The sequence below is a fragment of the Pseudomonas sp. IPO3774 genome, from assembly GCF_013386835.1.
GTDB lineage: Bacteria > Pseudomonadota > Gammaproteobacteria > Pseudomonadales > Pseudomonadaceae > Aquipseudomonas.
The window spans coordinates 125,796-216,583 of the sequence record NZ_JACAQY010000018.1; the positions used below are offsets into that span (position 1 = coordinate 125,796).

Here is a 90,788-nt window from a genome sequence, read left to right on the forward strand (position 1 = left end):
CCGCTCCCACATTTGGATCTTCACCAGCTTTAGAGATTTGTGTTGGTTTACCGGCTAGCATTGGCCTTTGTCTTCATTACTGTTACTCGCTTCGGATAGCACTCCATGACTGCCCATCGAATTGGTTTCCTGATTTGGCCCAGCACTAAAGCACTGACGCTTGCGCTGGCTGAGGAGGCCTTGCGCGTTGCTCAGCGGGTGCATCCGGACGTGGTGTACGAACTCTCGTTTTTGCAGGCCGAACCGCCAATCGACGGCGCCTGGCAACTGCCGGGTGAGCCCTGGGCTGGCAAGCTGGAAGGTTTCCAAAAGCTGTTCCTGCTGGCCGATGAGCCACCGACCGTCATCGCCTCCCAGCTCAGCACCGCCCTCAAGCAACTGGTGCGTGCCGGGTGTGTGATCGGCGGCCTGTCGGCCGGTGTGTATCCGTTGGCCCAGCTCGGTCTGCTCGACGGTTACCGCGCCGCTGTGCACTGGCGCTGGCAGGACGATTTCGCCGAGCGTTTCCCCAAGGTCATCGCCACCAGCCATCTGTTCGACTGGGACCGTGACCGCCTGACCGCCTGCGGTGGCATGTCGGTACTCGACCTGCTGCTGGCAGTGCTGGCCCGTGACCACGGCGCCGAACTGGCCGGGGCAGTCTCGGAAGAACTGGTGGTGGAGCGCATCCGCGAAGGCGGCGAGCGCCAGCGCATTCCGCTGCAAAACCGCCTGGGTTCCAGCCATCCAAAACTGACCCAAGCCGTGTTGCTGATGGAAGCCAACATTGAAGAGCCGCTGACCACCGACGAAATCGCCCAGCATGTGTGCGTGTCCCGACGACAGCTCGAGCGGATCTTCAAGCAATACCTCAATCGCGTCCCCAGCCAGTACTACCTGGAACTGCGCCTGAACAAGGCCCGCCAGATGCTCATGCAAACCAGCAAGTCGATCATCCAGATCGGCCTGTCCTGCGGCTTCTCCTCGGGGCCGCACTTCTCCAGCGCCTACCGCAACTTCTTCGGCGCCACCCCTCGTGAAGACCGCAACCAGCGCCGCAGCAGCAGCCCGTTCGAATTGTCGTCGGTGCCGTCCGAGCGCGGCTAGGCATCAATGCTCGGCCGGCATCTCCAGGCGATGGCGCTGTTCCTGTGCGCGGATGAGATCAACAGCAGACCAAAACGGCCATCGGCGACGGCATTAGATAGTTGTGCCTCGCCGACCGCCCAAAACCGGCTCGGGCGGTTTAAACTGCGCCATTGCGATGCTATTTGTCGCATTGGCGTAAACCCGCGAAAATCGCGGGTTGGCGCTATAAGAAGTTGTCGCTTGGCGGCAAGGCCGCGCTGAAAACTGTCCTTACAATCCCTGCATCGCCCGCCAGTTTCAGGCAGGCGTTCCTCTTCAGGAGACTCCGATGTCCGTTGAGCAAGCCCCGGTGCAACGTGCCGATTTCGACCAGGTCATGGTTCCCAACTACGCACCTGCCGCTTTCATCCCCGTGCGTGGCGCAGGTTCGCGCGTATGGGACCAGGCGGGCCGAGAGCTGATCGACTTTGCCGGCGGCATCGCGGTCAACGTATTGGGCCACGCCCACCCGGCGCTGGTCGGTGCACTGACCGAACAGGCCAACAAGCTGTGGCACGTGTCCAACGTCTTCACCAATGAGCCGGCCCTGCGCCTGGCCCATAAGCTGATCGACGCCACGTTTGCCGAGCGTGTGTTCTTCTGCAACTCCGGCGCCGAAGCCAACGAGGCCGCCTTCAAGTTGGCCCGTCGTGTCGCGTTCGACCGCTTCGGCACCGAGAAATACGAAATCATCGCCGCGCTGAACAGCTTCCACGGCCGTACCCTGTTCACCGTGAACGTGGGTGGCCAGTCGAAGTACTCCGACGGCTTCGGTCCGAAGATTGTCGGCATCACCCACGTGCCTTACAACGATCTGGAGGCGTTGAAAGCCGCCGTCTCGGACAAGACCTGCGCCGTGGTGCTGGAGCCGATCCAGGGCGAAGGCGGCGTGCTGCCGGCAGAACTGTCGTACCTGCAAGGTGCCCGCGACCTGTGCGACGCGAACAACGCGCTGCTGGTGTTCGACGAAGTGCAAACCGGCATGGGCCGCAGCGGCGAGTTGTTCGCCTATCAGCATTACGGCGTCGTGCCGGACATCCTCACCAGCGCCAAGAGCCTGGGCGGCGGTTTCCCGATCGCGGCCATGCTGACTCGCGAAGACCTGGCCAAGCACCTGGTGGTCGGCACCCACGGCACCACCTACGGCGGCAACCCGCTGGCGTGCGCGGTGGCGGAAGCGGTGATCGACGTGATCAACACGCCAGAAGTGCTGGCCGGCGTTAACGCCAAGCACGACTTGTTCGTTTCCCGTCTGGAGAAGATTGGCCAGCAATACGGCATCTTCACCGAAGTGCGTGGCCTGGGCCTGCTGCTCGGTTGCGTGCTGAGCGATGCCTGGAGAGGCAAGGCCAAGGACATCTTCAACGCCGCCGAGCGCGAAGGCTTGATGATCCTGCAAGCCGGCCCGGATGTGGTGCGTTTCGCCCCGAGCCTGGTGGTGGAAGATGCTGATATCCAGGAAGGTCTGGACCGCTTCGAACGTGCGGTGAAAAAGCTGACGCAAGCCTGATAGACCGTTGGGTGCCCGGCGAGTCGGGCGCCCAACACAAATTTTGTATGCCGGACTCTTTAGTTGAAGCTGTGAAGATCAAATGTGGGAGCGGGCTTGCTCGCGAATGCAGTGGCTCAGTCACCTGAAATGTTGAATGACACACCGCTTTCGCGAGCAAGCCCGCTCCCACACTTGACCTCACTGATTTCAAGATCGTGTCCGGCATTTTTTCCTGTGAGTTTTTCGAGTTAAGGAGTGACACCATGCTGGTGATGCGCCCCGCGCAAATGGCTGATCTGGGCGAGGTACAGCGTCTGGCTGCGGACAGCCCGATTGGTGTCACCTCCTTGCCGGATGATGTCGAACGCCTGAGCGACAAGATCGCTGCGAGCGAAGCGTCCTTCGCCGCCGAGGTCAGCTTCAACGGTGAAGAGAGCTATTTCTTCGTCCTGGAAGACACCGACGCCGGCAAGCTGGTGGGCTGTTCGGCCATCGTTGCCTCGGCCGGCTACTCGGAACCGTTCTACAGCTTCCGTAACGAGACCTTCGTGCACGCTTCCCGCGAGCTGAAGATTCACAACAAGATCCACGTGCTCTCGCAGTGCCATGACCTCACCGGCAACAGCCTGCTGACCAGCTTCTACGTGGTGCCGGAACTGGTGGGTTCGCCGTGGTCGGAGCTCAACTCCCGTGGCCGCCTGCTGTTCGTGGCCGGCCACCCGGAGCGCTTCGCCGATTCGGTGGTCACCGAGATTGTGGGCTACAGCGACGAGAACGGTGATTCGCCGTTCTGGGACGCCATCGGCCGCAATTTCTTCGACCTCAACTACGCCGCTGCCGAGCGCCTGTGCGGGTTGAAGAGCCGGACCTTTCTCGCCGAACTGATGCCGCACTATCCGATCTACGTGCCGCTGTTGCCCGACGAAGCCCAGGAAGCCATGGGCCAGGTGCACCCGCGGGCGCAGATCACCTTCGACATCCTGATGCGCGAAGGCTTCGAGACCGACCATTACATCGACATCTTCGACGGCGGCCCAACCCTGCATGCGCGCGTCTCGGGCATTCGCTCGATCGCCCAGAGCCGTGTGGTGCCGGTGAAGATCGGTGAGATGGTCAAGGGTGTCGGCCGCCAGTACCTGGTGAGCAACGGCCAGTTGCAGGATTACCGCGCGGTGATGCTGGAGCTGGACTACGCGCCGGGCAAGCCAGTGACCCTGGACCTGGAAACCGCCGAAGCCCTGGGCGTCGGCGAAGGTGCCAGCGTTCGACTGGTAGCGGTTTAAGAATGAGTTTCGCGGGTGGCTTGCAAGGCGGCCCGTTTGAGGAGATAGCATGATCGTTCGTCCCGTACGCAGCAGCGATTTACCGGCCCTGATTGATCTGGCGCGCAGCACCGGCACCGGCCTCACCACCTTGCCGGCCAACGAAGAGCGCCTGACCCATCGGGTCGGCTGGGCTGAAAAGACCTTTCGCGGCGAAGCCGGGCGCGGTGATGCGGACTACCTGTTTGTGCTGGAAAACGACGAAGGCCGCGTGGTGGGGATTTCCGCCATCGCCGGTGCTGTCGGCCTGCGTGAGCCTTGGTACAACTTCCGGGTCGGCCTGACGGTCAGCGCCTCCCAGGAGCTGAACATCTACCGTGAAATCCCGACGCTGTTTCTGGCCAACGACCTGACCGGCAACTCCGAGCTGTGCTCGTTGTTCCTGCACGCCGATTACCGCAACGGCCTTAACGGCCGCATGCTGGCCAAGGCGCGCATGCTGTTTATCGCGGAATTCCCGCAGCTGTTTGGCAACAAGATCATCGCCGAGATGCGCGGCATGTCCGACGAAGCCGGGCGCTCGCCGTTCTGGGAAAGCCTGGGCCGGCACTTCTTCAAGATGGAATTCAGCCAGGCCGACTACCTCACCGGCGTGGGCAACAAGGCGTTTATCGCCGAGCTGATGCCGAAGTTTCCGCTGTACACCTGCTTCCTGTCTGAGGACGCGCGCAACGTGATCGGCAAGGTCCACACCGACACCGAGCCGGCCCTGAGCATGCTCAAGAGCGAAGGTTTCAGCTACCAGGGCTACGTCGACATCTTCGACGCGGGCCCGGCGGTGGAGTGTGAAACCACCAAGATCCGCGCCGTGCGCGACAGCGAGGCGCTGGTGCTGGCGATTGGTACGCCGGGCGACGACGCCACGCCGTTCCTGATCCATAACCGCAAACGTGAAGATTGCCGCATCACCGCCGCGCCGGCGCGGTTGGCTGCGGGCACCCTGGTGGTCGATCAACAGACCGCCAAGCGCCTGCAACTGATCGCCGGTGATCAAGTGCGTGCCGTACCGTTGTCCGCTGCCCGGGAGTCGAAATAATGAATTCGCTATACATCGCAGGTGAATGGCTGGCTGGCCAGGGTGAAGTGTTTGAGTCGCTGAGCCCGGTGACCCAGCAGGTGGTGTGGTCGGGTAATGGCGCCACCGCCGAGCAGGTCGAGTCCGCCGTCCAGGCTGCCCGCCAGGCGTTTCCGGCCTGGGCCAAGCGTTCGTTGGAAGAGCGCCTGAGCGTGCTGGAAGCCTTCGCCGCCAACCTGAAAAGCCGTGCCGACGAACTCGCCCGCTGCATCGGTGAGGAAACCGGCAAGCCTTTGTGGGAATCGGCGACTGAAGTCACCAGCATGGTCAACAAGGTCGCGATCTCGGTGCAAAGCTACCGCGAGCGTACCGGCGAGAAGAGCGGCCCATTGGGCGACGCCACTGCCGTGTTGCGCCACAAGCCCCACGGTGTGGTGGCGGTGTTTGGCCCCTACAACTTCCCGGGTCACTTGCCTAACGGGCATATCGTGCCGGCCTTGCTGGCGGGTAACACCGTGCTGTTCAAACCGAGTGAGCTGACCCCGAAAGTCGCCGAGCTGACCGTGCAATGCTGGATCGACGCCGGCCTGCCGGCGGGCGTGTTGAACCTGCTGCAAGGCGCGCGGGAAACCGGGATCGCCCTGGCGGCGAATCCGGGCATCGACGGTCTGTTCTTCACCGGCTCCAGCCGCACCGGCAACCATCTGCACCAGCAATTCGCCGGGCGCCCGGACAAGATCCTCGCGCTGGAAATGGGCGGCAACAACCCGCTGGTGGTGGACGAAGTGGCCGATGTGGATGCGGCCGTGTACACCATTATCCAGTCGGCGTTTATCTCCGCTGGCCAGCGTTGCACCTGTGCCCGTCGCCTGCTGGTGCCGGAAGGCGCCTGGGGCGATGCGTTGCTCGCACGCCTGGTGGCGGTGAGCTCGACCATCGAAGTCGGCGCATTTGACCAAACGCCGGCGCCGTTCATGGGCTCGGTGATTTCCCTCGGTGCTGCCAAGGCGTTGATGGATGCCCAGGAATTGCTGTTGGCCAATGGCGCCGTGGCGCTGTTGGAAATGACTCAACCCCAGGCCCAGGCTGCGTTGCTGACGCCGGGGATTATCGATGTGACCGAGGTTACGGAACGCGCTGACGAAGAGCTGTTCGGCCCACTGCTGCAAGTGATCCGCTACGCTGATTTCGAGGCGGCGATTGCCGAGGCCAACAACACTCAATACGGCTTGGCGGCCGGGTTGCTGTCGGATTCCGAGGCGCGTTACCAGCAGTTCTGGCTGGAAAGCCGCGCCGGGATCGTCAACTGGAACAAACAGCTGACGGGTGCTGCGAGCAGCGCGCCATTTGGCGGGGTAGGGGCTTCGGGCAATCATCGCGCCAGCGCCTATTACGCGGCGGACTATTGCGCGTACCCGGTGGCCTCCCTTGAGACCCCGAGCCTGGTGCTACCGGCGACGTTAACCCCGGGTGTGACGCTGATCTAAATGTGGGAGCGGGCTTGCTCGCGAAGGCGGTGTGTCATTCAACATTTCAGGCGACTGAACCACCGCTTTCGCGAGCAAGCCCGCTCCCACACTTGATTTGTGGTGTGTTCAAGTAATTTGATGCCTATAAAAATACAGATGTTCGTGGAGCCTCGCCGATGAAATCCTGTGAAGTCAATTTTGACGGTCTAGTGGGGCCGACCCATAACTACGGCGGCTTGTCCTACGGCAACGTCGCGTCCCAAAGCAACAGCCAGCAGTCCTCCAACCCGAAGGAAGCTGCGCTGCAAGGCTTGGCGAAGATGAAGGCCCTGATGGAAATGGGCTTTGTGCAAGGTGTGCTGGCGCCCCAGGAACGTCCGGATGTGGCCGCCTTGCGCAACCTCGGTTTTGCCGGCACCGACGCACAAGTCATCCAGCAGGCCGCCAAGCAAGCCATGCCGCTGCTGGTTGCCAGTTGCTCGGCGTCGAGCATGTGGGTGGCCAATGCCGCGACCGTCAGCCCGAGCGCCGACACCTTTGACGGCCGCGTGCATTTCACCGCCGCCAACCTCAACTGCAAATACCACCGCAGCATCGAACACCCGACCACCAGCCGCGTGCTGGGGGCGATGTTTGCCGATAGCAAACACTTCGCCCACCACGCCGCGCTGCCGGCCGTGGCGCAGTTCGGTGACGAAGGCGCGGCCAACCACACGCGTTTCTGCCGGGACTATGGCGAGGCGGGCGTAGAGTTTTTCGTGTTCGGCCGCAGCGCGTTCGACACCCGCTACCCGGCGCCGCAAAAGTACCCGGCACGCCAGACCCTTGAAGCTTCCCAGGCGGTCGCGCGCCTGCACGGCCTGCGGGATGACGGCGTGGTCTACGCGCAGCAGAACCCGGCGGTGATCGATGCCGGTGTGTTCCACAACGATGTGATCGCGGTAGGCAATGGCGAGGTGCTGTTCTATCACGAGGACGCGTTCCTCAATACCGATCAGATGCTCGGTGAATTGCAGGGCAAGCTCGGCAAGCTCGGCGGCAATTTCCAGTCGATCTGCGTGCCACGGGCCCAGGTGGGTGTTGAAGACGCGGTGCGTTCCTACCTGTTCAACAGCCAGCTGCTGACCCGCGCCGACGGTTCGATGCTGCTGATCGTGCCGGAAGAATGCCGCGCCAACGAGCGTGTCTGGCAGTACCTGCAAGGCCTGACGTCCTCCGGCGGGCTGATCCACGAAGTCAAAGTCTTCGACCTCAAGCAAAGCATGCAGAACGGCGGTGGCCCGGCGTGCCTACGCTTGCGTGTAGCCTTGAATGAAACCGAACTGGCGGCGGTCAACCCAGGGGTTATCATGACGGCGCCGTTGTACGACACGCTGACCCAATGGGTCGACAAGCACTACCGCGACAGCCTGCGGGAAACCGACCTGGCTGACCCGCAATTGCTGCTTGAGTGCCGGACGGCACTGGATGAACTGACGCAAATCCTTAAACTGGGCTCGGTTTATCCTTTCCAGATCAATTAACGCCGCACGGCTGAGAACTATTTATGACCACCGACACCCTGAAACTGATCCTTGAAGACACCGACGGCACCCAGCTGGAAACCTCCTGCACCCGCGTCGCCGTGGTGTGGCAGGGCAAGGAGATCTGGATCCAGCACGACGGCCGTGGCCAACTGCTGATCGGCGTGGACGTGGAAGAAGGCGACGCGGAATACGCCAACCTGCTGATGCGCCCATTGGCCACCAACCTGATGAGCCTGCAACTGGAAATGGAACCGGCCGACGTTGAAGGTGATGACGACGATCACGTCCACGGTCCTGGCTGCAACCACTAAGGAAGCTGCGTATGCTCGCCCTCGGCAAACTGCTTGAACTGACCCTCGCCGGTCGCGAACCGGCGCAAAAAATTCAACTGACTGTCGACGGCGTGCAACTGCGCTGGCTCAGTGAGGGCGCGCTGGAAGTGCGGCCTCCTGAGGCGCGGGACAACGGCAGCGACGTGCTGCTGTCGTCCGGCATCCATGGCAACGAAACCGCGCCAATCGAATTGGCCGACCGCTTGCTGCAGGGCATCGCCCGTGGGGAGATCAAGCCCCGTACCCGTATCCTGTTCCTGTTCGGCAACCCCGAGGCCATGCGCCGTGGCGAGCGTTACCTCGAACTGGACGTCAACCGGCTGTTCAATGGCCGTCATGAACAAAACATCGGCCCTGAAGCCATGCGCGCCGCCGAGCTTGAGCAGTTGGCCCGCACCTTCTTCAGCGTGCCTGGGCGTAGCCGTTTGCACTACGACCTGCACACCGCCATCCGTGGCTCGAAGATCGAGCAGTTCGCACTGTACCCGTGGAAGGACGGTCGCCAGCATTCACGTCGTGAACTGGCGCGCCTGCGAGCCGCCGGCCTGGAGGCGGTGCTGTTGCAGAACAAGACGTCGATCACCTTCACGGCGTTTACCTATGAGCAGCTGGAGGCCGAGTCCTTCACCCTGGAGTTGGGCAAGGCCCGGCCGTTCGGGCAGAACCAGGGCGTGGACGTATCGCGCCTGGAAACCCGCCTCACGCAGATCATCGAGGGCAACGAGCCGGCCACCGAGAGCCTGGATGGCCTGCAGCTGTTCAGCGTCTCCCGGGAAGTGATCAAGCACAGCGATACCTTCGTCCTGCATTTGCCGGCGGACGTGGAAAACTTTTCGGAGTTGGAGAAGGGTTATCTGCTGGCCGAGGACATTGCCAAGACCCGCTGGGTAATTGAGGAGGAGGGCGCGCGCATCATCTTCCCGAACCCGAAGGTCAAGAATGGCTTGCGAGCAGGGATATTGATTGTGCCGACCACGGATGCCGGCCTGGCCTGAACCCCGAGACCGACTCGGTCAAATGTGGGAGCGGGCTTGCTCGCGAAGGCGGTGTATCAGTCAGACATGTATTGACTGACACTCCGCTTTCGCGAGCAAGCCCGCTCCCACATTTGCTTTGCAGTGTTGCTTAAACCGCGAGAGCCCGTGGCTCATTGCGACGCAGTGCGCGAACCTTGTGCAGGGTGTCGGCGCAGGTGCGTGCCGCTTCCTGGCCCTTGTGCACGAAGTGCTCATAGAAGAACGTATGGTGCTCGCTGCCCGCGTGGAAGTGGTGCGGGGTCAGGGATACCGAGAACACCGGCACTTCGGTTTCCAGCTGGACCTGCATCAGGCCGCTGACCACGGACTGGGCCACGAACTCGTGACGGTAGATCCCGCCGTCCACCACCAGGGCGGCCGCGACGATACCGGCATAACGGCCGGACTTGGCCAGCAGCTTGGCGTGCAGGGGCATTTCAAAGGCGCCGCCGACTTCGAAGAAATCGATGTCCGATTCCTGGTAGCCCTGGGCGATCATTTCGGCGAGGAAACCTTTACGGGATTGGTCGACAATATCCTTGTGCCAGCAGGCCTGGATAAACGCGACGCGCTCGCCGTGATGGTTTTTGCTTTTGCTGTCGATTGCGGTGGGTTGCATGTTCTGACTCCTGTTTAAGAAAAAAACAGGGCGTTATGAATCGAATGGGATTTAAGGGTACGCACAGCGGGCTCATGTGAACATGACGTCAGCGCGGCCCTTAGGTGCCAATCCCGTTCTCTCTTCATCCGGACTATGACCGTCGGCCCCGGGATCACACCGGGTCTGCTGACCTTGTCGCCGTCCTGCCGAGGCAGTTCGAGGCGCCAAGCGCTCGCGGGCTATGCACATTGCGTGCAATTACCGCCGGTGGGGAATTACACCCCGCCCTGAGAACGTTGCCGCCAGAACCCTGGCGGCGGAGAGTTTTTATCATGGTTTTTCAGAAACTGCACGGTTGGTTTATCGATAACCTATATCGGTTTGTTTGGTTGGTATTCGATTGTGCAAGCACGGGGCTTGATATTCCGCGGGTTTGCCCGCAGTAATCGTTAACACAAGAAACGCTCCAATCCGCTAGAGGCTAGTTTGATGAACGTGATTGACCTGCGCAGCGACACAGTGACCCAACCGACCCCTGGCATGCTCGAGGCGATGGCCACGGCCGCCAGCGGCGACGACGTCTACGGCGAGGACCCGAGCGTCAATCGCCTGGAAGCCGAACTGGCCAGGCGCCTGGGTTTTGCCGCCGCGTTGTTCGTGCCCACCGGCACCATGAGCAACCTGCTGGCATTGATGGCGCACTGTGAGCGTGGCGAGGAATACATCGTCGGTCAGCAGGCCCACACCTACAAATACGAAGGCGGCGGCGCGGCGGTTCTCGGCTCGATCCAGCCACAACCCCTGGAAGTGCAGGCCGACGGTTCCCTGAACCTGGAGCACGTGCTGGCGGCGATCAAGCCGGACGACTTCCACTTCGCCCGCACCCGCTTGCTGGCGCTGGAAAACACCATGCAGGGCAAGGTCCTGCCGCTGCAATACCTGGCGGCGGCGCGAGCCTTTACCCGGGAACACGGACTGGCCTTGCACCTGGACGGCGCGCGGCTCTACAACGCGGCGGTCAAGCTGGGTGTGGATGCACGGGAGATCGCCCAGCACTTCGATTCGGTGTCGGTGTGCCTGTCCAAGGGCCTGGGCGCGCCGATCGGCTCGGTGCTGTGCGGCTCCACCGCGTTGATCGCCAAGGCCCGTCGTTTGCGCAAGATGGTCGGTGGCGGCATGCGCCAGGCCGGTTCGCTGGCGGCGGCGGGGCTGTACGCCCTGGATCACCAGGTGCAGCGCCTGGCCGACGACCACGCCAACGCCCAATGGCTAGGGGATGAACTGCGCAAGGCGGGTTATACGGTGGAGCCGGTGCAGACCAACATGGTCTACGTCGACATCGGTGATCGAGCCCAGGCCTTGAAGGTGTTTGCCGCCGAGCGCGGGATCAAGTTGAGCGCGGCGCCGCGCCTGCGCATGGTCACGCACCTGGACGTCAGCCGGGCGCAGATCGAGCAAGTGCTCGCGACATTTGTCGAGTTTTCCCGGAAATGACAGTGCAGACCGTCTAATTGACTGTTTCTATCACATAAACACGCTGTACCACGGGCAAAGGGCCGATATAATGCGGCCCTTTGCCGTCGCTCCGTCTGATGACGTTTAGCACTGGCCTTTGGCCGCAGCCTCCGTGGAAGAACCTAATGAAAAGCGCAGAAATCCGTGAAGCCTTCCTTCGCTTCTTCGAAGAGCAAGGTCACACCCGTGTCGCCTCCAGCTCCTTGATCCCAGGCAATGACCCAACCCTGCTGTTCACCAACGCGGGGATGAACCAGTTCAAGGACTGCTTCCTGGGCCAGGAAAAGCGCGCCTACACCCGCGCCACCAGCAGCCAGAAGTGCGTACGCGCCGGCGGCAAGAACAGCGACCTGGAAAACGTGGGCTACACCGCCCGCCACCACACATTCTTCGAGATGCTGGGTAACTTCAGCTTCGGCGACTATTTCAAGAAAGACGCGATCACCTTTGCCTGGACCTTTCTGACCGGCGTGCTGAAGCTGCCGAAGGAAAAACTCTGGGTGACCGTCTACGCCACCGATGACGAAGCCTACGACATCTGGACCCAGCAAATCGGGGTGCCGGTCGAGCGCATGATTCGCATCGGCGACAACAAGGGCGCGCCTTACGCGTCCGACAACTTCTGGACCATGGGCGATACCGGCCCGTGCGGCCCGTGCACCGAGATTTTCTACGATCACGGCGCCGACATCTGGGGTGGCCCACCGGGCTCGCCGGAAGAAGACGGCGACCGCTACATCGAAATCTGGAACAACGTGTTCATGCAGTTCAACCGCACCGCCGATGGCGTGTTGCATCCGTTGCCAGCGCCGTCGGTGGACACCGGCATGGGCCTGGAGCGGATCAGTGCGGTGATGCAGCACGTTCACTCCAACTACGAGATCGACCTGTTCACCAACCTGCTGAGCGCTTCGGCCGCGGCCATTGGCTGTGCCAACGACAACCAGTCGTCGCTCAAGGTGGTGTCGGATCACATCCGTTCCTGCGGCTTCCTGATCGCCGATGGCGTGCTGCCGTCGAACGAAGGCCGTGGCTATGTGCTGCGCCGCATCATCCGTCGCGCCTGCCGTCACGGTAACAAGCTAGGCGCCACCGGCAGCTTCTTCTACAAGATCGTTGCCGCGCTGGTGGCCGAGATGGGCGATGCCTTCCCGGAACTCAAGCAGCAGCAAGCCAACATCGAGCGCGTGCTCAAGGCTGAAGAAGAGCAGTTCTCCAAGACCCTGGAGCACGGCCTGAAGATCCTCGAGCAGGACCTGGCGGAGCTCAAGGGCACCGTGGTGCCGGGCGACGTCGTGTTCAAGCTGTACGACACCTACGGTTTCCCGATGGACCTGACCGCCGACATCGCCCGCGAACGCGAGCTGACCATCGACGAGGCCGGGTTTGAGCGTGAGATGGAAGCCCAGCGCGTCCGTGCCCGTTCCGCCAGCTCCTTTGGCCTGGACTACAACACCCTGGTAAAGGTTGATGTGGCGACTTCGTTCATTGGTTACGAAGCCACCGTTGGCTCGGCCAAGATCGTGGCTATCTATAAGGATGGCAAGTCGGTCGACGTGCTGAACGAAGGTGACGAGGGCGTTGTGGTCCTCGACCAGACCCCGTTCTACGCTGAATCCGGTGGCCAGGTTGGCGACTGTGGTTTCCTGAGCTCCACCTCCGGTCGTTTTGAAGTGCGCGACACCACCAAGACCGGCGGTGCGTTTCTGCATCACGGCGTGCTGGTGCTGGGCAACCTGACCGTCGGCGCCCCGGTGGACACTCAGGTAGATGCCGACGTACGGCATGCAACTGCCTTGAACCATTCTGCCACTCACTTGCTGCACGCTGCGTTGCGTCAGGTGCTGGGTGAGCATGTGCAACAGAAGGGTTCGTTGGTCGATAGCCAGCGCCTGCGTTTTGACTTCAGTCATTTCGAGGCGATCAAGCCTGAGCAGTTGAAGGCCCTGGAAGACATCGTCAACGCCGAGATTCGCAAGAACACCCCGGTGGAAACCGAAGAAACCGATATCGAGAGCGCCAGGAAGAAAGGCGCCATGGCGCTGTTTGGCGAGAAGTACGGCGACGAAGTGCGCGTATTGAGCATGGGCGGCAGCTTCTCGGTGGAGCTGTGTGGTGGTATTCACGCCAGCCGTACCGGCGACATCGGCCTGCTGAAAATCATCAGCGAAGGCGGCGTGGCTTCCGGCGTACGTCGTATTGAAGCGATCACCGGTGCTGCGGCCCTGGCCTACCTCAATGCGGCAGAAGAACAACTCAAGGAAGCGGCCGGCCTGGTCAAGGGCAGCCGCGACAACCTGATCGACAAGCTCTCCGGCGTACTGGAGCGCAACCGTCAGCTGGAGAAACAGCTGGAGCAGTTGCAGGCCAAGGCGGCCAGCGCGGCGGGCGACGATCTGTCGGCTTCCGCCCTGGACGTCAAGGGTGTGAAAGTGCTGGCCGTACGCCTGGACGGTCAGGACGGCAAGGCGCTGTTGGCCTTGGTCGATCAGTTGAAGAACAAGCTCGGCCGCGCAGTGATCCTGCTCGGCAGTGTCCATGAGGAAAAGGTCGTTCTGGTTGCCGGTGTAACCAAAGACCTGACTGGCCAACTCAAGGCCGGTGATTTGATGAAGCAAGCCGCCGCGGCAGTGGGCGGGAAGGGCGGTGGTCGTCCGGACATGGCGCAAGGCGGTGGTGTTGACGCCGGCGCCCTGGACGCGGCCCTGGCCCTGACCGTGCCGTTTGTCGAGGCAGGTATTTAAGACGCTGTTAATGAGCTCGTGGTCTAGTCGCGGGCTCAGTCAGTGCTGGTTGATTGAATAACAGGCGCCCCTTTACGGGCTGAGGCGGCTTAGAAATGGCTTTGATCGTACAGAAATTTGGAGGCACCTCGGTCGGCTCTGTCGAAAGAATCGAGCAGGTCGCCGACAAGGTTAAGAAATTCCGCGATGCCGGCGATGACCTGGTGGTGGTGCTGTCGGCCATGAGCGGCGAGACCAATCGCCTGATCGATCTGGCCAAGCAAATCAGTGGCGATCAGCAACCGGTTCCCCGTGAACTGGACGTGATCATTTCCACCGGTGAGCAGGTGACCATCGCATTGCTGGCCATGGCGCTGAACAAGCGTGGTGTGCCGGCGGTGTCCTACACTGGCAACCAGGTCCGCATTCTTACGGATAGCGCGCACACTAAAGCCCGCATCCTGCAGATTGATGACCAGAAGATTCGCGCTGACCTGAAAGCCGGTCGTGTGGTAGTTGTCGCCGGTTTCCAGGGCGTCGACGAGCACGGCAACATCACCACCCTCGGTCGTGGCGGTTCCGACACCACTGGCGTGGCCCTGGCGGCAGCCCTGAAGGCTGACGAATGCCAGATCTACACCGATGTGGATGGCGTCTACACCACTGACCCCCGGGTCGTGTCCGTGGCTCAGCGCCTGGACAAGATCACCTTCGAAGAGATGCTGGAAATGGCCAGCCTCGGTTCCAAGGTGTTGCAGATCCGTGCCGTTGAGTTCGCCGGCAAATACAACGTTCCGCTGCGCGTACTGCACAGCTTCAAGGAGGGTCCGGGCACCCTCATTACTATTGATGAAGAGGAATCCATGGAACAGCCGATCATTTCCGGTATCGCTTTCAACCGTGATGAAGCCAAGCTGACTATCCGTGGCGTGCCAGACACCCCGGGCGTGGCTTTCAAGATCCTGGGCCCGATCAGTGGCGCGAACATCGAAGTCGACATGATCGTGCAGAACGTCTCGCACGATAACACCACCGATTTCACCTTCACCGTGCACCGCAACGAGTACGATGCGGCGGAGCGGATCCTGCAGAACACTGCGAAGGAAATCGGCGCCCGTGAAGTGGTCGGCGATACGAAGATTGCCAAGGTGTCGATCGTGGGCGTGGGCATGCGTTCCCATGCGGGCGTTGCCAGCCGCATGTTCGAAGCCCTGGCCAAGGAAAGCATCAACATCCAGATGATCTCCACATCGGAAATCAAGGTGTCGGTGGTGATCGAAGAGAAGTACCTGGAACTGGCTGTACGCGCACTGCATACCGCTTTTGAGCTGGACGCTCCGGCCCGACAGGGCGAGTGATGCGTTGCCAGGAAGGCGCGGTTATCCGCGCCTTTCATTTTTTTGCCGGACGCGTGATGAAGACCTGTTCTTTTACCTGCGCTCGACAATACTTAGGCGTGTAGGGCTATGGCCATTTGGTTGTAGGTCGAATGCCTTTTTTTTGCAGACTGTTGTTCCCGAAATGAAATGCGTGAGGAGAAAGGTATGCTGATTCTGACTCGTCGATGCGCAGAAAGCCTGATTATTGGTGATGGCGAAATCACCGTGACCGTGCTCGGCGTCAAAGGCAATCAAGTGCGTATCGGGGTTAACGCTCCGAAAGAGGTGGCTGTCCACCGCGAGGAAATCTACCTGCGGATCAAGAAAGAGAAGGACGAAGAACCAAGCCATTAATTTTTATCGTTTTTTATGTTTGCAAACGGGGATGAAGCTGGTTAATATACGCCCCGTGTTGCGGAGAGCTGGCCGAGTGGCCGAAGGCGCTCCCCTGCTAAGGGAGTACACCTCAAAAGGGTGTCGGGGGTTCGAATCCCCCGTTCTCCGCCATTATTTGCTTAGTACGTTGCAATCTGGTTTTTTCGCTAAGTTGTTGAAGCTAAACGAAAAAATAGCTTTACATAGAGATTGAACGGCCTATAATGCGCGGCAACAAATGCACTCGTAGCTCAGCTGGATAGAGTACTCGGCTACGAACCGAGCGGTCACAGGTTCGAATCCTGTCGAGTGCACCATTTAAGAGTTAGTTGCAGCAATGCAGGTAGCTTGGCTTCAACCAGTTGTGATCTGGTCTAAAAACACAATCTGCACTCGTAGCTCAGCTGGATAGAGTACTCGGCTACGAACCGAGCGGTCACAGGTTCGAATCCTGTCGAGTGCACCAAACAACAAAAAGCCCGCCTAGTGCGGGCTTTTTGCCGTCTGGGGTTTTTATTTCCCGGGGCGCCTTTTTCTCCCGCCCATGTGTTTTCCTTTCAAGCTGCGTCGTCGCAGTTCATATGTGTGGCCAATGCTCAGCTTTGTGTCGCAAGCGCTTGTTCTTTCCAGTTTTTTGACGTTAAACGCGGCCGCCCGGTGTATCATTGCGCCCGTCAGCCCCGCCGGGGCTTGTGGAACACCTCCATGGACTTACCCAGTAGTTACTCAGTACCCCGTTTTACCAATCATGAATTGACTGATTGATCCTTCCGGCGTGCCCCGCTGCTGGGAGTGGAGTTCGCCTATGACCGAAGTTGAAGTAAAGAAAACACAAGAAAGCCTGCAGGATCGCCTGGCTCAAGTCGTCGAGCTGCTGCAGCGCCAGCGCGTGGTCGAAGACCTGACGCATCGCCAGGAAGGCGCGAACAACGACCGGGTCGAGAACCTGGTCCACCGGCAAAACCTTGTCGAGTTGCAACGCAAGCTCGATGACCTGCACTCCGCCGACGTTGCCTACATCCTCGAAGCCTTGCCGCTGAATGACCGCCTGACCCTTTGGCAGTTGGTCAAGGCTGACCGCGACGGCGACATCCTCCTCGAAGTATCCGACTCGGTCCGTGAAACCCTGATCGCCGACATGGACGATCACGAGCTCCTGGCGGCCGCCAAGGACATGGATGCCGACGAACTCGCTGACCTGGCTTCCGAGCTGCCGCGTGACGTCGTCCATGAGCTGATGGAAACCCTCGATGGCCAGCAGCGCGAGCGTGTGCGCTCGGCGTTGTCCTACGACGAGGAGCAGGTCGGTGCGTTGATGGACTTCGAGATGGTCACCATCCGCGAAGACGTCAGCCTGGAAGTGGTTCTGCGCTACCTGCGCCGGTTGAAAGAGCTGCCAGGCCACACCGACAAGCTGTTCGTGGTCGACTACGAAGGGATCCTCAAGGGCGTACTGCCGATCAAGCGCCTGCTGGTCAATGATCCGGACAAGAAAGTCGCGGACGTCATGGCCAGTGACCCGGTGAGTTTCCATCCTGACGAAGACGCTTACGACGCGGCCCAGGCGTTTGAGCGTTATGACTTGATCTCGGCCCCGGTGGTCGACAAGAACGGCAAGCTGATCGGCCGTCTGACCATCGATGAAATGGTCGACCTGATTCGTGAGGAGAGCGAAAGCGAAGTCCTCAACATGGCCGGTCTGCGGGAAGAAGAGGATATTTTTGCGTCGGTCTGGAAGTCCCTGCGTAACCGCTGGGCCTGGCTGGCGGTGAATTTGATTACCGCGTTTATTGCTTCACGGGTGATCGGCCTGTTTGAAGGCTCCATCGAGAAGCTCGTGGCCCTGGCTGCGCTGATGCCGATTGTGGCGGGTATTGGCGGTAACTCGGGTAACCAGACCATCACCATGATCGTCCGCGCCATGGCGCTGGATCAGGTGGGGACCGGGCATGGCAAGCGTTTGATGCGCAAGGAGCTTGCGGTCGCGCTGATCAACGGCCTGGTGTGGGGCGGTGTCATCGGTATCGTGGCGTACCTGCTGTATGGCAGCTGGTCGCTCGGCGTGGTCATGACGGCGGCCATGACGCTTAACCTGCTGCTGGCAGCGTTGATGGGGGTTCTGATTCCAATGACCCTGGTGCGCCTTGGACGAGACCCGGCGATGGGCGCCAGTGTGATGATCACGGCCATGACCGACAGTGGCGGCTTCTTCATCTTCCTGGGCCTGGCAACCATCTTCCTGCTTTGATCCCTTCCATGGATCGGGGGCATTTGCCCCTTGATCCTTTCCTGACCAAATCCCGGGCAAAAAAAAAGCCAGCGCATGGCTGGCTTTCAGCTTTCAGTTGCCAATCAGTTGGCTTCTGCAGCTGCCTCAACGTCGTGGGCGATCAGCGAGACGAGAGCATTTTGCTGGCGGTGGGAGAGCTGACGAAAACGCTGCAGCAGTTCGCGTTCGTGCAGTGACAGCTCGGGGCTGTCCAGGCGCATGCTCAGCTCGTCGCCCAGCGCACCTTCCTGAATCAGGCTTTGTTCCAGGCGTGCGATGATTTCAGAGTTCATGCTGCGGTGATGATTGCGAGCCACCTCGGCAATGCGTTCCCGCATTCCGTCTGGCAGACGTACGACGAACTTGTCAGCCGTACGGCTGGAATAAATTGCCTGTTTCAATGGGCGCATATATTTAACCGGTTAGTTCAGGGGAGCGGTTTTTGGAATTGGCCGCAAGATGCATGTTAGGACAAGGTTTGCTGCCAAATGTTCAACCTGAATTGCAAAGAGGCCGCATCATGCCTCAGATTTGCCAGTTCCTTGGCGTCAATTCTGTGACAAATATTGAACCGGCTACCGGCTTTATGCCAGTACTCATTTCAAAATTTGCGGACTGGTTGGAAAACTTTCCGCGGACGCACCCAAATGAGTGTTGAGCCCGCAGACCCTGGGCGCAAAAGGCTTTTCGGGCGCACATCCTATAGCAATATGGCCTTTTGCCCTTAACTTTAAGATTAGTGGCAAATTGCCAATTTACGAATGCGGAGCGACATATGGTCGGCTGTCCGGACGGACGAGCCGAGGCGTGGCAGCGATTTTAGCGAGGGCGACGAGCGGGGGGATTCAGCGCAGTACGGGATCGAATTTGATGCGGCGACCAATGAAGACTGCCAAGACCCACAGGCTGCCAAACACGCCGGCGGCGACGAAGGAGACTGTCTGTACGTCTTGCGACAATACGTTCAGGCCGAGGCCGGCGGCGGCCAGTGCCAGGGTCAGAAACAGCCAGGCGGACTTGTTCATGGAATGCTCCGGTAAGCGGTTCAGAAAACCCAGTGTTCAGTGGCAGGAGCAGCTTGAGTGCCCTGGGTCAGTTGCAGTGGGGATTGCATGTTCGGCTTCATGACAGCCAGTTGCGGACGCTGCTGCAGGTGGTGGGGAATCGCCTGGCTGACCTGCGCGGCGTCGTCGGAAGTGGTGGACTGAAAATGGAACATCACCAGCGCAGCCAGTGCAACGGTATTGAGGGCTAGTAGAAGTGCGCTGTTCATGTGCATGTTCTCCGCAGATGGCTGGGCCGGACTGTATTTGTAGGATAAAGGATTGCAGGTGTCGTGCCAGTCTTTAATTGACAATAAATCCTTTAAAATCAAACATTTATATAGTGTTCAGATTGTCATGCTGTTGCAATTTGCAATGATGGCATTTTGGGGGAGTGCATTTTGCACGATGGTCCGAACCGTCCGTAATCGTTGAGCGGAATACCACCGGCTGTCACTGGCATGGGCCTACACTCAAAAAGCCAACGGACGACATGACAAAATTCACCTGCGCCGTTAACATGCACGCCGTCCGTCGCCGTGCCCATCGCCGGTTGGCTGTCATTAGTCCCAGTAGCTCAATTGGATAGAGCATCCCCCTCCTAAGGGGAAGGTTGGCCGTTCGAACCGGCCCTGGGACACCACTTCACCGTTGCTGCCCATGCGGCCTCGACGTCCGCAAGCCCCGATCAGATTTATCTGGCGGGGCTTTTTTGTGGCCGGGCGTTTGAGTGCGGCAGTCTTTTCAAACACCAACCGAACCTTGCCCGCGTTTGAGGTTCACACGGGAGGCAAGAGCGGGGCGGCGCAAGTATTCGTCTGCATCCTGTACCTCGCGGGTGACTGGCGAGCGTCTGACACGTAGCCAATTGGCATGAGCAAAATATTCCCCGGCAACCGCATGTTTTGGCTGTCCGGACCCGACGACGCGGGACTATCATTCCGGTAGTCCTGACACCCACAGCAAGGAGCCGCTCGGAACGCCGATGCGCCAGATCTGGAAACCTTTTCGAGCCCTTTATTTTGCTTCCCTGATGATGCTGATCGGCTCTGGCCTGCTCAGTACTTACCTGGCCTTGCGCCTGGCGGCAGATCACGTCGACAGCCTGTGGGTCGGTGCGTTGATGGCCGCCAACTATTTTGGCCTGGTGTTGGGGGGCAAGATAGGTCACCGCCTGATTGGCCGCGTCGGGCATATCCGGGCCTACGCCACCTGTGCCGGGATCGTCGGCGCGGCGGTGTTGGGCCACGGGCTGATCAACTGGCTGCCAGCCTGGATTGTGCTGCGGATGATTGTCGGCCTGGGCATGATGTGCCAGTACATGGTCATCGAGAGCTGGCTTAACGAACAAGCTGAAGCCAAGCAACGCGGTGCGGTGTTCAGCGGCTATATGATCGCCTCGTACCTGGGCCTGGTGCTGGGCCAGTTGATCCTTGTGATGCACCCGCAGTTGGGGCTTGAGTTGCTGATGCTGGTCGCGCTGTGTTTTGCGCTGTGCCTGGTGCCGGTGGCCATGACTCGCCGCATTCACCCGGCGCCGCTGCATCCGGCGCCGATGGAGCCGCGCTTCTTTATCAAGCGGGTGCCGCAGTCCCTCAGTACGGTGTTGGGGGCCGGGCTGATCGTCGGCTCGTTCTACGGTTTGGCGCCGCTGTACGCGTCTCAGCAAGGGCTGACCACCGAGCAGGTCGGCCTGTTCATGGGTAGCTGCATTTTCGCCGGGCTGCTGGTGCAGTGGCCGTTGGGCTGGCTTTCCGATCGATATGACCGCGCGCTGTTGATTCGCTGTTTCGCCTTGTGCCTGGCGGTGGCCGCGTTGCCGTTGGCGATCATGACCCAGGTACCACTGGAAGTGCTGTTCGTCGCGGGCTTTCTCTGTTCCCTGGTGCAGTTCTGCCTGTACCCGCTGGCTGTGGCGTTTTCCAACGACCACGTCGAGGGTGATCGCCGGGTGTCGCTCACTGCGATGTTGCTGGTGACCTACGGCATCGGCGCCAGTGTCGGCCCGCTGTTGGCCGGTGTGGTGATGAAGCTGTTCGGCAGCCATATGCTGTATGCGTTTTTCAGCGTGTGCGCATTGATCCTGGTGTGGCGCATCCGGCCCAAGGCGGTCACCAACCTGCATCAGGTGGACGACGCACCGCTGCATCACGTGGCGATGCCCGACAGCATGTCCAGCTCGCCCCTGGTAGCGTGCCTCGATCCGCGAGTGGACGAACAGGTGGTGCAGGACCAGATGCAGACCGCCGTTGTGGATCCCGAGCCAGTAGTCGATCCCGAGCTGGATCAGCCGGAGCCTGTCACCGAGCCACCAGAGCATCCGGACCCGGATGATCACCCCCACGACTTGAGCAGGGCGCGCCCCTGAAAGCAAAAACGGGCAGCCCCCTTGAGGGACTGCCCGTTTTTTTGTCGCGACCTTTATTGTTTAAAGGTCGTCGTCCTTGTCAAACCGGCGCGCTTCACGCTGCAGTTGATACACAAACCGCTCGACCTGGCGCTGCACCAGCCCGCTCATGTTATGAAAACGTAGGCCGGCGAAGGTGGTGTTGATCCTTTCTTCGAAGTGCAGGTAACGCAGTTCTACCGAGGTGGTCATGCTGCCAAAGGGTAGCGCGGCGATAAATCGGTCGTAGACCTGGCCCAGTTGCAGGCGCTCGGAAATATCCCCTTCGAAGCGCAATTTGCAGCCGGTGGCGGAAATATCCAGCAACTTGCCGCTGATGGGGGCCTTGAGTTTGTCGCCGCCCAGTTCGACGCTCACCAGTTGCGCCAGCTTCAGCGCCGCGCGGAAGGCGTTGCGACGCTGATGGTAAATCACCTCGCCAGGCATGCTGCCGCGGTAAATACGGTGGCCGCCGGCTTCATCGAGGGTCAGGGTGCCGTTGCTTTCCCAGGCTACCCGCACCCCCTCGTGAAAACCTTCGATCCGGAAAGCTTCGCCATTCTCGAGGTAGCGTTCGCCGTCGCGCGGGACCATTTCGTCCAGGGCCAGTGTCTTGCTGTCCCGGTCGATTTCCACCAGGTAGCTTTGAAACCGCTGGTTGCGTTCATGGAAGGTGATGATCAGCGGATCATGGCTTTCTTGCAGCATCCGCAAGGTGCCAGCGATTTCCAGCGGCGTGGTGAGTACCTTGGGTGGCTGCGGAGCATCTTCCGCGTTAAGGGCGTTGAACACGGTTCTTCCATCTCCAGACAAAATACGACTACACGCAAGTGCTGTCATTTTGCCAGTATGTGGCGCGACTTGGATAGGGCGCGCTCAAACTGGTTTCAGGCTTGGCTGCGGGTGCTTGGCTTGGCCAGGCGTGAGGTGGAGCCTTGAGCGTTGTAGAGAGCCGGAGGCTCGCCGCCGTGGAGGATACGCAACTGATTGGCGGTCGTGGCTTGCTGAAGCTGGATGGCCTGGCCGTTGAGGAGGTTGGTTTCCTGGCACAGGGTCAGCAACTGGTTGAGTTCTTTGCTCTGGGCCAGCAACTGGTCGCCCACCGTGGAGTGGCTGGCGAGTTGTTCCAGGCCCTTGTGGTCGGCCGTGAGGCCCAGGCTGATCAGAATCTGGCTGCGCTTCTTGCCGTGCTGTTCCAGCAGGACGATCAGCGATTGCTTGCGCGCCAGGATTTCTTCCAGCATGCGCATGTCCCGGCCGTACAGGGCCAGTGATTCTTCTCGAAGGAGCTCCAGCAGCTGCTGTGCGGGAGGCAGGTCTTCAATGATCAGTTGTAGCAAGTTTTCGTCGTGCATGGCTGGCCTTGGGGTTTAAGCGTCCAAAAGCCTGGCGCAGGCCTTTGCCTAGCGCTCGGCTTCGAAGTTAAGCAGTTTGCTGGCTACACGGTTGCTGTCGACCTTATAGCTGCCATCGGCAATCGCCTGTTTCAATTCGGCCACACGGGCTTTATTGACAACTGGCTGATCGCTCAGCGAGTCAGTGACCTTCTGCAACTGTTGAGCCTCATTGCTCAGGTGTACCGATTCCCCGCTTTGGCTCGCACCGGCCTGTTCTGTCTTGGCAGGCAGAGGCTGGGACTTGGCTTCAACGCTGTCTTTGGCACCGTTGGTGCGCGAAGAACCGGGCGTTGGCAGGGCGTTATTCAAACGACTGAAATCGATGACCATGTTAAAAAAACCTCTGGGTATTTGGACGCTTGCCATGTTTTCGGCCATACCCGGACAAACTTTAGGCTCGATTGACAATAAACCTATGCGCGATGCCGCTTTGCGCACAGTGTAGGAAAAGCTGGCGTCCGATGCCAGTGATCTATAAAGCCACCTCAACCTGCCCCGGCGCAGTCACCCGGGCCTTGATCACGCGGTTGGAATTCAGGTTCTTGACGCGAATCTGTTCACTCATGCCGCCGTTGGACAGGGCTTCCCCCGGCATTTTTACATTCAGGCCACCGCTGCTGGCGGAAATCACCACCTGGTCACCTTTGCGCACGACTTCGGCCTGCTCGAGATGGACCAGGGTAATCACCTGGTCGGCGACCATTGGTCGGGTAAGTTTCTGCCCGAGTGCCTGGTCAAGGGACGTGAGGTAGCTCTGGGTGATCATGCTGATGTCGCGCTCGCGCATCGCGACGTCATCATAACCAATGATTCCGGTACGTTTCAGCGGGCGCGTCACCACCACCACTTCGCGAAACAGTTTGACCTGGGCGGGCACGAACACCGTCCAGGGCGAGGCGCCTTCGCAGCGCACTTTCACGGTCACGCGCCCGATGGGCTGGGCGGGGCTTTCCAGGGAGGCTGTCAATTCTCTGTCGCACATGGGCATGCGCAGGCGCGGATCGAGCTGGTTGACCTGGATTTCGTAGCGGCCCGGTGTCTGCGTCGTGGCCAGATAATCTTCTACAGTGAACTCAAGAAAGCCTTGAGTGACGCCGATAAGCAGATCAGGCAAGGTGACGTTATCGGCGCGGGCCGGCTGGCCCGTAGCCAAGGCAAGCAACGCCATCGAGACGCAGAGCAATCTGCGGTACTGTGGGGATCGGAGGCGTCGGGAAACTGTCGTTTTGATGTCCATGGCCAATAAAAAAGCAAAGCTCGTGCCGTTTAGTGTTGGGTACGCGTCGTACCCCTAAGTTTTAGCGTAGGAGTCTGGGCATGGCCGGTGTAATGGATTCAGTGAACCAGCGCACACAGCTGGTGGGGCAGAATCGCCTGGAGTTGCTGTTGTTCCGTCTGGACGGCAAGCAGCTGTACGGGATTAATGTCTTCAAGGTTCGCGAAGTGCTGCAGTGTCCCAAGCTGACAATAATGCCCAAGTCCAGCCCGGTGGTTTGCGGTGTGGCCAACATTCGTGGCGCGACCATCCCGATTCTTGACCTGGCAATGGCCACCGGTTCGGCGGGGTTGCAGGACCGCGAGAGCCCATTCGTGATCATTACCGAGTACAACACCAAGACCCAGGGTTTCCTGGTGCGCTCGGTGGAGCGCATCGTCAACATGAACTGGGAAGAGATCCATCCGCCGCCCAAGGGCACCGGTCGCGATCACTACCTCACGGCGGTGACGCGGGTCGACAACCAGTTGGTGGAAATCATCGACGTGGAGAAAATCCTCGCCGAAGTGGCCCCGACCTCCGAGGCGATATCGGTGGGCGTGGTAGACGCCGAAACCGCGCACAAGGCGATCTCGCTGCGGGTGCTGACGGTGGACGACTCTTCGGTCGCGCGCAAGCAGGTGTCCCGTTGCCTGCAGACCGTTGGGGTCGAAGTGGTCGCGCTCAATGACGGTCGCCAGGCCCTGGATTACCTGCGCAAGCTGGTGGATGAGGGCAAGAAGCCGGAAGAAGAATTCCTGATGATGATCTCCGACATCGAGATGCCGGAAATGGACGGCTACACCCTCACGGCCGAGATACGCAACGACCCACGCATGCAAAAACTACATATCATCCTGCATACTTCGTTGTCGGGTGTATTCAATCAGGCGATGGTCAAGAAGGTCGGTGCCGATGACTTCCTGGCCAAATTCCGCCCTGATGACCTGGCATCCCGGGTAGTCGACCGGATCAAGGCAGCAGATCACGGCTAGGGGCCTTTTCCCTGGCGGTCACACGATTTAAGAGGCGGTATCATTGTCTACGGGTAATTTGGATTTCGAACAGTTCCGGGTCTTCCTGGAAAAGGCCTGTGGCATATTGCTCGGTGAAAACAAGCAGTACCTGGTATCCAGCCGTCTCAACAAACTGATGGAGCAGCAAGGCATCAAGTCCCTCGGGGAGTTGGTGCAACGGATCCAGGGCCAGCCACGCAGCGGGCTCAAGGAGATGGTGGTCGACGCCATGACCACCAACGAAACCTTGTGGTTTCGCGATACCTATCCGTTTGAAGTGCTCAAGAACAAGGTGCTGCCCGAGGCGATCAAGGCCGCTCCCGGCCAGCGCCTGCGCATCTGGTCGGCCGCCTGTTCGTCGGGACAGGAACCGTATTCGATTTCGATGGCCATCGATGAGTTCGAGCGGACCAACATGGGCCAGTTGAAGGCCGGGGCGCAAATCGTGGCCACGGATTTGTCCGGCACCATGCTCACCAACTGCAAGACCGGCGAGTACGACAGCCTGGCGCTGGGGCGCGGGTTGTCCCAGGAGCGCTTGCAGCGTTTCTTCGATCCCAAGGGAGCAGGGCGTTGGGCGGTCAAGGCGCCGATCAAGAGCCGGGTGGAGTTTCGTTCGTTCAACCTGCTGGACAGTTATGCCAGCCTGGGCAAGTTCGACATGGTGTTTTGCCGCAACGTGCTGATCTACTTCTCGGCCGAGGTGAAGAAAGACATTCTGTTGCGCATCCACGGCACCCTCAAGCGTGGCGGTTATCTGTTCCTGGGGGCTTCCGAGGCGCTGAACGGTTTGCCGGATCATTACCAGATGGTGCAGTGCAGTCCTGGAATCATTTACCAGGCCAAGTGATGAGTGCTTGGACAAAAAGGGAGGCCTGCACAGGCCTCCCTTTTTTTATGGCCGCAAAGCGGCAAGCCCTCATTGCCGCTTTACTGGCGTTTCGCGGAAACCCTTTGCCGCTTTTCTGGCATTGCCGCCGGCAATTCCCTCGAAAACCCTTGATTTACGGGGCTCAAGCAACTTGGCATGGCCCTTGCTAAATCCTTGTTACGAAAAGCAGGTCAGCCCCTAAAGGTTTCCGCCATGAGCATCAGCTTCGATAAAGCGCTCGGTATCCACGAACAAGCACTGGGCTTTCGCGCCCAGCGTGCCGAAGTCCTGGCCAACAACATCGCCAACGCCGACACCCCGAACTACAAGGCTCGGGACCTGGACTTCTCTGCCGTGCTCGCCGCCCAGCAAGACAAGACCAAGAACGGCACCTTCGCCCTGAACATGACCAACAGCCGTCATATCGAGGCGCAAGGCCTGGGCAATGGTGACGAGTCGCTGCTGTATCGCACGCCGATGCAACCGTCGATCGACCAGAACACCGTGGACGCCCAGTTGGAGCAATCGGCCTACGCCGAGAACTCAGTGAACTTCCAGGCCAGCTTCACCCTGCTCAACAGCAAATTCAAAGGGCTGATGTCAGCCCTGCGTGGAGAATAAGCCATGTCCCTCGCCAGTGTTTTCAATATTGCCGGTAGTGGCATGAGTGCGCAGACCACGCGCCTCAACACCGTCGCCAGTAACATCGCCAACGCCGAGACCGTGTCTTCGAGCATCGACCAGACCTACCGCGCCCGGCACCCGGTGTTCGCCACCATGTTCCAGGGCGGCCAGGGCGGCCAGAGTGGCAGCGGCGATTCGCTGTTCCAGAACCAGGATGCCGCAGGCCAGGGCGTGCAGGTGCTCGGTGTGGTCGAAGACCAGAGCAACCTCGAAGCCCGCTACGAGCCGAACCACCCTGCCGCGAACGAAAAAGGGTACGTGTACTACCCCAACGTCAACGTGGTCGAGGAAATGGCCGACATGATTTCCGCCAGCCGCTCGTTCCAGACCAACGCGGAAATGATGAATACCGCCAAAACCATGATGCAGAAGGTCCTGACCCTGGGTCAGTGATAAGGGGCGCCAAATAATGGCCATTGTTGATAACAGTTCGACGAACACGGCAGTCCAGGACCTTTTTAACTCCAAGGTCAAGACGGCGACAGATAACACCAGCGTCGGTGACGCCGCCAAGTCGGCGACGGGCAACCAGGCGATGGGCAAGGACGCGTTCCTGCAATTGCTGGTGACCCAGCTGAAAAACCAGGACCCGCTGTCGCCCCAGGACAATGGCGCGTTCGTCGCACAGTTGGCGCAGTTCAGCAGTCTGGAAGGCATCAATAACCTGAATGACTCGGTGAATGCGATTTCCAGCAACTTCAGCTCCTCCCAGGCGCTGCAGGCTTCGTCGCTGGTGGGGCGTTCGGTCATCACCCAGACCGACAAGGCGATGGTGGATACCAGCAAGAGCATGACCGGTTCCGTGGCGGTGACGGCGGCGACGGGCAACGTCTCCGTCAAGATCACCGACAAGGATGGCAACGTCGTTCGCACCATCGACATGGGCGCCCAGAGCGCCGGCAACTCCAGCTTCGTCTGGGACGGCAAGACCGATGCGGGTGAGACGGCGCCACCCGGCACCTACACCTTCAATGCCACCACCAAGAATGACAAGGGTGACTCGGTGGCCCTCGCCACCTCGCTGCCGGCAACGGTGACCAGCGTAACCCTGGGCACGAACGGCGCTGAAATGGTGCTGAACCTGGCGGGCGGCCTGGGCAGTATCAAGCTGTCGCAAATTCAGACTATCGGTACATAGAGCCGGCTAAATACGGCAAAAGGAGAGAACAATGTCTTTTAACATCGGCCTTAGCGGCCTCTATGCGGCCAACAAACAACTGGACGTGACGGGTAACAACATCGCCAACGTCGCGACCACCGGCTTCAAGTCGTCCCGTGCGGAATTCGCGGATATCTACGCGGCTTCCAAGCTGGGTACCGGCCAGAACAGCATCGGCAATGGCGTGAACCTGGCGGCCGTGTCCCAGCAGTTCACCCAGGGTGACGTCAACAACAGCGGCGGCACGCTCGACATGGCGATCCAGGGCGGCGGCTTCTTCGTGCAGAAGGGCAGCGACGGTTCGCTGGAATACACCCGCAACGGTGCGTTCCGGGCCGACAAGGACGGCTACATCACCAACAACACCGGCACCTCGCGGCTGCAAGGCTACGCAGCGGATGCAGATGGCAACATCCAGAAGGGCGGCTTGACCGACCTGCAGCTCAACCTGTCGTACCTGCCGCCGAAGGCTTCGAGCAAGGTGGATTCCACCAGTAACCTGAACTCCTCCGAGACGGCGATCGACCAGACGGCGCACCCGTTTGATCCGACCAAATCGGACAGCTTCACCACTCAATATTCCACCACGCTCTACGATACGCAGGGCAACGCGCATCCGATGGTGCAGTACTTGGTGAAGACCGACTCCAACACCTGGAAGTCCTACACCCTGATCGATGGGCGCAACCCTGACGGCTCGCCGATCAGCGGCACCGGTACTGACGTGAAGGCGCCAGTCGCCTCGACGCTGTCGTTTGACACCTCCGGCAAGCTGACCGGGATCGTTACCCCGCCAGCCACCGCTTCCAATACCACCCTGACCATTTCCGACTGGAAGCCGGGCGGCCTGGTCAATGGTGTCTGGACGCCTAACGGTGCGGCCGCCAACGCAGACGGCGTGGCCGTCAACATGGGGAACATCACCCAGTACAACTCCGCCACCTACCGCAACCCGCCGACCACCGATGGCTACGCCACCGGGCAAATCACCGGGCTGAAAATCGACGGCAGCGGCGTACTGTTCGCCACGTTCAGCAACCAGCAGAGCAAGGCCATCGGCCAGATCTCCCTGGCCAGCTTCAACAACGAGCAGGGCCTGCAGCCAGCCGGCGGCACCACCTGGAAAGAAACCTTCGCGTCGGGCCAGCCGGGTTTTGATACCCCGCAAGTCGGTACCCTGGGTTCGATCGTGGCCAACTCCCTGGAGAACTCCAACGTCAACCTGACCAACGAGCTGGTGGACCTGATCAAGGCCCAGAGCAACTATCAGGCGAACGCCAAGACCATCTCCACCCAAAGCACCATCATGCAGACCATCATTCAGATGACCTGATGTTGTCGCTTTAACTCGCTTTACCGAAAAGCCCCTCGCGTGAGGGGCTTTTTTTTGGACGTTCAGATAACGCCTATAGGTGGGGGCGTCACAGGCGGATACACGACTGTCGGAACGGTACAAGGCCAGCCGGGCGATATCTGGAGCGGATTCAGTCAGGGCCCTGGCGGCAACTGCATCACTGTTTCAGCGATAAAAATCGCCATGATGCACGTCGGCCAGAAGCCCACCGATGTTTTCAAGGAGGTGAAATACCTGCGCGAATCGCGACGGTGTTGTTCCAGGCAAAAGAAACCCCCGATACGCCGTAGGCCTATCGGGGGTTTTTCAACCTTGGGTGGTTAGACCCAGGGTGTGCTCAGCTTATTGGCAAGCTTCGCAATCCGGCTCGTCGATCGCGCAGGCTTTAGGCACTGGCGCCGGGCCGGCAGGTGCGGCGAGAACCGAATCATCACCGTGGTTGCCGCCGCTGGAAACAGCGTTCAGCTTGCCGGTGTTGATGGTCGACTTCTCGGTGCTGGTGGCAGCCAGGGCACGGAGGTAGTAAGTGGTTTTCAGGCCACGGTACCAGGCCATGCGGTAGGTCACGTCGAGCTTCTTGCCCGATGCGCCGGCGATGTACAGGTTCAGCGACTGAGCCTGGTCGATCCACTTCTGGCGACGGCTGGCGGCGTCGACGATCCACTTGGTGTCCACTTCGAAGGCAGTCGCGTAGAGCTCTTTGAGTTCTTGCGGGATGCGCTCGATCTGCTGCACCGAACCGTCGTAGTACTTCAGGTCGTTGATCATGACCGAGTCCCACAGGCCGCGGGCTTTCAGGTCGCGAACCAGGTACGGGTTGATCACGGTGAATTCGCCCGACAGGTTCGATTTCACATACAGGTTCTGGTAGGTCGGTTCGATCGACTGCGATACGCCAGTGATGTTGGCGATGGTGGCGGTCGGTGCGATGGCCATGATGTTGGAGTTACGAATGCCTTTCTGCACACGGGCACGTACCGGCGCCCAGTCCAGGGATTCGTTCAGGTCAACGTCGATGTACTTCTGGCCACGTTGCTCGATCAGGATCTGTTGCGAATCCAGCGGCAGGATGCCTTTGGACCACAGCGAACCCTGGAACGTCTCGTAGGCGCCACGCTCGTCGGCCAGGTCGCAGGAAGCCTGGATCGCGTAGTAGCTGACCGCTTCCATGGACTTGTCGGCGAACTCGACTGCAGCGTCCGAACCGTAAGGAATGTGCTGCAGGTACAGCGCGTCCTGGAAGCCCATGATGCCCAGGCCGACCGGACGGTGCTTGAAGTTGGAGTTCTGCGCCTGGGGTACCGAGTAATAGTTGATGTCGATAACGTTATCGAGCATGCGAACGGCGGTGTTCACGGTGCGTTCCAGCTTGGCGGTGTCCAGCTTGCCGTTGACGATGTGGTTCGGCAGGTTGATCGAGCCCAGGTTGCAAACGGCGATCTCGTCCTTGTTGGTGTTCAAGGTGATCTCGGTGCACAGGTTCGAGCTGTGGACCACGCCCACGTGCTGCTGCGGGCTGCGCAGGTTGCACGGGTCTTTGAAGGTCAGCCATGGGTGGCCGGTTTCAAACAGCATGGAGAGCATTTTGCGCCACAGGTCTTTGGCCTGGATGGTCTTGAACAGCTTGACCTTGCCCGGGTATTCGGTGAGGGCTTCGTAGTACTCGTAGCGCTCTTCGAAAGCCTTGCCGGTCAGGTCGTGCAGGTCCGGTACTTCGGATGGCGAGAACAGGGTCCACTTGCCGTCATCGAAGACGCGCTTCATGAACAGGTCAGGGATCCAGTTGGCGGTGTTCATGTCGTGGGTACGACGACGGTCATCACCGGTGTTCTTGCGCAGCTCGATGAACTCTTCGATGTCCATGTGCCAGGTTTCCAGGTAGGCACATACAGCGCCCTTGCGCTTGCCACCCTGGTTCACGGCTACGGCGGTGTCGTTCACTACTTTGAGGAACGGTACAACGCCCTGGGACTTGCCGTTGGTGCCCTTGATGTACGAACCCAGCGCACGCACCGGGGTCCAGTCGTTACCCAGGCCGCCAGCGAATTTGGACAGCATGGCGTTGTCGTGGATCGCGTGGTAGATGCCCGACAGGTCATCCGGCACGGTGGTCAGGTAGCAGCTGGACAGCTGTGGACGCAGGGTACCGGCGTTGAACAGGGTCGGGGTCGACGACATGTAGTCGAAGGACGACAACAGGTTGTAGAACTCGATGGCACGGTCTTCTTTCTGCTTCTCTTCGATCGCCAGGCCCATGGCCACGCGCATGAAGAACACTTGCGGCAGTTCGAAGCGGATCCCGTCCTTGTGGATGAAGTAACGGTCGTACAGGGTTTGCAGGCCCAGGTAAGTGAACTGCTGGTCGCGCTCGTGGTTGATCGCCTTGCCGAGTTTTTCCAGGTCGAAGGTGGCCAGGATCGGGTTCAGCAATTCGAATTCGATACCCTTGGCGATGTAGGCCGGCAGGGCCTTGGCGTACAGGTCGGCCATCTCGTGGTGGGTGGCGCTGTCGGCGACTTTCAGGAAGCCCAGGCCTTCGGCACGCAGGGTGTCCATCAGCAGGCGCGCGGTGACGAACGAGTAGTTCGGCTCACGCTCGACCAGGGTACGGGCGGTCATCACCAGTGCGGTGTTGACGTCGGTCAGGGCCACGCCGTCGTACAGGTTCTTCAGGGTTTCGCGCTGGATCAGGTCGCCATCGACTTCTTCCAGGCCTTCGCAGGCCTCGGTGATGATGGTGTTCAGGCGGCCCAGGTCCAGCGGTGCAAACGTACCGTCGGCCAGGGTGATGCGGATCGACGGGTGAGCTTGTACGGCAGCTTCTTCGGCCGGGGAACGTACGGCACGTTCCTTGGCGCGCGAGTCACGGTAGATCACGTAGTCGCGGGCGACTTTCTGCTCGCCGGCACGCATCAGGGCCAGTTCGACCTGGTCCTGGATTTCTTCGATGTGAATGGTGCCGCCCGATGGCATGCGACGCTTGAAGGTTGCGGTGACCTGTTCGGTCAGGCGGGCAACGGTGTCGTGGATGCGCGACGAGGCAGCAGCGGTGCCGCCTTCAACTGCAAGAAACGCTTTGGTGATCGCGACGGTGATTTTGTCATCGGTGTAAGGAACGACAGTGCCGTTACGCTTGATCACACGCAATTGGCCGGGCGCGGTGGCGGACAGATCCAGGTTCGAATCAGCGGCCTGCGGCACGGAGCCCTGCGGGTTCTCGCGAGTTGTGTCGGTTTGCATGGGGGGTTGTCTCCACATTCTATATTTATTTGGGCACCATCACGGTGCCCACCGTTCCGTCCTGAAGCACTTACAACAGGCCAGGGGCCTGGCATAACAACTTCGGGACAGGAGGAAGGGAGCTGTTCGCGCCGCTTCCATGCCGAAGTCTTCGGTTACAAGCCTTGGGGCTCTTTACCGTATTCCTGGTGGGTGACAGTTTCGTACTGCAACACCCGTACCGTTTTCGCCTGATCGGGGCAGAAAGCGGCTGCCATCCGCGTGCGCGGTTTGGTCTTCTGAAAAAGGCTTAAGTTCACCAAACAGGAGCAAGAAAGAGCTTGAGTTTCTTGTCTGATTTGTGTTTGGTCTTTTCGCTGAAAACCCTACATGTAGGGTTTTTTTGGCGACGACCTACAAGATAATGCGTTTTGGGGGGCTTAGCAACGGACTACCTGTGGATAACGCTGTGGGTAAAATGTGTATGAAACGTGGAATGGCCGTGTAGGCCGCAGTACTGCTGCATTGCGCCGTTTGTCACCGAATATTCCGAGGTAAAAACAACCGGTTGGATTTTTGCGGGCGCGAACCCTATCACAAAAAAACACGATGTCCGAACGCATTTGCGCGCTTGTGGCAGAGGGCCGGCCCGTTGCTACAATCGGCGGTTATCCATACAGTTTATGCCTCGCCTACATGACAACTGTAGGAGCGGGCTTGCCCGCGAAGGACGTCAACGATGACGCTGGAAACCTGAATAAACGCGGCGCCCTCGAGTTTTCTCGGGCAAACCCGCCCCTACAATAATTAGAACCGAGGTAACGCATGGAGCAAGAAGCCTGGCAGGTATTGATTGTCGAGGACGACGAGCGACTGGCCGAGTTGACCCGTGACTACCTGGAGAGCAACGGCTTGCGGGTGTCGGTGGAAGGCAATGGCGCCCTCGCGGCGGCGCGGATCATCGCCGAGCAGCCGGACCTGGTGATCCTCGACCTGATGTTGCCCGGTGAAGACGGCCTGAGCATTTGCCGCAAGGTGCGCGAGCGCTACGACGGGGTGATCCTGATGCTGACCGCGCGCACCGACGACATGGACCAGGTGCTGGGCCTGGACATGGGTGCCGACGATTACGTGTGCAAACCCGTGCGTCCACGCCTGTTGCTGGCACGCATCCAGGCCCTGCTGCGGCGCAGCGAAAGCGTCGAGCCGGCACTCCCCGAAAAACAGCGGCGCCTGCAATTCGGCCCGCTGGTGGTGGACAACGCCCTGCGTGAAGCCTGGCTGCATGAGGGCGGCATCGAACTGACCAGCGCCGAATTCGACCTGCTGTGGTTGCTGGTGGCGAATGCCGGGCGGATCCTGTCCCGGGAAGAAATCTTCACCGCCTTGCGCGGCATTGGCTATGACGGCCAGGACCGCTCCATCGACGTGCGCATCTCGCGCATCCGCCCGAAAATCGGCGACGATCCGATCCACCCACGCCTGATCAAGACCATTCGCAGCAAAGGCTATCTGTTCGTCCCCGAAGCCGCGGCTGACCTGACGCCGTGAACTCAATCTTCCTGCGCATCTACGGCGGCATGTGCGCGGCGCTGATTCTGGTGGCGTTGCTCGGCGTACTGGCCTTGCACCTGCTCAATGAAGTGCGCAGCGGCCAGTACCGCGAGCGCCTGGCCCACGGCACCTTCGCGCTGATGGGCGACAACCTGCAACCCATGAGTGCCATCGAGCGCCGCCGCGCCCTGGCAGTGTGGGAGCGCTTGCTGGGTATCCCGCTGCAATTGCAGACCGTGGCCGAGGCGCACCTGGACCTGACCCAGCGTAGCCGTCTGCAACGCGGCCAGGTGTTGGTGGAGCAAACCGGGCCTCACGCGGCCAGGGTGCTGCGCTTGGTCAGTGACCAGGAGCAACTGTTGCTGACCGGTGAAGTGCAGCAAATCAGCGAACAACTGGCCCGCGCGACGATTTACCTGCTGGCCGATGAGCTGGTGCGTTTCCCGGTGGCGGAGCAACCGCAGAAACTCGCAGACCTGAAGGAAGCCAAGGGCTTTGGTTTCGAGATGCACCTGGTGATGCTCAATCAGGCCGATATGGACGAAGACCAGCGCCGCCGCGTGTCCGAAGGCGATACCGTGATGGCCCTGGGCAAGGGTGGGGATTCGATCCGGGTATTTGCCGGCATGGTCGGCACGCCGTGGGTCCTGGAAATCGGCCCGCTGTATCAGATGAATCCGTACCCGGCGCAATGGCTGATCCTGATTGCGCTGATCAGCCTGACCTTGATCGGCTTGATCGTCTATTTATTGGTGCGCCAGCTGGAGCGGCGCTTGAGTGGCCTGGAAGCCGCCGCCACGCGCATCGCCAAAGGCAGCCTGGAAGTGCGGGTGCCGGCCCGCGGCGCCGATTCGGTGGGGCGCCTGGCGGCAGCGTTCAATGGCATGGCCGAGCACCTGCAACGCCTGTTGGCAATTCAGCGCGAACTGGTGCGGGCGGTGTCCCACGAACTGCGCACCCCGGTGGCGCGCCTGCGGTTCGGCCTGGAGATGATCGGCGACGCGGCCACGCCTGAAGCGCGGCGCAAATATATGGAGGGCATGGACAGCGACATCCAGGACCTCGATGGCCTGGTGGACGAAATGCTCACCTACGCGCGGCTGGAACAGGGGGCGCCGGCACTGAATTTCCAGCGGGTCGACCTCAATGCGTTGCTGGATCAGGTAATTGATGAACTGTCACCGCTGCGCCCGGAAATCAACGTGGCGCGGGGCATCTGCCTGTCCTCGGCGCATTGGGATGATGCATGGGTGGAGGCCGAGCCGCGTTACCTGCACCGTGCCCTGCAAAACCTGGTGAGCAACGCCATGCGCCACGCCCAGGGGCAGGTGCTGATCAGTTACCAGGTGGGCCAGGTGCGTTGCCGCATCGACGTGGAAGACGACGGGCCGGGCGTACCGGAAAGTGCCTGGGAGCGGATTTTCACGCCGTTCCTTCGCCTGGATGACAGCCGGACCCGCGCGTCGGGTGGGCACGGCCTGGGGTTATCCATTGTGCGGCGGATCATCTATTGGCACGGCGGCCGGGCGTTGATCAGCAAGAGCAACAATCTGGGTGGCGCATGTTTCAGCCTGAGTTGGCCACGGGATCAGGAGAAGGTCTAGGCTTGGACGGCCACCAGGCTCAACAACTGCCCGCCATCCACCGCAAACTGCGCCTCCAGTTCCTTGCCATGGCACCACTCTGCGGACAGGTCCGTCAGCAACCGCAGCCGCGCATGGCCGGTATCCGACCACTCCAGCAACTCGGCATGCTCAAAATAAAAGCGCTTCTGCACGATCGGGTAGAGCGCCTTGAACAGGCTCTCTTTCGCCGAAAACGTCAGCGTCACCAGTTGCGCAACTTGTTCCCGCGGCCCGGCGGCCATGCGCAGCATTTCATCCGGAGTGAGAATTTCCCCGGCCAGGCGTTCCGCCCGCTCCAGGGGCAGCAGGTTCTCCAGGTCCATCCCCAGCCCGCGCCACTGTGACTTGTGGGCGACGATGGCCGCTGCATGGCCGGTGCTGTGGGTGATCGAACCGCTGATGTGCGCGGGCCAGACCGGCGCGCGGTCCTCGCCGATCGCCGGTACGCAATCCAGCCCGTCCAGCTGTTGCAGGGCCGCGCGGGCGCACAGGCGACCGGCCAGGAACTCCGCCTGCCGCTTGGCCACCGAACGCTGGATGCTCGCGGGTGGCGGCACGGCGCTGCGCTGGAAATCGCCGATGGCCAGCAGGGCCGGGTCAAAACGGGTGCTCAGCAAGACCGTGCCGGGCAAGGCATCGGGCAACGGCCAATGGGCGTCAAGTGGGGTGCAGCAGGCGGGTAGGGAATTCATGCCGGGTATTTTGCCGAGTTGCAGGGCCGCTGGATAGCCTGCGGCCGGGGATACGTAAATAACTCTTTACACAGTAGCCGGCCTCGGTTCAGCCCAGGTTCAGAGAGTGTTCAGGGGGAGTTCAGGGGCGTCTGCGTAGTCTGGCCCCGTACCCAAAGCCCAAGCGTATGAGGTAGCACCATGACTGCGATCAAGAAGCTGATGTTGGCCTTAACCATGCTCAGCGCCACCGCTGGCGTCCAGGCCTCTGATTCGAGTTTCGCGGGTTTCTCCAAGGAGAAGAGCAAAAAGCCCTACAGCCTTCTCCAGCGGGTGAGCTTCGAGGATGCCGGAGAACAGGCGGCTCCATGGGGCCAGTCCCTGGGCCAGCACACCCCGCAGTCAGACTACCGCGTGGGCAATGAAAACCTGTCAGGTCACTTCAACGGCAGTAAATTGCGCCAGCAAGACCTGCAGGGCCGCTATGATATACCCCAGTTGGAAAGTTGATTTGCCTTGGAGAGCTTTATGAAATTGCTGGTTGTCGAAGATGAGGCGTTGCTGCGCCATCACCTGTTGACCCGCCTTACCGACAGCGGTCACGTGGTCGAGGCCGTCGCCAACGCCGAAGAGGCGCTGTACCAGACCGGGCAATTCAACCACGACCTGGCGATCATCGATTTGGGCCTGCCCGGCATGGGCGGCCTGGACCTGATCCGCCAATTGCGCGCCCAGGCCAAGACCTTCCCGATCCTGATCCTGACCGCCCGTGGCAACTGGCAGGACAAGGTTGAAGGCCTGGCAGCAGGTGCCGACGACTACGTGGTCAAGCCGTTCCAGTTCGAAGAGCTGGAAGCGCGGATGAACGCACTGTTGCGCCGCTCCAGCGGATTCACCCAATCCACCATCGTCGCCGGGCCGTTGCTGCTGGACCTCAATCGCAAGCAGGCGTCCCTCGACGAACAGCCACTGGCGCTGACCGCCTACGAATACCGCATCCTCGAATACCTGATGCGGCATCACCAGCAAGTGGTCGCCAAGGACCGCCTGATGGAACAGCTCTACCCCGATGACGACGAGCGTGATCCGAACGTGATCGAAGTGCTGGTGGGCCGCCTGCGCCGCAAGCTGGAAGGCCCGGCGGGTTTCAAACCGATCGACACCGTGCGTGGCCTGGGCTACCTGTTCAATGAGCGCTGCCGTTGATTCGCTCGCTACGTGTACGTTTGATGCTCGCGGCCACCATCCTGGCCGTGCTGTTTATGCTGGCCTTGTTGCCGGCCATGCAGGGCGCCTTCAGCCTGGCCCTGCAGGACTCCATCGAGCAGCGCCTGGCGTCGGATGTCACGACGCTGATTTCGGCTGCCCGGGTTGAAAACAATCGCCTGCTGATGCCCGCGCAGTTGCCGGACGAGCGTTTCAACCTCACCGACAGCCGCCTGCTGGGCTACATCTATGACCGCGAAGGCCATCTGGTCTGGCGGTCGCGCGCCACACAGGAAGAGAACATCAACTACAAGCCGCGCTATGACGGGCGCGGCAACGAATTTGCGCGGATACGCGAGGCCAACGGCCAGGAATTTTTTGTCTATGACGTCGAGGTCAAGCTGCTGGGCGGCAAGAGCGCGGCGTTCAGTATCGTCGCCCTGCAACCGGTGCGTGAATACCAACTGACCCTCGAAGGCCTGCGGGAAAACCTCTACCTGGGCTTCGGCGCCGCCTTGCTGGTGCTGCTGACCCTGTTGTGGCTGGGCCTGACCTGGGGCCTGCAGGCGCTGCGCCGGCTGAGCCAGGAACTGGATGAAATCGAAGGCGGTACCCGGGAAAGCCTCAGCGAGCAACACCCGCGCGAGCTGCTGCGCCTGACCGGCTCCCTGAACCGGTTGCTCCACAGCGAGCGGGAGCAACGCACCCGTTACCGCGATTCCCTGGATGACCTGGCCCACAGCCTGAAAACCCCGTTGGCGGTGTTGCAAGGCGTGAGTGAAGACATGGCCCAGCGCCCCGAAGATCGGGACCAGGCCTGGGTACTGCAATCGCAGATCGAACGCATGAGCCAGCAGATCAGCTACCAATTGCAGCGCGCCAGCCTGCGTAAAAGCGGCCTGGTGCGCCACCAGGTGCGGCTGGAGCCGGTGCTGCAAAGCCTGTGCGACACGCTGGACAAGGTTTATCGCGATAAGGGCGTGAAGGTCGCCTTTGAACTGCCGGACGAATGCGACGTGCCGATCGAGAAGGGCGCCTTGCTGGAACTGCTCGGCAACCTGCTGGAGAACGCCTATCGCCTGTGCCTGAGCGAAGTGCGCATCACCTTGCAGGAAAGCCTGGAGGGCACCGAGTTGTGCATCGAAGACGATGGCCCCGGCGTGCCGCCGGACCAGCGTGCGCGCATCCTGCAGCGGGGCGAGCGGCTCGACCGCCAGCATCCGGGGCAGGGGATTGGCCTGGCGGTGGTCAAGGACATCATTGAAAGCTATGGCGCCCGGCTGACCCTTGGGGATTCACCGCTGGGTGGGGCTGCGTTCAAGATCCACTTCCCGGCTGTTTGATCTTTATTGGCTGTGCCGGCCTCTTCGCGAGCAAGCCCGCTCCCACATTCGATGGCATTCCCAAGGTGGAACTCGGTCAAATGTGGGAGCGGACTTGCTCGCGAAGAGGCCAGTCGCATCAATACACACCTAGGTTTCTTGTGCTCTATAGGCCCCCGGCGTCAGCCCGGTCCACTTCTTGAACGCCCGATGAAACGCCGACGGTTCGGAAAACCCCAGCTGCTCGGCGATCTCCTGCAGCGATAAATCCGCCCGCCCCAAATGATAGATCGCAATGTCCCGGCGCAACTCATCCTTGAGCGCCTGAAAGCTGGTGCCTTCCTCCCGCAAATGCCGACGCAGGGTCTGCGGGCTGATATGCAGGTGCTGGGCGACGGCTTCGAGGTCGGGCCAGGGCGTGCGGTCGCGGCTCAATAAGCGGCGCAACTGGCTGCTCAGGCTGTCGCCTTCATCCGGCCGCGACAGCAGGTCGGCCGGGGAGCGTTCGAGGAAATGCTTGAGGGTGCGCTCGTCCTGCAACAACGGCAGGCTCAGGTAGCGGCTGGGGAACACCAGGCTGCTGGTGGGCGCTGCGAATACCTGCGGGCAGGGGAACAGCAAGTCGTACTCACCGGCGTGGGGCGGCGTCGGGTAGCTGAAGGTGGCCTGGTGCAGGCGGATGCGCTGGCCAATCAGCCAACTGCCGAGGCGGTGCCAGATCACCAGCAGGCATTCGCTGAGGAAGTGATCCGGGTCCCAGAGTTGCGAATCGTCCAGGCTCAGGCGGGCCATTTCCCCTTCACGTGTCAGACGCCAGCGCGGACCCTGCGGGAATAGGCTATAAAATAATAAGCCGCGTTCCAGAGCCTTCTCCAGGGTGCGGCAGTGAATCAGCGCGTGGCACATCATGGCGAAGGTGCCGCGCTTGCTCGGGCCTTCGGCGAAGCCCAGGTATTCGTCATCCAGCGCCAGCCACAGCATTTGCAACAACTGGGTGAATTGCTCGGGGGCGATGCGGGCGCGGGGCTCGCTCAGCAGTTCCGCAGTGATGCCGACCTGCTGCAGCAGGCCCGAATAATCGTAGCCGGCCCGGCGAGCACCGCCGAGAGCGGCTCGGGCGTAGTGACTGGCGATGGTTCGTTCACGCATGAGGGGCCTCGTCCATTGAGTGGCGGATGTTAGCCACCCCGGGCGGGTGCAACAAGGCGGATATCCGCCAAATTGTAGGACGAGATCAGGCGAGCGGGCGGAAATCCGCCACTGTCTGTAGGCATAACCTTAAGCTGGAAATCGCCCGAGCGCTGATGTCTAAAGGCCTTCAGGGAGTTTCAGCAGAAGTGGCACGACGCTTGCGATACAGAGCGCAGGGAGACCGCCTCGAGCAGGCTCTCAAACAACAAATCCCTCCAGTGCAGGAGGGTTCGCAATTCAAGTGTCGTGGGCAATGGCGGATATTTGCCACACGGGACGATTGAGGAACTTTGCAATGACGACTCGTCAGCCACTGTACAAATCCCTGTATTTCCAGGTGATCGTTGCAATCGTTATCGGTATTTTGCTCGGTCACTTCTACCCGCAGACCGGCGTGGCCCTCAAGCCACTGGGTGACGGCTTTATCAAGCTGATCAAAATGGTCATCGCCCCGATCATCTTCTGCACCGTTGTCAGCGGCATCGCTGGCATGCAAAGCATGAAATCGGTCGGCAAGACCGGCGGCTACGCGCTGCTGTACTTCGAAATTGTCTCCACCATCGCCCTGCTGATCGGCCTGGTCGTGGTCAACGTCGTGCAACCGGGCGCCGGCATGCATATCGACGTGGCTACCCTGGACGCCTCCAAAGTCGCGGCCTACGTGACTGCCGGTGCCGACCAGAGCATCGTTGGCTTCCTGCTGAACGTGATCCCGAACACCATCGTTGGCGCGTTCGCTACCGGTGACATCCTGCAAGTGCTGATGTTCTCAGTGATCTTCGGTTTCGCCCTGCACCGCCTGGGTGCCTACGGCAAGCCGGTGCTGGACTTCATCGATCGTTTCGCCCACGTGATGTTCAACATCATCAACATGATCATGAAGCTCGCGCCACTCGGTGCCCTGGGCGCCATGGCGTTCACCATCGGTGCCTACGGCGTAGGTTCGCTGGTGCAGCTCGGTCAGCTGATGATCTGCTTCTACATCACCTGCATCCTGTTCGTGGTGCTGGTATTGGGCGCCATCTGCCGCGCACACGGCTTCAGCGTCCTGAAACTGATCCGCTACATCCGTGAAGAACTGCTGATCGTACTGGGTACTTCCTCGTCCGAATCCGCACTGCCACGCATGCTGATCAAGATGGAACGCCTGGGCGCCAAGAAGTCGGTAGTCGGCCTGGTTATCCCGACTGGCTACTCCTTCAACCTGGACGGTACTTCGATCTACCTGACCATGGCTGCCGTGTTCATCGCCCAGGCGACTGACACCCACATGGACATCACCCACCAGATCACCCTGTTGCTGGTACTGCTGCTGTCGTCCAAGGGCGCTGCTGGCGTGACCGGTAGTGGTTTCATCGTACTGGCCGCTACCCTGTCGGCTGTTGGCCACCTGCCTGTTGCCGGCCTGGCGCTGATCCTGGGTATCGACCGCTTCATGTCCGAAGCCCGCGCACTGACCAACCTGGTTGGCAACGCTGTTGCAACCCTGGTTGTGGCCAAGTGGGTCAAGGAACTGGACGAAGACAAGCTGAAAGTCGAACTGGCTTCCGGTGGTCGCGGTATCTCCGACACCCGTGAAGAAGACGACCTGGGCGTGGCCGAAGGCCCGGCTCCAACCGCCGTCAAGTAAGGCTGCAGCGTTTGTGAAAAACCCATCTTCGGATGGGTTTTTTTATGCCTTCGGGAAGCATCAGTCACTTCGGATGATGGTTTATGTGATTGCCGCCGACCGCCGGGTTTGCCTACTCTGTGGCCAATCGAATCGGAATCGGAGTCCGCATGTCAGGTCCCTTGGCGTCCCTCAAAGTACTGGATTTCTCCACCTTGCTGCCGGGGCCGTTCGCCTCGTTGCTGCTGGCCGACATGGGCGCCGAGGTGTTGCGCATCGAATCCCCCACACGCATGGACCTGCTGCGAGTACTGCCGCCCCATGACCAGGGCGTGTCGGCCAGCCATGCCTATCTGAACCGCAACAAACGCAGCCTGGCCCTGGACCTCAAACAGGCCGAGGCGGTGGCGATCGTGCGGCAACTGGTGGCGGACTACGACATCGTCCTCGAGCAGTTCCGCCCCGGGGTCATGGAGCGCCTGGGCCTGGGTTACGAGGCGTTGAAGGCGATCAACCCAAAGCTGATCTACGTCTCCATCACCGGCTACGGCCAGACCGGCCCCTACAAGGATCGCGCCGGCCATGACATCAATTATCTGGCCCTGGCAGGCATTGCCAGCTACACCGGGCGCCAGAACAGCGGGCCGTTGCCCTTGGGTGTGCAGTTGGCGGATGTGGGGGGCGGCTCGTTGCACGCGGTGATCGGTTTGCTGGCGGCGGTGATTGCCCGGCAGCACAGTGGGGTGGGGCAATACCTGGACGTGAGCATGACCGACTGCGCCTTCAGCCTGAATGCCATGGCCGGCGCCGGTTACCTGGCGTGCGGCGTGGAGCCGGCGTGGGAGAACCAGGTGCTCAATGGCGGCAGTTTCTATGACTATTACCGATCGCGGGAAGGACGCTGGTTGTCGGTGGGCAGTCTGGAGCCGGCGTTTATGCAGCAGTTGTGTACGGCCCTTGGCCGCCCTGAATTGGCGGCAATGGGCCTATCGCCCAAACCCGAGCAGCAGAAAGCCCTCAAGCTGGCGCTGCAGGTCGAGTTCGAGAAACGCAGCTTTGATGAGCTGTGTGAGCTGTTTGCCGGGATTGATGCGTGTGTCGAGCCGGTGCTGAATCTGAGCGAGGCCGTTGAACACCCGCAGTTGAAAGCCCGGGAGCTGGTCAGCCAGGTGCCGCGGGGCGATGGTTCCAGCCAGGCGCAAATCGCCTGCCCGCTGAGGTTCTCCGAGGGCTTGCCGGCGGCCAGGCACATAGGCGCGGCGGTGGGCGCTCACAGCGATGAGGTGTTGGCGGAGTTGGGCTTCAGTGCTCAGCAGATAGACGATTTGCGGCGTGCCAAGGTAGTTCAGTAGCGCCTGGGCCGACCCCTTCGCGAGCAAGCCCGCTCCCACATTCAACCGAGTTCCATCGTTGGAATGCGATCAAATGTGGGAGCGGGCTTGCTCGCGAAGGGGCCCTTAAATCCACCACAAACCTCACTCGACGCGGGTTTCCCCGGTAAACACCAAAGTCTGCCGACACCTGCGACACAAATACCGCCGCCCCTGGCCCACCAACCCGTGACGCTGGGGCGAAAACGGGAAGTCACTGTCGGCACACGGACAGCGGTAGATATACCGGGTGACGCGCCGCCGCTGGATTTCATAGGTGTGGCAGCGGTCCGGCGGCAGTTCGTAAACCCCACGCATGATCAACTGCCATTCCTCGCCATGGGGCTGGATGCGCTCGCCGAACAATTGGTGGGCAATCAGGTGGGCCACTTCATGGGCGACTGTCTGTTTAAGGAAGTGTTGGCTGTTTTCGCGGTACAGCTGCGGGTTGAAGCGCAGCAGGTTCTCGTGCAAATGCGCGACACCGGCCTTCTGGCCCCGCAGCTTGAGGCTGACCTGGGGGCGTTTGAAGCTTCGTTTGAAAAAGGATTCGGCTTGCAGGAAACAATCTTCGACGCGGGTATTGAGTTGCTCGGGCATGCTGTACATATCTCCAGAGATGTCCAGTATGCCGCAAACAAGGGTGTATCCGAATCTGTCAGGCGCCGAATGGTCATGCATAACGCACAAAGCCACCTTGCGGTGGCTTTTCCTGCGGGTAAACCGCGTCAGTTGGTGTAGATCGGGCCTACGCCCAGCCCCCAGACGATCACGGTAAAGGCCATGATCGCCACCAGCACCACCAGGCCTACCGCCAGTACCGAGCTGGAAAACAGGAAGCCCTCGTCCGGGTGGATGTTCATGAAGGTCGGCAGCCCCACGTACAGCAGATACACCGTGTAGCAAATGGCCGCCGTGCCCACCACCATGCCCAGCCACATATGCGGGTACAGCGCCGCCAGCCCGCCGATAAACAGCGGTGTCGCGGTGTAGGTGGCAAACGCCACGCAGCGCGCCATGCTGGGGTTGGCGTCATAGGTGCGGGCCATCCAGTGAATGAACGCGCCCATCACCGCCACGCCGCCGAGCATCGCCGCGTAGGACATGAGGGTCATCCACAACGCGCTTTCCACCGTCAGCATCACCGGGGCGCGGCTGCCGATAACCCAACCCACCTGAGTGGTACCGATAAAGGCTGAGACAGCGGGGATGGCCGCGAGAATCAGCGTGTGGGTGAGGTACATGTGGCCGATGCTTTCTTCTTTATCGCCACGAATTTCCCGCCATTCCTGATCGGGGTGGGTGAAAAGTCCCACGACGTGATGGATCATGCCAGTCACTCCTGTCGTTATTACCATCGCCCCCCAGCGGAGCGCCCACGGGCCAATTGGCCTGAAAGGTCTGGATATATGTGCGACCTTATGTCGCAGTATAGGAAGTGATGACCGGAAAAAGTGTGGGGCTTTAGAGCAAATTGCGCTGTAAACATTGGGCTTAATCGCGGCGGGGTCTGTTGATTGGAATGCGGTCAACTGTGGGAGCGGGCTTGCTCGCGAATGCGGTGGGTCAGCTAAACACCTGGCGAATGACACTTCGCGTTCGCGAGCAAGCCCGCTCCCACATTGGAACTCGGTCGTCCATCCCGGTAAAATACCCGGCTTTTCGTCACACACCTTTCGCGGATCCAAGCGCCATGGGCACTCTTACGGTCAACCAGAACAAACTGCAAAAACGCCTGCGTCGCCTGGCCGGCGAGGCAGTCGCCGATTTCAATATGATCGAAGAGGGCGACAAGGTCATGGTCTGCCTGTCCGGCGGCAAGGACAGTTACACCATGCTCGACGTGCTGATGCACCTGCAAAAGGTCGCGCCGATCAAGTTCGACATCGTTGCCGTGAACATGGACCAGAAGCAGCCGGGTTTTCCCGAGCATGTGCTGCCGGCCTACCTCAAGGAATTGGGGATCGAGTACCACATCGTCGAGAAAGACACCTATTCGGTGGTCAAGGAGCTGGTCCCGGAAGGCAAGACCACCTGCTCGCTGTGCTCGCGCCTGCGCCGTGGCACGCTCTATACGTTTGCCGACGAAATCGGCGCGACCAAGATGGCCCTCGGTCATCACCGCGATGACATCGTCGAAACCTTCTTCCTCAACATGTTCTTCAACGGCAGCCTCAAGGCCATGCCGCCCAAGCTGCGGGCCGATGACGGGCGCAACGTGGTGATACGCCCACTGGCGTACTGCCATGAGAAGGACATCCAGGCCTACTCCGACCTCAAGCAATTCCCGATCATCCCGTGCAACCTCTGCGGCTCCCAGGAAAACCTGCAGCGCCAGGTGGTCAAGGACATGCTCCAGGATTGGGACCGCAAGACCCCGGGCCGCGTCGACAGCATCTTCCGCAGCTTGCAGAACGTGCAGCCGTCGCAGTTGGCCGACCGTAACCTGTTCGACTTCACCAGCCTGCGTATCGACGAAAGTGCGGCGTCGCGCTTCGTCAACGTAGTGAACCTCTGAGTGTTTTCACCGCTCTGACAGACGGCGCTCCTGGGCGCCGTTTTCATTTCAATCCTTAGGAGAGGGCATGCGCGATTACAAGTGGCTGCACGAATATTGTCTGAACCGGTTTGGTTCGGCGGCCGAGCTGGAAGCCCACCTGCCTGTGCCCCTGACCCCGGCGAAACTGCGCAAGATCAGCGATGACCGCTACCTGTCGACCCTGTCGCTGCGGGTGTTTCGTGCCGGCCTGAAGCACAGCGTGGTGGACGCCAAGTGGCCGGCCTTCGAGCAGGTGTTCTTTGGGTTTGACCCGGAAAAAGTCGTACTCATGGGCGCCGAGCACCTGGAGCGGCTGATGCAGGACACGCGCATCATCCGTCACCTGGGCAAGCTCAAGAGCGTGCCGCGCAATGCGCAGATGATTCTGGATATCGAGAAGGAAAAAGGCAGCTTCGGCGGGTTTATTGCCGACTGGCCGGTGACCGATATCGTCGGCCTGTGGAAGTACCTGAGCAAGCACGGCCACCAGTTGGGCGGGCTGTCGGCGCCACGCTTTTTGCGGATGGTGGGCAAGGACACGTTCGTGCCGAGCTATGACGTGGTGGCGGCGCTGAATGCGCAGAAGATCGTCGACAAGGTGCCCACCAGCCTGCGGGACCTGGCCACGGTGCAGGGCGCATTCAACCAGTGGCATGCCGAGAGCGGGCGGCCGATGTGCCAGTTGTCGATGATGCTGGCTTACACCGTGAATCATTGATACCGGGTTGATGCCATCGCAGGCAAGCCAGCTCCCACACTTGGAATGCATTCCTCTGTGGGAGCTGGCTTGCCTGCGATAGCGGCAGGTCAGGCACTACAAAAGCATCAGGCAGGCAATCCTTCCCCCGCCAACCGCCGATTCAGCTGATGCCGGTACCGCACATACATCAACGCCGTGCAGAACACCGCCAGGCTCGCCAGCATTTCCAGCACACCAAACCACTGCCTGTTCGGGTCATACGCCGCCAGCGCGCCCTTGATGAAATACAGGTTCACCACAAAGCACATCCATGAATGCCCGCGCGCGCTGCCCAGGATCATCCCCGGCGCCAGCAACAGCAGCGGCACCAATTCGATCAGCAGAATCACCCACGGCCGCGCGCCATGCAGATCGGCGAACACCAGGTAGTAGGCGCACAGCAGCCCCACCAATCCCAGGAACGCCAGCAGGCTCAACGCCCGCATCGCCTTGACCCGTGGCTCCAGCCATGCCTGGGGCGGCAGTACCTTAGGCTTCCTGGCCACGGCCGTTCTCCAGCAGCGCAGCGGTCTTCGCCAGGCGCAGGCCGAGGGCGCGGCACAGGGCGATCTCGTGTTGATCCAGCGCACGCTTGCCGTCGGCACCGGAATGGTGGCTGGCGCCATAAGGCGTACCGCCGCCCTTGGTGTCGAGCAGCGCCTGTTCACTGTAGGGCAGTCCGGTGATCAGCATGCCGTGGTGCAGCAGCGGCAGCAGCATCGACATCAGCGTGGTCTCCTGGCCGCCGTGCAGGCTGGCGGTGGAGGTGAACACACCCGCCGGCTTGCCGACCAGGGCGCCGGTCAGCCACAGGTTGCTGGTGCCGTCGAGAAAGTACTTGAGCGGCGCGGCCATGTTGCCGAAACGGGTCGGGCTGCCCAGCGCCAGGCCTGCGCAGTTCTTCAGGTCGTCGAGGCTGCAGTACAGCGGGCCGTCGACCGGAATGTCCGGCGCCACGGCCTCGCATTCACTGGAGATGGCCGGCACGGTGCGCAGCCGCGCCTCAAGCCCGGCTTGCTCGATGCCCCGGGCAATCTGCCGGGCCATTTCGCTGACTGAACCGTTTCGGCTGTAATACAACACCAGCACATACGGCGCACTCACGAAACCAGCTCCAGGATGTTCTCCGGTGGGCGGCCGATCACGGCCTTGTCGGCGGTGGCGAGGATCGGGCGCTCCATCAGTTTCGGATGAGCGGCGATGGCAGCGATCAACTGTGCTTCGCTGAGGCTGGTGTCACCCAGGTTGAGGGTTTTATATTCGTCCTCGCCGGTACGCAGCAGTTGCCGCGCGCTGATGTTCAGCTTGCCCAGCAGGGCCTGCAATTGCGCGGCGTCGAGCGGGGTTTCCAGGTAGCGCACCACCGTCGGTGTGAGGCCACGGGCTTCCAGCAGTTCGAGCGCACCGCGGGATTTCGAGCAGCGCGGGTTGTGATAAAGCGTCAGATCGGTCATGTGCGGGTCGCATCTTGCGTAAGGTGGCGGGTATTCTACCCGCGCTGCGCCGCGTCCTTAAACCATGAGAGGCGATAGGCCGCAGCCAACGTTCATTTTTACGAAGGATTACCCCATGACGAGGCGACTGTTAGGCGCATTGGCAATCATCGGCACACTGCTGCTCAGCGGCTGTGGCAATGATTATGGCGTTGACCAATATGGTCAGAAAGTGGCCGCCGAACGCCTGGACAAGCAATGGCTGGTGGTTAACTACTGGGCCGAATGGTGTGGCCCGTGCCGTACCGAAATCCCGGAACTCAACGCCTTGGCCGAACAGCTCAAGGGCCAGTCGGTGGGGGTGTTCGGGGTAAATTTCGACAACGTCCAGGGTGAAGAGCTCAAGAGCGCCAGCGAGAAGCTGGGCATCAAGTTCACCGTATTGGCGCAGAACCCGGACGGGATCTTCGACATTCCCCGCAGTGAAGCCTTGCCGGTGACCTACATCATTGATGACAAGGGCAAGGTGCGCGAGCAACTGATGGGTGAGCAGACGGCGGAAGGGGTGTTGGCCAAGCTCAAGGCGTTGCGCGGATAAAAAATGTGGGAGCGGGCTTGCTCGCGAATGCGGTGTGACAGTCACCGGATACATCGACTGATCCACCGCTTTCGCGAGCAAGCCCGCTCCCACATTTAGACCTGCTGCGCCTTACAGATCAGCCTTCTTCCAGCCACAACCGCAACGGCTTGCCATCCGCCGGCCAGAAACGGGTCTGTTCGATCGGCGAAATGTCCCAGCGCTGCACGCCCTGCAGGGCCTGGAAGAAGCGGTGCTCCTGCTCCATCAGCGCTTCGGCGCAGAGTTTGCGGGTGCTGCCGACCTTGCCGAAGCTCAGCTTGTCGCCATCCAGGGTGTAGGGCGCGAACCAATGGTTGCAGCCACCATTGCCGTAGGCCCGGCCATCGGCGCCGAGGGTCACGGTCAGGTGGGCGTAATCCATCAGCGGCCGCTCACCGATCCATTCCACCACGTAGCTGTGATCCTGCTTGAGCTTGACCTCGTCGCTGGCGCAGCCCGCAAGGCCTGCACCCAGCACGGCCAGCATCAGCAGGGCTTTCATTGCGCGGCCTGCTGGCATTTCGGGCAGCGGTGCTTGTCACCCAGGGTGGCCCAGCCCAACTCGGTAACCCGTGCAGTGGCGGCCGGTTGCAGCGGTTCCTTGGTCAGCTTGGTTTCCACTGCGAATTCAAACTCCAGCACGTTTTCGCAGCTGTCGCAGTTGACCTTCCAGGTGTGAATCTCCAGTTCGCCGAATTTCGGCCCCTGGGCCATGGCGACCCACTGGCCCGCCGGGCGGATGGAGTAGCGCGCATCGCCTTCGACGGTCAGGCGCATCGACAGGGTTTTGCTGCCGCGCAGGGTGACGATCAGAACGTCGCCGTTCTTGATCGAGCCACCGTTGCCGGTGACTTGATAACGGCCCGGCACCAGGGCCCGGCATTCGATCAGGGTGTGTTGCGGGCTCAGCAAGCTGAAGCGGAAATCGTGTTCGGCCATGGATCCTCCAAATAGGCGCGGCATCCTATCATGCGCCGCTACCCATCATGGCGCGGCTATGTGACCGCTGATCATCCTTCGACGAGGTTTTGCGCCTGCCCGCCAGCCCACGCCGCGATGTTGGCCAGGGTGGTGCCGGCAATCGCCCCCAGCGCCTCGCGGGTCAGGAAGGCCTGATGCGCGGTGATGATCACATTGGGGAAGGTCAGCAGGCGCGCCAATACGTCGTCTTGCAGGGGCAGGTCCGAGCGGTCTTCGAAAAACAGCTGGGCCTCTTCTTCATACACATCCAGCCCCAGATAGCCGAGCTGGCCGTCCTTGAGTGCGTCGATCAGCGCCGGGGTGTCCACCAGGCCGCCGCGCCCGGTGTTGATGAGCATCGCGCCGGGCTGCATATGGGCGAGGCTTTGGGCGTTGATCAGGTGTTTGCTGTCCGCCGTCAGCGGGCAATGCAGGCTGATGACCTGTGACTCGCCCAGCAACTGCGGCAGGCTCACATACCGGGCGCCAAGAGCCTCGACCTGCGGATTGGGGTAGGGGTCGTAGGCCAGCAGCCGGCAGCCGAACCCGGCCATGATCTTGGCGAACGTGGCGCCGATCTGCCCGGTGCCGACCACGCCGACGGTCTTGCCCACCAGGTCGAACCCGGTCAGGCCGTGCAGGCTGAAGTCACCGTCGCGGGTGCGGTTGTAGGCGCGGTGCAGGCGGCGATTGAGGGCCAGGATCAACGCGACCGCATGTTCGGCCACCGCATGGGGCGAATAGGCCGGCACCCGCACGATGGTCAGGCCCAGGCGTTTGGCGGCGGGCAGGTCGACATGGTTATAACCGGCCGAGCGCAGGGCGATCAGACGGGTGCCGCCGTTGGCCAGTTGTTCCAGCACCGGGGCGCTGAGGTCGTCATTGATAAAGGCGCAGACCACTTCGTGGTGTTCGGCCAGGGCCACGGTGTCGAGGTTCAGCCGGGCCGGCTGGAATTGCAGCTGCATGCCTTCGGGCAGCGGTTGGGCGAGAAAGCTGTCGCGGTCGTAGGTCTGGCTGCTGAAGAGGATGATGCGCATCAAATATTCCTTCTTGATGATGGAAAGCTGATTTTGTGGCGAGGGGGCTTGTCTGTGGTGAGGAAGCTTACTGTGGCGAGGAGCTTGCTGTGGCGAGGGAGCTTGCTCCCGCTGGGCTGCGCAGCGGCCCCAAAATCCTGGGAGCGCTTCGCACTCCAGCGGGAGCAAGCTCCCTCGCCACAGCAAGCCTCCCTGTCCACATTGCCCCGAAAGTTTACGCGCTGACCCGCGCCTCGCTGGCCAGCCGGGCAATCGCCATGTCCAGTTCATCCAGGGCCGGCATGGCCTTGGCGTCGTCCTGCTTGAGCAGAGTCTCGGCCCGTTGGCAGGCCGCACGCAGTTGCGGCACGCCGCAATACCGGGTGGCGCCGTGCAGGCGGTGCACCCGTTCGATCAGGGCGTTGCGGTCATTGGCGTCACGGGCGACGCGAATCGCTTCACGGTCCGCTTCCAGCGAGGCCAGCAGCATCGCGAGCATGTCTGCCGCCAGATCCGCCTTACCGGCCGCCAGGCGCAAACCTTCTTCATGGTCCAGTACCGGCAATTGCGTGGCATGCCCGAAACTTTCGGTGCCACGGTCCGGGCCCTGGTTGCGCAGGGCCAGCCCGGTCCATTTCAACACCACCTGGGCCAGTTGCCGTTCGCTGATGGGTTTGGTCAGGTAATCATCCATGCCGCTTTGCAGCAGGGCGCGTTTTTCGTTGGCCATCGCATGGGCCGTCAGCGCGACGATGGGCAGCGGTGTGCCATGGCGTTCGCTTTCCCACGTGCGGATTGCCTCGGTGCTCTGGCGACCGTCCATCCCCGGCATCTGCACGTCCATCAGCACCAGGTCGAAGGCTTCCTGCTTCACTGCCTCGATGGCCGAGTAACCGCTTTCCACCGCCTGGACCTTGGCGCCCATGTCTTCCAGCAGGGTTTGCACCAGCAGCAGGTTGGCCGGGTTGTCGTCGACACACAGCACCCGCGGCGCGCGGCTGGACAGGGGCTCGCCGGGTTCGCTGCGCAGCGGGCGCGGGCTGATCAGGTCGGCCAGGGCGCGACGCAGTTTGCGGGTGCACGCGGGCTTGGCCTGCAACTGGCTGTTGGGGTTGGGCACCGAGGGGTTGAACAGCAGCTGTTCGGTGGTCGGGCACAACACCAGTACCTTGCAGCCCAGGTGTTCGAGGTCCCACAGGTGTTGGTTCAAACGCTCCGGCGGAATGTCGTTGGCGGTGATGCCCAGCACGGCCAGGTCAATCGCCTGTTCGGTCTGGTGGGCGCTGGTGATGCCGTTGGTCAGGCTTTCCAGGCTGTTGAACGGGGTGACTTCCAGGCCGCAGTCTTCCAGCTGATGTTGCAGGGCCTGGCGCGCCAGCTCGTGGTTTTCCAGCACCGCCACGCGCCGGCCCAGCAGCGGCGCGGAGGGCAGGTCTTCGATATCGTCACGGGTTTTCGGCAGGTTCAGGCTGATCCAGAATTCCGAGCCTTCTCCCGGCGTGCTATCGACGCCGATCTCACCGCCCATCTGTTCGATCAGGCGCTTGGAAATCACCAGGCCAAGGCCGGTCCCGCCGGGTTGGCGTGACAGCGAATTGTCCGCCTGGCTGAACGCCTGGAACAGTGCCCGCACATCCTGGTTCGACAGGCCGATGCCGGTGTCCTGCACGCTGATGCGCAGTTGTACGCTGTCTTCCTGTTCGTCTTCAATCATGGCGCGGGCAACGATGGTGCCTTCGCGGGTGAACTTGATCGCGTTGCTCACCAGGTTCGTGAGGATCTGCTTGAGCCGCAGCGGGTCACCCACCAGGGCGAGCGGCGTGTCGCGGTAGACCAGGCTCACCAGCTCCAGCTGTTTGGCGTGGGCGGCCGGGGCGAGGATGGTCAGGGTGTCTTGCAGCAAGTCCCGCAGGTTGAACGGGATGCTGTCGAGCACCAGCTTGCCGGCCTCGATTTTCGAGAAGTCGAGGATTTCGTTGATGATGCCCAGCAGGTTGTCGGCGGATTTTTCGATGGTGCCCAGGTAATCCAGCTGGCGCGGTGACAGTTCGCTTTTCTGCAACAAATGGGTGAAACCAAGGATGCCGTTCAACGGCGTGCGGATCTCATGGCTCATGTTGGCCAGAAACTCCGACTTGATGCGGCTGGCTTCCAGGGCTTCCTTGCGGGCCAGGTCCAACTCGATGTTCTGGATCTCGATGGTTTCGAGGTTTTGCCGCACGTCTTCGGTGGCCTGGTCGATGCTGTGTTGCAATTCTTCCTGGGCGTTTTGCAGGGTCTCGGCCATGCGGTTGATGCCCGAGGCCAGGTGATCCAGCTCCTGGCTGCCCAGGGGTGGCAAGCGGGTTTCCAGATTGCCGTCCTTGAGTTGCGCGACGGCCTGTTTGATCAGGCCGATCGGTGAGTTGATCGTACGGCTGATGCGCAAGGCGAGGGCTGCCGTGCAGATCAGGCCGATGGCGATCAGCAGCAGGCTCGCGAACAGGCTGCGGTAGCCACGCAGCAACATGCCGTTGTGGGACAGTTCCAGCTCGACCCAGCCCAGCAGGCGGTCGGATTCATCCGGGATCAGTTCACCGGCGAGGTTGCGATGGCGGCCGAACACCGGCAGCAGATAACGGGTGGCGTCATTGCCGGTGCGCTGCAGCAGGTGCGAACTGTTGCCGATGGGCGGCTGGTTGAGCATGGTCGGCCCGGCGTGGGCCAGGGGCGTGCGGTCGGGCCCGAGGAACGACACGGCGCGCACATCGGTTTGTTCCAGGGACTGGGTGGCGATGCGTTCCAGCAGGTCGGTGTTCCTGGTGCCGAGGGCCGGGGCCACCAGCGGCGCCAGTTGCTCGGCGATCATCTCGCCGCGTTGCAGCAACTGCGACTGCAACTCCGAAAGCTGCATCCAGGTGAAGTACCCGCCCAGCAGCAACGCCATCAGGCTGGTAGGCAATAAGGTCAGCAACAGTACGCGGCCTTTTATCCCCATTCTTTTAAGCACGCCACTCTCCTGCTACCACACTGTTGTCGAATTCCACGCAGGCATCCGGCCCGCGCCACCTGCGCAGTGTAGCCATTTGCGCGGCGGGGAATCTTGCAAAATTAATGACCTGAGGCAAACCTTGGGCCGCCGGACGCCCGGCGGCGGTTGCTCATGGGGGGGCAATCTTGAATAATCAGTCATTGAGAATGACTTGCAGACGCTAATGAATCCCGCAGCACTTGGCTTACCCAGTATCCTGGCGATTGAAGACGATCCTGTGCTTGGCGCCTATGTCCATGAGCAATTGGGCCTCTGTGGCTTCCAGGTGACCTGGTGCCAGAATGGCCAGCAGGGCCTGCAAATGGCCCGCGATCAGCGCTTCGACGTGGTGTTGATGGACATCCTGCTGCCGGGCATGGACGGGTTGTCGGTGCTCACGCATTTGCGCCAGAGCCATTCGATGCCGGTGATCCTGATGTCGGCCCTGGGGGCCGAAGCCGATCGCATCAGCGGTTTTCGCCTGGGGGCCGACGATTACCTGCCCAAGCCGTTCAGCATGGCCGAGTTGCGGGTGCGCATCGAAGCGATCCTGCGCCGGGTCGCCCTGGACCGGCGGCCGTTGCCGGCCCTGGCGGCGGTGCGCGGCGATGCCCGCAGCCTGCGTTTCGATGACGAGCTGTGTGATGTGTTTCACCGGGAGCAGTGGGCCGGCCTGACCCGCAGCGAATATCGCCTGTTGGAAACCCTGCACCGCAACGCCGAAGAAGTCCTCAGCAAAGCCTTCCTCTACCAGCATGTGTTCCAGCGCGGCTATGCGCCCCATGACCGCAGCCTGGACATGCACATCAGCCAGATTCGTCGCAAGCTCAAGGCTGTCGGCTACAGCGAGCGGGAAGTGCGCACGGTGTGGGGCAAGGGCTATGTGTTGAGCGGTCACGATGACGGGCTTTAAAGCCGCGTTCAAACGGCTGCCGGGCAAGCATTCGTTATTCTGGAAACTGGCCTGCCTGCTGATCGCGTTTTGCTTGCTGATGATCTGGCTCAGTTGGTCATGGGGCCGGTATATGGAAGAGCAGAATGCCTTTCTGTCCAGCGAGGCCCGCGCCACCCTGAGCGGTTATGCCGCTGGCGCGGAACTGGCCTGGAACAAGGGCGGCAACGCCGGTGTGGACGAATGGTTGCACACCCTGGGCCAGCGCGAGCGCACCTGGGTGGGGGTCATCGGCAACGACCTGCAATCCCTGAGCAGCTACCCACTGACGGACAAGGAGAGCCAGCGCCTGACCTTCCTGCGCGGCCTGGACTGGCCCGTCAGCCGGCATGCCAAGGGCCTGCCGTGGTTGAAAATCCCGTTCCCGCTCGACCCGGGTGCGGGCTCCCTGGTGATCGAGTTGCCGCGGCGTTTCATGCCCGGGCAAAACCAGCTGCTCTGGCGGATCGTCACCAATGGCGTGATTCCCGGCCTGTTCACCCTGCTGCTGTGCATCGGCCTCTACCGGCTGTTGATCATGCCTCTCAACCACCTGCGAGAGCAGGCCAACGCCTGGCGTGCCGATCAACTGGGCACCCGGCTTTCCCGCGACACCACCAGCCGCCAGGATGAACTGGGGGAATTGGGCCGCGCGTTTGACCAGATGTCTGAACGCCTGCAAGGCACCGTGGCCCTGCAACAGCAACTGCTGCGGGATTTGTCCCATGAGTTGCGCACACCGTTGAGCCGCCTGCGCGTGGCCAGTGACAGCGAGCAGGACCTGACCCAGCTGCGCGAGCGCCTGGGGAGGGAAATCGACGGCATGCAGCGCCTGGTGGACGACACCCTGCAACTGGCCTGGCTCGACACCGAACGCGCGCCGTTGCCCAAGGAAGACATCCAGGTGCAGGCGCTGTGGGACATACTCCGGGAAAACGCCTGTTTTGAAAGTGGCTGGCCGGCTTCACGCTTGCAGTGCGAGCTGGGGGCCGACTGCTGGGTGCGCGGTCATCTGAACCTGCTGGCCCAGGCATTGGAGAACATCCTGCGCAATGCCATCCGGCACTCTGCGCAATACGGAACGGTGCAATTGGGCGGGCAGCGTGAGGGGGATCACTGGCACTTGTGGCTGGAAGACCAGGGCGGCGGGATCGATGAGGTGGAGTTGGAGCGAATCTTTGCGCCATTCACCCGGCTGGACGGTTCAAGGCCCGGCGACGGCGGCTTTGGCCTGGGCTTGAGCATTGCGCGCAACGCTGTGCAGCGTCAGGACGGCAGCCTGTGGGCGGAAAATACCGGCCAGGGTTTACGTGTGCACATGCGCTTGCTGGCGCGCTAACGGTTACAACCTGCGCTGTTTGCGTTTTTTCCACTGTCGGGCCACCCACCAGCGCCAATAGCCCATGGTCAGGCAATAACCCAGCACCGCCATCACCAGCCCCAGTACTACCGAGCCCAGCAGGAACGGTTGCCACAGCGTCGACAACTGCCCGCTGATCCATTCCCAGGTCAGCTCGTCGGGCATGCTGCGGGGTGGCACATTCATCAGCCAGGCCCCGGTCATGTAGGTGCAGAAAAACACCGGCGGCATGGTAATCGGGTTGGTCAACCAGACCAGGCTCACGGCAATCGGCATGTTGCCGCGCACGCTGATGGCGAGGACCGCTGCCAGCAGCATCTGCAAGGGAATGGGGATGAATGCCGCGAACAGGCCAACGGCCATGGCCCGCGCGACCGAGTGCCGATTGAGGTGCCAGAGATTCGGGTCATGCAGCAACTTGCCGAGAAAGCGTAAGGACTTGTGTTCCCGAATGCTGGTCGGATCGGGCATGTACCGTTTGAATAAGCGCCGTGGCATAAGGGGTCCAGGTCAGTTCGAGGGGCAAGTATGCCCGCATTCCACGAACGTGAAATTCAGACTTTGTGACAAATAATAATAGGCCACACCGCTAGCCCGGCTAAGACTCAATGGGTCGCTTTCAAGGAAAGATCCATGAGAACAGGGATGTTCGCACTCGCGCTGGGGCTGCTCGCCTTGCGTTTTTTACCCGCGTTGCCGTCCGGCGGCTGGCTGTTGCTGATGCCGGTGCTGGCCCTGATGCTGTTGCCTTTTCGTACCTATCCGCTGGGGTTTTTCCTGCTTGGCCTGGGCTGGGCATGCCTCAGCGCGCAGTGGGCGCTGGATGACCGGTTGGCCCCGCATCTGGATGGCCAGACCCGCTGGGTGGAAGGGCGTGTCAGCGGGTTACCGCAGCAGATGGGCGACGGTGTGCGCTTCGAACTGACCGACAGCCGGTCACGCAAGGACCTGCTTCCCAAGCGCATTCGCGTGTCCTGGCGCGGCGGCCCACCGGTTAAGAGCGGTGAGCGCTGGCGACTGGCGGTGACTCTCAAGCGTCCTTCCGGATTGCTCAATGCCGATGGCTTTGACTATGAAGCCTGGCTGCTGGCCCAGCGGATTGGCGCCACCGGCTCGGTCAAGGACGGCCAACTGCTGGCACCGCCACGACATGCCTGGCGCGACGGGATTCGCCAGCGGCTCCTGGCAGTGGATGCCCAGGGGCGAGAGGCGGGCCTGGCGGCGCTGGTGCTCGGCGATGGTTCCGGGTTGGCCGCCGAGGATTGGCGGGTCCTGCAAGCCACTGGCACCGTGCATTTACTGGTGATATCCGGGCAGCACATCGGCCTGCTGGCGGGGTTGATCTATGGCCTGGTCGCCGGTCTTGCGCGCTACGGGGGTTGGCCGAAACCTTTGCCGTGGCTGCCCTGGGCCTGCGGCCTGGCGTTTGCTGCAGCGCTGGGCTACGGCCTGCTGGCAGGTTTCGAGGTGCCGGTGCAACGGGCCTGTGTGATGGTGGGCCTGGTATTGCTGTGGCGTCTGCGGTTTCGTCACCTGGGAATCTGGTGGCCGCTGTTGCTGGCGCTGGACGCGGTGCTGATCCTCGAACCGCTGGCCAGCCTGCAGCCGGGGTTCTGGTTGTCTTTTGCGGCTGTTGCGGTGCTGATTTTGGCGTTCAGTGGCCGATTGGGCCCCTGGCCCTTGTGGCAAGCCTGGACCCGCGCCCAATGGTTGATTGCCATCGGCCTGTTTCCGCTGCTGCTGGTGCTCGGCCTGCCCATCAGCCTGAGCGGGCCGCTGGCCAACCTGGTTGCGGTGCCGTGGATCAGCCTGGTGGTGCTGCCCCTGGCCTTGCTGGGTACGGTGTTATTGCCGCTGCCTTATATAGGAGAGGGGTTGTTATGGCTGGCGGGCGGCACACTGGACGGGCTGTTCAAGGCACTGGCGCTGCTGGCGCAGTACTTGCCGGCCTGGATACCGGCGCAAGTGCCCATTGGCTATTGGCTGGTGAGCCTGCTGGGGGCAGTGCTGTTATTGCTGCCCAAGGGCGTTCCGTTTCGGCTGCTGGGTTGGCCGATGTTGCTGCTGGCGGTGTTTCCGCCGCGGGAGTCGATACCTCATGGGCTGGTCGAGGTGGTGCAACTGGACGTCGGCCAGGGGTTGGCGATCATCCTGCGTACCCGCAACCATGTACTGCTGTATGACGCCGGGCCGCGCTCCGGTGAGTTCGATCTTGGCGCGCGTGTCGTATTGCCTGCGTTGCGCAAGCTGGGTGTCGCAGAGCTGGACGTGATGCTGCTCAGTCATGCCGATGCCGATCATGCCGGCGGCGCGTTGGCCGTCGCCCAAGGGTTGCCGGTCAAGCGTGTGGTGGGCGGTGAGACGGCACGGCTGCCGGCCTCGCTCGGTACCCTGGCGTGTGTCAGCGGCGAGCAGTGGGAGTGGGACGGCGTGAGGTTCGAGCTATGGCAATGGCCTGATGCGACGGACGGTAACCAGATGTCCTGCGTGTTGCGGGTGCAGGCCAATGGCGAGCGCTTGTTGCTGACCGGGGATATTGACCATGACGCCGAGCGGGCATTGCTGGCCACTCCCATGGGCGCTCCTGTCGATTGGCTGCAAGCGCCGCACCACGGCAGCCGCAGCTCGTCGTCATGGGCCTTTCTACAGCGCCTGGCACCCAAGGCCGTGTTAATTTCCCGGGGGCGCAGCAATGGGTTTGGCCACCCGCATCCACAGGTGCTGGAGCGTTACCAGGCCATGGGCAGCGCGATTTATGACAGTGCCGAGCAAGGCGCACTCCGCCTGCAACTGGGCACCTTCCAGCCGCCGCTGGCCGCGCGCAGCCAGCGGCGTTTCTGGCGCGAGCGCCCGCCGCAAAACAGCGTTACCAAAGAGCGGCCCCTGCGTCAGGATGCTCTGGGGCAGGCCAGCCCTTCCACCGGACCCTTATGGTAAAGTGGCGCACTTTTTCGAGGGGACATTCACTGTGTGGGAATTGGTCAAATCCGGCGGCTGGATGATGTTGCCGATCATTTTGAGTTCCATCGCCGCACTCGGCATCATCGCCGAACGCCTATGGACCCTGCGTGCCAGCCGTGTAACGCCTGACCACCTGCTGGGCCAGGTCTGGGGCTGGATCAAGAACAAGCAGCTCGACAAGACAAAGCTCAAGGAACTGCGCGCCAACTCGCCCCTGGGTGAAATCCTCGCCGCCGGCCTCGCCAACTCCAAGCACGGTCGCGAGATCATGAAGGAGTGCATCGAAGAGGCCGCCGCCCGGGTCATCCATGAGCTGGAGCGCTACATCAATGCCCTGGGCACCATCGCCGCCATGGCACCGTTGCTCGGCCTGCTCGGTACGGTACTGGGCATGATCGATATTTTCAGCTCATTCATGGGGTCGGGCATGACCACCAACGCCGCAGTGCTGGCCGGTGGTATTTCCAAGGCATTGATCACCACGGCGGCGGGCCTGATGGTCGGTATTCCTTCGGTGTTCTTCCACCGTTTCCTGCAACGGCGCATCGACGAACTGGTGGTGGGCATGGAGCAGGAAGCCATCAAGCTGGTGGAAGTGGTACAGGGCGACCGTGACGTGGACCTGGTTGAGGGCAACGCGTGAAATTTCGTCGCAAGCAACGGGAAAACGTCGATATCAACCTGGCGTCGTTGATCGACGTGGTGTTTATCCTGCTGCTGTTTTTTGTCGTCACCACCACCTTTACCCGGGAAACCCAGCTGCGCGTCGACCTGCCGGAAGCCGTCAGCGGTTCGCCGGCGGAAGACCAGCAGGCCAAGCAACTGGACATCGCCATCAGCGCCGATGGCGTGTTCTCGGTGAATAACCAGTTGCTGGAGAAAAACGACCTGGCCAGCCTGATGGAAGCGCTGCAAAAAGAGTCTGGTGGGGACACTAACTTGCCACTGTCCATCAGCGCCGATGGCAACACCAAGCACCAGGCCGTGATCACGGCGATGGACGCTGCCGGCAAGCTCGGCTTCAGCCATTTGCGCATGACCACCGTCGAGGCGGCGAGCCAACCCTGATGGCCATGACTGATCGTTTGCTCAAGGCCTGGTACGAAGGCCATCCGGCACTTGCGTTATTGCAGCCGCTGGAATCCCTCTATCGCCGGGTGGTGCAGCGCAAGCGCGCACGGTTCCTGGCGGGCGAGGGCGAGATCTATCAGTCGCCGGTGCCGGTCGTGGTGGTAGGCAATATCACGGTGGGTGGCACCGGCAAGACGCCCATGATTCTCTGGCTGATCGACCATTGCCAGCGCAGCGGTTTGCGCGTCGGTGTGGTCAGCCGCGGTTATGGCGCCAAGCCGCCACAGTTTCCATGGCGCGTAGAGGCTGATCAAACCGCTGCGGTGGCGGGGGACGAACCCCTGCTGATCGTGCAGCGCAGCGGCGTGCCGCTGATGATCGACCCCGACCGCAGCCGCGCCGTGAGGGCGCTGTTGGCCAGCGAAACCCTCGACCTGATCCTCTCCGACGACGGCCTGCAACATTACCGCCTGGCCCGTGACCTGGAACTGGTGTTGATTGACGCCGCCCGCGGGCTGGGTAACCGTCGCTGCCTGCCGGCGGGGCCGTTGCGTGAGCCGGTCGAGCGTTTGCAGAGCGTCGATGCGCTGCTTTACAACGGCGCAGGTTCTGACCGTGACGACGGCTATGCCTTCCGTCTGTTGCCTGCCGCGCTGGTCAACCTGCATACCGGCGAGCGTAAACCCGTCGAACACTTCCCGGTGGGGCAGCAGGTACATGCGGTGGCCGGCATCGGCAACCCGCAACGTTTCTTCAACACCCTTGAAACGCTACACTGGCGCCCAATACCCCATGCTTTTGCCGACCACGCGCCGTACAGCGCCGAGGTCTTGAATTTCACACCGGCACTGCCGTTGGTCATGACTGAAAAGGACGCGGTGAAGTGCCGCGCCTTTGCCAGGCCCGACTGGTGGTACCTTGCGGTGGACGCGGCACCGTCACCGGCGTTTATCGCCTGGTTCGACACGCAGTTGATGCGCTTGCTGCCCGCTCGCCTTTTGCCTTAAAACGCTGCTCTCCAGGACATACTCATGGACACCAAACTGCTCGATATCCTCGCTTGCCCGATCTGCAAGGGGCCGCTCAAGCTCAGCGCCGACAAAACCGAGCTGATCAGCAAGGGCGCCGGCCTGGCGTACCCGATTCGTGATGGCATTCCGGTAATGCTCGAAAGCGAAGCCCGCACCCTGACCACCGACGAGCGCCTGGATAAATGACCACCGCCTTCACCGTTGTCATCCCGTCCCGCTACGCCTCCACCCGCCTGCCCGGCAAGCCGCTGCAACTGATCGGCAACAAGCCGATGATCCAGCTGGTGTGGGAACAGGCCTGCAAAAGCAGCGCCGAAAGGGTAGTGGTGGCCACCGACGATCCGCGCATCATCGAGGCCTGCAAAGGCTTTGGTGCCGAAGCGGTGCTGACCCGTGAAGACCACAACTCCGGTACCGACCGCCTGGCCGAAGTGGCCACCAAGCTGGGCCTGGCGGCGGACGCCATCGTGGTCAACGTGCAAGGTGACGAGCCGTTGATTCCGCCCAGAGTGATCGATCAGGTGGCGGCCAACCTGGCAGCCCATGGCGAAGCGCGCATGGCGACCCTGGCCGAGCCGATTGAAGACATCGAGACCCTGTTCAACCCCAACGTGGTGAAAGTGGTCAGCGACATCAATGGCCTGGCGCTGACCTTCAGCCGCTCCACCTTGCCGTGGGCGCGGGATGCGTTCGCCAAACAGCCTGACGTGCTGCCGGCTGGCGTGCCTTACCGTCGCCACATCGGCATCTACGCCTACCGCGCCGGTTTCCTGCACGACTTCGTGAGCTGGGGCCCGTGCTGGCTGGAAAATACCGAATCCCTGGAACAACTGCGTGCCCTGTGGCACGGCGTGCGCATTCATGTGGGCGATGCCCTGGAAGCGCCGCCGGCGGGCGTCGACACCCCTGAAGACCTCGAGCGCGTCCGTCGCCTGCTGGGGGCCTGATGCAGGTTCTGTTCGTCTGCCTGGGCAACATCTGCCGTTCGCCCACGGCAGAAGGCGTTCTGCGCCACAAATTGCGCGAAGCCGGCCTGGCCGATCAGGTTGAAGTGGCCTCTGCCGGTACCGGTGATTGGCACGTCGGCAACCCACCGGACAAGCGCAGCCAGCGTGCAGCGCTGCAACGCGGCTACGACCTGTCGGCCCAGCGTGCACAACAGGTGTCGCGTGCCGACTTTTCCCGCTACGACCTGATCCTCGCCATGGACCAGAGCAACCTGCGCAACCTCAAGGCCATGCAGCCGGCTCAAGGCAAGGCGGACCTGGACCTGTTCCTGCGCCGCTACGACTCGGTGGTGGATGAAGTGCCGGACCCGTACTACGAAGGTGACCAGGGCTTTGAAACTGTCCTCGACCTGATCGAGCGCGCCTGTGACCTGTTGGTGATTGAATTGAAGGGCCGGTTATGACTTTGCAGGTACGGGCACAGGTTTCGCTCAAGCCGTTCAACAGCTTTGGCATCGACGTGCGTGCCCGGCTGTTTGCCGAGGCCCACAATGACGCCGACGTGCGTGAGGCCCTGGCCTGTGCCGCCGAGCAACAACTGCCGTTGCTGGTGATTGGCGGTGGCAGCAACTTGCTGTTGACCCAGGATATTGACGCACTGGTGCTGCGCATGGCCAGCCAGGGCATCCGGGTGTTGCACGACGATGGCGTGCAGGTCGTGGTTGAGGCCGAAGCGGGCGAAGCCTGGCATCCGTTTGTGCTGTGGACCCTGGCCCAGGGCTTTTCCGGCCTGGAAAACCTCAGCCTGATTCCCGGCACGGTCGGCGCCGCACCGATGCAGAACATCGGCGCCTACGGTGTAGAGATCAAGGATGTATTCAGCGGCCTGACCGCCCTTGATCGCCAGACCGGCGAACTGCGGGATTTCAGCCTGGCCGAGTGCAACTTTGCCTACCGCGACAGCCTGTTCAAGCACGAAGTGGGGCGCTGGCTGATCCTGCGGGTGCGTTTTGCCCTGAGCCGCGCCGTGCATCTGAAACTTGAATACGGGCCGGTGCGACAGCGCCTGACCGAGCAAGGCATCGCGCAGGCCACGCCCAGCGATGTCAGCCGCGCGATTTGCAGCATTCGTAGCGAGAAACTGCCCGACCCGGCGGTGCTCGGCAATGCGGGGAGTTTCTTCAAGAACCCGCTGGTGTCCCAGGCACTGGCTGCCGAGTTGCAGCGTCAATACCCGGACCTGGTGGCTTACCCCCAGGCCGACGGGCAGATGAAACTGGCCGCCGGCTGGCTGATCGACAAGGCCGGCTGGAAAGGCTTTCGCGATGGCGATGCCGGCGTGCATCGCTTGCAGGCACTGGTATTGGTGAACTACGGCGCGGCCAGCGGCCAGGACATTGCCGGGCTCGCGCTGCGTATCCAGCAGGACATCGAAAAACGCTTCAAGGTGGTGCTGGAAATGGAGCCGAATCGCTATTGAACTAAGCTTGTTTTTTGACGCACCAAGCCCTGCATTGCAGGGCTTTTTTATTGCCGGTGAGTTAACTTAGCTGACTACCGATATTTTTGATCAACCCATAGATGCTGTTTATCAAAATCAGTTGCAAGGTTGGCGGGAGGCGAAAGCCTGATGGACAGTGTTGATCTGAATGTATTACGCAGCGTGCTGGAATGGCGCCTCGCCGGGCAGCGAGTGGTGCTGTACAGCGTGGTCCAGACCTGGGGCAGCGCCCCGCGTCCGCCGGGGGCGATGCTGGCCTTGCGCGGCGACGGGGTGGTGATTGGCTCGGTGTCCGGCGGCTGCATCGAGGACGACTTGATCGCCCGGTTGCAGGACGGTCGGCTGCCTGACGACGGGCCGCCGGTGCAGCTGGTCACCTACGGTGTCACCCGGGACGAAGCGGCGCGTTTTGGCCTGCCGTGTGGCGGCACCTTGCGTCTCACCGAAGAGCGGGTGAGTGATCCGGGTTGGGTAGCTGAACTGCTGGCGCGCTGTGAGGCCCACGAGATTGTCGCCCGTGAGTTGGACCTGGCCACAGGCGAGGTGGTGTTGAGCGGTGCGAGCAAGACCGATGTGGTCAGCTTCAACGGCGAGCGTTTGCGCGCGATTTACGGTCCGCGCTGGCGCCTTCTGCTGATCGGCGCGGGCCAGCTGTCACGTTATGTGGCGGAAATGGCTCGGTTGCTGGATTTCGAAGTGCTGATCTGCGACCCGCGCCAGGAGTTTGTTTATGGCTGGGAGGAGCAGCACGGGCGCTTTGTGCCGGGTATGCCGGATGAAGCGGTGTTGAATATCCAGACCGATGAACGCACCGCCATTGTCGCGCTCACCCATGACCCGCGCCTGGATGACATGGCGTTGCTGACGGCCCTCAATTCCCGGGCGTTCTACATAGGCGCGCTGGGTTCGCGGGTCAACAGCCAGAAGCGCCGGGAAAACCTCGCGGCACTGGGGCTCAGTGCGGACGCCATTGCGCGGCTGCATGGGCCGATTGGCCTGCATATCGGCAGCCATACGCCGGCGGAAATCGCCTTGTCGTTGATGGCGGAAATCGTCGCCATCAAGAACGGGATCGATCTGCTGCAGAAAAAGCCGTTGCAGGCAGCGGTCAGTTGACGGGCATCGCCGTAATCATCCTGGCGGCGGGGCAGGGCAGTCGTTTTCGGGCCGAGGCGGGTGCCGATCAGGACAAGTTGCTGGCGCCCTGCGTGGGCCGGGATGGCATCACGCGGCCGGTGATCGAGCAGGTATTGGTGAATCTGCCGCCTGTGGCTACGAGACGTTGGCTGGTGACGTCACCGGATCGCACCGAAGTGATTCGGTTGGCTAAGGTGCACGGTTGCGAAGTATTGCTTTTGCGCTCGCCGGGCATGGGTGACAGCATCGCCGCAGCGGTGGCGGCCAGTGGGCCGTCGGCTGGTTGGCTGGTGGTGTTGGGGGATATGCCGTTTATCCTGCCGGCAAGTATCGAGCAAGTGATGGCAGGTCTGGAGGAAGACGGTATCAGCGCCCCGGTGCATGCAGGTCAGTACGGGCACCCCGTGGGGTTTGGCCGTTCATTCGGCCCGGCCTTGATCGCGCTGACCGGAGACCGCGGGGCAAAACCGTTATTTGCCAAGGCTTCGGTGCAGGAAGTCGTAGTCGATGATCCCGGTGTGTTGTGGGACGTCGATGTGCCAGGGTTGTTGGACTACCGCTAACTGATGTAACGGGCATAAAAAAGCCCCGCCTGATCACTCAGGCGGGGCTTTTTAGTGGCCGATGGAATCAGACGAGGGGTTTAGGCTCGTGCTCTTCTTCCAGGGCCTTAGGGTGGTGCTCTACCACTTCCTCGACGGAACGTACGTTCTCGTCGATGGCAGGGGCAGTGTGCTCAACCACGGCTTCGGTGACCGGAGCAGGGGTTGCTTGGGCAACTTCAGCGACGGCTGGAGCAGCTTCGGCAGCGGCCTTGGCAGCAGCGGCGGCCGCTTCAGCTTCCTTGCGACGACGACGCACTTCGCGTGGGTCGTTCGGCGCACGGCCATTTTCGGTCAGGGCGCTGGCCGGAGCGGCTTCAACCACCGGGGCTGCCACTTCGGCAACCACTGGCGCTTCAATCACTGGCGCAGGCTCGGCAACAACGGCAACAGGTTCAGGGGCGACAACCACTTCAGCGACTGGTGCCGGAGCTTCTTCGACCACTGGAGCAGGCGCTGGTGCTTCAACCGCTTCGACCACTGGGGCAGGTTCGGCAGTCCACTGGAAGGCAGTCTGTTCTTCGCGAACTTCACGCACTTCAGGGGTTGGCTCGGCAACCGGTGCTTCAACGGCGGCTTCAACCACGGGCTGTTGTTCAACAACAGCGGCAGGCTCGGCAACCACTTCAGCTTCAGGCTGAGGCTCGCGAACTTCGCGAACTTCGCGAACTTCACGAACGTGACGAGCCGGCGCTACTTCCACTTCCGGAACAACCGGGGCTTCGACCGGGGTCGTTGCTTCAACCACTGGCGCTTCGACGGCTGGCGTCTCTACAACAGTGTTTTCCTGGATGGCAGCGGTGGCTGCTTCAGCTTGCTCGTTGGCCTGGGCTTCAGCAGGTGCGCTGATGACCGAGCTGGCAACAGCAGCGGTAACGGCCAGGCCGGCAGCCAGTTCGGCGCCAGTCGGTTCGCCGGTAGCGGCTGCGTTGGCTTCGCCGGTCTCTTCCGAGCCTTCGATTTCGTTGCCGTTGGCATCACGTTGACGCTCACGACGGTTGCTGCGACGACGCTGGCCACGGGAGCGGCGGCGTGGACGATCGCCTTCGGCGTTGTCCTGGCCGTCTTCCTGTTGCTGGTCTTCGTTGGACAGCAGCTCTTCTTCTTCACCGGCTGGAGCCGCTTGCTCGGCACGTGGTTGACGCTCTTCACGAGGAGGGCGTGGCGCACGTTCTTCACGCGGCTGACGAGCTGGACGCTCTTCAGCAGTGGCAGCGGTGGCAGCAGCAGCGGCTACGGCTGGAGCGGCATCCAACGGCTCGCGCAGTTCACGCACGCGTTCTTCACGCTCGCCACGTGGCTTGCGGTCTTCACGTGGAGCGCGTGGAGCACGCGGTGCACGTTCTTCGCGTGGTGCACGCTCTTCACGGGCCACGGTTGGTGTTTCTTCACGGGCTTCGCGCGGTTGGCGCTCTTCACGTGGGGCGCGTTCTTCGCGGGGTGCACGTTCTTCACGAGGCTTGCGCTCTTCGTCACGGCGACCGTTGCGATTGCGGCTCTGCTGGCGACCGTTGCGACGCTCTTCATTGCGTGCAGGGCGTTCAGTCACAGGCTTCTCGACCACAACTGGAGCCACCGGCTCTTCCTTGGTGGCGAACAGGCTGACCAGCGACTTCACCAGGCCCTTGAACAGGCTTGGCTCAGGCAGGGCAGCTGGTGCGGCAACCGGCGCGGCAGCCTCGACAGGAACCGGTGCGTTGGCACGGGCTGGCGCGGTCTTGACGGCGGCTTCCTGGCGAACCAGGGTGCGGGTCGCAGCGGCTGGCTGGACTTCTTCCACTTCGGCAGCGGCAGCAGCGATTTCGTAGCTGGACTGGTTGACGTGGGCTTCCGGGCTGTCATCACGCAGGCGCTGCACTTCGAAGTGCGGCGTCTCGAGGTGATCGTTCGGCAGGATGACGATGCGGGCACGGGTGCGCAGTTCGATCTTGGTGATCGAGTTGCGTTTTTCGTTGAGCAGGAACGCAGCGACCGGGATCGGCACCTGGGCGCGCACTTCGGCAGTGCGGTCTTTCAGGGCTTCTTCTTCGATCAGGCGCAGGATCGCCAGCGACAGCGATTCAACGTCACGGATGATGCCGGTGCCGTTGCAACGCGGGCAGACGATGCCGCTGCTTTCACCCAGGGATGGACGCAGGCGCTGACGGGACATTTCCAGCAGGCCGAAGCGCGAGATGCGGCCGACCTGTACACGGGCACGGTCAGCTTCCAGGCATTCGCGGACTTTCTCTTCCACGGCGCGCTGGTTCTTGGCTGGGGTCATGTCGATGAAGTCGATCACGATCAGGCCGCCGATGTCACGCAGGCGCAGCTGGCGGGCGATTTCTTCAGCCGCTTCCAGGTTGGTCTGCAGGGCGGTTTCTTCGATGTCGCTACCCTTGGTGGCACGCGCCGAGTTGATGTCGATGGACACCAGGGCTTCGGTCGGGTCGATCACGATGGAGCCGCCGGAAGGCAGTTCGACGACGCGCTGGAAAGCGGTTTCGATCTGGCTTTCGATCTGGAAACGGTTGAACAGCGGAACGCTGTCTTCGTACAGCTTGATCTTGCTGGCGTACTGCGGCATCACCTGGCGGATGAAGGTCAGGGCTTCGTCCTGGGCTTCGACGCTGTCGATCAGCACTTCGCCGATGTCCTGGCGCAGGTAATCGCGGATGGCGCGGATGATCACGTTGCTTTCCTGGTAGATCAGGAATGGCGCGGAACGATCCAGGGACGCTTCCTTGATAGCGGTCCACAGCTGCAGCAGGTAGTCGAGGTCCCACTGCATTTCTTCGCTGCTGCGGCCCAGGCCGGCAGTGCGCACGATCAGGCCCATGTCGGCCGGAGCGATCAAGCCGTTCAGCGCTTCACGCAGTTCGTTGCGCTCTTCGCCTTCGATGCGACGGGAGATACCGCCGGCACGCGGATTGTTCGGCATCAGGACCAGATAGCGGCCAGCCAGGCTGATGAAGGTGGTCAGGGCGGCGCCCTTGTTGCCACGTTCTTCTTTTTCTACCTGAACGATGACTTCCTGGCCTTCGCTCAGGACGTCCTTGATGTTCACGCGGCCTTCAGGGGATTTCTTGAAGTATTCGCGGGAGATTTCTTTGAGGGGCAGGAAGCCATGGCGCTCGGAGCCGAAATCGACAAAGGCAGCCTCAAGGCTTGGTTCGATGCGAGTAATCCGGCCTTTATAGATGTTGGCCTTCTTTTGCTCGCGTGCACCGGACTCGATGTCCAGGTCGTAGAGGCGTTGGCCGTCTACCAGTGCAACACGCAACTCTTCGGGTTGAGTTGCGTTAATCAGCATTCTTTTCATGTTGTACCGTCGGTTTCCGGGCTGCCGGAAACGGCGTTCGGCACACACGACTTCTCACGGTCGGTGTCAGGTGCGTCAAGAGTGGTTGGCCACTCCAGTGTCCAGCAATACCCGCCAAAATGGGCGGTATCGCGACGTACGCTTCCTGCTTGCTGTGGTGACTTAAGCACTCAGTCAGGAGGAGGAATCAACCGGCGACTGTGGACGAGATGAAGCGTCTAAATATAAGCCTAGTGCTACACAGTCCGACGGTTGTGCATCTCCACCCTACACGTATCCCTGATAATTCGGGTGCTGCCGCGCGCAGAATCCGCAGCGGGTTGGCATTTACCGTGTTCTCCAATGGGGAGTCCACGCTCATGGCTAAACAAGACCGGGTGTGGGCGATTGTGCTCTCACTCAGCTCGTAACAGGCGTTGTTTCCGAAGCATTCGCCGTGGTCTGGCTCCAGACTGACTGCACTTTGTGAACTGGCCGTAAATATCGGCGCAAAAGGCGAGTAATCACTCTGCTTTTTGCACTCGCTTCAGGCCTCATGTCACCTGCGCTTGTTACAATCTCGAGCCTTCCAGGGTGGCGAAAGCCCCGTAGGACGGCCTCGCGTCCTGATGAATTGCGATGGTCAGGGCCGGCAGTTTGCCGCTAGTCCTCTGTCCAGGCCGCTTTTGGCGGCGTTCGCGACTATAGCAGCAATGATTAAGTGCTTCAATTCCATAAAAAATTGTTATCATCGCCGCCATGACGACTACCGCCCCCCAGACCCCCAGCGTCCAGATGCTCGAGGTCTCGCCGGAATATGCCGGCCAACGCATCGACAACTTTCTTCTTGCCAGGCTCAAAGGCGTGCCCAAGACCTTGATTTACCGCATTTTGCGTAAAGGCGAAGTGCGCGTGAACAAGGGCCGGATCAAGCCCGAGTACAAGCTGCAGGCGGGCGATATCGTCCGCGTGCCGCCGGTGCGGGTGCCTGAGCGTGACGAACCGGTCCCACTGGCCCAGGGCCTGTTGCAGCGCCTTGAAGCGTCGATTGTCTTCGAAGACAAGGCACTGATCGTGATCAACAAGCCGTGTGGCATCGCGGTCCACGGTGGCAGTGGCCTCAACTACGGGGTGATCGAAGCCTTTCGTCAGTTGCGCCCGGATGCCAAGGAGCTGGAGCTGGTCCACCGTCTGGACCGTGACACCTCCGGCCTGTTGATGATCGCCAAGAAACGTAGCATGTTGCGCCACCTGCATGCCGCCCTGCGCGGTGATGGCGTGGACAAGCGCTACATGGCGCTGGTGCGTGGCAACTGGGCCACCTCGATCAAGAGCGTGCGCGCGCCGTTGCAGAAGAGCAACCTGCGTTCCGGCGAGCGCATGGTCGAGGTGGACGAGGAGGGCAAGGAGGCGCTGACCCTGTTCAAGGTGCTGCGCCGCTTTGGTGACTTTGCCACCATGGTCGAGGCCAAGCCGGTCACTGGCCGTACCCACCAGATTCGTGTGCACACCCTGCATGCGGGGCACTGCATTGCCGGCGATACCAAATACGGCGATGAAGATTTCTCCAAGGAAATCCGCGACCTGGGTGGCAAACGCCTGTTCCTGCACGCCTACATGCTGACCGTGCCGCTGCCCGATGGTGGCGAATTGAAGCTGCAAGCGCCTGTCGATGAAATGTGGGCCAAGACCGTGGAGCGCCTGAGTGTCGCACCCTGACTACAAGCTGTTGATCTTTGACTGGGATGGCACGCTGTGTAATTCCATTGGTCGGATTGTCGAGTCGATGCACGCGGCGTCGACCCGTTCCGGTTATGCATTGTGCGACGACCTGGCGGTCAAGGGCATTATTGGTCTGGGCCTGCCGGAAGCGATCCGCACCCTGTACCCGGAGATTGGTGATGACGAGCTGATAGCGTTTCGTCAGCACTACGCCGATCACTACATGGCGCTCGACGCCCAGCCTTCGCCGCTGTTTGAAGGCGTGGCGCAGGCCATGGAAGCATTTCGCGCCGACGGTTATCACCTTGCGGTCGCGACCGGCAAGGCCCGTCGCGGCCTGGACCGGGTGCTCAAGGCTCATGGCTGGGAAGATTATTTCGACGCCACCCGTGCGGCGGACGAAACCGCCAGCAAGCCCCACCCTCTGATGCTCGAGCAGATCCTCGCTCAATGTGGCGTGTCGCCTCGGCAGGCGTTGATGGTGGGTGATGCGTCGTTCGACCTGATGATGGCGCGTAATGCTGGCATGGACTCCGTGGCGGTCAGCTACGGCGCCCAATCTGCCCAGGCGTTGCAGGCCTACGAGCCGCGCCTGACAATTGACCGTTTTTCTGAATTGCAGGCCTGGCTCAGCCGGGCCCATTAAGTCTTTGCTGGGGTAGATGGCATGACCGATGAGTGGAAAGCGCCTGAGAAGGCCAATGCCGATAACAATGGCGATGACAGAAGCTGGAAGTTGCTGGAGAAGACCTTGCTGGCCAGTGTTCAGGAGCAGCGCCGCTCCCGGCGTTGGGGGATCTTTTTCAAGCTTCTGACCTTTATTTATCTGTTGGGCATGCTGGTGCTGTTCAGTCCGCTGATGGACATGGAGAAGAGCGCCACCCGAAGCGGTCATTACACGGCGTTGATCGAAGTGCGCGGAGTGATTGCCGACAAGGAGTCTGCCAGTGCAGACAACATCGTCAGCAGCCTGCGGGCGGCCTTCGAGGACTCCAAGGTCAAGGCTGTGATCCTGCGCATCAACAGCCCGGGCGGCAGTCCGGTGCAGTCGGGTTATGTGTATGACGAGATTCGTCGCCTGCGCGCCTTGCACCCGGACATCAAGCTGTATGCAGTGATTTCCGACCTGGGTGCCTCGGGTGCCTACTACATCGCCAGTGCTGCCGACCAGATCTATGCCGACAAGGCCAGTCTGGTGGGTTCGATTGGTGTGACGGCGGCCGGTTATGGCTTTGTCGGCGCCATGGAGAAGCTCGGGGTTGAGCGTCGTACCTACACGTCGGGTGAGCACAAGTCGTTCCTGGACCCGTTCCAGCCGCAAAAGGCGGATGAAACCCAGTTCTGGCAGGGTGTGCTGGATACCACTCATCGGCAATTCATCGCCAGTGTGAAGCAGGGGCGCGGTGACCGGCTCAAGGATAAGGAGCATCCGGAGCTGTTCTCCGGTCTGGTCTGGTCTGGCGAGCAAGCGCTGCCATTGGGCTTGATCGATGGCCTGGGCAGTGCCAGTTCGGTGGCGCGGGACGTGATTGGCGAGAAAGAACTGGTGGACTTCACTGTTCAGGAATCGCCGTTTGATCGTTTCTCCAAGAAGCTGGGTGCCAGTGTGGCTGAGCAGTTGGCGATGTGGATGGGCTTTCAGGGTCCGACCCTGCGCTGAGATCTTGAGCGCGACAAGGCTCAAAGTGTGGGAGCTGGCTTGCCTGCGATAGCATCACCTCGGTGCAACTGATGTACCGAGGTGTCTGCATCGCAGGCAAGCCAGCTCCCACATTCGTTTGTGGTGTTCTCAGGGAATCTGTACGCCTTCGGCCAGTAGCATGTCCACCAGTCGGATCAGCGGCAGTCCGACCAGGCTGGTGGCGTCTGGACCTTCGGTGCTTTGAAACAGGCTCACCCCCAGGCCTTCGGCCTTGAAGCTGCCAGCGCAGTCGTAGGGCTGCTCGATGCGCAGGTAGCGTTCGATGCGTGCGGCGTCCAGCGTGCGCATGTGTACGGTGAAGGGGATGCAGTCGACCTGGCAATGGCCGGTGGCGCTGTTCAGTACAGCCAGGCCGGTCAGGAAGCTGACGCGCTTGCCACTGGCCGCCAGCAGTTGCTCACGGGCCTTCTCGAAAGTGTGGGGCTTGCCGATGATCTGGCCGTCGAGCGCGGCGACCTGGTCCGAGCCGATGATCAGGTGGCCCGGATGGCTCTCAGCCAGGGCGCGGGCCTTTTCCTCGGCCAGGCGCTTGACCAGCTCCACAGCGGACTCGTCCCGGCGGTGGCTTTCGTCGATATCCGGCGAGCTGCAGATGAACGGCAGGTGCAGGCGTTTCAACAATTCCCGGCGATAAACCGAGCTGGAAGCGAGTAATAAAGGCAGCATGGGCGTCTCCTCAAGGCAGTCGCGGATTCTAGCGGGGAGGCCCGGTGACGGACAGGGCTGAATTTCCTTTGACATGGCCGGGTGCATCCCTATAATGCTGCGCCTATGTTGAATGACCCGATTCCACCTCACGTTGACCCGCGCAAATTGGCTGATCGTGGCACCACCCTTCAAGGTGAGCTGCTCCTGGCCGATTTGGAGAGACTCTGCGACCCGCTTTCCGACACTGTCGGTACGGTGCAGGCTAAATTCGTTTTTGAACGAGATGAACGTAAGTCTGTGGTAATCCACAGCTTTATCGACACCGAAGTCAAAATGGTTTGCCAGCGTTGTCTTGAGCTGGTCACCCTGCCGATCCACAGCGAATGCAGTTATGCTGTGGTGAAAGAGGGTGCGAATACCCAGTCGTTGCCGAAAGGTTATGACGTGCTGGAACTGGGCGAAGATCCTTTGGATCTGCAGTCACTGATCGAGGAGGAGCTTTTGCTCGCCTTGCCCATTGTGCCTGCTCATCATCCGGAAGAATGCCAGCAGCCGGCGGGTCTCGATGAGCCCGAACCGAGCGAGGACGAGGTAACGCGGTCCAACCCGTTCAGTGTATTGGCGCAGTTAAAGCGTGACCCAAACGTTTAGGAGTTAATCAATTATGGCTGTTCAGCAGAACAAAAAATCCCGCTCTGCCCGTGACATGCGTCGTTCGCACGACGCCCTGACGGCAAGCACTCTGTCTGTAGAAAAAACCACCGGTGAAGTTCACCTGCGTCACCACGTATCGCCAGAAGGCGTATACCGTGGCCGTAAAGTGATCGACAAGGGCGCTGACGAGTAATCACTTGTCTGCTCAAGTCATCGCGATTGACGCAATGGGCGGGGACTTCGGTCCCCGCAGCATTGTTCAGGCCTGCATTGCTTGCCTGTCTGCCACGCCCTCGCTGCACCTGACCCTCGTCGGTCAACCCTCCTTACTTGAAGAACTGATTGCCAGCCATCCGGCGGTGGATCGCGCGCGCCTGACTATTACACCGGCCAGCGAAACCATCACCATGGATGAAAAGCCTGCGCAGGCCTTGCGCGGCAAGCCTGATTCTTCGATGCGGGTGGCGCTTGAGCTGGTACGCGACGGCAAGGCCCAGGCCTGTGTCAGTGCCGGCAATACCGGGGCGTTGATGGCGTTGTCCCGGCATGTGCTGAAAACCCTGCCGGGCATTGACCGGCCGGCGATGGTTGCGGCTATTCCGACCCAGCAGGGCTATTGCCAGTTGCTGGACCTGGGGGCGAACGTCGATTGCAGTGCCGAGCATCTGCTGCACTTTGCCCTGATGGGCTCGGTGGCGGCCGAAGCGCTGGGCGTGGCCCGGCCTCGGGTGGCGCTGCTGAATATCGGCACCGAAGACATCAAGGGCAACCAGCAGGTCAAGCTCGCGGCGACGCTGTTGCAAAGCGCGCGAGGCTTGAACTACATCGGCTTTGTCGAGGGTGACGGTCTGTACCGCGGCGAAGCCGACGTGGTGGTGTGCGACGGGTTTGTCGGCAATATCCTGCTCAAGTCCAGCGAGGGCCTGGCGACGATGATTGCTGCGCGCATCGAGGCCTTGTTCAAGCGCAACCTGGCGTCACGCCTGGTGGGCGCCCTGGCGCTGCCCTTGATGCGGCGCTTGCAGGCTGACCTGGCTCCGGCGCGGCACAATGGTGCGAGTTTCCTGGGGTTGCAGGGCATCGTGGTGAAAAGTCATGGTTCGGCGGGGGTGCAGGGTTTTCAAAGTGCCATCCAGCGCGCCTTGATCGAGATCCAGGAAAACCTGCCGCAACGCTTGCACGGCCGCCTTGAGGATCTGTTGCCTTAGGCGAATCGGGCCGGAAATGCTTAAATGTGACCGGCCAGTTCAATTGACCATCCAATCTGTCAGTTTCTTGCGCTCCCACGTGTGGGGCGCCAATTTCCGACGACCAGATCATTAGGGGCTTGTTACATGTCTACATCCCTCGCATTCGTCTTTCCAGGGCAGGGTTCGCAGTCCCTCGGCATGTTGGCCGAGCTGGGCGCGGAACATCAGTTGGTCCTGGACACTTTCAAGGAAGCCTCCGATGCCTTGGGTTACGACCTGTGGGCACTGACCCAGCAAGGGCCGGAAGAGCTGCTCAATCAAACCGACAAGACCCAACCCTCCATCCTCACCGCCTCCATCGCCCTGTGGCGTCTGTGGCTGTCTGAAGGCGGCGCACGTCCGGCCTACGTTGCCGGTCATAGCCTGGGCGAATACAGCGCCCTGGTGGCCGCTGGCAGCCTGACCCTCGGTGAAGCGGTCAAGCTGGTGGAGCGTCGTGGCCAGTTGATGCAGGAAGCGGTTCCTGCCGGGCAGGGCGGCATGGCTGCCATTCTCGGCCTGGAAGATGCTGACGTGATTGCCGCCTGCGCCGAAGCGGCCCAGGGCGAAGTGGTCAGCGCCGTGAACTTCAACTCCCCTGGCCAGGTGGTGATCGCCGGCGCCAAGGCGGCGGTAGAGCGCGCCATCGAAGGCTGCAAGGCCCGTGGCGCCAAGCGTGCGTTGCCGTTGCCGGTCAGCGTGCCGTCCCACTGCGAACTGATGCGCCCGGCGGCCGAGCGTTTCGCCGAGTCGATCGCTGCGATCAACTGGCAGGCGCCGCAGATTCCGTTGGTGCAGAACGTCAGTGCCGCCGTGGCCTCTGACCTGGAAACCCTCAAGCGCGATCTGCTGGAACAGCTGTACAAGCCGGTTCGCTGGGTTGAGTCGGTGCAGACCCTGGCCGCCAACGGCGCCACCCAATTGGTAGAGTGCGGCCCGGGCAAAGTCCTCGCCGGCCTGAACAAGCGTTGCGCCGAAGGCGTGTCGACTTCCAACCTCAATACCCCGGATGCCTTCGCTGCCGCTCGCGCAGCCCTGGCCTGACGTTAATTTCCGAACCTAGGAGAAGCCTGCATGAGTCTGCAAGGTAAAGTTGCACTGGTCACCGGCGCAAGCCGTGGCATTGGCCAGGCGATCGCCCTGGAGCTGGGCCGTCTGGGCGCTGTGGTCATCGGTACCGCAACCTCCGCCGCCGGCGCTGAACGTATTGCCGCGACGCTGAAGGAAAACGGCGTCCATGGCACCGGTCTTGAGCTTAACGTGACCAGCGATGAGTCCGTGGCGGCCGTATTGGCTGAAATCACGGCGCAATTCGGTGCACCGGCTATTCTGGTGAACAATGCCGGTATTACTCGCGATAACCTGATGATGCGTATGAAAGACGACGAGTGGCATGACGTCGTTGATACCAACCTGAACAGTCTGTTTCGCCTGTCCAAGGGTGTTTTGCGCGGCATGACCAAGGCTCGTTGGGGTCGAATTATCAATATTGGCTCTGTTGTGGGTGCCATGGGCAACGCAGGCCAAGTAAACTACGCAGCCGCCAAGGCCGGTCTGGAAGGTTTCAGCCGTGCATTGGCGCGTGAAGTAGGCTCGCGGTCGATTACGGTCAACTCGGTGGCCCCAGGGTTCATCGACACCGATATGACCCGCGAATTGCCTGAAGCGCAGCGTGAAGCGTTGCTGACGCAGATTCCGCTGGGCCGTCTGGGCCAGGCTCAAGAGATCGCGAATGTGGTCGCTTTCCTGGCATCCGACGGTGCGGCATACGTGACTGGGGCTACAATCCCGGTGAACGGCGGGATGTACATGAGTTAAATTGTGACGGATCGCTTCAAAAAAATGTCATACGAGCTGTCTAAAATCCGTTATAAAGCTGCAATCTATTTATAGGCAGATGGCCAATAGGGTACGAGGGTGAAGCTTTCAGTTGAAAAGCTGAAAAGTCTTTCTATACACTTACCCACTGGCCAGCTGCCTGAATTTGTCCATTAGGAGTGAAAACAAGGTATGAGCACCATCGAAGAGCGCGTCAAGAAAATCGTTGCCGAGCAACTGGGCGTTAAAGAAGAAGAAGTGACCAACAGCGCTTCCTTCGTTGAAGACCTGGGTGCCGACTCCCTTGACACCGTTGAGCTGGTGATGGCTCTGGAAGAGGAATTCGAGACCGAAATCCCGGACGAAGAAGCTGAAAAAATCACTACCGTTCAAGCTGCTATCGACTACGTTACTAGCCACCAGGCGTAATAGTTTGTAATCGTCGCTTGCTGTGATGGAAAAACCGCACTGCCCTATGGCGTGCGGTTTTTTCCTTTAAGCCTGATGCAAAGTGTCGTCATTAGAAAAAGGAGAGTGCTGTGTCGCGTAGACGCGTCGTAGTCACCGGTATGGGTATGTTGTCGCCACTGGGTACGGATGTGCCGAGCAGTTGGCAGGGCATTCTGGCTGGCCGCAGTGGTATTGGTCTGATCGAACACACGGACCTTTCTGCCTATTCCACCCGTTTTGGCGGCTCGGTAAAGGACTTCAATGTCGAGGAATATCTCTCGGTCAAAGAGTCCCGCAAACTCGACCTGTTCATTCAATACGGCCTGGCAGCCGGATTTCAGGCGGTGCGTAATGCCGGCCTGGAAGTCACCGACGCCAACCGTGAGCGCATCGGCGTGGCCATGGGTTCGGGTATTGGCGGTCTGACCAATATCGAAGAAACCAGCCGCACCCTGCATGAGTCCGGCCCTCGCAGAATTTCACCGTTCTTCGTGCCTGGCTCGATCATCAATATGATTTCCGGTTTCCTGTCCATCCACTTGGGTGCCCAGGGGCCTAACTACGCCATTTCCACGGCGTGCACCACGGGCACTCACTGCATCGGCATGGCGGCGCGCAATATCGCCTATGACGAGGCCGACGTGATGATCGCCGGCGGTGCCGAGATGGCCGCCTGCGGTTTGGGCATGGGCGGCTTCGGCGCGTCCCGTGCGTTGTCGACCCGCAATGACGAGCCGACCCGTGCCAGCCGTCCGTGGGACAAGGGCCGCGACGGTTTTGTTCTGGCCGACGGTGCCGGTGCGCTGGTACTCGAAGAGCTGGAGCACGCGAAGGCCCGTGGCGCCACTATCTACGCCGAGCTGATTGGTTTCGGCATGAGCGGTGATGCGTACCACATGACCTCGCCTCCGTCGGACGGCGCGGGTGCTGCACGCTGCATCACCAATGCGTTGCGTGATGCCAAGGTCAACGTTGACCAGGTGCAGTACATCAATGCCCATGGCACTTCGACCCCGACCGGCGACCTGGCGGAAGCCGAGGCCATCAAGTCGGTATTCGGCGAGCATGCCTACAAGCTGGCGGTCAGTTCCACCAAGTCCATGACCGGTCACCTGTTGGGTGCGGCGGGCGCGGTCGAGGCAATCTTCAGCGTGCTGGCCATCAAGGATCAGGTCGCTCCGCCGACCATCAACCTCGATGAACCGGATGAGGGCTGCGACCTGAACTTCGTGCCTCACGAGCCGCAGAAGATGCCGATCGACGTGGTGCTGTCCAACTCGTTCGGTTTTGGTGGTACCAACGGTTCCCTGGTGTTCCGCCGGTTCGCCGAGTGATGGAGAGCTGGGTCGACGGTCAGCCGGCGGGCGCAGTGCCCCTGAAAGACCGTGGCCTGGCATACGGTGATGGGCTGTTCGAGACCATTGCCGTCAAGGTCGGGCAGCCCGTGCTGCTTGACCGCCACCTGCAGCGCCTTGAAGAAGGTTGCAGGCGGTTGGCGATTGTTGCGGATCAACCCCTGATCCGCAGCGAATTGCTGGCCTACGCCGCCGCCCTCGGTGACGGTGTACTCAAGTTGATCCTGACCCGTGGCGACAGCCAGCGCGGTTATGGCATCAGTGCTGGCGCTCCGGCGCGGCGCATTCTGCAAGGCAGTCCACCTGCCACTTATCCCCCGGAACATGCAGCGTCAGGCATCCGCCTGTTTGCGTGTACCACGCGTTTGTCCGAGCAACCGTTGCTCGCCGGCCTCAAGCACCTCAATCGACTGGAACAGGTGTTCGCCCGCGCCGAATGGCAGGATGCCGAACACGCCGAAGGTTTGATGCTGGATATGTCCGGTCGAGTCATCGAAGGCGTCTTCAGCAACCTGTTTCTGGTGCGTAACGGCGTGTTGCTGACCGCTGATCTGAATCGCTGTGGCGTCGCCGGCGTAATGCGGGCCGAGCTGTTGGCCCAGGCGCAGGCGTTGGGCATCCCGACAAGCGTGGCCGATATCAGCCTTGAGCAGCTGCAACAGGCCGATGAAGTCTTGGTGTGCAACAGCGTATATGGCATTTGGCCGGTGCGCGGATGTGCTGCGATGAGCTGGTCGGTTGGGCCGCTCACCCGTAAACTGCAGGGCATTGTTCGCGCACTATTGGGTATTTGATTTGAGACGTAAATTTGTATTGTTGCTGGAGATCGGTCTGGTCCTGGCGGGTTTGCTGCTGGGCGCTTCGGCCTGGAAGCTGAACTCGGCCCTTGAACAGCCCTTGAATCTGACCCAGGAGCAATTGCTGGACGTACCGGCTGGCGCGACGCCCACCGGCACCTTCAATCGCCTGGAAAATGACGGCGTGCTCAAGGATGCGTTCTGGTTGCGTCTCTACTGGCGCTTCAACCTCGACGGCCAGCCGCTGCACAGCGGCGAATACCGCATGACCCCGGGCCTCACCGCCGAGGGCCTGATCGGCCTGTGGCAGCGTGGCGAAGTGGTGCAGTACAGCATTACGCTGGTGGAAGGCTGGAACTTCCGCCAGGTGCGCGCGGCCCTGGCCAAGCATGAAAAGATCGAGCAGACCCTGTCCGGCCTGAGTGACAGCGAGGTGATGGAAAAACTCGGCCACCCGGGCGTATTCCCTGAAGGGCGCTTCTTCCCGGACACCTACCGCTTCGTGCGCGGCATGAGCGACGTCGAACTGCTGAAAAAATCCTACAACCGTCTGGACGATGTCCTCGCCCAGGAGTGGAGCAAGCGCGCGGCCGATGCGCCGTACACCGACCCCTATCAAGCGCTGATCATGGCCTCGCTGGTGGAGAAAGAAACCGGCGTGCCGGAAGAGCGCGGCCAGATCGCCGGGGTATTCGTGCGGCGCATGCAGATCGGCATGCTGCTGCAAACCGACCCGACGGTGATCTACGGCCTCGGCGAGCGCTACACCGGCAAGTTGACCCGCGCGCACCTCAAGGAAGCCACGCCCTACAACACCTACGTGATCGCCGGCCTGCCGCCGACGCCGATCGCCATGGTCGGGCGGGAGGCGATTCATGCTGCGCTGAACCCGGTGGCGGGCAGCAGCCTGTATTTCGTTGCCCGAGGCGATGGCAGCCATATTTTCTCGGATAACCTGGATGCGCATAACGCAGCAGTGCGTGAGTTCCAGATGAAGCGTCGCGCCGATTACCGTTCCAGCCCGGCGCCGGCGGCAAAGCCTGCGGACGCGCCGCTGGATACGCCCGCCGAGCCGGCTCCGGCACCCGATGACGCCGCACCGCAAAGCCCGCAATGACTCTGACTAAGGACTGCCTGTGACTGGCTTGTTTATTACCCTGGAAGGCCCGGAAGGCGCCGGCAAGAGCACCAATCGTGAATACCTGGCCGAGCGCCTGCGCGCCGAAGGTATCGAGGTGCTGCTGACCCGTGAGCCTGGCGGCACGCCACTGGCCGAGCGTATCCGTGAAGTGCTGCTGACCCCGGGCGACGAACAGATGAACCCCGACACCGAGCTGTTGCTGGTGTTCGCCGCCCGCGCCCAGCACCTGGCCGAAGTCATTCGCCCGGCACTGGCCCGGGGCGCCGTGGTGATTTGTGACCGGTTTACCGATTCCACCTATGCCTATCAGGGCGGCGGTCGTGGCTTGTCCCTGGAGCGCATTGCGGCCTTGGAAACCTTCGTCCAGGGCGATTTGCGGCCCGACCTGACCCTGGTGTTCGATCTCCCGGTGGAAGTCGGCATGGCCCGTGCCTCCGCCCGGGGTCGCCTCGATCGTTTCGAACTGGAAACCCGAGTCTTTTTTGAAGCTGTGCGCGGCGCGTTTCTCAAGCGCGCCGAAGCCGACCCCGCTCGTTACTACCTGTTGGACGCCGCACAACCGTTGACTCAGGTTCAGCAGTGCATTGACGCCCTGTTGCCGAAGCTTGTGGAGCGTGTCCGTGGCTGAAGCCTATCCATGGCAGGACAGCCTCTGGCAGCAACTGGCGGGCCGTGCCCAGCACGCCCACGCCTACCTGCTCCACGGCCCGGTGGGCATCGGCAAGCGCGCCCTGGCCGAGCGGCTGATGGCCAGCTTGTTGTGCCAGCGGCCCAACGGCCTGGAAGCCTGCGGCGAATGTAAATCCTGCATGCTGCTCAAGGCCGGCAGCCACCCGGACAACTATCTGCTGGAACCGGAAGAGGCCGACAAGGCGATCAAGGTCGACCAGGTGCGTGATCTGGTCAGCTTCGTGGTGCAGACCGCGCAGATGGGCGGGCGCAAGGTGGTGCTGATCGAACCGGTGGAGTCGATGAACATCAACGCCGCCAACGCCTTGCTCAAGAGCCTGGAAGAACCGTCCGGCGATACCGTGCTGCTGCTGGTCAGCCACCAGTCCAGCCGCCTGCTGCCGACCATTCGCAGCCGCTGCGTGCAGCAGGCCTGCCCGTTGCCGAGCGAAGCCATGAGCCTGCAGTGGCTGGCCCAGGCGTTGCCGGACTGTGGCGAGGCGGAGCGCGTCGAGTTGCTGACCCTGGCGGCCGGTTCGCCCCTGGCGGCGGTCAAGCTCCAGGCCCAGGGCGTGCGTGAACAGCGTGCGCTGGTGGTGGACGGGGTGAAAAAACTGCTCAAGCAGGAAGTGTCGGCCACGCAACTGGCCGAAAGCGCCTGGAAAGACATTCCCTTGCTGCTGCTGTTCGACTGGTTTTGCGACTGGTCGAGCCTGATCCTGCGCTACCAGCTGACCCAGGACGAAAACGGCCTTGGGCTGCCGGACATGCGCAAAGTCGTGCAATACCTGGCGCAGAAGAGCGCCCAGGACAAGGTGCTGAACATCCAGGACTGGATCCTCGCCCAACGCCAGAAGGTCCTCGGCAAGGCCAACCTCAATCGCGTGCTGTTGCTTGAGGCCTTGCTGGTGCAGTGGATCGGTTTGCTCGGCCGCCGTTAATTTCAGTGGCCGACGGGTGTATCGTTGGCCAGACACTTTCCGTGACTCAAGTTGTAGATCCCTATGCTCGTAGATTCCCATTGCCACCTTGATCGCCTCGACCTGGCCCAGCACAACGGCTCCCTCGACGCCGCCCTTGAAGCTGCGCGCCAGCGCGGGGTAGGGCACTTCCTGTGCATCGGCGTCAGCGCGGAAAACGCCGCCGACGTCAAAGCCCTGGCCGATCGTTATGCCGATGTCGACTGCTCGGTGGGCATTCACCCGCTGGACCTCAAGCCCGGCGAAGCCCCGGCCCTCGACTGGCTGCTCGGTGAACTCAATCACCCGCGCGTGGTGGCCATCGGTGAGACCGGCCTGGATTACCACTACGAACCGGAAGCTGCCGAGTTGCAGCAGGCGTCGTTCCGTCTGCACCTGCAAGCCGCCCAGCAGACTGGCAAGCCGGTGATCGTCCACACCCGTGGCGCCCGTGCCGACACCCTGACCCTGCTGCGCGAAGCCGCGCTGCCCCAGGCTGGTGTGCTGCATTGCTTCACTGAAGACTGGGACATGGCCAAGGCCGCGCTGGACCTTGGTTTCTACATTTCCTTGTCGGGCATCGTGACCTTCCGCAACGCCGATGCCCTGCGCGATGTCGCGCGCCAGGTCCCGGCAGACCGCCTGCTGGTGGAAACCGATTCGCCGTACCTGGCGCCAATTCCTCATCGCGGCAAACCCAATCTGCCGGAATACGTACGGGATGTGGCGGATTACCTGGCGATGCTGCGGGGCGAGTCCTACGAGCGCTTTGCCGAACAGACCACCGAGAACTTCAAGCGCCTGTTCCCGCTGGCCCACGTCGGCCACTGAATCGCAGGCAAAAAAAACCCGGGTTCTGGGGGGTGAATCCGGGCTAAGACCATTAGGAGTAAAACAAGGGTACGCAGTCCGTCGGTACCCAGGTCGACGCGTCACTTGGGGGAGATGCCACGCCGACATTTCAAGTATTGATCAGTATCCGATTCAGTCCAGCCACATCTGATCGTTTTTTAAACAGATTTGGAATACGCCCGCTTCGGTTGAGTTCTCATTGGATGCGATGCACACGCGCCAATCACCTGTTTTATTTCTGACTCGAATCGGCACATTCGTTGGCGTGCTGTAAGTTAAGTGCAAAGGTTGTTCATATAGGCGTTGCCCAACGACCGTTCAGTCGGGATAATCCCGCGCACCGGGTAAAACGTTCCGACAAGCACGGCTTGGGGAGCGAACGCCCTTCCAATATCCATCTCTGCAGACCTTTTTCTTATGCACAAAGAACCCCGCAAGGTCCGTGAGTTTCGCCGCCGCGAGCAGGAAATTCTCGACACCGCACTCAAGCTGTTCCTCGACCAGGGTGAAGACAGCGTCACCGTCGAGATGATTGCGGATGCCGTGGGTATCGGCAAAGGCACCATCTACAAGCACTTCAAGTCCAAGGCCGAGATCTACCTGCGCCTGATGCTCGACTACGAGCGCGACCTGAACGAGCTGCTGCACTCGGCCGATGTCGACAAGGACAAGGAAGCGCTGTCCCGCGCCTACTTCGAGTTCCGCATGCGTGACCCGCAGCGCTACCGCTTGTTTGATCGCCTGGAAGAAAAAGTGGTGAAGGGCCATCAGGTGCCGGAAATGGTCGAGGAGCTGCACAAGATCCGTGCCTCGAACTTCGAACGCCTGACCCTGCTGATCAAGGGCCGTATCAGCGAAGGCAAGCTCGAAGACGTGCCACCGTATTTCCACTACTGCGCCGCCTGGGCGTTGGTGCACGGCGCCGTGGCGTTGTACCACTCGCCGTTCTGGAGCAATGTGCTGGAAGACCAGGAAGGTTTCTTCCAGTTCCTGATGGACATCGGCGTGCGCATGGGCAACAAGCGCAAGCACAGCACTGATTTGCCGAACGCCGAAACGCCGGCCACTTGAATCATTCGCCAGCGTGATGGCGATATGATTTCCTGCCCAGCGCAGTAACCCAGGAATATACTCAGGCAAGGACCTTGCTAAAACTTGATTTTTCAGTCAGGTTTTAGTGCGCCCGAATTATCCTCTGCCGGAGTGATCCATGATCGTTGATCGTCAAGGCAGGCGATTCCGCAATTTGCGGATCAGCCTGACCTCAGCCTGCAATTACGCCTGTACCTACTGCGTGCCCAACGGCAAGCGGCTGGTGGCTGCGCAGGACGAACTGTCGGCCGAGGCGATGGCGCGGGGTGTCGAGTACCTGATCGAGGCCGCCGGCATCGAGCGCCTGCGGATTACCGGCGGTGAACCGTTGGTCAGCCCCAAGCTGGAAGCCTTCATGGGCGCGGTGGGGCAGATGGGGCTCAGTGATATCAGCCTGACCACCAACGGCCAACTGCTGGCGCGCAAACTGCCGCTGCTGGTGGACGCCGGGATTCGCCGGATCAACGTGTCCCTCGACACCCTGGACGCCGACGCCTTCCGCAGCATCGCTCGCGGTGGCGACCTGGCCACCGTGCTCGATGGCATGGACCAGGCGAGCGCCGCCGGGATCAAGATCAAGGTCAACATGGTGCCGCTGCGCGGCCAGAACCTCGACCAGGTGATGCCGCTGCTCGACTACTGCCTGGAGCGTGGCTACGAGTTGCGCTTTATCGAATTGATGCGCATGGGCCATCTGGCCACCGATTCCAACGCATTCCTCCAGCAGTTCGTCAGCCTCCAGCAATTGCTCAGCCTGATCGGCGAACAGTACGAATACCTGCAAGCCAACGCCCCGGTGGACGCCACTGCCGTGCGCTACGAAGTGCCCGGCAAAGGTTTCTTCGGTGTCATCGCCAACGAAAGCGTGCCGTTCTGCCGGACCTGTTCGCGTTTGCGCCTGTCGTCCACTGGCTGGCTGCATGGCTGCCTGTCGTCGAGCAACCGCCACTACGTCGGCGACCTGCTGGACAAACCCCGCCACCAGGCCCTGCCGGCCTTGCAGCGCTTGTTGGTCAAGGCCTTGGGTGACAAGCAGGAAGTGGCCTTCTCCGGCGGCGCCACCATCATGAAGATCATCGGCGGCTAGTCCCGCAAGCTGGCGCAAAATCTGCATCTCGTGCCCATTCGCCGGTTTTCCGTCACCGGCCTTTGGAGAATTAGGATGCGTAGTCTGGTTTTGGTGCTGGCGTCACTCGCGCTGGGTGGCTGCATGACCGTCAGTGATATGGCCGAAGGCACGCGCTATCAGATGAGCGATGCCGGGCTGCTGGACCACAGCGATACTCGCCGCGTCAATTCGGTCCGCATACAGCCGGACTCCTTCGTCTTCATCGCCCAGGGCGCCTTCACCCCGCCGGGCAGTGCTTATCCACGGCCTAACGTGGTGGCCGAGGAAGCCTTCAACGGCTTTGTCGAATATTTCCCGATGGTCCGCCGCGCCCGCAAGCCGGAAGGCCTCGAGCAGGCGATGTCGGAAGCCCGCGCGGCGGGTGCGCATTACCTGCTGTACTGCCGCTTCGCCCAGGCGGATGACCGTATCGGCAACGCCGATGAATGGTCTGACCAGGAGGCGGTGGATCGCCTGGGTATCGACACCGGAACCATCCAGGTCATGTTGATCGAGACCAGTACCCAGTATTTGATTGATACTGTGCGCATCCATAGCCGTGGCGGTTTACTGACGTTCCACGACAACAAGCCTGAAGATCTGATCGGCAAGCCCCTGGCGCACTACGCGCGCAGCCTGTTGGGCATGAGCGATCAGTAAGACACAAGGAGAGCAGCATGACCGATTCGGCCAAGGCCAATGAGTTGTTGGCGCAATTGCCCAAGGGCAAGGGACCTGCACCGGTGCATCTGTGGAACCCGGCGTTTTGCGGCGATATCGACATGCGCATCGCCCGTGACGGCACCTGGTTCTACATGGGCACGCCGATTGGCCGCAAGCCGATGGTCAAGCTGTTCTCCAATATCATTCGCCGCGATGGCGATGATTATTTCCTGATCACCCCGGTGGAAAAGGTCGGGATCAAGGTCGATGACGCGCCCTTCGTCGCCGTGACCCTGGAAGTCGAAGGGCAGGGCGAAAGCCAGGTCCTGCGCTTTACCACCAACGTGGATGAGCAGGTCGAGGCCGGTACCGAGCATCCGCTGCGGGTGGTGATCGACCCGGACACCCAGGAACCCTCGCCATACCTGCGGGTGCGCACCAACCTCGAAGCCCTGGTTCACCGCAATGCGTTCTACCAGCTGGTGGAGCTGGCGGTGACCCGTCCGATCAACGGTAAGAACTGGCTTGGCGTCTGGAGCGGCGGGGTATTTTTCCCCATCGGCCTGGAGCCCTGAGGCTGATTTCTCGCTCTCCCTGAAATAAATCGCTTGCTGTAGCCGGGCGCTTTCGGTTATCAATTTGTACATGATTAGACATGTCCGATTTGATAAGAAAAAACGCGTCGTCGACGAGCTGATCCGCCGTATCGAGGGTGGAGTGATGGCCGACGGTGTCCTGCTGCCGGGCGAGCACCAACTGGCCGAAGAGTTTTCCGTCAGCCGCGGCACCCTGCGTGAAGCCCTGGCCGAACTCAAGCGCCGCAGCTACATCGCCACCCAAAGCGGTGTCGGCTCCATCGTCACCTTCGACGGCATGGTGCTCGACCAGCGCAGCGGCTGGGCCCAAGCCCTGGCCGATACCGGCGCGGTGGTGACCTCCGAAATCCTGCGCCTGGAAGCCGTCACCCGCCCGGACCTGCTCAGCCGTCACGGCAGCGACCAATTCATCGCCCTCGACCGCCGCCGTCGCGCTGCCGACGGCACGTTCGTGTCCCTGGAGCGCTCGCTGATGCCGGCCTCGGGTGGCCTCGAAAGCCTGCCGCAAGTCGGCCTGATCGATAATTCCCTGACCATCACCCTGGCGGCCTATGGCTATGTCGGCGCCACCGGCAATCAATGGATCGGTGCCGAGCCTCTGAACGAAGAAGACGCCCAGCTCCTGGGGCGCCCGGTGGGCACGGTGTTCCTCAAGGCCCTGCGCACCACCTACGACCGCCAGGACCGCTTCATGGAATCCGTCGAAAGCTTGCTCGACCCTCTGCATTTCCGCTTGCACCTTCAATTTGGAACACCGACATGACCGCCACCACCCGCGCCCTCGGCGCCTTCTACGGCCTGGCACTGGGCGATGCGTTGGGCATGCCCACCCAGTCCCTGAGCCGCGAGCAGGTCAAGGCGCGTTTCGGCGCGATCACCGGCCTGGAAGATGCCGACGCCGATCAGCCGATCGCGCCGAACATGCCCAAGGGCTCGATCACCGATGACACCGAACAGGCGATCCTCGTCGGCCAGTTGCTGGTGGACGGGCAGGGCAGGATTGAACCCACCGAACTCGCCCAACGTTTGATCGACTGGGAAGCGGTGATGCGCGCCAAGGGCTCCCAGGATTTGCTGGGCCCGTCAACCAAACGGGCGATCGACATGATCCTGGCGGGCCATACCCCGGAAGAGTCCGGGCGCTACGGCACCACCAACGGCGCCGCCATGCGTATCACCCCGGTGGGCATCGCGGCGGACGTCAACGACCCGGCGCAGTTTATCCAGGCGGTGATCCAGGCGTGCCAGGTCACCCATAACACCAACCTGGGCATCTCCAGCGCGGCGGCGGTGGCGGCGGTGGTTTCCGCCGGGATCAACGGCGTCGATCTGGGCGAAGCGCTGAACATCGGCACGCAGATCGCCCAGCAGGCGGAAAACCACGGCCATTGGATTGCCGGCGGGCGCATCGCCACCCGCATCAGTTGGGCGCGCACCTTGAGCGTCGACAGCGGCGACAAGGCGCTGTTTACCGACCTGCTTTACGAATTGATCGGCACCTCGGTGGCGTCCCAGGAATCGGTGGTGGTGTCGTTTGCCCTCGCGCAGCAAGTCGCGGTGGGTGAAATGAACGCCATCGAAGCCCTGTGCATGGCCGCCAGCCTCGGCGGCGACACCGACACCATCGCGGCGATTCTCGGCGCGATGCTCGGTGCGTGCCTGGGGATGCAGTGCTGGCCTGAGGCGATGATCGAACAGGTCAAGCAGGTTAACCAACTGGACCTGGAACCCTTGGTCCAAGGCCTGCTCGAGCTGCGCTGAGCACCGCAGATCGAAACATGTGGGAGCTGGCTTGCCTGCGATAGCGGTCGATCAGTTGGTGAATCATCGACTGACACCACGCTATCGCAGGCAAGCCAGCTCCCACATTGATCCAGTCGAGTCAGGAAGACCGGCACACAGATTCAACTTGCCAACCTGCCACAACCACAAAAAAACAGGCATCAGGAGCACCCCACCATGAGTACGTCCTCTTCCGGCCAAAGCGCCGGGCAATTGGAAACACGCGGCATCGAGCCGGTCCCGGAAGGCGAGTGCAACGGCCATCCGCTGCAACTGTTCTGGGTCTGGTTTGCGGCCAACATCAGCATCCTCGGCTTGCCCCTGGGCGCGACCCTCGTAGCGTTTCGCGGCCTGGCGATCTGGCAGGCAATCATCGTGGCGATCCTCGGCGCCGCCGGCTCGTTTGCGGTGGTGGGCATCATCTCCATCGCCGGCCGTCGTGGCCGTGCACCGAGCCTGACCCTGTCCCGGGCGATCTTTGGCGTACGCGGCAATATCGGCCCGACGCTGGTGTCGCTGATGTCGCGCCTCGGCTGGGAAACCGTCAACACCACTACGGCTGCGTTCGTGCTGTTGTCGTTGTGCTCGATCCTGTTCAACTCGCCGGTTGCCGCCAAAAGCGCGCCGGTACTGACCCTGTTGTTCATCGGCATCTTCGTGCTGCTGACCCTCGCCGTATCGGGCCTGGGCCATGCCACCTTGCTGGTGATCCAGAAGTGGGCCACCTACGTGTTCGGCGCACTGAATATCCTGGTGGGCGGTTTCCTCTGCGCCACCATCGACTGGAGCGCGGTATTCAACGCGACGCCTGCGCCGTTGAGCGCGATGATCATCGGCGTCGGCACCATGGCCGCCGGTACCGGTATCGGCTGGGCCAACGCCGGTGCCGACATGTCGCGCTACCAGCATCGCAGCGTCAAGGCCGTGCGCCTGGTGGCCTCCGCGGCATTCGGTGCGGGGATTCCGCTGGTGCTGTTGATCACCCTCGGCGGCTTGCTGTCGGTGGGCAACAACGACCTGGCGTCGGCCACTGACCCGATCATCGCGATCCGCGACATGCTGCCGACGTGGATGGCGGTGCCGTACCTGATCACCGCGTTTGGCGGGCTGTTGCTGTCGAATAACCTGTCGGTGTACTCGGCGGGCCTCACTACCTTGACCCTCGGTTTGAAGGTCAAGCGCGTACACGCGGTGATCGTCGACATCGTCGCGATCTTCGCCGGTTCGATCTACTTCATGCTGATCGCCGACAGTTTCTACGGCCCGTTCATCACCTTCATCTCGCTGCTGGCGGTACCGATCACCGCCTGGGTCGGGATCTTTGTGGTCGACCTGATTCATCGTCACTACTACAGCCCCAAAGACCTGCTGGACGTAACGCCAAGCAGCGCCTACTGGTACCGTGGCGGAGTTGAATGGCGTGCGTTCGGCGCCTGGGCGATTGCGATCGTGCTGGGCTTCAGCTTCACCACCATCGGCACCACGGCCGAGAACATCTGGTTCGCCGGGCCGCTGTCCGATTCGTGGCTGGGCCATAACGGCCTGGGCTGGATCGTCACCTTCCTGGTGGCCGGCGGGATTTATGCGGTACTGGGTGGCGCGGCTGATCGTCGTCCGGCTTTGGTAGAGAGCGCTAATGTCTAGATTGCTGCACAGCGGCCAGGTCATCGTCGACCTGGTCATGTCCCTCGACACATTGCCCGCCACCGGCGGCGATGTATTGGCCAACTCCGCCAGCTTCGAAGCCGGCGGTGGCTTCAACGTGATGGCCGCGGCCCGACGCAACGGCTTGCCGGTGGTCTACCTGGGCCGCCATGGCACCGGCCGCTTCGGCGACCTGGCGCGCGCGGCGATGCAGGCCGAGGGCATTGAAATGGCCCTGGCCGCCAGCGACGACAAGGACACAGGCCTGTGTGTGTCCCTGACCGAAGCCACTACCGAGCGTACCTTCATTTCCCATATCGGCGCTGAGGGTGACTTGCTGGTGCAAGACCTGGCCAATGCGGTGCCCGGCGACGACGACTATGTGTACGTCAGCGGCTACAGCCTGCTGCTGGAAGGCAAGGCCCAGGCGTTGCTCGATTGGCTGTTGGCATTGCCGCGCCAGATCACGGTGGTGTTCGATCCGGGCCCGCTGGTGAAGGCACCGGACTCGGCCTTGATGGTCGCCCTGTTGCCGCGTATCGATATCTGGACCAGCAACGGTCCGGAAGCGCTGGCCTTTACCGGCGCGAGCGATCTGGCGGGGGCATTGCTCAAGCTCAACGAGCACTTGCCCGCCGAGACCTTGCTGGTGGTGCGCGATGGGCCGAATGGCTGCTGGATCAGCCGTAATGGCCAGGCCGAGCATGTGCCGGGATTCAAGGTCAAGGCGGTGGACAGCAACGGTGCCGGCGATGCTCACGCCGGGGTGTTTATCGCTGGCCTGGCCAATGGTTTGGCGCCAGCTGTCGCGGCACGTCGCGCGAACGCGGCGGCGGCCTTGGCGGTCACGCGCTGGGGGCCGGCCACCTCACCGGGCACGGCTGAAGTGGAGGCGTTGTTGAGCGAGGGCTGATTCGGCAGAATAGTCGCCATTCAGCACGGAGCAGCGTCATGACCCAGAACATCTACGACACCGAGGTTTTCTTCGAGGGCTACAGCAAAATGGGTCGCTCGGTAGAAGGCCTCGCCGGCGCGCCGGAGTGGCCGGCGTTGCAATCCATGCTGCCGCCCATGTCGGGATTGAAAGTCGTAGACCTGGGTTGCGGCTACGGCTGGTTCAGTCGCTGGGCCCGGGAGCAGGGCGCCGAGCAGGTGCTGGGGCTGGATGTCTCGCAAAAAATGCTGGCGCGGGCAAAGGAGATGACTTCGTCGTCGGCCATCACCTATGGCATCGCCGACCTGGAAAAACTCGACCTTCCGGATGCCGCTTTCGACTTGGCCTACAGCTCATTGGCGTTCCATTACATCGTCGATCTTAAGGGCCTGTTCGCGCGTATCCATCAAGCGTTGGTCCCGGGCGGGCGGTTGGTGTTTTCTATCGAACACCCGATCTTCATGGCGCCCCGGCAGCCGGGCTGGCTGATTGATGAGCAAGGGCGCAAGAGCTGGCCGGTGGACAGCTACCAGTTGCAAGGACCACGGGTGACAAACTGGCTGGCGGAGGGTGTGATCAAGCAACATCGCACCGTGGGCACGTTGCTGACGCTGTTGATCCAGGCGGGGTTTACCCTGACTCATGTCGACGAGTGGGGCCCGAGCGAAGCGGACCTGAAGGCCCGTCCGGCACTGGCAGAAGAGCTTGAGCGCCCAATGATGCTACTGGTGGCCGCCCACCGCTGATTCCGTGGCTGCAA

The 90,788-nt window shown here is 61.4% G+C and carries 89 protein-coding genes, 4 tRNA genes and 1 riboswitch; of the genes, 70 read left to right on the forward strand and 23 right to left on the reverse strand.

The features are described from left to right. The first annotated feature begins 105 nt into the window (after window positions 1-105). The 8 genes from HYE77_RS12385 (at window position 106) to astE (ending at window position 9,258) form a co-directional block, all read left to right on the forward strand. Complete coding sequence (locus HYE77_RS12385) at window positions 106-1,086, forward strand: GlxA family transcriptional regulator (RefSeq protein WP_003214334.1); 981 nt, start codon at window positions 106-108, stop codon at window positions 1,084-1,086. 310 nt (window positions 1,087-1,396) lie between these two features. Beyond that, window positions 1,397-2,617, forward strand: a complete 1,221-nt coding sequence (locus HYE77_RS12390) for an aspartate aminotransferase family protein (RefSeq protein ID WP_177068835.1) — start codon at window positions 1,397-1,399, stop codon at window positions 2,615-2,617. A gap of 245 nt (window positions 2,618-2,862) precedes the next feature. Beyond that, a complete protein-coding gene (gene aruF, locus HYE77_RS12395) occupies window positions 2,863-3,882 on the forward strand; it encodes an arginine/ornithine succinyltransferase subunit alpha (protein ID WP_003214328.1) in 1,020 nt (339 codons plus the stop codon). 49 nt (window positions 3,883-3,931) lie between these two features. Beyond that, entirely contained in the window at window positions 3,932-4,957 is a 1,026-nt protein-coding gene (gene astA, locus HYE77_RS12400) for an arginine N-succinyltransferase (RefSeq protein ID WP_003214325.1), read from the forward strand. Then, the gene (gene astD / locus HYE77_RS12405) at window positions 4,954-6,423 is read left to right on the forward strand and encodes a succinylglutamate-semialdehyde dehydrogenase (protein WP_177068886.1); all 1,470 of its coding nucleotides are present in this window, start codon (window positions 4,954-4,956) and stop codon (window positions 6,421-6,423) included. The genes astA and astD overlap by 4 nt, the downstream gene beginning before the upstream one ends. A 158-nt stretch (window positions 6,424-6,581) precedes the next feature. Continuing rightward, the gene (gene astB / locus HYE77_RS12410; RefSeq protein WP_177068836.1) at window positions 6,582-7,928 is read left to right on the forward strand and encodes an N-succinylarginine dihydrolase; all 1,347 of its coding nucleotides are present in this window, start codon (window positions 6,582-6,584) and stop codon (window positions 7,926-7,928) included. A 23-nt stretch (window positions 7,929-7,951) separates the two neighbouring features. After that, the gene (locus tag HYE77_RS12415) at window positions 7,952-8,242 is read left to right on the forward strand and encodes a hypothetical protein (RefSeq protein ID WP_003214319.1); all 291 of its coding nucleotides are present in this window, start codon (window positions 7,952-7,954) and stop codon (window positions 8,240-8,242) included. Window positions 8,243-8,253: 11 nt separating this feature from the next. Continuing rightward, a complete protein-coding gene (astE, locus tag HYE77_RS12420; RefSeq protein WP_003214315.1) occupies window positions 8,254-9,258 on the forward strand; it encodes a succinylglutamate desuccinylase in 1,005 nt (334 codons plus the stop codon). A 130-nt stretch (window positions 9,259-9,388) separates the two neighbouring features. Here the strand turns inward: astE and HYE77_RS12425 are convergent, their stop codons facing one another. Next, window positions 9,389-9,898 carry a 6,7-dimethyl-8-ribityllumazine synthase gene (locus tag HYE77_RS12425; protein WP_003214313.1) on the reverse strand — a complete coding sequence of 170 codons (510 nt, stop codon included), beginning with the start codon at window positions 9,896-9,898 and terminating at the stop codon, window positions 9,389-9,391. 111 nt (window positions 9,899-10,009) lie between these two features. Further along, window positions 10,010-10,179, reverse strand: a riboswitch (FMN riboswitch). Window positions 10,180-10,369: 190 nt separating this feature from the next. On the opposite strand from HYE77_RS12425, the gene ltaE reads away from it, so the two are divergent. The 8 genes from ltaE to mgtE all read left to right on the forward strand — a co-directional run bounded on the left by ltaE (window position 10,370) and on the right by mgtE (window position 18,120). Next, complete coding sequence (gene ltaE / locus HYE77_RS12430) at window positions 10,370-11,374, forward strand: low-specificity L-threonine aldolase (RefSeq protein WP_177068837.1); 1,005 nt, start codon at window positions 10,370-10,372, stop codon at window positions 11,372-11,374. Between the two features lie 146 nt (window positions 11,375-11,520). Further along, the gene (alaS, locus tag HYE77_RS12435; RefSeq protein WP_102606408.1) at window positions 11,521-14,139 is read left to right on the forward strand and encodes an alanine--tRNA ligase; all 2,619 of its coding nucleotides are present in this window, start codon (window positions 11,521-11,523) and stop codon (window positions 14,137-14,139) included. 95 nt (window positions 14,140-14,234) lie between these two features. Then, window positions 14,235-15,476, forward strand: a complete 1,242-nt coding sequence (locus HYE77_RS12440) for an aspartate kinase (protein WP_003214308.1) — start codon at window positions 14,235-14,237, stop codon at window positions 15,474-15,476. A gap of 186 nt (window positions 15,477-15,662) precedes the next feature. Then, window positions 15,663-15,851, forward strand: coding sequence for a carbon storage regulator CsrA (gene csrA / locus HYE77_RS12445; protein ID WP_002554426.1), 189 nt, complete (start codon window positions 15,663-15,665; stop codon window positions 15,849-15,851). A gap of 62 nt (window positions 15,852-15,913) precedes the next feature. Continuing rightward, a tRNA-Ser gene (locus HYE77_RS12450) sits at window positions 15,914-16,004 on the forward strand. A 108-nt stretch (window positions 16,005-16,112) separates the two neighbouring features. Beyond that, window positions 16,113-16,189, forward strand: a tRNA-Arg gene (locus HYE77_RS12455). Between the two features lie 72 nt (window positions 16,190-16,261). Then, window positions 16,262-16,338 (forward strand) — tRNA-Arg (locus HYE77_RS12460). Between the two features lie 339 nt (window positions 16,339-16,677). Beyond that, on the forward strand, window positions 16,678-18,120 hold the full coding sequence (gene mgtE / locus HYE77_RS12465; protein ID WP_003214265.1) for a magnesium transporter: 1,443 nt from the start codon (window positions 16,678-16,680) through the stop codon (window positions 18,118-18,120). Between the two features lie 104 nt (window positions 18,121-18,224). On the opposite strand, the gene HYE77_RS12470 is transcribed toward mgtE, so the two are convergent. The 3 genes from HYE77_RS12470 to HYE77_RS12480 form a co-directional block, all read right to left on the reverse strand. After that, entirely contained in the window at window positions 18,225-18,551 is a 327-nt protein-coding gene (locus HYE77_RS12470; protein ID WP_003175643.1) for an Arc family DNA-binding protein, read from the reverse strand. A gap of 435 nt (window positions 18,552-18,986) precedes the next feature. Beyond that, entirely contained in the window at window positions 18,987-19,166 is a 180-nt protein-coding gene (locus HYE77_RS12475) for a PA3371 family protein (protein ID WP_003214263.1), read from the reverse strand. 20 nt (window positions 19,167-19,186) lie between these two features. Then, window positions 19,187-19,414: a hypothetical protein gene (locus HYE77_RS12480; protein ID WP_003214261.1), complete on the reverse strand. Its 228-nt coding sequence runs from the start codon at window positions 19,412-19,414 to the stop codon at window positions 19,187-19,189. A gap of 336 nt (window positions 19,415-19,750) precedes the next feature. Between HYE77_RS12480 and HYE77_RS12485 the strand changes: the two genes are divergently transcribed. Then, window positions 19,751-19,827 (forward strand) — tRNA-Arg (locus tag HYE77_RS12485). A gap of 342 nt (window positions 19,828-20,169) precedes the next feature. Next, a complete protein-coding gene (locus tag HYE77_RS12490) occupies window positions 20,170-21,552 on the forward strand; it encodes an MFS transporter (RefSeq protein ID WP_102369716.1) in 1,383 nt (460 codons plus the stop codon). A 60-nt stretch (window positions 21,553-21,612) separates the two neighbouring features. On the opposite strand, the gene HYE77_RS12495 is transcribed toward HYE77_RS12490, so the two are convergent. From HYE77_RS12495 to flgA, 4 genes are all read right to left on the reverse strand, one after another. After that, window positions 21,613-22,362 (reverse strand): flagellar brake protein, encoded by a 750-nt coding sequence (locus tag HYE77_RS12495; protein WP_087694479.1) that lies wholly within the window; start codon window positions 22,360-22,362, stop codon window positions 21,613-21,615. Window positions 22,363-22,457: 95 nt separating this feature from the next. Beyond that, on the reverse strand, window positions 22,458-22,925 hold the full coding sequence (gene flgN / locus HYE77_RS12500) for a flagellar protein FlgN (RefSeq protein WP_003214256.1): 468 nt from the start codon (window positions 22,923-22,925) through the stop codon (window positions 22,458-22,460). A gap of 48 nt (window positions 22,926-22,973) precedes the next feature. Beyond that, window positions 22,974-23,297 carry a flagellar biosynthesis anti-sigma factor FlgM gene (gene flgM, locus HYE77_RS12505; protein WP_003214254.1) on the reverse strand — a complete coding sequence of 108 codons (324 nt, stop codon included), beginning with the start codon at window positions 23,295-23,297 and terminating at the stop codon, window positions 22,974-22,976. Between the two features lie 142 nt (window positions 23,298-23,439). Continuing rightward, entirely contained in the window at window positions 23,440-24,204 is a 765-nt protein-coding gene (gene flgA / locus HYE77_RS12510; protein ID WP_032899382.1) for a flagellar basal body P-ring formation chaperone FlgA, read from the reverse strand. A gap of 80 nt (window positions 24,205-24,284) precedes the next feature. On the opposite strand from flgA, the gene HYE77_RS12515 reads away from it, so the two are divergent. From HYE77_RS12515 to flgE, 6 genes are all read left to right on the forward strand, one after another. Next, window positions 24,285-25,217 (forward strand): chemotaxis protein CheV, encoded by a 933-nt coding sequence (locus HYE77_RS12515; protein ID WP_003214250.1) that lies wholly within the window; start codon window positions 24,285-24,287, stop codon window positions 25,215-25,217. Between the two features lie 43 nt (window positions 25,218-25,260). Then, a complete protein-coding gene (cheR, locus tag HYE77_RS12520) occupies window positions 25,261-26,088 on the forward strand; it encodes a protein-glutamate O-methyltransferase CheR (protein ID WP_003214248.1) in 828 nt (275 codons plus the stop codon). 234 nt (window positions 26,089-26,322) lie between these two features. Continuing rightward, the gene (flgB, locus tag HYE77_RS12525; RefSeq protein WP_003214246.1) at window positions 26,323-26,730 is read left to right on the forward strand and encodes a flagellar basal body rod protein FlgB; all 408 of its coding nucleotides are present in this window, start codon (window positions 26,323-26,325) and stop codon (window positions 26,728-26,730) included. Between the two features lie 3 nt (window positions 26,731-26,733). Then, window positions 26,734-27,186 (forward strand): flagellar basal body rod protein FlgC, encoded by a 453-nt coding sequence (gene flgC, locus HYE77_RS12530; protein WP_003214244.1) that lies wholly within the window; start codon window positions 26,734-26,736, stop codon window positions 27,184-27,186. 16 nt (window positions 27,187-27,202) lie between these two features. Further along, a complete protein-coding gene (gene flgD / locus HYE77_RS12535) occupies window positions 27,203-27,931 on the forward strand; it encodes a flagellar hook assembly protein FlgD (RefSeq protein ID WP_003214242.1) in 729 nt (242 codons plus the stop codon). 31 nt (window positions 27,932-27,962) lie between these two features. Further along, window positions 27,963-29,285 (forward strand): flagellar hook protein FlgE, encoded by a 1,323-nt coding sequence (gene flgE / locus HYE77_RS12540; protein ID WP_003214240.1) that lies wholly within the window; start codon window positions 27,963-27,965, stop codon window positions 29,283-29,285. Between the two features lie 363 nt (window positions 29,286-29,648). Here flgE and HYE77_RS12545 read toward each other — a convergent pair whose 3' ends face one another. Then, complete coding sequence (locus tag HYE77_RS12545; RefSeq protein WP_008435294.1) at window positions 29,649-32,546, reverse strand: ribonucleoside-diphosphate reductase subunit alpha; 2,898 nt, start codon at window positions 32,544-32,546, stop codon at window positions 29,649-29,651. A gap of 804 nt (window positions 32,547-33,350) precedes the next feature. Between HYE77_RS12545 and HYE77_RS12550 the strand changes: the two genes are divergently transcribed. After that, complete coding sequence (locus tag HYE77_RS12550) at window positions 33,351-34,076, forward strand: response regulator (protein WP_008435295.1); 726 nt, start codon at window positions 33,351-33,353, stop codon at window positions 34,074-34,076. Then, window positions 34,073-35,683, forward strand: coding sequence for an ATP-binding protein (locus HYE77_RS12555; RefSeq protein ID WP_003214234.1), 1,611 nt, complete (start codon window positions 34,073-34,075; stop codon window positions 35,681-35,683). Before HYE77_RS12550 ends, HYE77_RS12555 begins: the two co-directional genes overlap by 4 nt. Here HYE77_RS12555 and HYE77_RS12560 read toward each other — a convergent pair. Then, on the reverse strand, window positions 35,680-36,396 hold the full coding sequence (locus HYE77_RS12560) for a 4'-phosphopantetheinyl transferase (protein ID WP_008435301.1): 717 nt from the start codon (window positions 36,394-36,396) through the stop codon (window positions 35,680-35,682). The two genes, HYE77_RS12555 and HYE77_RS12560, sit on opposite strands and share 4 nt — an antisense overlap. Before the next feature lie 180 nt (window positions 36,397-36,576). Between HYE77_RS12560 and HYE77_RS12565 the strand changes: the two genes are divergently transcribed. The 3 genes from HYE77_RS12565 to HYE77_RS12575 are packed head-to-tail and all read left to right on the forward strand — an operon-like array spanning window position 36,577 to window position 38,924. Next, window positions 36,577-36,885, forward strand: coding sequence for a hypothetical protein (locus HYE77_RS12565; RefSeq protein WP_003214230.1), 309 nt, complete (start codon window positions 36,577-36,579; stop codon window positions 36,883-36,885). Window positions 36,886-36,903: 18 nt separating this feature from the next. Continuing rightward, window positions 36,904-37,581 (forward strand): response regulator transcription factor, encoded by a 678-nt coding sequence (locus tag HYE77_RS12570; RefSeq protein WP_003214228.1) that lies wholly within the window; start codon window positions 36,904-36,906, stop codon window positions 37,579-37,581. Continuing rightward, window positions 37,578-38,924: an ATP-binding protein gene (locus tag HYE77_RS12575; RefSeq protein ID WP_023659245.1), complete on the forward strand. Its 1,347-nt coding sequence runs from the start codon at window positions 37,578-37,580 to the stop codon at window positions 38,922-38,924. The genes HYE77_RS12570 and HYE77_RS12575 overlap by 4 nt, the downstream gene beginning before the upstream one ends. 129 nt (window positions 38,925-39,053) lie before the next feature. Here HYE77_RS12575 and HYE77_RS12580 read toward each other — a convergent pair whose 3' ends face one another. Then, the gene (locus tag HYE77_RS12580; RefSeq protein WP_003214223.1) at window positions 39,054-40,052 is read right to left on the reverse strand and encodes an AraC family transcriptional regulator; all 999 of its coding nucleotides are present in this window, start codon (window positions 40,050-40,052) and stop codon (window positions 39,054-39,056) included. Window positions 40,053-40,389: 337 nt separating this feature from the next. Between HYE77_RS12580 and HYE77_RS12585 the strand changes: the two genes are divergently transcribed. Next, on the forward strand, window positions 40,390-41,724 hold the full coding sequence (locus tag HYE77_RS12585; protein WP_008435307.1) for a dicarboxylate/amino acid:cation symporter: 1,335 nt from the start codon (window positions 40,390-40,392) through the stop codon (window positions 41,722-41,724). 149 nt (window positions 41,725-41,873) lie between these two features. Next, entirely contained in the window at window positions 41,874-43,055 is a 1,182-nt protein-coding gene (locus tag HYE77_RS12590; RefSeq protein WP_177068838.1) for a CaiB/BaiF CoA-transferase family protein, read from the forward strand. Between the two features lie 123 nt (window positions 43,056-43,178). Here HYE77_RS12590 and HYE77_RS12595 read toward each other — a convergent pair whose 3' ends face one another. Together HYE77_RS12595 and HYE77_RS12600 are read right to left on the reverse strand one after the other, a co-directional pair. Continuing rightward, the gene (locus HYE77_RS12595) at window positions 43,179-43,673 is read right to left on the reverse strand and encodes a SprT family zinc-dependent metalloprotease (RefSeq protein WP_004371405.1); all 495 of its coding nucleotides are present in this window, start codon (window positions 43,671-43,673) and stop codon (window positions 43,179-43,181) included. A 128-nt stretch (window positions 43,674-43,801) separates the two neighbouring features. Next, window positions 43,802-44,404, reverse strand: a complete 603-nt coding sequence (locus HYE77_RS12600) for a Yip1 family protein (protein ID WP_004371402.1) — start codon at window positions 44,402-44,404, stop codon at window positions 43,802-43,804. Window positions 44,405-44,766: 362 nt separating this feature from the next. Between HYE77_RS12600 and ttcA the strand changes: the two genes are divergently transcribed. Continuing rightward, entirely contained in the window at window positions 44,767-45,591 is an 825-nt protein-coding gene (gene ttcA / locus HYE77_RS12605; protein WP_008435321.1) for a tRNA 2-thiocytidine(32) synthetase TtcA, read from the forward strand. Between the two features lie 67 nt (window positions 45,592-45,658). Then, complete coding sequence (locus tag HYE77_RS12610; RefSeq protein ID WP_004371396.1) at window positions 45,659-46,330, forward strand: DNA-3-methyladenine glycosylase I; 672 nt, start codon at window positions 45,659-45,661, stop codon at window positions 46,328-46,330. A gap of 107 nt (window positions 46,331-46,437) precedes the next feature. Here HYE77_RS12610 and HYE77_RS12615 read toward each other — a convergent pair whose 3' ends face one another. Genes HYE77_RS12615 through arsC form a run of 3 tightly spaced genes read right to left on the reverse strand, consistent with a single transcriptional unit; the run spans window position 46,438 to window position 47,805 of the window. Beyond that, window positions 46,438-46,857 (reverse strand): DUF2069 domain-containing protein, encoded by a 420-nt coding sequence (locus HYE77_RS12615; protein WP_004371393.1) that lies wholly within the window; start codon window positions 46,855-46,857, stop codon window positions 46,438-46,440. Continuing rightward, entirely contained in the window at window positions 46,841-47,455 is a 615-nt protein-coding gene (gene wrbA, locus HYE77_RS12620; RefSeq protein ID WP_004371390.1) for an NAD(P)H:quinone oxidoreductase, read from the reverse strand. Before wrbA ends, HYE77_RS12615 begins: the two co-directional genes overlap by 17 nt. After that, window positions 47,452-47,805 (reverse strand): arsenate reductase (glutaredoxin), encoded by a 354-nt coding sequence (gene arsC, locus HYE77_RS12625; RefSeq protein WP_008435325.1) that lies wholly within the window; start codon window positions 47,803-47,805, stop codon window positions 47,452-47,454. Before arsC ends, wrbA begins: the two co-directional genes overlap by 4 nt. Window positions 47,806-47,920: 115 nt before the next feature. Between arsC and HYE77_RS12630 the strand changes: the two genes are divergently transcribed. Continuing rightward, complete coding sequence (locus HYE77_RS12630) at window positions 47,921-48,382, forward strand: TlpA disulfide reductase family protein (RefSeq protein WP_004371382.1); 462 nt, start codon at window positions 47,921-47,923, stop codon at window positions 48,380-48,382. 118 nt (window positions 48,383-48,500) lie between these two features. Here the strand turns inward: HYE77_RS12630 and HYE77_RS12635 are convergent, their stop codons facing one another. The 4 genes from HYE77_RS12635 to HYE77_RS12650 all read right to left on the reverse strand — a co-directional run bounded on the left by HYE77_RS12635 (window position 48,501) and on the right by HYE77_RS12650 (window position 53,371). After that, window positions 48,501-48,905, reverse strand: coding sequence for an META domain-containing protein (locus HYE77_RS12635; RefSeq protein ID WP_004371380.1), 405 nt, complete (start codon window positions 48,903-48,905; stop codon window positions 48,501-48,503). Then, window positions 48,902-49,342: a hypothetical protein gene (locus HYE77_RS12640; protein WP_177027683.1), complete on the reverse strand. Its 441-nt coding sequence runs from the start codon at window positions 49,340-49,342 to the stop codon at window positions 48,902-48,904. The genes HYE77_RS12635 and HYE77_RS12640 overlap by 4 nt, the downstream gene beginning before the upstream one ends. A 71-nt stretch (window positions 49,343-49,413) precedes the next feature. Then, on the reverse strand, window positions 49,414-50,403 hold the full coding sequence (locus HYE77_RS12645) for a 2-hydroxyacid dehydrogenase (protein WP_177068839.1): 990 nt from the start codon (window positions 50,401-50,403) through the stop codon (window positions 49,414-49,416). Window positions 50,404-50,617: 214 nt separating this feature from the next. Next, complete coding sequence (locus tag HYE77_RS12650) at window positions 50,618-53,371, reverse strand: response regulator (protein ID WP_008434994.1); 2,754 nt, start codon at window positions 53,369-53,371, stop codon at window positions 50,618-50,620. A 205-nt stretch (window positions 53,372-53,576) separates the two neighbouring features. On the opposite strand from HYE77_RS12650, the gene HYE77_RS12655 reads away from it, so the two are divergent. Continuing rightward, window positions 53,577-54,305, forward strand: coding sequence for a response regulator transcription factor (locus HYE77_RS12655; protein ID WP_004371371.1), 729 nt, complete (start codon window positions 53,577-53,579; stop codon window positions 54,303-54,305). Continuing rightward, entirely contained in the window at window positions 54,292-55,662 is a 1,371-nt protein-coding gene (locus tag HYE77_RS12660; protein WP_177068840.1) for a sensor histidine kinase, read from the forward strand. The genes HYE77_RS12655 and HYE77_RS12660 overlap by 14 nt, the downstream gene beginning before the upstream one ends. A 3-nt stretch (window positions 55,663-55,665) precedes the next feature. Here HYE77_RS12660 and HYE77_RS12665 read toward each other — a convergent pair whose 3' ends face one another. After that, the gene (locus HYE77_RS12665; RefSeq protein ID WP_004371367.1) at window positions 55,666-56,181 is read right to left on the reverse strand and encodes a DUF2062 domain-containing protein; all 516 of its coding nucleotides are present in this window, start codon (window positions 56,179-56,181) and stop codon (window positions 55,666-55,668) included. Window positions 56,182-56,328: 147 nt separating this feature from the next. Here HYE77_RS12665 and HYE77_RS12670 point away from each other — a divergent pair, with 147 nt between their 5' ends. The 10 genes from HYE77_RS12670 (at window position 56,329) to HYE77_RS12715 (ending at window position 64,894) form a co-directional block, all read left to right on the forward strand. Then, entirely contained in the window at window positions 56,329-58,620 is a 2,292-nt protein-coding gene (locus tag HYE77_RS12670) for a DNA internalization-related competence protein ComEC/Rec2 (protein ID WP_177068841.1), read from the forward strand. 31 nt (window positions 58,621-58,651) lie between these two features. After that, on the forward strand, window positions 58,652-59,287 hold the full coding sequence (locus tag HYE77_RS12675; RefSeq protein WP_004371363.1) for a MotA/TolQ/ExbB proton channel family protein: 636 nt from the start codon (window positions 58,652-58,654) through the stop codon (window positions 59,285-59,287). Further along, window positions 59,284-59,712, forward strand: coding sequence for a biopolymer transporter ExbD (locus HYE77_RS12680; protein ID WP_004371361.1), 429 nt, complete (start codon window positions 59,284-59,286; stop codon window positions 59,710-59,712). The genes HYE77_RS12675 and HYE77_RS12680 overlap by 4 nt, the downstream gene beginning before the upstream one ends. After that, window positions 59,712-60,722 carry a tetraacyldisaccharide 4'-kinase gene (lpxK, locus tag HYE77_RS12685; protein ID WP_177068842.1) on the forward strand — a complete coding sequence of 337 codons (1,011 nt, stop codon included), beginning with the start codon at window positions 59,712-59,714 and terminating at the stop codon, window positions 60,720-60,722. The genes HYE77_RS12680 and lpxK overlap by 1 nt, the downstream gene beginning before the upstream one ends. A 24-nt stretch (window positions 60,723-60,746) precedes the next feature. After that, on the forward strand, window positions 60,747-60,932 hold the full coding sequence (locus HYE77_RS12690; protein ID WP_003174668.1) for a Trm112 family protein: 186 nt from the start codon (window positions 60,747-60,749) through the stop codon (window positions 60,930-60,932). After that, window positions 60,929-61,693: a 3-deoxy-manno-octulosonate cytidylyltransferase gene (gene kdsB, locus HYE77_RS12695; protein ID WP_177068843.1), complete on the forward strand. Its 765-nt coding sequence runs from the start codon at window positions 60,929-60,931 to the stop codon at window positions 61,691-61,693. The genes HYE77_RS12690 and kdsB overlap by 4 nt, the downstream gene beginning before the upstream one ends. Next, the gene (locus tag HYE77_RS12700) at window positions 61,693-62,157 is read left to right on the forward strand and encodes a low molecular weight protein-tyrosine-phosphatase (RefSeq protein WP_004371338.1); all 465 of its coding nucleotides are present in this window, start codon (window positions 61,693-61,695) and stop codon (window positions 62,155-62,157) included. Before kdsB ends, HYE77_RS12700 begins: the two co-directional genes overlap by 1 nt. Continuing rightward, window positions 62,154-63,173: a UDP-N-acetylmuramate dehydrogenase gene (gene murB / locus HYE77_RS12705; RefSeq protein ID WP_004371335.1), complete on the forward strand. Its 1,020-nt coding sequence runs from the start codon at window positions 62,154-62,156 to the stop codon at window positions 63,171-63,173. Before HYE77_RS12700 ends, murB begins: the two co-directional genes overlap by 4 nt. A 150-nt stretch (window positions 63,174-63,323) precedes the next feature. Next, a complete protein-coding gene (locus HYE77_RS12710; protein WP_008434978.1) occupies window positions 63,324-64,310 on the forward strand; it encodes an XdhC family protein in 987 nt (328 codons plus the stop codon). Further along, the gene (locus tag HYE77_RS12715) at window positions 64,307-64,894 is read left to right on the forward strand and encodes a nucleotidyltransferase family protein (RefSeq protein WP_177022196.1); all 588 of its coding nucleotides are present in this window, start codon (window positions 64,307-64,309) and stop codon (window positions 64,892-64,894) included. Before HYE77_RS12710 ends, HYE77_RS12715 begins: the two co-directional genes overlap by 4 nt. A 67-nt stretch (window positions 64,895-64,961) precedes the next feature. On the opposite strand, the gene rne is transcribed toward HYE77_RS12715, so the two are convergent. Next, entirely contained in the window at window positions 64,962-68,225 is a 3,264-nt protein-coding gene (rne, locus tag HYE77_RS12720; protein WP_177068844.1) for a ribonuclease E, read from the reverse strand. Between the two features lie 747 nt (window positions 68,226-68,972). Between rne and rluC the strand changes: the two genes are divergently transcribed. Genes rluC through HYE77_RS12735 form a run of 3 tightly spaced genes read left to right on the forward strand, consistent with a single transcriptional unit; the run spans window position 68,973 to window position 71,595 of the window. After that, window positions 68,973-69,932, forward strand: a complete 960-nt coding sequence (gene rluC, locus HYE77_RS12725) for a 23S rRNA pseudouridine(955/2504/2580) synthase RluC (protein ID WP_177068845.1) — start codon at window positions 68,973-68,975, stop codon at window positions 69,930-69,932. Then, on the forward strand, window positions 69,919-70,581 hold the full coding sequence (locus HYE77_RS12730; protein ID WP_004371323.1) for an HAD-IA family hydrolase: 663 nt from the start codon (window positions 69,919-69,921) through the stop codon (window positions 70,579-70,581). The genes rluC and HYE77_RS12730 overlap by 14 nt, the downstream gene beginning before the upstream one ends. Window positions 70,582-70,602: 21 nt before the next feature. After that, window positions 70,603-71,595 (forward strand): S49 family peptidase, encoded by a 993-nt coding sequence (locus HYE77_RS12735; protein WP_177068846.1) that lies wholly within the window; start codon window positions 70,603-70,605, stop codon window positions 71,593-71,595. A 129-nt stretch (window positions 71,596-71,724) separates the two neighbouring features. On the opposite strand, the gene HYE77_RS12740 is transcribed toward HYE77_RS12735, so the two are convergent. Next, window positions 71,725-72,303, reverse strand: coding sequence for a nucleoside triphosphate pyrophosphatase (locus HYE77_RS12740; protein ID WP_177068847.1), 579 nt, complete (start codon window positions 72,301-72,303; stop codon window positions 71,725-71,727). Between the two features lie 105 nt (window positions 72,304-72,408). Here HYE77_RS12740 and HYE77_RS12745 point away from each other — a divergent pair, with 105 nt between their 5' ends. The 21 genes from HYE77_RS12745 (at window position 72,409) to HYE77_RS12845 (ending at window position 90,774) form a co-directional block, all read left to right on the forward strand. Beyond that, window positions 72,409-72,936 (forward strand): YceD family protein, encoded by a 528-nt coding sequence (locus HYE77_RS12745; protein WP_004371317.1) that lies wholly within the window; start codon window positions 72,409-72,411, stop codon window positions 72,934-72,936. A 13-nt stretch (window positions 72,937-72,949) separates the two neighbouring features. Continuing rightward, window positions 72,950-73,132: a 50S ribosomal protein L32 gene (gene rpmF, locus HYE77_RS12750; RefSeq protein WP_004371305.1), complete on the forward strand. Its 183-nt coding sequence runs from the start codon at window positions 72,950-72,952 to the stop codon at window positions 73,130-73,132. Between the two features lie 4 nt (window positions 73,133-73,136). Next, window positions 73,137-74,147 carry a phosphate acyltransferase PlsX gene (gene plsX / locus HYE77_RS12755; RefSeq protein WP_080673274.1) on the forward strand — a complete coding sequence of 337 codons (1,011 nt, stop codon included), beginning with the start codon at window positions 73,137-73,139 and terminating at the stop codon, window positions 74,145-74,147. A 126-nt stretch (window positions 74,148-74,273) separates the two neighbouring features. After that, on the forward strand, window positions 74,274-75,212 hold the full coding sequence (gene fabD / locus HYE77_RS12760; protein WP_177068848.1) for an ACP S-malonyltransferase: 939 nt from the start codon (window positions 74,274-74,276) through the stop codon (window positions 75,210-75,212). Between the two features lie 30 nt (window positions 75,213-75,242). Beyond that, a complete protein-coding gene (gene fabG, locus HYE77_RS12765) occupies window positions 75,243-75,986 on the forward strand; it encodes a 3-oxoacyl-ACP reductase FabG (RefSeq protein WP_177019565.1) in 744 nt (247 codons plus the stop codon). A 192-nt stretch (window positions 75,987-76,178) separates the two neighbouring features. Continuing rightward, complete coding sequence (gene acpP, locus HYE77_RS12770) at window positions 76,179-76,415, forward strand: acyl carrier protein (protein WP_004371293.1); 237 nt, start codon at window positions 76,179-76,181, stop codon at window positions 76,413-76,415. Window positions 76,416-76,525: 110 nt separating this feature from the next. Continuing rightward, on the forward strand, window positions 76,526-77,770 hold the full coding sequence (fabF, locus tag HYE77_RS12775) for a beta-ketoacyl-ACP synthase II (RefSeq protein WP_004371291.1): 1,245 nt from the start codon (window positions 76,526-76,528) through the stop codon (window positions 77,768-77,770). Beyond that, the gene (gene pabC, locus HYE77_RS12780) at window positions 77,770-78,585 is read left to right on the forward strand and encodes an aminodeoxychorismate lyase (RefSeq protein ID WP_177068849.1); all 816 of its coding nucleotides are present in this window, start codon (window positions 77,770-77,772) and stop codon (window positions 78,583-78,585) included. Before fabF ends, pabC begins: the two co-directional genes overlap by 1 nt. Window position 78,586: 1 nt before the next feature. After that, on the forward strand, window positions 78,587-79,705 hold the full coding sequence (gene mltG, locus HYE77_RS12785; RefSeq protein WP_023659249.1) for an endolytic transglycosylase MltG: 1,119 nt from the start codon (window positions 78,587-78,589) through the stop codon (window positions 79,703-79,705). Between the two features lie 19 nt (window positions 79,706-79,724). Beyond that, complete coding sequence (gene tmk, locus HYE77_RS12790; protein WP_004371284.1) at window positions 79,725-80,357, forward strand: dTMP kinase; 633 nt, start codon at window positions 79,725-79,727, stop codon at window positions 80,355-80,357. Continuing rightward, complete coding sequence (locus HYE77_RS12795; RefSeq protein WP_177068850.1) at window positions 80,350-81,339, forward strand: DNA polymerase III subunit delta'; 990 nt, start codon at window positions 80,350-80,352, stop codon at window positions 81,337-81,339. The genes tmk and HYE77_RS12795 overlap by 8 nt, the downstream gene beginning before the upstream one ends. A gap of 63 nt (window positions 81,340-81,402) precedes the next feature. After that, window positions 81,403-82,188, forward strand: a complete 786-nt coding sequence (locus HYE77_RS12800; RefSeq protein ID WP_087692771.1) for a TatD family hydrolase — start codon at window positions 81,403-81,405, stop codon at window positions 82,186-82,188. A 438-nt stretch (window positions 82,189-82,626) separates the two neighbouring features. Next, window positions 82,627-83,280, forward strand: coding sequence for a TetR/AcrR family transcriptional regulator (locus HYE77_RS12805; RefSeq protein WP_004371278.1), 654 nt, complete (start codon window positions 82,627-82,629; stop codon window positions 83,278-83,280). 139 nt (window positions 83,281-83,419) lie between these two features. After that, a complete protein-coding gene (locus tag HYE77_RS12810; protein ID WP_102369698.1) occupies window positions 83,420-84,388 on the forward strand; it encodes a GTP 3',8-cyclase MoaA in 969 nt (322 codons plus the stop codon). A gap of 75 nt (window positions 84,389-84,463) precedes the next feature. Then, on the forward strand, window positions 84,464-85,069 hold the full coding sequence (locus HYE77_RS12815) for a DUF4823 domain-containing protein (RefSeq protein WP_004371272.1): 606 nt from the start codon (window positions 84,464-84,466) through the stop codon (window positions 85,067-85,069). 17 nt (window positions 85,070-85,086) lie between these two features. Continuing rightward, a complete protein-coding gene (locus tag HYE77_RS12820) occupies window positions 85,087-85,647 on the forward strand; it encodes a DUF1285 domain-containing protein (RefSeq protein ID WP_177041384.1) in 561 nt (186 codons plus the stop codon). Window positions 85,648-85,717: 70 nt separating this feature from the next. Further along, entirely contained in the window at window positions 85,718-86,431 is a 714-nt protein-coding gene (locus tag HYE77_RS12825; RefSeq protein WP_080673275.1) for a GntR family transcriptional regulator, read from the forward strand. Next, complete coding sequence (locus HYE77_RS12830) at window positions 86,428-87,429, forward strand: ADP-ribosylglycohydrolase family protein (RefSeq protein ID WP_177041386.1); 1,002 nt, start codon at window positions 86,428-86,430, stop codon at window positions 87,427-87,429. Before HYE77_RS12825 ends, HYE77_RS12830 begins: the two co-directional genes overlap by 4 nt. 198 nt (window positions 87,430-87,627) lie before the next feature. Further along, a complete protein-coding gene (locus HYE77_RS12835; RefSeq protein WP_008434943.1) occupies window positions 87,628-89,094 on the forward strand; it encodes a cytosine permease in 1,467 nt (488 codons plus the stop codon). Continuing rightward, window positions 89,087-90,007, forward strand: a complete 921-nt coding sequence (locus HYE77_RS12840) for a PfkB family carbohydrate kinase (protein ID WP_177068851.1) — start codon at window positions 89,087-89,089, stop codon at window positions 90,005-90,007. Before HYE77_RS12835 ends, HYE77_RS12840 begins: the two co-directional genes overlap by 8 nt. A gap of 38 nt (window positions 90,008-90,045) precedes the next feature. Then, window positions 90,046-90,774, forward strand: a complete 729-nt coding sequence (locus HYE77_RS12845; protein ID WP_177019569.1) for a bifunctional 2-polyprenyl-6-hydroxyphenol methylase/3-demethylubiquinol 3-O-methyltransferase UbiG — start codon at window positions 90,046-90,048, stop codon at window positions 90,772-90,774. Window positions 90,775-90,788 lie beyond the last annotated feature (14 nt).

Excerpts from the sequence above, each read along its gene's own strand:
- HYE77_RS12385 (WP_003214334.1), top strand. The coding sequence starts at position 106 with ATGACTGCCCATCGAATTGGTTTCCTGATTTGGCCCAGCACTAAAGCA.
- HYE77_RS12390 (WP_177068835.1), top strand. The coding sequence starts at position 1,397 with ATGTCCGTTGAGCAAGCCCCGGTGCAACGTGCCGATTTCGACCAGGTC.
- aruF (WP_003214328.1), top strand. The coding sequence starts at position 2,863 with ATGCTGGTGATGCGCCCCGCGCAAATGGCTGATCTGGGCGAGGTACAG.
- astA (WP_003214325.1), top strand. The coding sequence starts at position 3,932 with ATGATCGTTCGTCCCGTACGCAGCAGCGATTTACCGGCCCTGATTGAT.
- astB (WP_177068836.1), top strand. The coding sequence starts at position 6,582 with ATGAAATCCTGTGAAGTCAATTTTGACGGTCTAGTGGGGCCGACCCAT.
- HYE77_RS12415 (WP_003214319.1), top strand. The coding sequence starts at position 7,952 with ATGACCACCGACACCCTGAAACTGATCCTTGAAGACACCGACGGCACC.
- astE (WP_003214315.1), top strand. The coding sequence starts at position 8,254 with ATGCTCGCCCTCGGCAAACTGCTTGAACTGACCCTCGCCGGTCGCGAA.
- HYE77_RS12425 (WP_003214313.1), bottom strand. The coding sequence starts at position 9,898 with ATGCAACCCACCGCAATCGACAGCAAAAGCAAAAACCATCACGGCGAG.
- ltaE (WP_177068837.1), top strand. The coding sequence starts at position 10,370 with ATGAACGTGATTGACCTGCGCAGCGACACAGTGACCCAACCGACCCCT.
- alaS (WP_102606408.1), top strand. The coding sequence starts at position 11,521 with ATGAAAAGCGCAGAAATCCGTGAAGCCTTCCTTCGCTTCTTCGAAGAG.
- HYE77_RS12440 (WP_003214308.1), top strand. The coding sequence starts at position 14,235 with ATGGCTTTGATCGTACAGAAATTTGGAGGCACCTCGGTCGGCTCTGTC.
- csrA (WP_002554426.1), top strand. The coding sequence starts at position 15,663 with ATGCTGATTCTGACTCGTCGATGCGCAGAAAGCCTGATTATTGGTGAT.
- mgtE (WP_003214265.1), top strand. The coding sequence starts at position 16,678 with ATGACCGAAGTTGAAGTAAAGAAAACACAAGAAAGCCTGCAGGATCGC.
- HYE77_RS12470 (WP_003175643.1), bottom strand. The coding sequence starts at position 18,551 with ATGCGCCCATTGAAACAGGCAATTTATTCCAGCCGTACGGCTGACAAG.
- HYE77_RS12475 (WP_003214263.1), bottom strand. The coding sequence starts at position 19,166 with ATGAACAAGTCCGCCTGGCTGTTTCTGACCCTGGCACTGGCCGCCGCC.
- HYE77_RS12480 (WP_003214261.1), bottom strand. The coding sequence starts at position 19,414 with ATGAACAGCGCACTTCTACTAGCCCTCAATACCGTTGCACTGGCTGCG.
- HYE77_RS12490 (WP_102369716.1), top strand. The coding sequence starts at position 20,170 with ATGCGCCAGATCTGGAAACCTTTTCGAGCCCTTTATTTTGCTTCCCTG.
- flgN (WP_003214256.1), bottom strand. The coding sequence starts at position 22,925 with ATGCACGACGAAAACTTGCTACAACTGATCATTGAAGACCTGCCTCCC.
- flgM (WP_003214254.1), bottom strand. The coding sequence starts at position 23,297 with ATGGTCATCGATTTCAGTCGTTTGAATAACGCCCTGCCAACGCCCGGT.
- flgA (WP_032899382.1), bottom strand. The coding sequence starts at position 24,204 with ATGGACATCAAAACGACAGTTTCCCGACGCCTCCGATCCCCACAGTAC.
- HYE77_RS12515 (WP_003214250.1), top strand. The coding sequence starts at position 24,285 with ATGGCCGGTGTAATGGATTCAGTGAACCAGCGCACACAGCTGGTGGGG.
- flgB (WP_003214246.1), top strand. The coding sequence starts at position 26,323 with ATGAGCATCAGCTTCGATAAAGCGCTCGGTATCCACGAACAAGCACTG.
- flgC (WP_003214244.1), top strand. The coding sequence starts at position 26,734 with ATGTCCCTCGCCAGTGTTTTCAATATTGCCGGTAGTGGCATGAGTGCG.
- flgD (WP_003214242.1), top strand. The coding sequence starts at position 27,203 with ATGGCCATTGTTGATAACAGTTCGACGAACACGGCAGTCCAGGACCTT.
- flgE (WP_003214240.1), top strand. The coding sequence starts at position 27,963 with ATGTCTTTTAACATCGGCCTTAGCGGCCTCTATGCGGCCAACAAACAA.
- HYE77_RS12545 (WP_008435294.1), bottom strand. The coding sequence starts at position 32,546 with ATGCAAACCGACACAACTCGCGAGAACCCGCAGGGCTCCGTGCCGCAG.
- HYE77_RS12550 (WP_008435295.1), top strand. The coding sequence starts at position 33,351 with ATGGAGCAAGAAGCCTGGCAGGTATTGATTGTCGAGGACGACGAGCGA.
- HYE77_RS12560 (WP_008435301.1), bottom strand. The coding sequence starts at position 36,396 with ATGAATTCCCTACCCGCCTGCTGCACCCCACTTGACGCCCATTGGCCG.
- HYE77_RS12565 (WP_003214230.1), top strand. The coding sequence starts at position 36,577 with ATGACTGCGATCAAGAAGCTGATGTTGGCCTTAACCATGCTCAGCGCC.
- HYE77_RS12570 (WP_003214228.1), top strand. The coding sequence starts at position 36,904 with ATGAAATTGCTGGTTGTCGAAGATGAGGCGTTGCTGCGCCATCACCTG.
- HYE77_RS12580 (WP_003214223.1), bottom strand. The coding sequence starts at position 40,052 with ATGCGTGAACGAACCATCGCCAGTCACTACGCCCGAGCCGCTCTCGGC.
- HYE77_RS12585 (WP_008435307.1), top strand. The coding sequence starts at position 40,390 with ATGACGACTCGTCAGCCACTGTACAAATCCCTGTATTTCCAGGTGATC.
- HYE77_RS12590 (WP_177068838.1), top strand. The coding sequence starts at position 41,874 with ATGTCAGGTCCCTTGGCGTCCCTCAAAGTACTGGATTTCTCCACCTTG.
- HYE77_RS12595 (WP_004371405.1), bottom strand. The coding sequence starts at position 43,673 with ATGCCCGAGCAACTCAATACCCGCGTCGAAGATTGTTTCCTGCAAGCC.
- HYE77_RS12600 (WP_004371402.1), bottom strand. The coding sequence starts at position 44,404 with ATGATCCATCACGTCGTGGGACTTTTCACCCACCCCGATCAGGAATGG.
- ttcA (WP_008435321.1), top strand. The coding sequence starts at position 44,767 with ATGGGCACTCTTACGGTCAACCAGAACAAACTGCAAAAACGCCTGCGT.
- HYE77_RS12610 (WP_004371396.1), top strand. The coding sequence starts at position 45,659 with ATGCGCGATTACAAGTGGCTGCACGAATATTGTCTGAACCGGTTTGGT.
- arsC (WP_008435325.1), bottom strand. The coding sequence starts at position 47,805 with ATGACCGATCTGACGCTTTATCACAACCCGCGCTGCTCGAAATCCCGC.
- HYE77_RS12630 (WP_004371382.1), top strand. The coding sequence starts at position 47,921 with ATGACGAGGCGACTGTTAGGCGCATTGGCAATCATCGGCACACTGCTG.
- HYE77_RS12635 (WP_004371380.1), bottom strand. The coding sequence starts at position 48,905 with ATGAAAGCCCTGCTGATGCTGGCCGTGCTGGGTGCAGGCCTTGCGGGC.
- HYE77_RS12640 (WP_177027683.1), bottom strand. The coding sequence starts at position 49,342 with ATGGCCGAACACGATTTCCGCTTCAGCTTGCTGAGCCCGCAACACACC.
- HYE77_RS12645 (WP_177068839.1), bottom strand. The coding sequence starts at position 50,403 with ATGCGCATCATCCTCTTCAGCAGCCAGACCTACGACCGCGACAGCTTT.
- HYE77_RS12655 (WP_004371371.1), top strand. The coding sequence starts at position 53,577 with ATGAATCCCGCAGCACTTGGCTTACCCAGTATCCTGGCGATTGAAGAC.
- HYE77_RS12660 (WP_177068840.1), top strand. The coding sequence starts at position 54,292 with ATGACGGGCTTTAAAGCCGCGTTCAAACGGCTGCCGGGCAAGCATTCG.
- HYE77_RS12665 (WP_004371367.1), bottom strand. The coding sequence starts at position 56,181 with ATGCCACGGCGCTTATTCAAACGGTACATGCCCGATCCGACCAGCATT.
- HYE77_RS12670 (WP_177068841.1), top strand. The coding sequence starts at position 56,329 with ATGTTCGCACTCGCGCTGGGGCTGCTCGCCTTGCGTTTTTTACCCGCG.
- lpxK (WP_177068842.1), top strand. The coding sequence starts at position 59,712 with ATGGCCATGACTGATCGTTTGCTCAAGGCCTGGTACGAAGGCCATCCG.
- HYE77_RS12690 (WP_003174668.1), top strand. The coding sequence starts at position 60,747 with ATGGACACCAAACTGCTCGATATCCTCGCTTGCCCGATCTGCAAGGGG.
- kdsB (WP_177068843.1), top strand. The coding sequence starts at position 60,929 with ATGACCACCGCCTTCACCGTTGTCATCCCGTCCCGCTACGCCTCCACC.
- HYE77_RS12700 (WP_004371338.1), top strand. The coding sequence starts at position 61,693 with ATGCAGGTTCTGTTCGTCTGCCTGGGCAACATCTGCCGTTCGCCCACG.
- murB (WP_004371335.1), top strand. The coding sequence starts at position 62,154 with ATGACTTTGCAGGTACGGGCACAGGTTTCGCTCAAGCCGTTCAACAGC.
- HYE77_RS12710 (WP_008434978.1), top strand. The coding sequence starts at position 63,324 with ATGGACAGTGTTGATCTGAATGTATTACGCAGCGTGCTGGAATGGCGC.
- rne (WP_177068844.1), bottom strand. The coding sequence starts at position 68,225 with ATGCTGATTAACGCAACTCAACCCGAAGAGTTGCGTGTTGCACTGGTA.
- rluC (WP_177068845.1), top strand. The coding sequence starts at position 68,973 with ATGACGACTACCGCCCCCCAGACCCCCAGCGTCCAGATGCTCGAGGTC.
- HYE77_RS12735 (WP_177068846.1), top strand. The coding sequence starts at position 70,603 with ATGACCGATGAGTGGAAAGCGCCTGAGAAGGCCAATGCCGATAACAAT.
- HYE77_RS12740 (WP_177068847.1), bottom strand. The coding sequence starts at position 72,303 with ATGCTGCCTTTATTACTCGCTTCCAGCTCGGTTTATCGCCGGGAATTG.
- HYE77_RS12745 (WP_004371317.1), top strand. The coding sequence starts at position 72,409 with ATGTTGAATGACCCGATTCCACCTCACGTTGACCCGCGCAAATTGGCT.
- rpmF (WP_004371305.1), top strand. The coding sequence starts at position 72,950 with ATGGCTGTTCAGCAGAACAAAAAATCCCGCTCTGCCCGTGACATGCGT.
- fabD (WP_177068848.1), top strand. The coding sequence starts at position 74,274 with ATGTCTACATCCCTCGCATTCGTCTTTCCAGGGCAGGGTTCGCAGTCC.
- fabG (WP_177019565.1), top strand. The coding sequence starts at position 75,243 with ATGAGTCTGCAAGGTAAAGTTGCACTGGTCACCGGCGCAAGCCGTGGC.
- acpP (WP_004371293.1), top strand. The coding sequence starts at position 76,179 with ATGAGCACCATCGAAGAGCGCGTCAAGAAAATCGTTGCCGAGCAACTG.
- pabC (WP_177068849.1), top strand. The coding sequence starts at position 77,770 with ATGGAGAGCTGGGTCGACGGTCAGCCGGCGGGCGCAGTGCCCCTGAAA.
- HYE77_RS12800 (WP_087692771.1), top strand. The coding sequence starts at position 81,403 with ATGCTCGTAGATTCCCATTGCCACCTTGATCGCCTCGACCTGGCCCAG.
- HYE77_RS12805 (WP_004371278.1), top strand. The coding sequence starts at position 82,627 with ATGCACAAAGAACCCCGCAAGGTCCGTGAGTTTCGCCGCCGCGAGCAG.
- HYE77_RS12810 (WP_102369698.1), top strand. The coding sequence starts at position 83,420 with ATGATCGTTGATCGTCAAGGCAGGCGATTCCGCAATTTGCGGATCAGC.
- HYE77_RS12815 (WP_004371272.1), top strand. The coding sequence starts at position 84,464 with ATGCGTAGTCTGGTTTTGGTGCTGGCGTCACTCGCGCTGGGTGGCTGC.
- HYE77_RS12820 (WP_177041384.1), top strand. The coding sequence starts at position 85,087 with ATGACCGATTCGGCCAAGGCCAATGAGTTGTTGGCGCAATTGCCCAAG.
- HYE77_RS12825 (WP_080673275.1), top strand. The coding sequence starts at position 85,718 with ATGATTAGACATGTCCGATTTGATAAGAAAAAACGCGTCGTCGACGAG.
- HYE77_RS12830 (WP_177041386.1), top strand. The coding sequence starts at position 86,428 with ATGACCGCCACCACCCGCGCCCTCGGCGCCTTCTACGGCCTGGCACTG.
- HYE77_RS12835 (WP_008434943.1), top strand. The coding sequence starts at position 87,628 with ATGAGTACGTCCTCTTCCGGCCAAAGCGCCGGGCAATTGGAAACACGC.
- HYE77_RS12840 (WP_177068851.1), top strand. The coding sequence starts at position 89,087 with ATGTCTAGATTGCTGCACAGCGGCCAGGTCATCGTCGACCTGGTCATG.
- HYE77_RS12845 (WP_177019569.1), top strand. The coding sequence starts at position 90,046 with ATGACCCAGAACATCTACGACACCGAGGTTTTCTTCGAGGGCTACAGC.